General features: G+C 38.1%; 90 protein-coding genes and 2 pseudogenes. 27 read left to right on the top strand and 65 right to left on the bottom strand.

From position 1 onward, the window contains the following. Positions 1–256: 256 nt before the first annotated feature. The 6 genes from ACQKMR_RS18410 to ACQKMR_RS18435 all read right to left on the bottom strand — a co-directional run bounded on the left by ACQKMR_RS18410 (position 257) and on the right by ACQKMR_RS18435 (position 4,630). A complete protein-coding gene (locus tag ACQKMR_RS18410; RefSeq protein WP_427698601.1) occupies positions 257–997 on the bottom strand; it encodes an MBL fold metallo-hydrolase in 741 nt (246 codons plus the stop codon). 426 nt (positions 998–1,423) lie between these two features. Continuing rightward, complete coding sequence (locus ACQKMR_RS18415) at positions 1,424–1,771, bottom strand: hypothetical protein (RefSeq protein WP_427698602.1); 348 nt, start codon at positions 1,769–1,771, stop codon at positions 1,424–1,426. A gap of 250 nt (positions 1,772–2,021) precedes the next feature. Then, positions 2,022–2,480 (bottom strand): hypothetical protein, encoded by a 459-nt coding sequence (locus ACQKMR_RS18420; RefSeq protein WP_427698603.1) that lies wholly within the window; start codon positions 2,478–2,480, stop codon positions 2,022–2,024. A 260-nt stretch (positions 2,481–2,740) separates the two neighbouring features. Continuing rightward, entirely contained in the window at positions 2,741–3,046 is a 306-nt protein-coding gene (locus tag ACQKMR_RS18425) for a hypothetical protein (RefSeq protein ID WP_427698604.1), read from the bottom strand. Next, positions 3,047–4,018 (bottom strand): MFS transporter, encoded by a 972-nt coding sequence (locus tag ACQKMR_RS18430; RefSeq protein ID WP_427698605.1) that lies wholly within the window; start codon positions 4,016–4,018, stop codon positions 3,047–3,049. 3 nt (positions 4,019–4,021) lie between these two features. Further along, a complete protein-coding gene (locus ACQKMR_RS18435; RefSeq protein ID WP_427698606.1) occupies positions 4,022–4,630 on the bottom strand; it encodes a PadR family transcriptional regulator in 609 nt (202 codons plus the stop codon). A gap of 537 nt (positions 4,631–5,167) precedes the next feature. On the opposite strand from ACQKMR_RS18435, the gene ACQKMR_RS18440 reads away from it, so the two are divergent. The 3 genes from ACQKMR_RS18440 (at position 5,168) to ACQKMR_RS18450 (ending at position 9,110) form a co-directional block, all read left to right on the top strand. After that, a complete protein-coding gene (locus ACQKMR_RS18440) occupies positions 5,168–6,493 on the top strand; it encodes an APC family permease (protein WP_427698680.1) in 1,326 nt (441 codons plus the stop codon). A gap of 161 nt (positions 6,494–6,654) precedes the next feature. Next, entirely contained in the window at positions 6,655–8,268 is a 1,614-nt protein-coding gene (locus ACQKMR_RS18445) for an amidohydrolase (protein WP_427698607.1), read from the top strand. After that, positions 8,265–9,110 (top strand): carbon-nitrogen hydrolase, encoded by an 846-nt coding sequence (locus ACQKMR_RS18450; RefSeq protein WP_427698608.1) that lies wholly within the window; start codon positions 8,265–8,267, stop codon positions 9,108–9,110. Before ACQKMR_RS18445 ends, ACQKMR_RS18450 begins: the two co-directional genes overlap by 4 nt. Positions 9,111–9,373: 263 nt before the next feature. Here ACQKMR_RS18450 and ACQKMR_RS18455 read toward each other — a convergent pair whose 3' ends face one another. The 9 genes from ACQKMR_RS18455 to ACQKMR_RS18495 form a co-directional block, all read right to left on the bottom strand. After that, a complete protein-coding gene (locus ACQKMR_RS18455; protein ID WP_427698609.1) occupies positions 9,374–9,991 on the bottom strand; it encodes a hypothetical protein in 618 nt (205 codons plus the stop codon). 650 nt (positions 9,992–10,641) lie between these two features. Further along, positions 10,642–11,502: a transporter substrate-binding domain-containing protein gene (locus tag ACQKMR_RS18460; RefSeq protein ID WP_427698610.1), complete on the bottom strand. Its 861-nt coding sequence runs from the start codon at positions 11,500–11,502 to the stop codon at positions 10,642–10,644. 546 nt (positions 11,503–12,048) lie between these two features. After that, on the bottom strand, positions 12,049–12,489 hold the full coding sequence (locus ACQKMR_RS18465) for a cell wall hydrolase (protein WP_427698611.1): 441 nt from the start codon (positions 12,487–12,489) through the stop codon (positions 12,049–12,051). Between the two features lie 378 nt (positions 12,490–12,867). Further along, complete coding sequence (locus ACQKMR_RS18470; RefSeq protein ID WP_098372726.1) at positions 12,868–13,359, bottom strand: DinB family protein; 492 nt, start codon at positions 13,357–13,359, stop codon at positions 12,868–12,870. Between the two features lie 392 nt (positions 13,360–13,751). After that, positions 13,752–14,270, bottom strand: coding sequence for a general stress protein (locus ACQKMR_RS18475; protein WP_427698612.1), 519 nt, complete (start codon positions 14,268–14,270; stop codon positions 13,752–13,754). A 164-nt stretch (positions 14,271–14,434) separates the two neighbouring features. Next, positions 14,435–14,833 carry a hypothetical protein gene (locus ACQKMR_RS18480; RefSeq protein WP_427698613.1) on the bottom strand — a complete coding sequence of 133 codons (399 nt, stop codon included), beginning with the start codon at positions 14,831–14,833 and terminating at the stop codon, positions 14,435–14,437. A 153-nt stretch (positions 14,834–14,986) separates the two neighbouring features. Continuing rightward, complete coding sequence (locus tag ACQKMR_RS18485; RefSeq protein WP_427698614.1) at positions 14,987–15,397, bottom strand: hypothetical protein; 411 nt, start codon at positions 15,395–15,397, stop codon at positions 14,987–14,989. 144 nt (positions 15,398–15,541) lie between these two features. Next, the gene (locus ACQKMR_RS18490; RefSeq protein ID WP_427698615.1) at positions 15,542–16,045 is read right to left on the bottom strand and encodes a DUF2716 domain-containing protein; all 504 of its coding nucleotides are present in this window, start codon (positions 16,043–16,045) and stop codon (positions 15,542–15,544) included. A 156-nt stretch (positions 16,046–16,201) separates the two neighbouring features. After that, complete coding sequence (locus tag ACQKMR_RS18495) at positions 16,202–16,957, bottom strand: AAA family ATPase (protein ID WP_427698616.1); 756 nt, start codon at positions 16,955–16,957, stop codon at positions 16,202–16,204. 595 nt (positions 16,958–17,552) lie between these two features. On the opposite strand from ACQKMR_RS18495, the gene blaOXA reads away from it, so the two are divergent. Then, positions 17,553–18,347 (top strand): class D beta-lactamase, encoded by a 795-nt coding sequence (blaOXA, locus tag ACQKMR_RS18500; protein WP_427698617.1) that lies wholly within the window; start codon positions 17,553–17,555, stop codon positions 18,345–18,347. A gap of 323 nt (positions 18,348–18,670) precedes the next feature. Here the strand turns inward: blaOXA and ACQKMR_RS18505 are convergent, their stop codons facing one another. The 4 genes from ACQKMR_RS18505 to ACQKMR_RS18520 form a co-directional block, all read right to left on the bottom strand. Further along, positions 18,671–19,216, bottom strand: coding sequence for a response regulator (locus tag ACQKMR_RS18505; RefSeq protein WP_427698618.1), 546 nt, complete (start codon positions 19,214–19,216; stop codon positions 18,671–18,673). A gap of 83 nt (positions 19,217–19,299) precedes the next feature. Continuing rightward, complete coding sequence (locus tag ACQKMR_RS18510) at positions 19,300–20,331, bottom strand: fatty acid desaturase (RefSeq protein WP_427698619.1); 1,032 nt, start codon at positions 20,329–20,331, stop codon at positions 19,300–19,302. Between the two features lie 590 nt (positions 20,332–20,921). Further along, positions 20,922–22,352 (bottom strand): aspartate ammonia-lyase, encoded by a 1,431-nt coding sequence (aspA, locus tag ACQKMR_RS18515; RefSeq protein WP_427698620.1) that lies wholly within the window; start codon positions 22,350–22,352, stop codon positions 20,922–20,924. Positions 22,353–22,373: 21 nt separating this feature from the next. After that, positions 22,374–23,363: an asparaginase gene (locus ACQKMR_RS18520; protein WP_427698621.1), complete on the bottom strand. Its 990-nt coding sequence runs from the start codon at positions 23,361–23,363 to the stop codon at positions 22,374–22,376. Between the two features lie 223 nt (positions 23,364–23,586). On the opposite strand from ACQKMR_RS18520, the gene ACQKMR_RS18525 reads away from it, so the two are divergent. Beyond that, positions 23,587–23,985: a helix-turn-helix domain-containing protein gene (locus tag ACQKMR_RS18525; protein ID WP_427698622.1), complete on the top strand. Its 399-nt coding sequence runs from the start codon at positions 23,587–23,589 to the stop codon at positions 23,983–23,985. Between the two features lie 791 nt (positions 23,986–24,776). Here ACQKMR_RS18525 and ACQKMR_RS18530 read toward each other — a convergent pair. The 6 genes and pseudogenes from ACQKMR_RS18530 to ACQKMR_RS18555 all read right to left on the bottom strand — a co-directional run bounded on the left by ACQKMR_RS18530 (position 24,777) and on the right by ACQKMR_RS18555 (position 30,035). After that, entirely contained in the window at positions 24,777–24,935 is a 159-nt protein-coding gene (locus ACQKMR_RS18530) for a hypothetical protein (RefSeq protein ID WP_427698623.1), read from the bottom strand. Positions 24,936–25,170: 235 nt separating this feature from the next. Then, the gene (locus ACQKMR_RS18535) at positions 25,171–26,013 is read right to left on the bottom strand and encodes an HAD family hydrolase (RefSeq protein ID WP_427698624.1); all 843 of its coding nucleotides are present in this window, start codon (positions 26,011–26,013) and stop codon (positions 25,171–25,173) included. 109 nt (positions 26,014–26,122) lie between these two features. Further along, positions 26,123–27,391, bottom strand: a complete 1,269-nt coding sequence (locus ACQKMR_RS18540) for a PTS ascorbate transporter subunit IIC (RefSeq protein ID WP_053347685.1) — start codon at positions 27,389–27,391, stop codon at positions 26,123–26,125. A gap of 30 nt (positions 27,392–27,421) precedes the next feature. Beyond that, a complete protein-coding gene (locus tag ACQKMR_RS18545) occupies positions 27,422–27,688 on the bottom strand; it encodes a PTS sugar transporter subunit IIB (protein WP_053347686.1) in 267 nt (88 codons plus the stop codon). Positions 27,689–27,704: 16 nt separating this feature from the next. Further along, a pseudogene (locus ACQKMR_RS18550) lies at positions 27,705–27,972 on the bottom strand (PTS sugar transporter subunit IIB). Continuing rightward, on the bottom strand, positions 27,969–30,035 hold the full coding sequence (locus ACQKMR_RS18555) for a BglG family transcription antiterminator (protein ID WP_427698625.1): 2,067 nt from the start codon (positions 30,033–30,035) through the stop codon (positions 27,969–27,971). Before ACQKMR_RS18555 ends, ACQKMR_RS18550 begins: the two are co-directional and overlap by 4 nt. A gap of 491 nt (positions 30,036–30,526) precedes the next feature. Between ACQKMR_RS18555 and ACQKMR_RS18560 the strand changes: the two genes are divergently transcribed. Then, entirely contained in the window at positions 30,527–30,862 is a 336-nt protein-coding gene (locus ACQKMR_RS18560) for a hypothetical protein (protein WP_427698626.1), read from the top strand. Further along, a complete protein-coding gene (locus ACQKMR_RS18565; RefSeq protein ID WP_427698627.1) occupies positions 30,849–31,508 on the top strand; it encodes an O-methyltransferase in 660 nt (219 codons plus the stop codon). Before ACQKMR_RS18560 ends, ACQKMR_RS18565 begins: the two co-directional genes overlap by 14 nt. A 487-nt stretch (positions 31,509–31,995) precedes the next feature. Here the strand turns inward: ACQKMR_RS18565 and ACQKMR_RS18570 are convergent, their stop codons facing one another. From ACQKMR_RS18570 to ACQKMR_RS18580, 3 genes and pseudogenes are all read right to left on the bottom strand, one after another. After that, on the bottom strand, positions 31,996–32,151 hold the full coding sequence (locus ACQKMR_RS18570) for a DUF1540 domain-containing protein (protein ID WP_377375388.1): 156 nt from the start codon (positions 32,149–32,151) through the stop codon (positions 31,996–31,998). Between the two features lie 269 nt (positions 32,152–32,420). Beyond that, positions 32,421–32,722: pseudogene (locus ACQKMR_RS18575) on the bottom strand (carbon starvation CstA family protein); the annotation flags it as partial. A 276-nt stretch (positions 32,723–32,998) separates the two neighbouring features. Continuing rightward, positions 32,999–33,871 (bottom strand): LysR family transcriptional regulator, encoded by an 873-nt coding sequence (locus tag ACQKMR_RS18580; protein ID WP_427698628.1) that lies wholly within the window; start codon positions 33,869–33,871, stop codon positions 32,999–33,001. 137 nt (positions 33,872–34,008) lie between these two features. Between ACQKMR_RS18580 and ACQKMR_RS18585 the strand changes: the two genes are divergently transcribed. Further along, positions 34,009–34,974, top strand: a complete 966-nt coding sequence (locus ACQKMR_RS18585) for a DMT family transporter (RefSeq protein WP_427698629.1) — start codon at positions 34,009–34,011, stop codon at positions 34,972–34,974. A 36-nt stretch (positions 34,975–35,010) separates the two neighbouring features. Then, positions 35,011–35,154, top strand: a complete 144-nt coding sequence (locus ACQKMR_RS18590; RefSeq protein WP_427698630.1) for a hypothetical protein — start codon at positions 35,011–35,013, stop codon at positions 35,152–35,154. 488 nt (positions 35,155–35,642) lie between these two features. On the opposite strand, the gene ACQKMR_RS18595 is transcribed toward ACQKMR_RS18590, so the two are convergent. The 30 genes from ACQKMR_RS18595 to ACQKMR_RS18740 all read right to left on the bottom strand — a co-directional run bounded on the left by ACQKMR_RS18595 (position 35,643) and on the right by ACQKMR_RS18740 (position 72,058). Further along, the gene (locus ACQKMR_RS18595; protein ID WP_427698631.1) at positions 35,643–36,275 is read right to left on the bottom strand and encodes a class I SAM-dependent methyltransferase; all 633 of its coding nucleotides are present in this window, start codon (positions 36,273–36,275) and stop codon (positions 35,643–35,645) included. A 293-nt stretch (positions 36,276–36,568) separates the two neighbouring features. Continuing rightward, positions 36,569–37,474, bottom strand: a complete 906-nt coding sequence (locus ACQKMR_RS18600) for an NAD(P)/FAD-dependent oxidoreductase (RefSeq protein WP_427698632.1) — start codon at positions 37,472–37,474, stop codon at positions 36,569–36,571. 66 nt (positions 37,475–37,540) lie between these two features. Next, positions 37,541–37,969 (bottom strand): RrF2 family transcriptional regulator, encoded by a 429-nt coding sequence (locus tag ACQKMR_RS18605; RefSeq protein WP_427698633.1) that lies wholly within the window; start codon positions 37,967–37,969, stop codon positions 37,541–37,543. Positions 37,970–38,323: 354 nt separating this feature from the next. Continuing rightward, positions 38,324–40,228: an endonuclease MutS2 gene (locus tag ACQKMR_RS18610; protein WP_427698634.1), complete on the bottom strand. Its 1,905-nt coding sequence runs from the start codon at positions 40,226–40,228 to the stop codon at positions 38,324–38,326. Between the two features lie 946 nt (positions 40,229–41,174). Further along, on the bottom strand, positions 41,175–41,327 hold the full coding sequence (locus tag ACQKMR_RS18615) for a hypothetical protein (RefSeq protein ID WP_153246156.1): 153 nt from the start codon (positions 41,325–41,327) through the stop codon (positions 41,175–41,177). A gap of 603 nt (positions 41,328–41,930) precedes the next feature. Beyond that, a complete protein-coding gene (locus ACQKMR_RS18620; protein WP_427698635.1) occupies positions 41,931–43,649 on the bottom strand; it encodes an adenine deaminase in 1,719 nt (572 codons plus the stop codon). Positions 43,650–43,665: 16 nt separating this feature from the next. Next, a complete protein-coding gene (locus tag ACQKMR_RS18625; RefSeq protein ID WP_427698636.1) occupies positions 43,666–44,730 on the bottom strand; it encodes an ABC transporter ATP-binding protein in 1,065 nt (354 codons plus the stop codon). Between the two features lie 15 nt (positions 44,731–44,745). Beyond that, positions 44,746–45,534, bottom strand: coding sequence for an ABC transporter permease (locus tag ACQKMR_RS18630; RefSeq protein WP_427698637.1), 789 nt, complete (start codon positions 45,532–45,534; stop codon positions 44,746–44,748). Positions 45,535–45,540: 6 nt separating this feature from the next. Further along, entirely contained in the window at positions 45,541–46,365 is an 825-nt protein-coding gene (locus ACQKMR_RS18635) for an ABC transporter permease (RefSeq protein ID WP_427698638.1), read from the bottom strand. Between the two features lie 24 nt (positions 46,366–46,389). Then, the gene (locus tag ACQKMR_RS18640; protein WP_427698639.1) at positions 46,390–47,319 is read right to left on the bottom strand and encodes a nucleoside hydrolase; all 930 of its coding nucleotides are present in this window, start codon (positions 47,317–47,319) and stop codon (positions 46,390–46,392) included. A gap of 21 nt (positions 47,320–47,340) precedes the next feature. Beyond that, a complete protein-coding gene (locus ACQKMR_RS18645) occupies positions 47,341–48,378 on the bottom strand; it encodes an ABC transporter substrate-binding protein (protein WP_427698640.1) in 1,038 nt (345 codons plus the stop codon). 198 nt (positions 48,379–48,576) lie between these two features. After that, positions 48,577–48,876 carry a DUF2294 domain-containing protein gene (locus tag ACQKMR_RS18650; RefSeq protein ID WP_427698681.1) on the bottom strand — a complete coding sequence of 100 codons (300 nt, stop codon included), beginning with the start codon at positions 48,874–48,876 and terminating at the stop codon, positions 48,577–48,579. Between the two features lie 511 nt (positions 48,877–49,387). Further along, the gene (locus tag ACQKMR_RS18655; RefSeq protein ID WP_427698641.1) at positions 49,388–49,837 is read right to left on the bottom strand and encodes a YfmQ family protein; all 450 of its coding nucleotides are present in this window, start codon (positions 49,835–49,837) and stop codon (positions 49,388–49,390) included. Between the two features lie 405 nt (positions 49,838–50,242). Then, complete coding sequence (locus ACQKMR_RS18660; protein ID WP_427698642.1) at positions 50,243–50,437, bottom strand: hypothetical protein; 195 nt, start codon at positions 50,435–50,437, stop codon at positions 50,243–50,245. A 412-nt stretch (positions 50,438–50,849) separates the two neighbouring features. Then, positions 50,850–52,280, bottom strand: a complete 1,431-nt coding sequence (locus tag ACQKMR_RS18665; protein ID WP_427698643.1) for a PLP-dependent aminotransferase family protein — start codon at positions 52,278–52,280, stop codon at positions 50,850–50,852. A gap of 471 nt (positions 52,281–52,751) precedes the next feature. Next, positions 52,752–54,320, bottom strand: coding sequence for a SagB family peptide dehydrogenase (locus ACQKMR_RS18670; protein ID WP_427698644.1), 1,569 nt, complete (start codon positions 54,318–54,320; stop codon positions 52,752–52,754). 22 nt (positions 54,321–54,342) lie between these two features. Continuing rightward, positions 54,343–56,286, bottom strand: a complete 1,944-nt coding sequence (locus tag ACQKMR_RS18675) for a TOMM precursor leader peptide-binding protein (RefSeq protein WP_427698645.1) — start codon at positions 56,284–56,286, stop codon at positions 54,343–54,345. After that, positions 56,283–58,229 (bottom strand): putative thiazole-containing bacteriocin maturation protein, encoded by a 1,947-nt coding sequence (locus ACQKMR_RS18680; protein WP_427698682.1) that lies wholly within the window; start codon positions 58,227–58,229, stop codon positions 56,283–56,285. Before ACQKMR_RS18680 ends, ACQKMR_RS18675 begins: the two co-directional genes overlap by 4 nt. Before the next feature lie 163 nt (positions 58,230–58,392). After that, on the bottom strand, positions 58,393–58,674 hold the full coding sequence (locus ACQKMR_RS18685; RefSeq protein ID WP_427698646.1) for a heterocycloanthracin/sonorensin family bacteriocin: 282 nt from the start codon (positions 58,672–58,674) through the stop codon (positions 58,393–58,395). A gap of 460 nt (positions 58,675–59,134) precedes the next feature. Next, the gene (locus tag ACQKMR_RS18690) at positions 59,135–59,275 is read right to left on the bottom strand and encodes a hypothetical protein (RefSeq protein ID WP_427698647.1); all 141 of its coding nucleotides are present in this window, start codon (positions 59,273–59,275) and stop codon (positions 59,135–59,137) included. A 188-nt stretch (positions 59,276–59,463) separates the two neighbouring features. Beyond that, positions 59,464–60,759: a uracil/xanthine transporter gene (locus ACQKMR_RS18695; RefSeq protein ID WP_427698648.1), complete on the bottom strand. Its 1,296-nt coding sequence runs from the start codon at positions 60,757–60,759 to the stop codon at positions 59,464–59,466. A 37-nt stretch (positions 60,760–60,796) separates the two neighbouring features. Beyond that, positions 60,797–61,003 (bottom strand): EamA family transporter, encoded by a 207-nt coding sequence (locus tag ACQKMR_RS18700; RefSeq protein WP_427698683.1) that lies wholly within the window; start codon positions 61,001–61,003, stop codon positions 60,797–60,799. A gap of 150 nt (positions 61,004–61,153) precedes the next feature. Beyond that, on the bottom strand, positions 61,154–61,693 hold the full coding sequence (locus ACQKMR_RS18705; RefSeq protein WP_427698649.1) for a DMT family transporter: 540 nt from the start codon (positions 61,691–61,693) through the stop codon (positions 61,154–61,156). Between the two features lie 89 nt (positions 61,694–61,782). Beyond that, entirely contained in the window at positions 61,783–63,030 is a 1,248-nt protein-coding gene (locus tag ACQKMR_RS18710) for an amidohydrolase (protein ID WP_427698650.1), read from the bottom strand. Between the two features lie 28 nt (positions 63,031–63,058). Beyond that, the gene (locus ACQKMR_RS18715) at positions 63,059–64,306 is read right to left on the bottom strand and encodes an amidohydrolase family protein (protein WP_427698651.1); all 1,248 of its coding nucleotides are present in this window, start codon (positions 64,304–64,306) and stop codon (positions 63,059–63,061) included. Between the two features lie 24 nt (positions 64,307–64,330). Next, positions 64,331–65,578: an amidohydrolase family protein gene (locus ACQKMR_RS18720; protein WP_427698684.1), complete on the bottom strand. Its 1,248-nt coding sequence runs from the start codon at positions 65,576–65,578 to the stop codon at positions 64,331–64,333. A gap of 167 nt (positions 65,579–65,745) precedes the next feature. Continuing rightward, on the bottom strand, positions 65,746–67,311 hold the full coding sequence (locus ACQKMR_RS18725) for a glutathione ABC transporter substrate-binding protein (protein ID WP_427698652.1): 1,566 nt from the start codon (positions 67,309–67,311) through the stop codon (positions 65,746–65,748). A gap of 129 nt (positions 67,312–67,440) precedes the next feature. After that, positions 67,441–68,925, bottom strand: a complete 1,485-nt coding sequence (locus tag ACQKMR_RS18730; RefSeq protein ID WP_427698653.1) for an amidohydrolase family protein — start codon at positions 68,923–68,925, stop codon at positions 67,441–67,443. Between the two features lies 1 nt (position 68,926). After that, on the bottom strand, positions 68,927–70,435 hold the full coding sequence (locus ACQKMR_RS18735; RefSeq protein ID WP_427698654.1) for an amidohydrolase family protein: 1,509 nt from the start codon (positions 70,433–70,435) through the stop codon (positions 68,927–68,929). Positions 70,436–70,501: 66 nt separating this feature from the next. Next, complete coding sequence (locus tag ACQKMR_RS18740; RefSeq protein ID WP_427698655.1) at positions 70,502–72,058, bottom strand: glutathione ABC transporter substrate-binding protein; 1,557 nt, start codon at positions 72,056–72,058, stop codon at positions 70,502–70,504. Between the two features lie 207 nt (positions 72,059–72,265). Between ACQKMR_RS18740 and nikC the strand changes: the two genes are divergently transcribed. The 7 genes from nikC to ACQKMR_RS18775 all read left to right on the top strand — a co-directional run bounded on the left by nikC (position 72,266) and on the right by ACQKMR_RS18775 (position 79,011). Further along, the gene (nikC, locus tag ACQKMR_RS18745; protein ID WP_427698656.1) at positions 72,266–73,168 is read left to right on the top strand and encodes a nickel transporter permease; all 903 of its coding nucleotides are present in this window, start codon (positions 72,266–72,268) and stop codon (positions 73,166–73,168) included. 12 nt (positions 73,169–73,180) lie between these two features. Continuing rightward, a complete protein-coding gene (gene nikB, locus ACQKMR_RS18750; RefSeq protein ID WP_427698657.1) occupies positions 73,181–74,101 on the top strand; it encodes a nickel ABC transporter permease in 921 nt (306 codons plus the stop codon). Between the two features lie 12 nt (positions 74,102–74,113). After that, complete coding sequence (locus tag ACQKMR_RS18755; protein ID WP_427698658.1) at positions 74,114–75,136, top strand: ABC transporter ATP-binding protein; 1,023 nt, start codon at positions 74,114–74,116, stop codon at positions 75,134–75,136. A gap of 2 nt (positions 75,137–75,138) precedes the next feature. Continuing rightward, on the top strand, positions 75,139–76,125 hold the full coding sequence (locus ACQKMR_RS18760) for an ABC transporter ATP-binding protein (RefSeq protein WP_427698659.1): 987 nt from the start codon (positions 75,139–75,141) through the stop codon (positions 76,123–76,125). A gap of 124 nt (positions 76,126–76,249) precedes the next feature. Further along, positions 76,250–76,984, top strand: coding sequence for a sensor histidine kinase (locus tag ACQKMR_RS18765; protein WP_427698660.1), 735 nt, complete (start codon positions 76,250–76,252; stop codon positions 76,982–76,984). Next, on the top strand, positions 76,981–77,679 hold the full coding sequence (locus ACQKMR_RS18770) for a response regulator transcription factor (RefSeq protein WP_427698661.1): 699 nt from the start codon (positions 76,981–76,983) through the stop codon (positions 77,677–77,679). Before ACQKMR_RS18765 ends, ACQKMR_RS18770 begins: the two co-directional genes overlap by 4 nt. A 3-nt stretch (positions 77,680–77,682) precedes the next feature. Continuing rightward, positions 77,683–79,011 (top strand): sodium:solute symporter family transporter, encoded by a 1,329-nt coding sequence (locus ACQKMR_RS18775; RefSeq protein ID WP_427698662.1) that lies wholly within the window; start codon positions 77,683–77,685, stop codon positions 79,009–79,011. 138 nt (positions 79,012–79,149) lie between these two features. Here the strand turns inward: ACQKMR_RS18775 and ACQKMR_RS18780 are convergent, their stop codons facing one another. After that, positions 79,150–79,737, bottom strand: coding sequence for an NAD(P)H-dependent oxidoreductase (locus tag ACQKMR_RS18780; protein ID WP_427698663.1), 588 nt, complete (start codon positions 79,735–79,737; stop codon positions 79,150–79,152). Positions 79,738–79,860: 123 nt separating this feature from the next. Between ACQKMR_RS18780 and ACQKMR_RS18785 the strand changes: the two genes are divergently transcribed. Next, entirely contained in the window at positions 79,861–80,289 is a 429-nt protein-coding gene (locus ACQKMR_RS18785; protein WP_427698664.1) for a MarR family winged helix-turn-helix transcriptional regulator, read from the top strand. Between the two features lie 207 nt (positions 80,290–80,496). On the opposite strand, the gene ACQKMR_RS18790 is transcribed toward ACQKMR_RS18785, so the two are convergent. Both ACQKMR_RS18790 and ACQKMR_RS18795 read right to left on the bottom strand, forming a co-directional pair. Further along, positions 80,497–81,960, bottom strand: coding sequence for a protein adenylyltransferase SelO (locus ACQKMR_RS18790; protein WP_427698665.1), 1,464 nt, complete (start codon positions 81,958–81,960; stop codon positions 80,497–80,499). 422 nt (positions 81,961–82,382) lie between these two features. Continuing rightward, positions 82,383–83,918 (bottom strand): malate:quinone oxidoreductase, encoded by a 1,536-nt coding sequence (locus ACQKMR_RS18795; RefSeq protein ID WP_427698666.1) that lies wholly within the window; start codon positions 83,916–83,918, stop codon positions 82,383–82,385. 496 nt (positions 83,919–84,414) lie between these two features. On the opposite strand from ACQKMR_RS18795, the gene ACQKMR_RS18800 reads away from it, so the two are divergent. The 4 genes from ACQKMR_RS18800 to ACQKMR_RS18815 all read left to right on the top strand — a co-directional run bounded on the left by ACQKMR_RS18800 (position 84,415) and on the right by ACQKMR_RS18815 (position 88,409). Next, complete coding sequence (locus ACQKMR_RS18800) at positions 84,415–84,798, top strand: YkvA family protein (protein WP_427698667.1); 384 nt, start codon at positions 84,415–84,417, stop codon at positions 84,796–84,798. Between the two features lie 394 nt (positions 84,799–85,192). After that, positions 85,193–85,522 carry a hypothetical protein gene (locus tag ACQKMR_RS18805; protein ID WP_427698668.1) on the top strand — a complete coding sequence of 110 codons (330 nt, stop codon included), beginning with the start codon at positions 85,193–85,195 and terminating at the stop codon, positions 85,520–85,522. A gap of 616 nt (positions 85,523–86,138) precedes the next feature. Further along, the gene (locus ACQKMR_RS18810) at positions 86,139–86,444 is read left to right on the top strand and encodes a hypothetical protein (protein ID WP_427698669.1); all 306 of its coding nucleotides are present in this window, start codon (positions 86,139–86,141) and stop codon (positions 86,442–86,444) included. A 1,272-nt stretch (positions 86,445–87,716) separates the two neighbouring features. Beyond that, positions 87,717–88,409 carry an FHA domain-containing protein gene (locus ACQKMR_RS18815; protein WP_427698670.1) on the top strand — a complete coding sequence of 231 codons (693 nt, stop codon included), beginning with the start codon at positions 87,717–87,719 and terminating at the stop codon, positions 88,407–88,409. Positions 88,410–88,627: 218 nt separating this feature from the next. On the opposite strand, the gene ACQKMR_RS18820 is transcribed toward ACQKMR_RS18815, so the two are convergent. Next, complete coding sequence (locus tag ACQKMR_RS18820; protein ID WP_427698671.1) at positions 88,628–90,430, bottom strand: hypothetical protein; 1,803 nt, start codon at positions 90,428–90,430, stop codon at positions 88,628–88,630. A 265-nt stretch (positions 90,431–90,695) separates the two neighbouring features. Between ACQKMR_RS18820 and ACQKMR_RS18825 the strand changes: the two genes are divergently transcribed. After that, the gene (locus ACQKMR_RS18825) at positions 90,696–91,058 is read left to right on the top strand and encodes a hypothetical protein (RefSeq protein WP_427698672.1); all 363 of its coding nucleotides are present in this window, start codon (positions 90,696–90,698) and stop codon (positions 91,056–91,058) included. Between the two features lie 57 nt (positions 91,059–91,115). Continuing rightward, positions 91,116–92,516, top strand: a complete 1,401-nt coding sequence (locus ACQKMR_RS18830; RefSeq protein ID WP_427698673.1) for a hypothetical protein — start codon at positions 91,116–91,118, stop codon at positions 92,514–92,516. Positions 92,517–92,996: 480 nt separating this feature from the next. Here ACQKMR_RS18830 and ACQKMR_RS18835 read toward each other — a convergent pair whose 3' ends face one another. The 3 genes from ACQKMR_RS18835 to ACQKMR_RS18845 all read right to left on the bottom strand — a co-directional run bounded on the left by ACQKMR_RS18835 (position 92,997) and on the right by ACQKMR_RS18845 (position 94,809). After that, positions 92,997–93,962: a quinone oxidoreductase family protein gene (locus ACQKMR_RS18835; RefSeq protein WP_427698685.1), complete on the bottom strand. Its 966-nt coding sequence runs from the start codon at positions 93,960–93,962 to the stop codon at positions 92,997–92,999. A 219-nt stretch (positions 93,963–94,181) separates the two neighbouring features. Continuing rightward, positions 94,182–94,328 (bottom strand): hypothetical protein, encoded by a 147-nt coding sequence (locus ACQKMR_RS18840; protein ID WP_427698674.1) that lies wholly within the window; start codon positions 94,326–94,328, stop codon positions 94,182–94,184. Positions 94,329–94,509: 181 nt separating this feature from the next. Further along, complete coding sequence (locus tag ACQKMR_RS18845; RefSeq protein ID WP_427698675.1) at positions 94,510–94,809, bottom strand: hypothetical protein; 300 nt, start codon at positions 94,807–94,809, stop codon at positions 94,510–94,512. Between the two features lie 265 nt (positions 94,810–95,074). On the opposite strand from ACQKMR_RS18845, the gene ACQKMR_RS18850 reads away from it, so the two are divergent. The 4 genes from ACQKMR_RS18850 (at position 95,075) to ACQKMR_RS18865 (ending at position 97,626) form a co-directional block, all read left to right on the top strand. After that, positions 95,075–95,659 (top strand): CGNR zinc finger domain-containing protein, encoded by a 585-nt coding sequence (locus ACQKMR_RS18850; protein ID WP_427698676.1) that lies wholly within the window; start codon positions 95,075–95,077, stop codon positions 95,657–95,659. Positions 95,660–95,780: 121 nt separating this feature from the next. Continuing rightward, positions 95,781–96,335, top strand: coding sequence for an HPP family protein (locus ACQKMR_RS18855; protein ID WP_427698677.1), 555 nt, complete (start codon positions 95,781–95,783; stop codon positions 96,333–96,335). 113 nt (positions 96,336–96,448) lie between these two features. Next, positions 96,449–97,000 carry a DUF402 domain-containing protein gene (locus ACQKMR_RS18860; protein ID WP_427698678.1) on the top strand — a complete coding sequence of 184 codons (552 nt, stop codon included), beginning with the start codon at positions 96,449–96,451 and terminating at the stop codon, positions 96,998–97,000. A gap of 245 nt (positions 97,001–97,245) precedes the next feature. Beyond that, positions 97,246–97,626: a hypothetical protein gene (locus ACQKMR_RS18865; protein ID WP_427698679.1), complete on the top strand. Its 381-nt coding sequence runs from the start codon at positions 97,246–97,248 to the stop codon at positions 97,624–97,626. Positions 97,627–97,856: the final 230 nt, after the last annotated feature.

Consider the following 97,856-nt stretch of genomic DNA (forward strand, 5'->3'; position numbering starts at 1 on the left):
TTTTGGACTTTAACTTGTCTTGGAGTTTAATCCCTTTATAGAGCCTTAGTATCAGATTCCTGTTCGTCGAGCCAAGATTTTATTCCACGCTTCCTCCAGCCCTTACCTCACGATAAGTACCTTGCGCTTCCTTAGTGGTTGGTCGATGTGTACCCCCACAGTGGACTTTCACCACCTAGATAGTTGCCATGCCTGGCACACAAGAAAAAGCTGCCTTAAAGACAGCTCTGATCTTCAGCTAACGCACCTGATAGTTCTATAAGTTTCTAATGATATTTTCAAGTTGGATACGAACCTTATTATCACATACTCCCCCGTGGTAGCAAATTACAGATTCAATATCGTATATTAAAAATTTATCTAAAGAAGAAATCGCAGTATCCATATCGAGTGTTGTTTGCTCAACTGGTCCTCTTAGATTTCCATCTATACAAATCATTGCATCAGCAGCAACAAGAACTCTACTTTTTTTCAAATAAAGGCTAATATGTCCAGGGGTATGGCCAGGAGTAAATAGAACTTTTATCCCTCCGAAATAGGGTAGTTCTTGACCGTCCGATAAAGTAGTATCAATCTTAGCTTTTGGAGGATTTTCACAAATCTCACGCATTATTCTTGATTGGTCTTCTGGAAGAGAGTCTAAAATCTTAGCCATACTTTTAGGGTTCGTCTTAATAAGAGAAATTTCCCCTTCTATGTATGGTTTATCAAGTTCGTGAGCGAATATCTCAATACTTCCTTTAGTTGCCTTTATGATTTCTGGCACATTTCCAATATGGTCAATATCTTGATGTGTTAATATAACTGCTTTTAATTTATCTAATGATAAACCTATTCTGTCCATTGCTGAGATTATTTGCTCATATTGTCCTGGCATTCCTGTATCTATCAAAATAGCTTCTTTATCATCCCAGAGAAGCGTCGGGTGTATGACTGCTTTCCCTCCAAACGCTTCAGCTTCTAACTCAAGCATTTCAACTCCATTAGCTATTCTCATTAAATTTTCCCCTCCAAATTATTAATTAATTGCATATCTAATTAACTGTTTAGTTTAATTTATCAATTAATCAGGAAGGTTTCAATAACAAATATTTAATCATAACACATAAAATATTTTTTGTCAATTATTTTTATTTGTTGCACTATAGAGCTAAACTGCCTCAATAGTTGCATAAAGAAAAAACTGCCTTAAAGACAGCTCCGATTTTCAGCTAAAGCACCTGTTAGCTCTATAAGAAAGCCCTCCTTAAAAAAAAGCAAGCTCTATAACTTAGAGCCACGTTCTTCTGTCCCCTCCTAGTCCCTCGAGATTTAGTTGAAATCGGAAAGTCAATATTCCCTTTTAATCGCTCCATAAAAAATTCATTGAACAACGCTGTTAACTTGTCTAAGGTCTTTTATTGAACCACTAGAAGCAATAAAACTAATTGTATATTTTATAACGAATATAATTATAGTTTGAAGTAGGAATGACTTTTGTCACCTTTCCACTTTGGTCTTTGTAGATTTCATATTCACGATAAGTTTCTACAAGATAACCATCTATGACTTCTTTATTAATTAGTCTTTCATCTAATTCAAATTCTTCTGATGAATTCGTTTGTTCTTTAGTTTCAGCCATAGTTTGTTCAGCATCATTTACACTTTCTTGTCCAATTAAAAAGGGTTCTGTATTGTGCAAAGACTCCAAAGAAGATGATTCTAGATACAAAGCAAGTAATATGATCATAAAAAGAAAAAATAAAGGAATGATATTCATCTTATTTTCCACTGAAATTCTTCCTTTCTTGTTCAAAATTAATTTCTTATCATTTTATGAGCACTTATTCTATTACATGTCTAACCCATTTTTTCCTGTCTGCATTTTTCGGAAATGGAATTAATGATAATCAAAGCGCTTTTTAAAGCACCTTAGGAATTTAATTATATAAGGGACCATTATAGGAAATGAAAAAAGAATCTTCGATTGGAAGACCCTCTTATACTGCTTATTAAACAACTAAAGCACCCGTTAGTGAAAATTAATCCCAATAATTAAATACAACATCCCCCACTGTTTCAGGTTTCCAATGGACAAGTTCTTCCAATTCATCTTGGTGTAAATTGTTTTCGTTTTTAACTATAATCTTTTCACCTGTTTGAGTATATCTTAAAGGTTCATTCAACAGGTTAGGATGTAGTATTTTATAATACTGTTTGAATCGTTTAGCTATTTCAGGTTCATCGATGAATGGAAAATATTTCACATATAATTCACGAGTTGATGTAAAAGCCATAAAAGGATACTGACTATTAAGCAAAATATGAATTCTTTTATCTTTAACTTTAATTATACACTCGTAAAAACTCTTTCCTGCTTCTGCTCCAATAAAGTCCAATACTTTTGAACCGAACAGAGAGTAACATATTTGTTTGAATTTATTCTCTTTAACTGACGGTGCTGGTTGAAAACCTGTAATTCCTGAACGCAGAATTAGCATACACAAACCTCCTAATGATAAAACCCTTAAAACCTGCCCCGATAGTTGCATAAAGAAAAAACTGCCTTAAAGACAGCTCCGATTTTCAGCTAAAGCACCTGTTAGTTTTATAAGAAAAGCGATTCTTATTATTTAAGAATCGCGCCCGATTGTGGAATAAAAGCTGTTAGAGTTCAAGAATCATACATATTTCAACATGCTTTATTTTTTATGACCAATAAATTACGGTTGCTAAAAACTTGTATCATCATGTAAAATTTTTAAGCTTGGAATTGTTTTTCCTCAGTATCTTTTTGAACGTTAATTCTTCTCACGATAAAGATGAGGACAAGTGCACCTAATAAGCAGGTTGCCCCTCCTGCTCCCATCAAGACGATTGAAACTCCAAGCCATTTGGCAAGAAGAGATCCCACAGTTGGTGCAATAAGCATAGAAAATGTTTGTAAAGATGTGGCCACAGCAGATACTCTCCCCATAATTTGCTTAGGCGTCTCGGACTGTAAAATAAAACCATAAGGGACAGACTCACCAGAGCTAATAAAGCCAAGGAAAAAAGCGCCAATCATCTAACCCCAATAAGGAAGATTTACAATCCCCATAATACCAAACCCCATTACAATTATTAAAGAACCACTAATAATAGATGAACATGACATTAGATGTAACGGTTTGTTTTTCCAATTTATCCAATTCCCTAATAGAAGTGAACCTACTACGCTTCCAAGACCTATCGCACTTATCAGTAATCCAAAATTCCCTTCATTAAAGCCTAGATTTTGAGCGATAAATACCAATAGTCCATCGTACAGGAAAATGATAAAAAACGCTACAGAGGAAAAAATTACTGAAATTTTTAATAAAGGGGTAAATAAAATGTGCTTGATACCATCTGAAAGTTCTCCCCAATAATAACCACTATCACTATTTTTAGTTTTTGATTTATTCTCAGCATTCATTTCTTTTTCATCTATGTTGGGAAGAGTTAATAAAAATACCATTGCAATGAAAAAAAAGACAGCTTCAAATAAAAAAGGGCTTTTTGCACCAAAAAAAGCTATGATGCCCCCACCAAGTGCAGGGCCAATAATTTTCATTGTATTTGTAGAAAGCTGGCTAAGTGTTACTGCCTGAGGAAGGTGGTTATCAGGTATCGTAAACCTGAGTATACTTTGTCTTGCTGAATCATAAATTGCTGCGACTGTTCCCTTCAAAAACACAAATATTAAAAGGATATAAAGATTTGGAGCAAAGAATAGTCCTACTACAATCAAGATTCTTAAAAATAAACAAATAACCATTATTTGCTTTTTGGGAAGTCGATCCACAAAGACACTTGCAAAAGGACCTATAATAACCCAAGGTAGTCCTAATACAATGATTACTGCAGCAATGGCTGTTTCATCTAGCCCCCAATTGTAAGCAACAATAACCTGCAAAGCAATAAAATCAAGCCAATTACCAAGGTCTGAAAATAGCTGTGCACCAAATAGTGAACGAAATGCACGGAATCTAACAGGCTTAAATATGCCAGCTTTCATCTGTTATTTCTCCTTTTCTTCTTGGATTGCTTTTCTTCGCCTTTCTAGAAGTTTTTCTGTATTCCCATTTGGATCCTGTCCTTTTGGGAGTTGATTTTTTTCCAAGGCATTTATCGATTCTTCAATCCACATCAACTCAGCTTCTAATTGTATTTCGGCATGGCGAATTGCTAGCATACCAAAATTACTGATGTAAGAAACACCGTTTTGGGGCCAAGCTTTAACAAATTCAAGTAAATCCTCAGTTGTCTCTTTTCTTTTTAGAAGATGACTGATTAATATTGAGCTTTCTATATCTTCATGCCATGTGGACATCTTTATTAATAATTCATCTCTAATATTTGGATAGGCCGGGGGAAGCCGAAGCCAATCTTCAAATTCTTCCCACCCCTTTGGAGTAAGTTCATAAAGTTTCTTTTTACGTCCCTCTTCATCTTGTTCGATAGGATAAATAAAACCCTCTTCTTCAAACTTTTTTAGTTTAGGATAAATACTTCCATAACTCATCCCCCAATATAAGCCGGCTGCTTTATGCTCAAACTCAGATTTAATATCGTATCCGGTACTTGGATAAAAACTTAAAATAGCAAGAATAGAATGTTCAATAGACAACGTTTACTAACCCCTTTCACATATCAAAGTGATATATCATCATGATATGTCTATTTGCAGGTTAAATCAACCAAATAATAAAAAAATTTCCATATTTTCAAGAAAGTTATCTTATTTCATAATGATCCAATTTTAAAGAACTAACGCACCAGTTAGTTTAACAAGAAAAAGTTAGGCACTTCTATTTCACATAATGTTTATTGAAATCTAGTTTATGTATAAACCCTCACAATCTAATAGAGTAATGTAGGACCCCTAATGTACGAATAACAATGACATCCTATTAAAGTAGATTACTTTAAATAGGATGTTTTTTTATGCAAATGTGAATAAGGTATGCAATTTTAAATGTTTTTGGAACTTAATTGTGGTCTCAAGTACAGAATTCTTCTCATTTTACTCTTGAGAAAGAGTATTTCATAAGGGTTGTGTAGGTCGTTTACTAATTATGTAAACTTGGCATATTTTTTGCTTTAATTTATGTATAGAAACTAAAACAGAAATAAAGGGGGTTGTTATGTGTCAGATTCAAAAGGGATGAAGAGGTCGTTAACTCTTATTCCTGTCGTTCTATTTGGTTTTTCATTTATGGCGTTAGCCACTGTGTTTAGTACATATGGAATCGCGGCTCAATTATCTCATGGTATGGTTCCAGGATCCTACTTACTCGCTTTAGGTGTGATGTTCTTTACGGCATACAGTTATGGACAGATGGCAAAGGTTATACCTTCAGCCGGTTCTGCTTATGCGTACACACAAAAATCAATCAATTCTTATGCTGGTTTTCTCGTAGGTTGGTCGATTTTAATGGATTATTTATTCATTCCAATGGTCAATTACTTATTATTTAGCATTTTCTTCTCGGCAGCTTTTCCATCTATACCGTCATATGTTTGGGTATTAGGTTTACTGTTGATAGTGACAGTGATTAATGTGATAGGCGTAAAAATAGCGACAAAAGCAAATGCTCTCCTCACAATTTTAGCCATTCTTTTCATCGCTATATTTATCGGATTATCAATTCGTGAAATTACCGGTGGCACAGGAACGGGTACACTTTGGAGTTTTGAATCTTTTTATAATACGAATGAGCACTTTTCTTTCATCGTCGCAGGAGCAGCACTTCTTTGTTTCTCATTTCTTGGGTTTGATTCTGCTACAGCATTTGCCGAAGAGACAATTCAACCTGAAAAAACCATTCCCCGTGCAATCTATATCATCATGTTTACAGGAGGAATTCTATTTATAGCCGTTTCATATTTTGCACATAACGTATGGCCTTTATATGATACGTTCAGTAATGCGGATGCAGCAGCCAACGAAATTATTACATTAGTTGGCGGAAAAACATTTGCTACTTTCTTCTTAGCTGTTTATGGGTTCACCGCCTTTGGATCTGCAATGTCTTCTCAAGCAAGTGCATCACGTGTCCTTTATGCAATGGGGCGTGATGGACAATTACCGAAGCAATTCTTCGGAACTCTTCATAAAAAATATAAAACTCCTGTTAATAACATTCTTTTAATTAGTGGGTTTTCACTACTTGCATTAGTTTTAAGTTTGACATTAGTTGCTTCATTTATAAATTTCGGAGCCTTCCTTGCCTTCACCTGTGTTAATCTCTCTGTTATTTTTTATTACTTTATCAAGAACAAACAGCGATCTTTCAAAGGAACCATTCTATATTTAATCATCCCACTTATTGGAGCCGTTCTTGATTTATGGTTACTTGTGAATTTAGATATTCACTCGAAAGTACTTGGAGGAATTTGGTTCGTGCTTGGATTTGTATACATGCTGGTATTAACAAAAGGATTTAAACAGTCACCTCCAGAAATAAATTTATCAGGTGAACATACTTAAAAATAATTGGGGAATTATCATGATAAAAGAAATCAAAAGTAATAGAATTTTTACAGGATTAAGTGAAATGCCTGAATTGTAATTTGTCATAGGAATTACATTTTTTAAATAAAACAAGTGGAATACGAAAATAAGATTTTACTATATAAGGAGAGGTAACAATGCCAATCATAGCTGATATTGTAATTAGTGGGAATTGTGTTTTAACCGGGTCAACAGACTCTCCCGTTCCAGCGTCTATATTAATCAAGGAAAATAAAATTATAGGAGTTTTAGAATTAGGTAGCTTTGCTGAATATGTAGATAGTCGGACGAAGATTTACCATTTTGGTGATCAGCTGATTATGCCGGGTTTCCATGACTTTCATATCCATTTGTTGTTAGGTGGTTTATTGAATGATAGCGTTCGGCTCAATTCAGCGAGATCGGCAAAAGAAGCCGCTGAGATGGTTAAAGAATACGCAGACACAAAAATAGATGACCCCTTTGTCATAGGGTGTAGCTGGGAACAAAACCTTTGGGAGGAAGGGCAGCCGCACCGATCCTTCTTGGACGAGGTAATTTCGGACAGACCTGTGCTGCTATATCAGGCTGAATTTCATAGTGCATGGGTGAATTCCAAAGCGTTGGAATTGGCAGGGATTGATAAAAATACGGAAAATCCCCCATACGGCGAGATTGTTAGGGATGAAAATGGGGAGCCGACAGGATTATTACTTGAGCACGCTGTAGGTTTTGTCACAAAAGCATTACCTATTAATCTTGAAACACAAGAGAAGTTACTCAATAACTTTTTACGTGAAGCAGCTAAATATGGGGTTACTTCTGTTCATGATTTATTAAGAATCCCAGAAATGGGTGTGGAAGAAGCAGAATTGTATGCTGAATATGAAAAACAAGGTAAGTTAACTGCAAGAATTCATTTTGTTGCTCCATTAAACGGAGATTTGGGACTGGCAAAAAGTTTACGTGAGAAATATACATCCAATATGGTTCAATTCTGTGGCTTCAAGCAGTTTGTCGATGGAGTCACCACCAGTCATACTGCTTATTTGCTAGATGAATATACAAATAATCCATCAACAAAGGGGAATACAGTTTTTCCAGCGGAGACGATTAAAAATTGGACAGTAGAAGCTGATGAAGAAGGATTTCGGGTTCGCTTCCATTGTATTGGGGATGGAGCGGTTAAATTAGCCTTGGATTCTTTTGAAACAGCCCAGCGGAAAAACGGGGTGAGAGATTCCCGTCATGTAATAGAGCATGTAGAAATGATCCATCCTGATGACATTGAAAGGTTTAACAAGTTAGGAGTACTTGCCTCTGTTCAGCCAGAACATATCAACGTTACACAAAGGGAGGTGTATGAGGACTTAATCGGGCAAGATCGAATGAAACATACCTATTTACTAAAAACGATGATAGATAATGGTGCGAATGTTGTATTTGGCACAGACTATCCAGTTGTCAAGTTGGAACCATTGCCAGGGATTTATCGTGCTGTTACAAGGCTAGATGATGAAGGTGTAACATGGGATGAAAAGGAACGAATTTCATTAAAGGATGCGCTACTTGCTTATACTTCGGCTCCGGCATATGGGGCTTTCCGTGAAAAAGAACTAGGAACAATTGAGGCTGGAAAACTTGCAGATATTATTGTCCTTGACCGTAACTTATTTGATGTTCCGTATGAGGAAATCAAAAAAGCAAATGTTGTTTTTACCATGGTAGACGGAAGGGTTGTCCATGAAATTGTTGGGGAGGTATCCATATGAGCAAAGTGAATATAGGATTAATTCAATTGACTTGTGATGAACGAATTGAAGTGAATGTAGAAAAAACAAAAGTGAAGGTAAGAGAAGCTGCAGCTCAAGGTGCGAAGATTGTTTGTTTACAGGAACTCTATCATTCTGAATACTTTGCTCAAACAGTTTCTGTAGAGAATTATAAATTAGCAATCTCTTTAGACCATGTAGCTATAAAGGAGATGCAGGAACTTTCTAAAGAGCTAGGAATCGTGTTAATCGTCCCTTTCTATGAATGGGTAGCAAAAGGGATCTATTTTAATAGTGCGGCAGTTTTTGATGAAAATGGAAAACATTTAGGCACAACCCGGAAAAATCATATCCCAGACGGGCCTCAATACCATGAAAAATATTACTTTACGCAAGGAAATACAGGGTATCCAGTGTATGATACGAAATTTGGGAAAATTGGAATCGGCATCTGCTGGGACGAGTGGTTTCCAGAGGTAGCCCGTATTCTGACATTGAATGGAGCAGATATACTATTCTATCCCTCCGCAATTGGTTCGGAGCCGGATCATCCAGAGCTATCGACTAGAAGAACCTGGACCAAAGCCATTTCTTCACACGGCATTCATAATGGCGTATTTGTAGCTGCGGTTAATCGAGTCGGCCAAGAAAAAGATATGAGATTCTATGGTGGAAGTTTCATAAGCAATCCGATGGGAGATATTCTCCAATCATTAGATGAAGAGGAAGGAATCCTGGTCCAGGAAATCGATATAAAAGAAATCGAGTTTGCAAGAAATCTCCTACAATTTTTAAGGGATCGACGAACGGATACATATGGGCCAATTTTGGAACAATGTTAGGGTTACCCATCCTATGTATTAGTACGTACCACATATTGGGGTCCTACCACATTTTTGAATAAAAAAAATAACATAATAAACTGAAGGGACTGCCTTATTTTAAATAGGGCAGTCCCTCTTCCTTTAATTCATTCGTTCGTCATCCTTACTGGTGATAATGACTTCATATGGATCGTCCTTCCCATTGGCTGTATAAGAAAGTTACTCTGCCTTTCACTTTTTTGTACAATAGATACACTTTTTCAAAGTAAGCTCCTGTGTTATTATTGACGGGCGATACACAGCAATTTTTTAGCCTTTAGCCATATCGTCAATCCAGTTGCCCAAAGGATTAGTGCGGAGCCGAAGCCGATTATCGCCAACGGTGCAATGATTTGATGCTTCCACAGCGTGACAATTTCAGGCATAACGAGCAATGTAATAATCGCGAGTAAACAGAGGAGTGATCCCGTAACAAAGTAGATTCTTAATTGATAAAGATGCGCCAAAGGTAAAAAATGAATACCCACAATTAAGGCAATAATTGCCGGTATAAGATCAGTCATATTAGTAATGTTACAGATGGCAATTGTAATCCCGACTGCCAAAACTTCTGCAATGAAGATTATGTTAAACCAAAACCTTATACGCTTCCAGCGCCTGGCATCTTCTTCTGAAACCTGATTAGGTAATTGTCGTGATGCCCGTATTAATGAAATGCCACCAATAACCAGCATAATACCCACGAAAACAGCAGCGAACTCCACGTAAGGAGATCCCCAACCTTGCAATCCCATTACACCAGTACCTGCCCAAAGCGTACCGAAAAACGCCATGAATAGCAAACCAATTGCAGATCCGCGAACAGCAGCTCTAGAAATGATTCTTGAAGTTTGCACCATAAATAAAATTCCTTTCATCTTAAGTATTTGGTCACTACAACCGCATGTTTATCAGTTATTTGAATATTAGGCACTTCATTCGAGAAAGAAAACTATATCCTTTTTCATTATATTCAGGCGTACAAATTACTGAACTATTCTGCCCCATTTGCTCTTCAAGAAAAAAGCGACACTTCGTTATTGAAGTATCGCAACAGTTCGTTCAAGAAGTATTAGTTTAGGATAAATTCTGTTATTTTTTTCTATCAAGTACCTTTATTATAAGTCCAAATAAAGCTATACCAGTTAAAGAACCCACAGCGAATGACCAAGAGAAGTAATCAAGGATAAAATAAACTATCAACATACACGCAATATATCCTGCTGAAAAACCTATTATATATCTTATCAATTTCCCTTCCCTCATCTCTCAATATATTTCATATATCCCATCATAAAACATGTGTTTCTTGTTCAACAACCCTGCCCCTTTAGTTGCATAACAAAAAGGTTGCTTCAGCAACCTCCCTTATTGAAGTAAAGCACCCGTTAGTGAAACAAGAAAAAGGCGAAGTAATTTACTCTTCTGTTTTTATTTTTACAAAAAAAAGCTTCCCTAGAAACTGACACGGCAGTATTAAGGGTAGCTTTTTAAGGAGCATATCTATTTTCTATTCCATCCACTTTTTGTAGAGGGCGTCAAATTTCCCCTGGAGCTTCATTTCATCCAGCCACATTTCCAAGTAGCTTGCATAAATGAAATCACCTCGCGGGATCATATAACCTTTTTCACTGTTTGTGAAAGGCTTGTCAGTTAGAGCCGCATACAGTCTGGGATCAGCTTTAGCATACAGCATTGCTTCTACTGTGTCTGTGATCATAACATCATACGTACCTTCTGCAACAAGATGAGGGATATCAAGATTGTTTTCTACAACAGTTACGTTAGCATTGCTTAGATACTGACGAACAAATGCTTCGTTTGTTCCGCCTGGATTTACGCCAATGCGTACAGAAGGCTTGTTGATATCTTTAATGGTAAGATAATTGTCTTTATCTTTCTTGCGAATCAAAGGCACCTTACCGAATGAAAGGTAACCTTGGGATACATAAGCGCTTTTTTGTCTGGCTGTGTTGCGAGTCACACCGCCCACAGCGATATCAAATTTGTCCGCTTGTAGGTCTTTCATCATCGTTGGCCATGTGGTAGCGACAAATTCTACCTCCACACCGAGGTCTTTGCCAAGCTCTTTAGCAGCGTCCACGTCAAAGCCTTCATACTCATTTGTTTCTGGGTTCAAATAGGTAAAAGGTTTGTAGTCCCCGGTCATTCCTACCCGAATGTATCCTCGTTCGATTATTTCATCAAGCTGGGAAGTCTCAACATTTTTCAAATGCCCTGGTGCATTTTCTGATGCGGGTTCAGCCGATACGTTTTGCGAGGAGATCAGGTCGTGACCGACGTACCCTGTACCTAGCAAGGATAAGCTGATCACTCCAGCCATTAGTGTTTTTTTCCAATTTTTAAACATGTGATTCCCCCTCCATTTTTTGATATATTTTCAGAAATAATCTACCAATTATTAAAATACGACAACATCAATGAATCACCTTCAAAACAAATAAAAATGCCACTTTTTTATATTTAGGTTAGATTAGCGTAACAGTTGATATTAAAAGGACTACACATATTAGATATATCTAATATATGTAGTCCTAATTTAATTTCTTGTTGAACTAACGCACCTTTTAGTTTAAATACAACATTTCACAATCTTGCTTCTTGGATAAATTACTATTCCTAAATGTTTGATATATAAAAAAAGGAACTCCTGCTAACCAGGAAGTTCCCTTTTTATTTCGTGAGATAAAAATACACCAAAACAACGATTGAAAAAATAGGCTGCGGTTAGGGTTTCAAGTTTTTTTTCAACCGACAACTGTTACATTACCTACAGGAGTTGCATTGAATGTATAGGGTTGGCTACCAGCACCTACGACTTAAAATTTTGTATTCGTAGCACCAAAAAGGCAAAATTACAATAAAACTCCAGAATCAATAATAGCTCCTAGACAATCTAACCGGTATAAACACTTTCACATGTTCCAGGTTTAGGTTCATAATAACAATGATTTTTATATTGTCCAGCAAAAGGTTGATCGTACCATGTTGGTGGGCATGGAGCATATGGATTAAAATACCAAAGGGCATATTTCCCTGGGTGTTGTCTCCAGTATTCCAAATTCTGTTTTGCTAATCGTTTTTCAGCAGTTCTAGCTCTTTGATAAAATACATTACCTTTTTGAACAGCTTCAAAAGAATAATTTCCTCCTTGTACGTGATAAATGACTTGTGGAATTGTTCTTAAATCTTTAAAGTCTAAACAATCAGCTTTAAGACGATTAACAATTACATTTCCAACATATAACATTCCTTGTAATCCTTCACCTTCGGCTTCTGCTCTCATCATCCTTGCCATTAAGTCAACGTCTGAACTTCGGTAATTTACTCTTGGCATTTTTTCACCCCAAATATATCGTATGAAAAAAAGCCTGCATTAATGTCACTGTCTATAAAATAAGAATGCTTAGTTTTTAAAGCTTTCAGTTTTTAAGTAAGATGAAAGCTATGGCATTCTTTTTGATACCTTTATTCAAATAAACTGACCCGATAGTTGCATAAAGAAAAAACTGCCTTAAAGACAGCTCTGATCTTCAGCTAAAGCACCCGTTAGTTTAAGTGAAAATCTTCACAAACTTTTTTTATCTTAGGCTTTGTTAAATAGTATTGTTGTTTTTCAGGTATAAAATATGGGAACGTCCGATTTGGACGTTCCCGTTCTTATTCCATTAAAGCCCCCCTATAATGGAATAACTGTAAAGCTAATGAAGCTTTTTTAAAAGCTGCGTTTCGCTGCCCAAGCACCTTGCATTTTACTAAGGAATACAATTTGCCCAATATGATATGCGTCGTGCATTGCTAAACTCTTCAGTTCAAGCACTAATGAATTATCTCCTGGAATCTGTCTATACAAATCTTCATGTTCTGATTTTGCTAGTATTTTTCCAAGTTCACGATGAACATAAAAGTATTCTTGTTTTGTTTCCTTCCAATTTTCTAACGTCTCAGTTGGTAATCGAAATGTAGAGTCATTATTTTCTGCCTGTGGTTCATTCGCTGTTTCACCAAGAAATCGCATCAGATATCTCTTTTCAAAGAAAAGTAAATGACAAACTAATTCCCAAATGGAATTCATTGCCCCATCAGCTGGTTTCCAAATTGCCTGTTCAAAAGTGATGTCCTCTAGCACTTTTTCAAGTGGTGGAAACCAGTCTTCTTCATCTAAGCAGCTTGCCCATTGTTGTAACAAAAGTGTCTTTACATCCATTTTCTATTCCCTCCAATTTAATCCTAGATTGAATTTATTATTGCTTACCTTACAATAGATTCGCATCAGTTAAAGAGTATTCCTCTAGACAGAATTTCTTTTATTACTTGTTCCATTATTTCACCTTCTAAAAGATTAGGTTATCATATTAATTATTTTTCAACTATTCTGCCCCGTTAGTTTAAGTACATTTCTTCATAATATAGTGATATTGGCATAAATATCCAATAAAAAAATCATCTACCTCTAAGAAACCTATAGAGGAGAGATGATTTTAATCAATCTTTATTACAAATTATCAATCTTTATTATAAATAATCAAACTTTTTTACAAAGCTACAGTTGTTTAATTTTTCTTATTCTTAAAGCTTCATAAGTTCAACATAATATTTTTATAAAATACGTTTAAAATCTTTGTTTATACTTGCTTGTTTTAGTCTTTTTGATTTCACCAGGTATTTAATATCAGAGATATTATCGTATGAGAGTTGAACATAATAATAGTTAATATACTCAAGCAATGCAAAAACATAAATAAATCCCGCAATTGATAATCCTCCTAAAGGTAATAAAGGATACCAATAAAAAAAATCGATAACAAACATAATAAGTCCGGCGATAATCATTCCAACATTCACTTTCTGTAAATTTTTTAATCGTTGAACAATCCAAACGGGAGTAATAGATGTCTTTTCCTTTTTTAGTCTTTTCCATTTTACGTACCAGTAAACAGTCCCTTGTAGTAAGAGAAACTCCAAAAGAAGAAATGAAATCCAAAAAGAATATAGCGAGTATAAATGTAATTTAGGATAAACATAATTAATTAAATAACTTAGAAAAACAAAACTAATTATTGAAAATAACTCACCTGTATATAAATAGAATAGCCTCTTTTCTATATTTCTTCTCATAGTTCTCACCTTTTATCATTATTATTAGGTTTTAAACATCTTTATTATTTTTTCAACAACTTTATTGTTCGCGAACAAAAATCTTGCTTCTTTTTCTTTTTAATAAATAGTTATTGTAGCTTTACAATAAAGTTTGAACACTTATAACAAAGTATGTTTAATAATTAACCTTTATTAACAAACTCATAAACTTCTTTAACCGAACTACTTGATAGTGTATAAATAGTGTGCGTGTCTTTTGTATTCATTATCGTTCCAGATTCTTCTGTGATCCAAAGAAAGTAAGTTTCTTCGCCAATACTAAATTTATACTGTGGTTCTTCTACCATATTGACAATACCTGGCTCTTTTTTCGAATTGCTTACTGCTCTTTTAAAAATGTCTATTTCTTCCGCATCTTTTAATTCTAAATCATTCATTTTAGTTTTAGAGTTTGTTTCTATTTCTGTTTGTGCTTCTGAACCATTTTCAGCGACTGTTTCACTTATTTCATTCTTTGGTTCTTGAGAACATCCGACTAATGCAAAACCAATTACGATAAATAAAATAAATATTTTTTTCACGATACATACATCCCCATAATTTAGACGTTTAACCTTTTTAAAAGGTTCTATATTTTCCTACACTATCCTGCCCCGTTAGCTCCATAAGAAAAAGAGCTGCCAAAGCAACTCCCTTAATAAAGTAAAGCACCTGTTAGTTGATTAAGAGTTTTGTTACCTCCACCATTCTTTAACAGTTATTTTATGTGATTTCTGATTTTTATCTATAATTTCAACCAAACAATTATATTTTTCTAATTCAGCACCTGAAGCACCTATATGTGGATCAAATACAATAATTGCTTTCACAGAATATACATTATCTAAAGGAATATTTGCACCAGTTAACAGGCGTTCAAAATCCTTCCGTAAATCATCTAATGATTGTTTGATAACAGGGATTTCGAAGGTTTTTGGTTGGATACTTCCTTTTAAAATATCTACTATAATACTATCTATACTCTTATCTTTTGCAATATTAAATAAATGTTCAACTACATACCCATTATCCCGATAATTCATTAAACTTAAATAACTGTGAACAGTGTTATGCCCTATACTCTTTAATAATTTTAACTTAGCCATTTTAGCACCTTCTGTCCGTTTTCATTAAATATATTTTATCACGCTCTTCAACTAAACTGCCCCTTTAGTTGCATAAAGAAAGAGCAGCCTTAAAGACAGCCCCGATCTTCAGCTAAAGCACCTGTTAGTTCAACAAGGTTTACCTTATCCCTGACGTAATATTTTTTGAAACATTTTTGGTTGATGTTTTTCAAAAACCTTTATCAATTCTTTTCCAAAAATAGTTATGGTTCTTTCCCAAGGGTGTCCTAATAATCCCCATTCAAAATTCTTATGAATAAAAAAGTAATAATCACCGTTTGGAAAAATAGGTACTGTCCATTCATCAAATTCACTTTTCGGAAACTCCAAACGGGGGTTTATCCAGTAACAAGAATGTTCCCAATCTAATGCGTACATATATTCATTTTTCTGTGTAAGTTCTTGAAAGACAAGTAATGATTTTTCCTCTAGGTCATTATAAATCTCATCAAAGGTATCTAAATCCACGGACCCATTTAAATACTTGAATACATCATAAGTGATAAATGGATTTGGCACTTCAAAAGATGGGAAGTTTGATATGCTTGGTTCAAAAGTAAATTCATCATATATCCTATCCCATACCTCTTTATATTCTAATGTAGATAATTCAATCCAATTTTCCATTTGAATAGCCGCCTTTACGATGCTTTTAATAAGAGGGTTATTATATCATTTCTTGTTCAACTATCCTGCCCCTTTAGTTGCATAAGAAAGAGGTCGCCTCAGCAACCTCCCTTATTGAAGTATTGCACCCTTTAGTAGAAGAACATTGAAGCTACCTTATTGGAATAGATGATGAAGCAGCCGATCTTTATCTTCAAAAAACTGTTTCATTAACAAATAGTGATTTGACTCCTCTAACGTTACTTCACTCAATCCACCTTCTTTAATTTCAATAATTTTAGCATCTGGATAGGCCATAATTATTGGAGAATGTGTGGAAATGATAAACTGGGAGCCTTGATTAACAAGTTCATTTATTCTGGCTAACATCGATATTTGTCTCAATGGTGACAAAGCTGCTTCAGGCTCATCGAGGATGTACAGACCCTGGCCTTGAAATCGCTCTATAAAAGCTGAAAAAAAAGATTCACCATGAGATTGTTGGTGAAGTGATTTTCCTCCAAAGGAATCTATAATTTTTGGACCACTCAATGGCTCCTTGTCTAATTCCTCTATATTTGTAGCTAAATTATAAAAGGTTTCCGCTCTAAAGAAAAAACTATCCTTCGGCTTATAAACCCCCTTTTTTAAACGGAGATATTGTTCTAAATTTGAGTGTGAATCATAACTGGAAAAGTTAAAATTTAAAGTTCCACCTTCTGGGTTAAATCCAAATGCAATAGCAATCCCTTCAAGCAAGGTTGACTTCCCCATTCCATTTTCACCTATAACATAAGTAACACTGGGATGAAAAGTTAATTCTTGAAAGTGCTTAATTACAGGTAGATTAAGTGGGAAATTTTCATACGAGGAAATTTGATCACTTTTAAGGTAAATACCCCTGATATACTGTGTATCATGATATAGCTTCATTAATAATCACCTCGTGTCGAATACAATTATTTAACTATAAACAAATAAACTCTTAGGAACCTTTACACAAATTATCTGAGCTTCATATGTATCATTATAATAAAGTATAGCAGATCTATTTACACTATCCTCCCTCAATATAAAGTGTAGTCTCTCCGATTTCTCGTGTTTTCTCAGAATTTTATAGAGTTTTTTAGCTGGTTATCTTCTAAATGTTTTAAAATATTTAAAAGAGGGAATTTATGGACTTTAAATAAATTATACAGTACTTATAGGCCTGCCCGGTGTTAACTGCTGATATGAGGCAGTAGAAAGAACAAGAAATCCTTATAGTCAAAGTGCACTGCCCTTTGACGAACAAAAAGCTTGAATCCCATTAGAAATCAGGATTCTTTGCTTTTTATCAGGGTCCTCTGTGCTATCTTACTTCACTATCCCTAAAAAATAAGCACAACATAAGAAAACCATCGTTTAGTTTCTCAACGGAAATAAGCATACTTTAGCTATCAAATTTTGTTAACTATTTTTGATAGCAGTAATGAAGGCCTGCATTATTGCTGATCTATCAATCCATGATCTTTAAGGAGAGTGTGTAATGAAAATCCTAAAGGTATTTCTAATGCTTATTGTACTACTATTTAGTGGTTCAATGAGCAACATTCAAGTAAGTGCAAACAACCCGAAGGTGAAAGAACTGCAAGTTGGGGAATCGTTCGATGGGGTACAAGGGACAACGGTAATACAAAACATTAAAACTGATAAGGTATATATCTATAACAAAAACAGAAGCACAGTGCGCTTTTCTCCAGAATCGACTTTTAAAGTGCCAAATGCTTTAATCGGCTTACAGACAAAAGCAGTACATGATGAATTTGAAGTGAAGCGTTGGGATGGTGTACTGAGGGAATTTGAGGATTGGAACAGGGATCATACGCTGGCTTCAGGCATGAGACATTCAGTAATCTGGTATTATCAAGAAATGGCCCGAGATATTGGTGCAGAGGATATGCAGAAATATGTGAACCGAATCAATTATGGTAATCGGGATATATCCGGAGGGATTGATCATTTCTGGCTTGACATCAGCCTAAAAATATCTGCCCAAGAACAAGCTCATTTTATGGAGAACCTCGTAGAAGAAAAACTGCCCTTTGATAAACAGCATATGAGAACAGTAAAGAGAATCATGATTAATGAAGAAGCAGACTCATATATTCTCCACGGAAAAACAGGTACACGCCTTTCCGATCTGGGGTTAGGCTGGTATGTGGGTTACATCGAAACAGAGAAAGGGAAATGGGCCTTTGCAACGAACATTAACGGAAGCGGAAGCAAAGCAAAGACGATCACAGTAGATGTTCTGAAAGAAATGAAAATTATTAAAGAATAAACCTTCGCGCATGCTGAATTTTACAATATGAGGAAAAATCAAAAGGAACCTATTGATTCAGGTTCCTTTTAATTTCTTTATGCTCTGCCTTCTCTTAGCCTGATACATAGGTGTATTTATGGTAATGAGTGACACATTAAGCAAAGTTGTTGGTCGGCACACTTGCGGTTTTTTGAAGGATTTTGACCCGTGAGTTTATAAAAAACAAAAACTCCTTCCCATAATAGAAAAAGAGTTCAAAAAGGATTTTTAATCTATTACAACATAAATCTCACAAGTAGATTCCTGAGATGTTATTTATTTTTGGATGAAGTTATAAATTTCTAACCTGTTGGTAACTTCATTATATCTTTGATTGTTGAAAAATATTTTCTTACAGTCCCCATTTTGTTACTTTGCTGATTAGAAGGTTCATTTGTGGTTTGAGCATCGGCCAACAGTCCTAACACTCCCATTTCCTGTTCGCTATTGTTGGAAGCATGATCTATGAGTTCGGGGGAGTAGATTCGCTTTCCATCCATTATACTGCGAATCGAACAGGCTAACTCGTCGCTCGGGCTGTCCTTCAATAAATACCCTCTTACATTAGCTTTTAACGCACGTTGATAATAACCAGTTTTTCTGAAAGTTGTTAAAATAATTACTTTGTATTCAAATGGCTTTAAAGCTTCTGCTGCCTCAAGTCCACTCTTTTCAGGCATCTCTATATCCATGATACAAACATCCGGCTGTAATTGGTGCACAAGTGTAAGTGCATCTACTCCATTACTCGCTTGCCCGACAACTTCAATATCTTCTTCAAAATTAAGTAGGGAACTCATTGCCTCTAACAGCATTTCCTGATCCTCTGCAATTACAATTCGAATCATTTAAGTTCTCTCCTTATCGGGCAGTTTATATTAATCAAAGACTCCCCCTATAATCAAGGGGAGCCTGTCCATAAATGGTGCAGTTATAGTTCAGATTTCACATTAACAGAAACACTTTTTTCCGCTGCATATTTTAAATCTTTGAACCCAATAAAATTCTTACTTTCCTCATCCCACAGGCGGAAACGGATTGACCGCAAGCTTGTAGCAAGAGTAATCGTTGGTACGTTCTTTAAAGGAAGGGTATTATTATGTGCCTCTTCTAGTTTATAGTTAGGTACCCTTGGACTTAAATGGTGCACATGATGGTAACCGATATTACCAGTAAGGAACTGCATCAGTTTTGGAAGCTTATAAAAAGAACTTCCTTCCACTGCTGCTAATACATATTCCCACTCCTCATTTTCTTCAAAATAAGAGTCCTCAAATGTATGCTGGACGTAAAACAGCCAAATGCCCACTGAACCTGATATTAAGAAAATGGAACCTTGTACTAAAAGAAACGACTGCCAACCAATTGCCAAGCAAAGTAAACCTACTAAAACAACGATTAGTACATTCGTCAAATAGGTATTCATTTTTTCCTTCTTTCTAGCACCTTTTCGGTTAAATCTATTTTTAAGAAGGAAAACATAAATTGGACCTAATCCGAACATAACCAATGGATTACGATAAAAACGATAGGCTAAACGAAGTCTAAGTGGTGCTGCCAAATATTCATCCACCGTAAGTGTCCAAATATCTCCTGTACCTCGCTTATCTAAATTACCACTTGTAGCGTGATGAACAGAATGCTCATGCCCCCATTGATCAAACGGGAATAAAGTTAAAACACCCATAAATGTCCCAACTATTCTATTGATACGGCGGCTTTTAAAAAATGAATGATGCGTACAATCATGAAAAATAATGAAAATTCTTGTCAAGAAGCCAGCAGCCAATACAGCTGGAATTAAAGTTAACCAATAAGAAACGGAAAGACTTATATATGCTAGGTACCATAAAATAATGAACGGCCCTAATGTATTGATGATCTGCCATATACTTTCCTTTGTCGTTGATTGTTCAAAAGGAGCAATTTGTTTTCTCAAGTTTTTAGTATTTTGTATGGTCATTAATCAATTGCACTTCCCTTTATGTGTCGTTATTTTATATTATAAAGAAATCAACCTGATATTATTAGTACCAGGTGTCATGACTAGAAGATGACAAATGTCATGTACGAGTTACACTTACCCAAGTTTTTTTCCTGTAAACTCCAAAAAAAAGGACATAATATCAGAAACACGCTAATTTCCTTAGCCTTATTCAAAGAGTAGTCAATGCGTTTCTAAGGAGTTTTGGGAATGCTGCCACCCAAAATAGTTTCTAAATCTTTGTTTATAATCATTCAAATTGTTATTCCAAAAAAAAAGTTAGCCTTAACTAAAGGCTAACTCAGTTTGTAGGCAAAAGAGGTTCTATCTAAATGTTAAAACAAAGTTGATTGGAACGGGTGTGCGAGACTCCTGCGGGAAAAGCGCGTCTAGGGGAGCCCCCGCTGGCGCAAGCCGAGGAGGCTCCCGGACCGCCCGCGGAAAGCAAGTGCCTTACGTTCCAATTAAGAATAAAAAAATAAAGAACTATGCCTTTAACCCTTAGGGCCTTGGCATAGTTCTTCCGATAAAAATTACATATATATTAAAGTTATCTACACATTTATTGGTTATTCTCGATCGAAAAGAGAAGCACCCGCTATTCCAGGCTTTGTCATCTCATAAGGGTTTAGAATTAAATCTAACTCTTCTTCTGTTAACACATCATACTGTAAGCAAAGTTCGCGAACTGATTTGCCTTTTAAAATTGCTTCACGCGCAATACGTGAAACCACTTCGTAACCAAGGTGCGGGTTGACTGCTGTAATCACTCCAACACTTTGTTCGACATAATCTTTTAAATGTTGCTCATTCGCTTCAATACCTTCTAAACAATAGTCTGTAAAGACATTGAATGCATTATTCATAATGCTAATTGATTGCAATAAATTGAATACAAGTACTGGCTCCATCACGTTTAATTCTAATTGTCCTGCTTCTGAAGCTAAGCAAATCGTATTATCATTCCCAATTACTTGGAAAGCAACTTGGTTAATTAATTCTGGCATAACTGGATTTACTTTTCCAGGCATTATCGATGAACCTGGTTGACGTGCCGGAAGTGTGATTTCTGCTAACCCAGCTCTTGGTCCTGATGCCATCAAACGTAAATCATTAGCAATTTTAGACATATTCATCATACATACTTTCAATGCAGCTGACACTTCAGTATAGGCATCCGTATTTTGTGTTCCATCTACTAAATGTTCTGCACCTACAAGTGGCAATTCACTAATTTCAGCTAGATACGTCACAACATTTTTGATATAACGTGGATCTGCATTTAATCCCGTTCCAACAGCTGTTGCTCCCATATTCACTTCATATAAATGTTGACGTGATTGACTAATTCTTTTTATATCTCTCTCTAGCACGCGACTATATGCCTCAAATTCTTGACCAAGACGAATTGGCACTGCATCTTGAAGATGTGTACGGCCCATTTTGATAACATGATCAAATTGTTTTGCTTTTGCCTTAAAAACCGAGCCCATCTTTGTCATTGTTTCTATTAACTGCTCTAATAGTCGTAGTGTTGATAAATGAATAGCAGTTGGGAATACATCATTGGTTGATTGTGACATGTTAACGTGGCTGTTTGGACTAAGGTTTGCGTAATTACCTTTTTCGTGTCCCATTAATTCTAACGCTCGGTTGGCAACGATCTCATTAATGTTCATATTCATCGATGTACCCGCGCCACCTTGAATTGGATCAACGATGAAATATTCATGCCATTTTCCATCGATCACTTCATCTGAAGCTTTAACGATAGCGCTTCCAATTCCTTCATACAAACGTTTTGTGTCCATGTTTGCTAAAGCGGCCGCTTTTTTTATCATGGCTAGTGCACGAATCATTTCTTCATTGACTTTGTAACCGGTAATCGGAAAATTTTCTACAGCGCGTAGAGTTTGTATTCCATAATAAACATCTGCTGGTATTTCCTTTTCACCTAGAAAGTCTTTCTCAATTCGGCATGTTCTCTCGTCTATCATCATTTCCCCTGTTCCCCCATGTTTTTAAAATGTAATATCTTCTGCAATTGGTGTTTCCATCATTTCCTTCACCTTTTGTGGATCCTGTGTCTTGCCTAATACCCACATCAATTTAGGAACGATGGCTTCTGTATTCATATTTCTGGAACGAATGATGACATTCTGATTTACTTTTCGCCCCACTTCATATATATCCATATCCTCCCCTTCCTCTAAACATTGAGTAGTAATGACAACAGATATTCCACACTCGGCCAACTCATTCAATTTCTCCAAAATGTTTCTTCCGTGAAATGGAATACCACCGCTCCCATAACTTTCAATTACAATCCCCTGATATATATTTTTCAGAAAATCAAAGAATTCTGGCTTAATTCCGGGATGTAACTTTACCAAAGCAACATCAGTACAAAGGGAGGTATCTAACTTAACTTCCTTATTCTTTGGTAAATGTACAGACTTATTATACTCGATTTTATCTTTAAAGATAGAGGCAACATAAGGATAATTAATACTTTCAAACGAATCATAGCTTTTCGTTCTCAATTTAATGGCCCTTGTTCCCTGAATGACTCTACCATCAAAAACTACATATACTCCTCCGATCCCTTCACAAGCAAACCGAATCGCGTCAGAGATATTTCTTTTCGCATCTGTTTTTTTAAAGGCAATTGGGATTTGAGAACCTGTAACCACAATTGGTTTCTCTACATCTTGTAACATATATGAGAGCGCTGCTGAAGTGTAGGCCATTGTATCTGTCCCATGGGTGATAACAAAGCCATCGTAATCATGGTAGTGCTCATGGATGGATTTTGCCATTTCAGACCAATATTCCGGTTGCATATTTGTACTATCAATATTCATCAAAGGCTTACTATCAATCTGACAGAGTAAATTTAACCCCGGTAGATGACCTAAAATTTCGTCAGCTTTCATTTCTGGAACCAGTCCATTTTCCCCTTCTAACGAAGCAATTGTCCCACCGGTAGTGAGCAGCATCAACTTCTTCAAAATTATACCTCCTTTATAATTTTTTTACCTATATCGGGTATTTACAATTACTATAAGTATAATGACAGAAATAAATGCATTTTTTATTAAAATTCGCGTACCGCGAACGCTATTTGTATTATAATTTTATAAAAGAGGGAAATCAAGCAAAACATTATTCGCTTCGCGTACACTTTATATTAGTATGATTGAATAAGAATTAGAAATAGAAGGAGTACGAGAAATGATTTTAAATAGAATAATCTCATTAAGAAAGGAAAAAAGATGGTCATTGCAATACACCGCTGATCGACTCGGGATTGCCAAGAGTACATATGCAGGGTACGAGTCTGGATATCGTCGTCCATCATTAGAATCTATTAAGTCAATGGCTGATTTATTTGAGACTTCGATTGACTACATTCTAGGTAGAGCTGATCATCCAGCTTTTCTGCCTAAAGAAGCTTCCACAGAGTCAGTTCAATTCATGGAATTAACGGATCTCCCAAATTTGGAGCTAGCTGTCGATGGAACAACTCTTTCAGAAGAAGAAACGATACAATTTATTGCTTTTATTAGAGCTAAGCGAGAATTAGAAGGAAATTTCTATAAACAATATGAAACAAGAGATTCATTGGGCTAAAGCCAGGTAATTGGATTCTGGACCAACCTCAAATTTTATCAATAAAATAAAAACATAACCAAAGTACAGAATATTCTAGTTTTTCACCAAGGAAATTCATCTTTAAGTATGATTATAAATAAATCATATTAACTGAAATTCATTTTGGTTTTTCAATCTGTTTCTTTTCGCTCCAGAACCCAAAATAATTATTTCCCTAAAAATATATTCATCAAAAACAGAAGGTGGTTTATTTGAATATTTCAAGCTGAGCCCCCGTGCTCAGCTTGAAGAAATCCCTTTTAGTGTTAAAACCTTCAAGTTTTTTTTGTAAAATAAAGATAACGTTACTTTTTTGTAAGGGATTGATTATTCTAGAAGATTAGAAAATCATTGGAATCAAATAGAAATGGTTGCACTTGATGAGCTTGTTCCTTAGGATCAATTGTTTAGATGCTGCCTTTTTAAAAGGCTTCTTTTTGACGAGTTTCTTCTATTATTTAATGATCTTTCTAAAGTCCTTTTCACTCACCAACTTCTTTAAAATCTTCCGTTACTTGCTAAGCCATATCATTTTCTTCACGCTTCCGTTATTGAATGCGATCCCGTTCTTCTTACTTAAGAGGATAAACCAAAATTAACGATCAATGATTATGGAACACCAGGCTCCATGAAATGAAGGCTCATGTTCAATTACCAAGCAAAAAAAAAGAGACCATATGGATTCTTTATTTAGATAGGTCTGACATTTTCATTAAAAGCCTGATCATTTAATAAATTAAATCGGGTTATCCACTCTCTATAACCAAACCTTACATATTTTGAACTTCGATTTTCTCCATTTCTTTCTTCCTCTTCTTTGAAACATGTTCACGGCCTGATATCCAATTCCCCAGTAAGATTACTGTCCCAAATGCACCTAGAAAAATTAACCCCTTATCATCTTTGTAAATAAAAATCATTATGAGCATTAAAGACAACCTATATGCATTTTATCGATTACAGCAACCACTAATTCGTGAAGTAACCGGGTAGATTGGGCAAGGCTTGAAGTAGACTTGGAAATTTCGTAAAAAACCCTAACTAAAAGAGATAGTTAGGGTTTTTAAAGATTACATTTGTCAGATTGATAGACACATATTATATGATAGATAAGAGAATCGCTGAACGGTAATTCCTCTACAGCAAGGGGGTTCTTTCTTAAGGTTATTGAAACATTTTCTTCAAAAAGCGATACAAGCCATCTTCTCTATAAGAATACTCTGTCACTTCATCGGCCTGTTCTTTGACAAGGTCAGTGGCATTTTTCATGGCCGTACAATGCCCAGCGAATTTAAATAGCGGGAGGTCATTTTCGCCATCGCCTACTGCCAGGATATTTTCCGGTGCTAACTGGAAATGCTTCATTAATATTTGAACGCCAGTTGCTTTTGAGACACCTTCCACTGTAACTTCCAAGTTGTGATGCGTGGAAGAAGCAGTCGTAAAAGCATTATACTGCTTGATCTTTTCCAAATCTGCTTTCCATTTCCGAATGACATTGATTTCATTGCTGAAAAAGTAGATTTTGGCGACGCTTTTTATATCCAATTGTTCTGACCAGTGTATTTTTCCATCCATTGCATCCTGTCTTGATAGCCATTCATTTTCTTCGACTGTTGCAGGCTTGGGCCCCATACCCTGTTTAACCATAAAGTCTTTATCTTTAAGTAATGCCATCCGTGATCCCTCGTTCGGATGAACTTCGTAATAAATCTCTCCCTCTCCTGCTTTGGTGACCAATTCTTCCACAAGTTCAGGCGACAGAGTGTGTTCGACAATCTGCTTATTTCCAATAAATGCAAACATTCCATTCGCAGTTACCATTCCATCCACTTTCAAATCAGCTGGCAAAACGTCTCTTACTTCTTTTAACGTTCTTCCCGTTGCAATAAAAATCAACTTTCCACTTTCTCTAAGTTCGATTAAATAATTTTTCAGTGTCTCATTCACCGTATTTATTTCATTCAGTGTCGTGCCATCCAAATCTAGCACAATTACTTTAAACATACTATCACCTCATAAATTTCTATTATGTAATAAAAATGCCAACAGCCTACTATCTATAAGATCTTAGGCTGTTGGCAGATATATGATTTTTTCCTTATTCAATATCAGATTAAGATAATCCTAATAGTTTCATAATACTTAGAATTAAGAGACCAACCACGCCAAAGTCTGAATCACCAAATGTGGTACCTTCAAACCCTACATCTCCTAAGAAGACCAAGAGAACCGCCGGCAGAAAACTAATAATGATTCCGTTGGCAAATGATCCTAGCATCGCTCCACGTCGGCCACCCGTAGCATTTCCAAATACACCGGCAGCTGCCCCGGTAAAGAAATGTGGTACTAGCCCTGGAACGATAACTTTTAATCCTATTGCCGGAAGAAGGAACATGGATAATAGTCCAGCTAAAAAACTGAATAAGAACCCGATGATCACTGCGTTTGGAGCGAATGGAAAGATGGTTGGACAATCCAAAGCAGGCTTTGTATCAGGCGCAACTTTATCCGCAATCCCTTTGAAGGCAGGAACGATTTCAGCAATTAACATCCGTACTCCCGCAAGAATGATGTACACACCTGCCGCAAATGTTATCGCCTGGATGAATGAAAATACGATAAAGTTAGAACCACCGGATAGTTTCGTTTCAATATAGTCCTGACCTGCAAACAACGCAACAATCACAAAGAACAATGTCATCGTTAGTGATACAGCGACTGAAGTGTCCCTTAAAAATCCTAATGATTTAGGAACTTTAATCTGCTCCGTTGTCTTTTCCTTATTTCCAAACCATTTTCCAACAGTTGCGGAAACAAAATACCCAATCGTCCCAAAGTGGCCGATGGCAAAATCATCGCTTCCGGTAATCTTCCGTACGTATGGTTGAAGGATAGCAGGGAACAACACCATGCATACCCCTAATATAATAGAACCGACCAGGATAAGCGGAACACCGTTAAGCCCTCCGACCGACAGGGTGACCGCAATTAAACAAGCCATAAATAAAGTATGATGGCCAGTTAAAAATATATATTTAAATGGCGTGAAACGAGCTAGTAAAACATTGACAACCATACCAAATACCATAATAAGTGCAGTCGAAGTACCAAAATCACTTTGTGCTGCTGCGACAATGGCCTCGTTATTTGGTATGACGCCTTGAACATTGAACGCATGATCGAACATTTGACTGAATATATCAAGGGCGCCAACAAGTACTGTCGCTCCCGCTCCAATAATAATGAAGCCCATGACGGTTTTTAGCGTTCCAGATACAACATCTGCACTGGACTTTCGCTGTAACAGCAAGCCAATGAGAGCAAACAGCCCCACAAGTATGGAAGGTGTACCCAAGATGTCATTCATGATAAGTTCCAGCATTGCCTCTCCCCCTCTTCATTCTGTTTTTTATTATAGATGTGACGCTAATTTCGATGTAATTTCAGGAATGCTCATCATGTTTTCCAGGGTAACAATCGTACGGGTCCCATCGTCAAGCTGACCTACAATATCCGCTGCTCCAAGGAAAATATCCGCCTGTACCGTTTTTGCGGATGTTAGATCTGTATGATCTACCTCCGCCGTTTTTCCCATTTCCGTTAAAGCCTTTTTCACATTCATCTCCATAATGAAACTGCTGCCTAATCCGTTCCCGCACACTACCATGATTTTCTTCATATCAATCTCTCCTTTTTTATCCTAAATGCGACTCTAATTTAGATTTGATTTCAGGAATGCTCATCATATTTTCAAGCGTAACGATTGTTCGGGTTCCATCATCTAGCTGGCCAACAATATCTGCTGCTCCAAGGAAAATATCCGCTTGCACTGTTTTTGCAGATGTAAGATCTGTATGATCTACCTCAGCTGTTTTTCCCATTTCCGTTAATGCTTTTTTTTACATTCATTTCCATTATGAAACTGCTGCCTAATCCGTTTCCGCACACTACCATGATTTTCATTCCGCTTCCTCCTTTGAATATTTATGAACATACTCCATAAGCACAGATTTATCTGAAGTCTGTAAAATCTCCTCAATATTAGCTGGTTCATTCAATAATTGAGTGAGCTGAATTAATGCCCGCAAATGCGAATCGTTATCTACAGCCGCCAAAACAATAATCAGCCGGACCGGTTTATCTGGCGCAAAGTCCACAGGTTCGTCCAATTTCAACAGACTCATAGATAAAGAGCGAACTCCCTGCTCCGGACGCGCATGAGGAATGGCCACTCCAGGCGTGATGACCACATATGGGCCATTCGTTTCTATAGCCTCAATCATGGCTTCCACATATCTCTCTTCGACAGTTCCTAAATCCACGAGAGGCTTGGCCGCGATTTGAATGGCTTCTTTCCAATCTGAAACATGCGACTGTAATTGAATCGTTTGTATGTTGAGTAATTCTTCTAACACAGGCTTCTCTGCCTCCTTTAAAGAAAATTGGGTTACTTTTGGTTTATGATTATACACATTTGATTGAAGTGCCTTTTCAAGCTGATCCAGTTCATGTATGGTTGCATACTTGGAAATGACTTTTAATAATGCTGCAACATCTACATTATCCGTCGTATAACCATACAATTCCTGCATGACCTGCTGACGCAGGTAATGTTTGTCCTGCATTTCTAAAATAGGCGGTACAACAAATAAAGTTGCTTTTGTTCTCATATGCACCGTTGAAAAAACAAGATCGTACGACAGTCGATACTCAGCGGCATTTCGAACAGACAGAACATCCAGAAACAAAATATCCGGAAACAATTCTCTCAATGTATAAATGAGAATATTGCTGATTCCTATTCCATTCGGGCATACAACAATCGCTCTTTTTCGATCATCCAATGTTGTCCCTTGCTTGCGCAGCCATCCGCCAAAATAGATAGTAAAGTATGCTACTTCTTCTTCAGATACTGAACGGCCAATCTCTTTTTCTAATAGCCATAGAGATTTTTTGGTCAGATGATGCAGTTCAGGATAGACCTTCTGCACCCGTTCTGTCATCAGATTCATTTGCGGGAGCCCATATTTCAGGCGATGATAAGCCGGTTTAAAATGAACGTACAATTGTTGGCATAGCTGTTCTTTATCATGTAAATGAACAAAAGCCAATCTCTCAAACTCTTCCACAATCTTATGCAAAAGATGTTGAATGAATTCATCATCCTTAAGAGGGGATATATCCTTCGTTCGATTCATACTTAGTAAATGTAAGGTTGCGTATAAATTTTCCGTTTCGCTCCATACTGATTGAAAAGCATCCGTTTTGGTCATTTCCTCAACCATTTTAAATTCTTCAGTTGTAACAAACTGCGCCCAGCTCTGATCAGATTGTAATTCTTCTCCTTTTCCAATGAGCTGATCTGTACATAAAAACAAATATGTCAGTTCATGAAGCCGTTCATCCGTAAAGGTAATGCCCAATTTACGCTCGATTCTTTCAAGCTGAAACCGGATTGAGCTTATTTGTTTTTCTTGATTTCTCCAAATACACTCAATGATCAGATTGCTATTTGAACTGTTTAGTACATCATGCACGAGATGTTCGATAATGTATCTCTTTACTCGACTTTCACCTTTTATCACGTAACCATCTTGTTTGGAGTATTGAATCTTAAGCGCTAATTTCTGCGTCTTCTCCTTGAGTCGTTTCAAATCTTTCAACACAGTATTTCGAGAAAGCCCTGTGATCGATTGGAAATGATAGACGGATAATTCTTCTGGGCTTAACAGGATCATGAGGTAAAAAACTTTTTCTCTATCTGTCTCTGAAAATATATAATTGCGTTTTGTCAGTTTTACGTTCAATTCTTCATCTCTGATGTTTCCAGAAAAGGAATAGCCTGTTTCACGATTATATTGAATGGGCTGATATCCTTGAAATTGGAGCCAGTCATTCGCTTTATTCAGGCCATATTGTATTTGCCTTCTCGTCAAACCTGTTTGGGCTTCAAGTTCTTTCATTTTTGAAATGGGCGAATGCTCCAATAGTTTTAGTAACTTAGCGCTTCTTTCATCTAAAAACATTCTCTTCTCCCTCTCCCTGCTTCTACGATATCTTACTTCTTATTAGAAATGTAGCGTTTCTAAGTCCGAATGTTGTCGTAGGTACTGCACAATAATATACTCTTTAAACATTTGTGCACAATACGGCATCCTTGCTTAAGATTTTTTCGTTCATGTACGTATGTAGGTTTAATAAGTAAGACGTTTATTTTTTTCTTTCCCTTCACTAGACTACTATAGGATTATTCTATGGAATTCATTTAGCCTGTTACCATTTCTTTTTATAATGATGTTTTTCCAGAAGGTACAAAAGGATTCTTTGTTTACCTGGACCTTATAAATAAAAGAATTAAATGTAAGCTTAAAGTCATATATTTTTTAATATTAAATTTACCAAGCATACCACGATATGCATAAATATTTGAATCCAAATTGACAATATGTATACGATTGTATACAATTATTAACATGACAATATGTATACAATCGTATACATAGGAAGGGGTTCTATAATGAAAAATGAAAAATTCAAGAACGAGGGACATCACCGTGGTGAGCATAACAGTGGAAAGGGCCATGGTCCAAAAACCTTTCGCCGAGGGCGGGCAATTGCTTTTTTAGAAATGATGAATCTTAAACGTTCAACCATTAAGGAACAGTTAGATAAACCAGAATTTCAATCCATTAATCAGATCTTAGTCGGTGAATTAAAAGCCATTGATATGTTAATCAACGAATTCATTCATTTATTTGAAATACAAGAAGGTGAAGCACCCGATAAGAAAAGTGAAGAAAAGGAAACTTCCAATAATGGTGGGAAAGGAATTGAAATGAATGAAACAAATTAACAATTATATCGATTCAGTGTTTTATACCCAAGATGCTCTTTTGGAAGAAGTCATTACGTCCATACAAGAAAACGGAATGCCGTCCATATCGGTATCTCCCTCATCTGGAAAACTCCTTACCTTGCTTATATCCATTTCAGGGGCTAAAAATGTTTTGGAAATAGGCGCTCTTGGGGGCTATAGCGGGATTTGCCTTGCCAGGGGATTCGGCAGCAAAGGAAAATTGACCTCCCTTGAATTAAAGGAGACATACGCAAAGTTAGCAAATAGCAATCTTTCTAAAGCTGGCTTTGGCGATCAAGTATCATATATGACCGGAGCAGCCCTGCAAAGCCTTGAAAAACTTGTTGGTGATAACAAGAGATTTGACTTTTTCTTTATAGATGCTGACAAGGAAAATTATGAAAATTACCTGCAATATTGCATTAAACTGGCGGAACCGGGTGCTTTAATAGTTATGGATAACGTACTTGCGGGAGGCAGTGTGGCAGACGAAGATGCTAAACCTAAACATTATACTGCATTTATGAAGACATTCAATGAAACTGTGGCTAATCATCCTCAATTAGAATCCCTGCTTATACCAATCGGTGATGGGCTGACCATTTCAAAAGTAATTACTCAAACTCACGAGTATAACAGCTAATTTCTCGAATAAATTGCTCAAACTCACGTGTTAAGCGCAAACTCACGAGTATAACAGCTAATTTCACGAGTAAATTGCTCAAACTCACGAGTAAAGCAGTAAAACTCACGAGTAAAACAGCTAAATTCTCGAATATATTGCCCAAACTCTCGTGTAAAGCGCAAACTCACGAGTATAACAGCTAGATTCACGCATATATCGCTCAATCTCACGAATATATTGCCCAAACTCTCGTGTAAGCACAAACTCACGAGTATAACAGCTAAATTCTCGAATATATCGCCCAAACTTTCATGTAAAGCGCAAACTCATGAGAATAACAGCTAAATTCACGCATATATCGCTCAATCTCTCGTGTATATCACCTAAACTCACGAAGTCATGAAGAAAAATAAACTGAATTTCTATAATCTTGAATGAAAATGATTTTTATTATCAATAATAAAATGGAAGAAGGGTAACCAGTATGATGGTTACCCTCGGTGATTTAAATCTCTGGATCAAATGTTTTGCAATCAGTTTCTTCGCTATTGGATGCTTGATTCCCTTTATTACTAACTACATAAATAGCATCAGCACTACATTTGTTTCCAGAATCCCAAAATTTACAATTATTCACTTCACATAGAACATCTTTTGCCATAGTATCACACCTCCTCATTTGCTATCATTAACAAAGTTGGGATTATTGATACTTTCCTTTTTCAGGTTCAATTTCCTTCACTTTAAAGTAAACGTCATGAACAGGGAATATAAGCTTTTTAACCGATTAACTTTAAGAACTTTATTCCCGTTAAACTGTTTAGATTATGACATTAGTCGTTTCTTTTTCTGTTCACAATATCCTTTGACGTTGATTAGGTATGAATGAACATAAAAAAACCGGGCAACTTTCGCCCGGAATCTTTAACATTATGCTGACTTTTCCAGTAGTTCGGCTTGTGGGATTTTCCAAAGCTCCCGCCATTTTTTCAAGGCTGATACAAGAATGACTAAGCCTAGGCATAAATATAAAATACTCCATTTATGTATACGTTTCTTACCATCCAGTTACCCCGCTACATTAACCTGAAATAAGTAGGCAAGAGGTACGAGCCATGTCCATATGTCTGCAATTTTAAGACGACAGTCACACCGATGATGAGTCCAATCGAGGCCATAAGCTGATTTGATACACCAAATAGTGCCCAAATAAAGCAGGCTGACGCACTGGCTAAGAAATCCTTGTCGAGTCTTGTTTTTAACGATTAACACTGACTAATTAGGGGCGCCAATCCATGAACCTGAGATTGGTTATTCCTCGGGCACTATGTGCACAGATTAAACTCCTGCTAGTATTTTTAGAATGGAAAAGACAATCTTACCTAATCCAAGGGGAAAATCGTCTGTTTGATATTATTCATTGCATGTTCGGGATAGGCCCAAGTTTCAGTGTTCTTCTATGTAAAGATATACTATTCATATTGGCTCAGAAATGGTTTCAAGCTTGCTTAAGTCAGATTAACCGTACATTCATGATGGGCTTCGATTGTTTGTAAGAAGCTTTGCATGGAGTTTGTCATATAAGCATCTTTACGGTGAATGAAGACAGTCGAAATATTGCCGTAATCTTCTGGAATTGCATGAACATGCACATTTTCATTGGCTGCAAGGTGATTTACCGCTGATTGTGGTACGAGGGTAATGCCAAGGCCGAGTGTTACGCTGGTTAAGATGGTTTCCAATACATTGAACTCCATAATCCTTTTAGGCATCACTTCTTCCTCTTTCAACCATTGTTCTAGTTTAGATCGATATCCACAACCCTGACTGAATACTAAAATTGGTTCTGTTAAAAATTCTTCAAGGTTTAATGTTTCATTTCTTGTAACTAAAACAAGTTTTTCTGTACACACATCGTATTGCTGAATGAGTGGATGTTTAATCGGTCCTGTAACAAAAGCGCCGTCTAGACTATGATCAATAACAGCTTTAATTAAATCCTCTGTTAACCCAGCCTTTATGGATAAATCGACATTTGGATACTGTTTATGATAAGAGGCTAGAATCTTAGGAAGACCGCTGACCGTTTCAACTGTACCGATGTTCAATATCCCTGTAGGTGTTTCACTATCCAGGAATACTTGCTTGAGTTCTTCCATATCAAGCAAAATTTTGTTTACATACTCCAGCATTTTTCGTGCCTCTGCGGTTAAAGACATACCACGTTTATGTCTATTAAATAAAGGCGTCCGTAACTCATGCTCTAAATGCTTAATCCTCGCCGTTACATTGGATTGGACGTAATTCAACTCAACAGCAGCCTTACTTATGCTTCCATATTTAGCGACGCACTGGAATATTTGCAAATCCCGCATTTCCATAAAAGTGACCCCCTTTCTCAAATATCATTAATAATGATGGTTATATTCATTTTAAGTCATTTTACATGATAATGACTTTATCATAAGGTGTGTATAGGAATTTAATCAATCATTATTTTTTTGAGGGGAAGCTTTAAATGAAAAAAAATCAAGTTTTAATAGGTGCACTTTTATGTTTGACAGCCAGCATTTCTTGGGGAGCCATGTTTCCAGTTGCAGAAAGGGCACTCATGTATATAGATCCTTTTTATTTCTCTTTTCTGCGATATTTAGCTGTAAGCATAATTTTAGGGATATTGCTTTTAATTAAAGAGGGAAAGAAATCTTTTCACTTGGAAGGGAAAGGAAAGAATTTATTATTTTTTGGGACAATGGCGTTTACAGTATACAACTTTCTCATTTTCTCAGGTCAAGACTTACTGGGCCATAACGGGGTAATTGTTGCTTCGATTATGGAATCATTAATGCCTATGATTTCAATTTTAATAATGTGGGTTTTGAAAAATGCCAGACCTATGAAATATACTCTCGCAAGTATGTTCCTTGCCTTAATAGGGGCCATTCTTGTAATTACCAATGGCAACTTATCATTTCTATTTTTATTGAAAGATAGCATCATTCCTATACTTTTCATTCTTATTGGTGTTATAGGATGGGTTATATATACGATGGGCGGCAACCAGTTTAAAGAATGGTCAACACTCCGCTATTCGACTTTAACGTGTATTTTAGGAACATCAGTATCAGCAATCATAACATTCTTTGGAACTGTACTGGGCCTGTCTGTTCCCACAGCAGAGGTTATTGAATCCATTTATGGCGAGATGATTTTTATGATTATTTTCCCCGGTGCCATAGCACTTTTAAGCTGGAATTTAGGTATTAAACTTTTAACGCCCATTAATGGCATTCTATTTATCAATTTAGTTCCAATAACCACGTTAGCTATTGTTTTTATCCAAGGGGGATCACTTACATCATTCGAATTACTGGGAACTTTTTTAGTGATATATGCATTGATTCAAAACAATTATTATCAAAGAAAAAACTTGCCTTCCCAAGTTGAAGAATTGCATCCAAGGAAAGAAAAAAGAATCAGTTAATTATTAAGGTACAAAACATCAATGGGGAGGACAATAATGGATTACTTAACACTTATAATAATCTTTGGATTGGCTGTACTGTGGGAATTGGCCACGATTAATAAGAATGTGAAAAAGATGAATGAGCAAAATGCAGAATTAATTAATCTATATCATGATAGAAGTAAAAGAATTAAGTAAAATAGACTTTTGGCGATACAACGCAAAAAAGCCTGTCATTTAGATAGGCTTCAGACTGTAGACAATTTGAACGCTAATTGGAACGTAGGGCACTCGCTTTCCGCGGGCGGTCCGCCCTCGGCACTCTTTGCGCCTGTGGGGTCTCCCTTGGACGCGCCTTTCCCGCAGGAGTCTCGAACACCCGCTCCAATCTACTTTTTTAAATTTAGATCTAATAACTGAAGCCTTTTAGAGGGGCTTTTTTGTATTTTTGATGATCGTACTATTCACCAAGCTAAATCGACGGCCCTATATTCAAGCTCAGCCTATTGGCATGAACCTCCTTGATTGCATGTCCACAGTTCGCTTACCTTCACTTTGTCGGCGGCCGCGAGCAAATAGAAAAGAGCATGTGTTGAAAAATGATTGATCAAAACCTGCCTTTTTTATGGATAATGCGTAAGCACTTCATAAGCCTTATCAATTAACAATTCACTATTTTTGTTTTTTTATGATTGTTCTTTTTGACATTTTACCATTATAAATTTAAATGGAGGTTTATTTTCCATATTCTTATGCGGCTCGACAATTTCCGAAAATTCCGCCAATCCATATTTTCCAAATTCTTGTTTTATCGAATCGGAATCATAAAAAAACATTTTTACACCTTCCATTATCTCGAAATAGTCTTTATCCAGTTGTTTGCCCTTTCCAAACATTGGGGCTTCTTTTGAAATAGTAGTAAAAATCATATAACCGTTTGGCTTTAACTGATTATAGCAATCTTTAATAAACTTTTCTCTCTCACGATTATTCAATAAGTGAATAAGTGCATAACAAAATATACCATCATAAAGTTTGTTATCATAAGGCATATCGGTTACTGAACCATGAAAAATACTAATATTAAGACCATTTTGCCTTGCCAAATCAATCGCTGTTTTTGAAATCTCAATACCTGTTATATTTATTCCATTATCAATAAAAACCTTTGCGTTTCTGCCATATCCAATACCAGGAATCAAAATATCCTTAACTTTATTCTCAAGGAAAAAGTCCTTTGTCAAGATTGCGGAGTCTGAAGGTTCAAATCCCCACATCATTTGATTTTCTATAAAACTTGATTCCCAGAATTCTGTCATACCTCAATCTCCTTTACAAATATTAGCTCTTTTACTTTGGCTGTTTTCGCATACTTTGTTGCTATTCACCAAGTAATGCGGTGTGGTTGATTTCCCCTCCATTGCTCGCTTTCCGCGGGGCGGGCGGTGAGCCTCCTCGGCGTGAACGCCTGTGGGGTCTCACCTGTCCCGCTGCTCCCGCAGGAGTCTCGCACTTCCGCTCCAATCAACCTTAAATAGTTTCGTTTTAAAAACAACAATCTTTACGAAAAGAGCTTTTTCTTTTTAAAAATGCTCTTATGCAGTCAAGGATTTTATGCCTCCAAAAGAAATGCAGCTTCAACTAAATCCATGATGACTCCAGCCGCCGCTTTATTGCCCTCCGCCGCCGCAATCACCAGCTGAGAAGGCGTGCTGAGTGATGTATCTCCACATGCATATACTCCTTCAACCGTTGTTCGTCCAAATGAATCCACTTTAATCCCGCCGTTTGGAGTGATCTCGCAGCCGAGCTGTTCCGCAAAAGGAGCAGACTGCACCAAGTCTGTCACCACAATCCCTGCCTCCCTTTTGATTTCCTGTCCGTTTTGCATCCGGATCGATGTCAGCTGCCCTCCTTTCGATTTAAGACTTTCAATCTTTTCTTCCACGACTGTTACGTGCTGCCTAGCAAAGATATCCTTCTCTTCATCAAGAACCTGATAGCCATTTGTAAACACAATTACATCACCGCTCCAGTTTGACAGCAGTTTTCCCATATGAAAAGCCCGTTCATTTTCTGCAATCACCGCCAATGCTTGGCTCCGCATTTCCCAGCCGTCACAAAACGGACAGCTGAAAACACTCGTTCCGTATACATTCTGTATGCCTGGAATCTCCGGCAAAACATCCCGAAGACCTGTTGCGAGAAGCACTTTTTTCGCCATGTAACCCGTTCCGCCTTTCGTTTGAATTCGGAACACACCACTGGCTTTTTCAATAATCTCCACCCGTTCCTCCTTAATGGAGACGGACGGATATTTCTGGACATCCGTTCTTGCCCGCTTCTTGAACTCTGCCGGCTTTACCCCATCCTGTGTGATAAATCCGTGCGACTCCTGCGTCACCCGATTACGGGGTTTATCCTCATCAAACAAAATTGTTTTCCGTCCAGCACGCCCCATGACCAATGCGGCATTCAGTCCTGCAGGTCCTCCACCAATAATTACACAATCCAACACATGAAACACTCCTTCTTTATAAAGCCTATTAAAGACCCTTAATATCCTTAATTTGTGCAAAAAAATTTATTTTTCTTTTTTTGTCTCATGACAATGTCTTTTTTCTATTTGCTCCGCAATGCTTTGAATCGTTCGTCCAGCCAGTTCTTTCTTCATGTTGCCTTCCGCCTCGATCATCACGCGCTCAATTAAACACTCGCTTTCTTCATGGTCCAACGCACAGTTGAAAAGCACCGACTGACCCTCCACCGCTTCAATAACATCCAGAAACGAAATGTCCTGCGCGCGGCGTGAAATACTGTAGCCGCCTTTTGCCCCTGGCACTGATTCAATTAATCCAGCCTTCACAAGCTTCGTCAAAATCTTCGACAAGTACGTCGGGGACAAATCCTGCATGTACGCCAGCTGATCCACGCTTACCGTCTGACCTTTTGGTTCCATCGTTAAATGCACCATTGTATGTAGTGCATAATTGGTTGCCTTTGAATACTTCATTGATGCACCTCATAATTAAAACTATTACAGACTTTTAATATCCTTAATTGATTGTAACTCAAGCTGCAAAAAACCGCAAACTTTTTTCACCTCTCCTAACGATTGATCATCCTGCTAAAATCTTCTCTTGTAATAATCTAAACTTACATTTTTTAAACAACAGTACGTTCCCATTAGGTATTCCTTTTTAATACTGGTTACAATCCACACGAGAAAGTAAGGCAAAAAAAGTATGAGCTCTGTAAATACAGAACTCATACCCTGCCTGTGTCAACTTTTTGGGTTGAACACGTTTTTTTTAATTTCATTAATCAAGCATTCGGCTCTCCCTTACAAAATCCATTCTTATCCAGTTTATTCACCAAGTTTCTTCCGTATATCCGCCGCTACATTCTTTAATGCCTTTTTGGATCCCCTTCCAAGGTCCCGGTCCAATTTCCTTTCTTTATAACTGACAAATAAGGTATTCAGATCATAGCCTTCGGGATATAAATCGACGGCTTTTATTTCAAGCTCCAGCCTATTGGCATGAACCTCCATGAATGTATCCTCGAAAAGCACAACTAAATTATTGTAAGAATCCATCTTTTTATATACAATGCCGTAACCATTCAGTTCAGTTAACTTTACCTTGTCTCCAACTTCAAATTCATACAATGCTTCCTTTGGAGCTGCCGTTACTTTCGGTTTTTTGATTTTACCTTCTCGAATACAGTCCAAGTCATAGTCTTTATTGTCAATATAACTCTTTGCCTTTTGCAAAACCTTTTCTCGCACATTCATTTTTTTTGCGATCCAAAGTGCGTTACTTTCCCCTGATTTACCAATCACTAGCTTATACATGGGCTCTAATGTTTCACTATTAAATTGCATGGCCGCATTCATAAAATCACTGTGTATTTCCGAATAGCGTTTGATTTCACCATAATGGGTGGTTGCAACTGTTATGCAGCCCATATGATAAAATTCCTCGAGTATTGCAATAGCTAGAGCTGCGCCTTCATTCGGTTCTGTCCCGCTCCCTATTTCATCGAATAAAAGCAATGAATTATTGGTTGATGCACTCATAATATCTGAGATGTTTTTCATATGTGATGAAAAAGTACTGAGCGCATTTTCAATACTTTGATTATCGCCGATATCAACAAACACTTGATCAAAGACTGCCAGTTCCGTCCCCTCGTTTCCTGCAACATGAAACCCTGACATAACAGCCAATGTAAGGATACCGATCGTTTTCAGGACCACTGTTTTACCGCCTGCATTAGGACCTGTAATAATTAAGCTGCGATAGTCCTTACCAATTTCAAAATCCAAAGGTACGCTATTTTGGGGCAAAAGAGGATGTTTACAACCTATTAACTGAATATAACCATGATTATTGATTTTCGGTTCAATGGCATCCATGCTTTTACTGAACTTTGCTTTTGCGAAAATCATGTCGTATTGACTGATTAGTTCTATATTTATTTTGATAGGTTTCAGTTCCTCGTAAATCGTGCCGGATAGAGTGGCTAAAAGTTGATACACTTCCATCGATTCTTCAGCTTTTAAACTCGCTAATTCTACATTTAATTTGGTCACAGATGTTGGTTCAATGAACACAGTTGCCCCTTTAGATGATACTTCAACGATTGTTCCAGCCACCTGATTTTTATAAGAAGCTTTAATGGGGATCGTAAAGCGATCATCTTTTTTACTGATAAAAAACTCCTGAATGAACTCTTTGTTGGCTGCACTCTTTAAAAATTTATTTAAGCGTTCCTCTATTTTACTTTCTGTCTTAATAATTTGATTCCGGATGCGCTTCAAATCCTTACTTGCTTCGGAAACCACCATATTTCCTTTTATAACGAATTGAATCTCTTCTTCAATGCTCCTGAATTCAGTCATGGAGTAAGCATATGAATGCAGTGTGGGTGCGAAGAATTCTTTATCGGCCATGAATTTCTTGATATTCCTGCAACCTCTTAAGAAATCTGCTATAGCAACTAATTCACCCGGTTCCAAAATCATTCCCTTTCCCAGTTTTTCAATATGGTATCCAACATTAGATATGCCCTTTAAGGGAATATGGTTTTCAGCATTCAGTAAATTCCTTGCCTCAGTCGTCTCGTTTAAACGAATTTTAACCACATTCAACTGGGTACTTGGCTGAAGCTGATCCAACAACGCTTTTCCTAAACCACTTACGCAATGGTCTTTCACCATTTCTTTCAGTTCTATATATTGTAATTTTTCGTATGTCATCTTATTCATTATGATTGCCTCCTTGAATGAGTGAGTGATAAAATTCCCGAATCCAAAAAATGCCCGCAATGGTCCCCCTACCTTTACAAATGAACAAGCCATTTGAGTAGAAAGCTCCTGCGGGCATCGGCCTTATCTATAGATAAGTACCTAAAATCGATAACAAATTGGGCAGCTCGAATAGACCTGCGTACACAAAAAAGCATGATAGGACAAATCCCACCATGCTTTTCGTCGTAACACCTACATGTTACACGATTTATGGAAAAGGAAGCAGTCTTAAGGTAGGTATTCACAATGCAAAGTTGCACTGTAAAAAAAGGCATACTTAATCCACTGACATATCAGTGATTAAATACCTTATTCAACTAAATTAGTTGATACCTACTCCCGACATAAAACACCACACCTTTTCTTAGATTGGAATTAACATACCATATCAGTAAGAAAGAGTCAATATGCAATGGATCATTCTAATCAAGAAAACAAAAATGCAGCCAAGCCCATGATTTTAACGATTGCTTTAGTTCTTGCCGCGATATTGCTTTTTACAATAAGAGGGTTTTGGATTTATACACAATGAGTTATCAAAGCTATAAAATGATGAATTGTTTTGGTTGAAATCCTACATTATACTGTAACAACATACAAAAAGGTTTTGAAAGACCGCCTGGATGAACTTCTCTTACTGAAACTTCATTATAACGAAACAATTTTATGGGATAAGAGAGTTTACTCCATTCCTAAATGCCAAAGTTTTAACCTCCGCCACGGAGCATTTCCAGGGCTAACTAAACGTTTTAGCAATGATGCTTCAGTAACTCCCTTTTCAATGTCTGAATATTTACTTTAAAATCGGGGTATGTTATCCTTATATTAACATAAACTAAAAACAGCCCCATGCGCTAACATGAGGCTGACAACTAGCAAGAGTGGTTGGTCACAACTAACTTAATTAATCGTCAGAAGAAGAACCATTGCCATCTTGGGAGGATGAGTGGTTCTTTTTCCTTTTCTTGGCGAACATAGACAGGATAAGACTGGTTGCTACAGCAACAAATATCTCTTTACCCATATCTGTAATTAAGTTCAATAAGAAATGAATCATGCGGTCACCTCCTTCCCCATCTATAATTAGATGGAAAAAGCCAAAACCGTGACCTACCACTCTATCCTCAGTTGTCCCTCTATTTTATCATATTTTTTCCATTATGTTAAATATATGTAAATTGATAAGAGGAGTATTCCTCCCCCTTCTACTCTGGAGTAGATTAATTCCCTTTGTTTACAAGTGCAGCTAACATTTGGCGAAAAGGCTTCCTGCAAATTAATGAGACCGTTTTAATTAGCTCAAATTTCTATTGATCCTGTTAAGTCATAAGGAACATCTTGTGGTTCTCAACTGTTATGTATTTCGGAAATTTTGACAAGTCCAATCTACAGGCGTTTTAAAAGAACCTGAATCTCTCTCTACTTTTCCCGGAAACTTATTCCAAAACTTAGATTTATCGATTCCGATCATCCTATTCCTGCTGATAGACATTGGCTTCATAGTTGCGATGATTATGGGGATCAGGACGATAAGAGGCAGTATAATCTTATTCAGCGTTATATCAAACGGCATATTTTTCACTTTTTTATTAGCATTGGCAAATGGACTTTCAGAACCGTAAGAATAGGGGATTATCCATTGGATAATCCCCTTTGCGGTTTAAGCTTCATCACTCATTATGAGAGGGACTGTTTTCCCTTCATTCACGTTAATCAATCCATGGTCGGTTATTTTCAGAGCCGGACTGACAGGAAGCGATAAGGTGCTTAATGACATGATGACATTATAATGTTCGTAGCCTAATGATTTAAGTGCATCTGTCAGGTGCTGAACCTGCCTTGATACGATGTCCATTGGCTCTTCGGAAAGAATGCCTCCTACCGGAAGAGGAATCATGGATAGGACCTTGCCATCTTCAACGCAGCAGACTCCGCCTTGTTTCCTTATTACTTCGTTAGCGGCAATCATCATATCCTGCTTATTATGGCCAATCACCAAAAGATTATGGTTATCATGCGAATAGGTGGTGGCAACAGCTCCACGCTTCAAAACATCGCCGGTGATCAACCCGTGTGCCCGGTTACCGTTTTTCCCGTATCGTTCGAATGTGGCGATTAAACCATAAGGGCTTTCTTCCCAGCATAATTCACCATTCTTCCCTTCTAAACTATCATGGGTTTCAGATGTGAAAGTAGATCCATTCTGCACGTTTATGATCCGGCACTTGCTGCGTTCAAGCGTATCTGGGATTGTGATGTTAAAATCGTTTTCCGTAAGTTCCGCAAGCTTCACACTTTGATAGAAATGCTCAGGAAATTGTCTTTCCTTCACTTCTTGCACATATAGCCGTGAAGATTCATAAACTAGCTCACCTTTTTTGTATACTTGTTCAATATCGAATGTTTCCAAGTTGGATAGCAGCAGAAAATCTGCCGTTTTTCCAGGTGCAATGGCGCCACGGTCATACATTCTCATCCGCTGAGCAGGTGTATAGGTGCATGCATAAATGGCTTTTTCCGGAGTCATGCCCATTTGAATGGCTTTCTTTAAAAGGACATTCAAATGTCCTCTGTTTTGGAAAGAGTCGGTCATGACATCATCGGTGACAAAGCAGAAATGCTCATCCACCTGCTTTTCCTTCAAGTAATTTATCACTTCTTCAGTCATTGATTTTTCTTGAATCTCAATGAACATTCCGGCAGCGATCCTCGCGTCCATCCCTTCCACGGTCTGGTGTGTATGATCTGAATTCACTCCGGCATAAACAATCTTCTGCAAGTCCAAGTCGAGCAGTTTTGGAACGTGCCCCTCTATGATTAGATCTGGATAACGGGAACGGATATGGGACAAGATCCGATTCGTTTTGCAATCGGGGTCGGATATGACCTCATAGTAATTCATGATCTCGCCGAGACATTTAATGTCCTCCGTTTGCATCAATTCATCTATATCATCTATTTCTATAGAACCGCCTGTTGTTTCCATCGATGTCGCAGGAACGGAACTCGGGATGGCATAAAACATATCCGCTACGCAATCTTTACTTGCTTTGATCATTTCCTTCACACCGGAAATTCCGAAAACATTGGCCATTTCATGCGGTTCCGGCACGATCGTCGTCACGCCATTCTTGATTAACCCGTAGGAAAAAGTCGCAGGCGTCACCATCGTACTTTCAATGTGGAGATGGATATCGATCAGGCCTGGAACCATATACTTCCCCTGCCCATCGACGATTCGTTCCGGCTCGAAGGCATCCAATTCCCTGTCTCCGATATAATAGAACTTTCCATCTTTGATGGCAGCATTCCCTTTAATGAATCTTTTAAAATAGCTGTTAAACACGTTGATATCTCTTACAAGCATATCCATTCGCATAACTTACCCTCCTAAGCTAGTCAACAAGCACCATCTGGTTTCTTGGAATTTCAAGGATGATTTCCTGACCCGTCCGATAGGATTCCGACATTTCCTTGTTAACAGTGAAATCCCCTATTGGAGTTTCAACGACATATTGATAGCTTCTTCCCAGATAGGTACTTACCTTAACTCGGCCAGATAAACTATTTTCCTGAACAGCTCCAGTGTTATCTTTTTCCCTGATCAACAGATCGTCCGGCCTGATGGCGCCCACTTTTCCCGTTGCATTGGTCATCTGGGCATCCTTGTTCAGCACAAATGAGTATCCGGATTTGTTCAGTTCAATTTTACCGTCATGATCTGTCCGCTTATCGAAGTCAATGAAGTTCTTGAAGCCGATGAAGTCTGCGACAAACTTGGTTTCAGGATATTTGTAAATGGTCGCAGGATCACTAAGTTGCTCGATGATCCCTTTATTCATAATCGCCACCTGGTCGGATATCGAAAAGCATTCTTCCTGGTCATGGGAGACATATACCGTTGTAATCCCCAGCTCTTGTTGGATACGGCGAATCTCGACTCTCATATTCACCCTTAAGTTGGCATCAAGATTACTCAATGGCTCGTCAAATAATAGGATGTCCGGTTCAATCACCAGCGCCCTGGCAATCGCAACCCGCTGCTTTTGCCCTCCGGAAAGTTCTTGGGGATATCTCTTTTCAAATCCTTTTAAATTAACGATTTCGAGCACATTCATTACTTTTTTTTCGATTTCACTTTTAGAGTTCTTTCTCAGACGGAGACCGAATGCAATATTATCGAATATCGACAAATGCGGAAATAATGCATAGTTTTGAAACACAAAGCCAAAATTCCGCTTGTTAACGGGCACTTTCGTATAGTCCTTTTCCTTGAATAAAAACTTCCCTTCGTTCGCCTGTAAAAAACCGGCAATTAAACGCAGGGTCGTCGTTTTCCCACAGCCGCTCGGGCCAAGAAGAGATACCAGTTTCCCTTTTTCAATCTCAAGATTGAAATCTTTTAATATATTCTGTTTGTTATATGCTACAGATATATCTTGTAAAGTGAATAAAGCCATCCATCATTACCTCCTTTATCGTTTTGTGAAATAAGACAATCCCATGAGCCGTTCTACTATAAACATGAAGAAAGCCGTTATGAACATGAGTAATACGGAAATGGCCGAAATGGTAGGATCGAAGTAGTTCTCCACATACGTCAGCATCTGAATCGGAAACGTACTTACCCCAGGGCCTGTCATATAAACTGAAATGTCTACATTATTGAAGGATTCCAAGAAGGCGATCATGACTGCCGCCAGAATTCCTGATTTTATATTCGGGAGGACGACTGTAAAGAATGTGCCCAATTTACTGGCTCCAAGACTCTCCGCCGCTTCTTCAATGGAAAAGTCAAAGTTTGATAAGCTTGAAGAAATCACACGGATGATGAACGGCAGCATGATAACTGTATGTCCCACAAACAGAGCCGCATAAATCGGAAGCTGATAAGCCCCCACAATATAACGTAAAAACGCAAAGCCCAGCACAATTCCCGGTATTAATATTGGAGAAACGAAAAATGCATTAATCACGCTTTTCCCTTTGAAATCAAATCGGCTTAATGCATAGGCAGCCGGCACTCCCAGTATCAGTGCCAAAAGGTTGCCTGCCAGTGAAACAAGGATGGACGTTTTAAAAGCGACCAAAAACATTTCCACATTAAAAATATTTTCGTACCATCTTAAAGAGAACTCTTCTGGCGGGAACTTCAAAATATTTCCGCCTTCAAATGACGTAACGGATATGATAAGCAAAGGCCCTAGTAAAAAAAGGAACACCAGGAGAGTAAACAGGGCCAATCCTCGATTTTTTTCCTGCATACACCTCTACCCCTTTGGATTTAATTTTTTTGCCAAACCATTCATGATCGATATGATAAGAACTGTCACTGCAATCATGATGGTAGCGACAATCGATGCCACTTGCCATTCGTTCAATGTAATCGCGTTTTGATAAAGAAATGTCGAAATGACCCGCTGTTTCCCACCTAATAAAGCAGGCGTTGTATAGGCCGTGAAGCTCCCTACAAAAACAAGGATGCTGCCAATGACCAAACCAGGAACCGAAAGCGGAATGATCACTTTTGAGAATACTGCTAATCTTGATGCTCCAAGGCTCTCGGCCGCTTTTAATAAGTCAGTCTCGATGTTCTCCATCACACCCACCAGCGTCACGATGATCAATGGCAGGAATAAATGGACCAATCCGATGATGATGGCAGTAGGCGTGTACAATATATCAAGCGGCTTTTCAATCAAGCCCATGCCCATAAGCAATTTATTCACCACACCGTTTTTACCTATAATCACCATCCAGCTGAATGAGCGGACCACTGGGCTTGTTAATAGCGGGAAGATCGTCAGCAAAAGCATGATGGCTTTTTTTCGTTGTTTCAATTTTGAAATGTAATAAGCTGCTGGAAATCCTAATAGAATGCAAATGATTGTCGTGAAAAGACTCACCCTAAGTGTCGTCAGGAGAATTTCAATAAAGTATCGATCTTGGAAAAAATCGAGATATCCTTGTATGGAAAAACCGCCGCTTTCATTAAAAAATGTCGTGCCAATCGTCATTAGGATCGGAATGATCATGAAAATCGTTAAAAATAGAATGCCTGGAAACAGCAGCATGTATAGATAGCGTTTTTTCACCTCGGAACCCCCTGTTCGTATTATTTATGAATTGATTATGCGAATGAACAGGTCGAAAAACGCTTCCGCATCGACGTCCAGACAAACATGCGCATTTGGCGGCTTCATCAGCCTATTTTGAAAGTCGCAAACCATCTGTCCGTCACAAAGCTCACTCTTTGTTTCAACATCCACATAGTATTCTTTACTTGTGACAAGATCTTTTTGCAAAGCGATAGCTACAGCTAATGGATCATGCATCGCACATGCCCATATACCGTTACGTTCAAAATACCTTTTCCGATATTCAGACGTACTGTCTCTTATATAGTCAGCAAGTGTACTGTTTTGAATCAATTGTATATGCTCTTCTGTGAGAAGAACATTTCTCGTGACATCAAGACCAACTTGTGTAATCGATTCGAACCCCGCTTGTAATACAATTTTGGCAGCTTCAGGGTCGACAAACGTGTTATACTCAGAGGTTGGTGTGACATTGCCAACCCCTGTAACAACTCCGCCCATGAAAATGACTTCTTTAACAAGCTTGGTAATTTGCGGACATTTTTTCACCGCTAATGCCAAATTCGTAAGAGGTCCCGTCATGACAAGCGTCACTTCACCAGGAAAATTCAAAATGGAATTGATAATGAAATCAGAAGCAAATCCATCATCAGGCTGCTTTTTGACTGGCACATCCTTCAAAGCTCCGCCAATCCCGTCTTCGCCATGGATCCGGTGTTCAAAAAAGGGGCTCCTGATAATTGGGCTATCTGCCCCCTTTATGACTGAAATGTCCTGTTCACTCAATAAATCCAATATTTTGCATGTATTCAGTGTGGCCGTATCAAGTGATACATTCCCGTTCACTGTTGTTACCGCCAATATGTCGAATTGACGGCTTTTAACAGCAAGAATGATTCCAATCGCATCATCTATTCCAGTATCCACATCAAGAATCATTTTTTTCTTCATCAAGCACACCTCTTTTCTTTCTTAGTGTGTAAGTTCACGATTCCAACGATCGATCCATTGTTTAGAGGCTTCATTTACAAACTTCATGTCTAATACACGCAGGCTGTTAATAACGTCATCTCCATAGGTTAAGCCTTTCGCTTCCTTTTTAGAGAGCTTGACTTCCATATTGACAGGAGAATCCACTTTCGCTTTCGCTGATTTTTCCTGAACTTCCTTGCTTAAGATGTAATTCATGAATTCACCGGCCAATTCTTTTTGATTGCTGGCTTTAACAATATTCACCGTATTCATCACTGCGTAGCCGCCTTCTTCAGGGGAAATGAACTTAGCATTAGGAACGGCTTCCTGTAAATCGCCAAAATACATTTCCATGATCGGGCCTGCAGCGATTTCTCCTTGCGAGAACATGTTGACGAACTCTGACGTTTGCCCATATTCCTTAACCGCATTCGGCATGATCTTCTTCATTTGATCGAAAGCTTTATCTTCATTGAACTCTTTACTTCCGCTAACTTTTGAAGCGGCATCCAAAAACATTGGTCCAGTTGTTGAAGTGATTGATGGGATCGTGATCTTTCCTGCCAAATCCTTGCTCCAAAGATCTTTCCAAGAGGTAATCGGTTTACTCACTTCATCGGGATTATAGGCAATGCCAAATTGTGCAATGGTATAGGCTGGTCCAAAGTCATCGCCATTCGGTGCTTTTGCTTTGTCGTATATATTATCAATATTCGGAATTTCACTATGGTCAACTTTCTCAAATAACCCTTCATCGATGCCCTGCTGTGCATAGTAGTCGGATAAATAGATAACATCCACATCGCTATTCGCTTGGCGTACCTTGTTCAATCGATCTGCATTATTTCCTGAATCAACGACAATCTCGACATTATGCTCCTTTTCAAATGGCTCATAGACTTCCGGACGGAAGAAATCATCTGCGAATCCCCAAGTGGAAACGACTAATTTGGCTGGTTTTTCCTTTCCATCCTCCTTTGAAGAGCATGCAGCTAAAACTAATGTGAAAAGCGATAACATCATCAATATTTTTTTCATCATCCAAACCTCCAAGATCATATTGTTTAAAATTTCCTTTTTAATAATATACAAGTAAAAAAAGACAATCTTAAATAGAATAAAAATTCTACCCAAGATTGTCTTTTCTTTGTAAACAAAGATAAAACCTATCATTTGGTTCTTTTGTGGCGTTTCCTCCAGATAAATCCGAAGTGAAAATCCATTTATATTATTATATTATTTTTCTTTCAATACTATATTGGTAAATGCACGTTGCGTCGCTGAGTCATAATCTCTTAGGACGGCTTCAATATCCCAATCCGTTTGCGTTTCTAACTTTTGTCTTAATTTCTTTTTATAAAGAAGTGACATATGAAAATCAACCTCCTGCTTTAGGCTAGGAACTTCTCCCTCTAAAGCTTCAGAGCGCGGGGCACGTCGATGTTTGGCCTGAAATGTAATCACATTCTGCTCAACAGTAACCTTCAGCAGCGTCGTACCAAAGCCGAACAATTCCTTCGATACCTCATTATACATATGAGAAAGCAATTTCTTCGTTTCGTTAGAGTTTATCGGTAAGATGACTATCACCTGCCAAACTATCATTTTAGGTAATTATATATACTTTTTCTTAATTACACAAGATAATATTCGGATTTCGCACAAAAAAAATGTTTTTTTTTATTAAATAGTACATTTATACACCAATACACGAATTATACTAAAACCCATTTGGGTATTTTTGTGATTTGATTTACAACTATATATCAGTATAATCACTCAAAATGTGGATTTCAACCTAATATATTCTTAATTATTGCGAATCCCCCACAGCGCCCGTACAACTATTTGCAGAAAACAGGGTAAGTGTAGTTGTGCAGATATGGATGGTAGAGCTGAAGGTTTCAGCGTGTTTGTTTAGCTGAACCTGACGGGAGTAGCTTTTAAAATGAATACTTTGTCATAAAAAAACTACACCTCCAATTGTTAGACGGTGTCTAACAATTGGGGTGCAGTTCATTTTAGAAACAGTTTTTTTATGTTCCTTTTAAACTAAATCCCTTATTACTGGCATATGGCGTTCTTGGAGGCTATCGGAAAGCAGACTATACGAAACTATTTTCTTCTTGTACTGTTTGACTACATCTACGTGGTCGTTGTAAATGTACACAAATAACCTAACATCCTTTTTGCCTCTTTTAGTATCAATGACTAATGGAGTCCCACTGTTCTCTGGATTCAAAAACAATTGCTCGTTCCCTGGGAATATATGATTTTTTTTCAAAAATATAGCTTTGTTAAAATAATTAATAACTTGAATTTTGTCTTCACCTTCCAAGCGTTTCCCGTCAATGGTTACGATTGCATTCGCGTCACTAAGTTCTGAATGAAGTTTAAATTTGCTGAGAATCCAATTCACTGTATCGGTTGGAAGACAGGTAACTAATAGTTTTACCAAGCCTAAGAGAATTGTCAAAATCAAAACAGGCAATGTCATATTTCATCATCTCCGCTACGTTATAATTTAATTATTAAATGAAAGAGGCGGTCAGTTTTTCTTTGAAGTGACCGTTCTATTAACGTTTCATTTTTGGTGAAAAGTTGTACTTGAAGGAGGGCACAAAACATAACCAAACTCTATCAATATATTTTTTTGTTTTAATTTATCCATAAATGTCAAACTCTTCATTTGATTGTTCACTCAGCTTACAAAGGCGATTTTTTCAGGTATCTATCAGATTCTTTTCGTTCACATTTTTGCCACATGTGTGAACAAATTCACAAATTTTCACAAATAGAGTATGTCTTGTAAATCACTCGTACAAAACATGACCTTTATACAATTAAGCCTATATTTCAATACATTTTGATATACCATTATAATAATCATTCACGTGGTATCTTAGGCTAATTTTATTACGAAGTAGATGATGCCCACAGTTAATACTAGGGCAAGACCCATATAAATATAACTAAGGTTCAACAAATTTCCTCTCGTAGCTGCAGAATAATCACTATCACTCTTCCCCGTTAATGAAAGGGTACCAACCAGAGCAACTAAACTAATGGCTACTACTAATATTACACTTATCGTCATGATTCAACGCCTCCCAATATTATTATCTATTTCCTTGAACCATTTCAAATTATTCCGATTCTCATCGTATATCGTAGTGTAACTACATAAAAAATCGTTCCTAATTTGCATGTCAAAATTAAATTGTCCAGGTAGATCGCTCTTTGGGTTTACTGAGTAAATATATTAGAAAAAGCCTACTTCTCTATAATAAAAGAACAACCAATTTTAGGACCATCCAATTAAGTGAAATTTCCACCATCCACTTGTTGAATTCTTTTGTTAATATACATAGAAAAGTGCAAAGCGCCTCTGAAAAAATGGCTTAGATACCACGTCTTGTAGCACTCAGACCTAACTTACTTCCTCGAAAAAGACAAAAAAAGAATCATGACTGGTCATGATTCTCTCTCGTGAATATCAAAGCAGATGATTATAAACTTTTTACAGCATCTGCAAATCTTTTGATCCCTTCGTGGATAGATTCCTCGTTTTCTTTCGCAAAGGTAAAGCGAATATATTCCTTGTTTGTTCCCAATGTTGACCCGGGAACGTAAATGACTCCTCTTTTGATAGACTCCTCTAGTAATTGTATTTCGTTTAATTGTACATTCAACTTACACCACAAATGAATACCACCATTTGGCGAATAATAATCAACTTTGTTTTTTAGAAATTGTTGGAGGCTCGACACCATTGCATCCCTTCTTTTTTCTAGCTGCTCTCTTAAGTAGGTAATATGAGTAGGGAAATGCTCTGATTCAAGAAAATCGTTTGCTATCCATTGAGTGAATGAGCCATGACCGAAGTCAACCTGTTGCTTAGCATCAGACAGTCTCTCTATAACTGATTTCGGTCCTATTATCCAGCCAATTCTTAAACCAGAAGCAACAATTTTTGACAAAGAGCTTATATATAAAACATTTCCGTTGTTGTCCATCGATTTAAGAGTGGAGATTTCTTCCCCAGAAAAAGAAGTTAAACTATAAGGATCGTCTTCTACAACCGGTATTCCATATTCGGATGAAAGCTCTAGAATCCTTTTACGACGGTTGATATGAAGTACAGTTCCTGTTGGGTTTTGAAAAACAGGGTTCAAAAATATCATCCTGATTCGATGTTTTTTATGGAGTGCTAGTAAATCCTCTGGGTTTATGCCATCCTTATCAACTGGTAAAAGAAAAGTTCTTAGTCCTGCGGATTGAAAAATGGGAAGGTTGTAACTGTATGATGGATCTTCCAATGCAACGGCATCGCCTGGCTTTAGCAAGCATTGGACAACGAGATGTATGGCTTGTTGTGCACCAGAAGTAATTAGTATGGAAGATGGATGAGTATTAATTCTTCTATACTGTTTAACATGATTAGTAATTGTGTCCCTTAAAACCGCATTGCCCTGGGGGTGATCATAACCTAAACTACCAATAAAGGACCTATTCGAAATGATTTCCCGTAAGGATTGGACCGGAAATAAGTCTTCTGATAACTCCCCACTAGCTAAGTTTATAAGATTATTCCCTTCCGTTTCTTTACGTATTCTTTGGGTTACCGGCAAATTGGGTAAAAATGAACCAGCTTCGATATATCTATTCCAACTAGGTATACGTTTTTTGTTGATTCCCCATATGTCCTTGCTGATCATCGTTCCGCTTCCTTTTTTCCGTTCAACTAACCCATTTGCTTCCAATTCATCATAAGCTGCTACAACTGTACTTCTGTTAACCCCCAGTTCATTTGCCAAGAAGCGCTCAGAAGGTAACGGCTTATCTAGTAAAAATGTCCCATCAGCAATACCACTCTCAATAAAACCAGCTATTTGTTTATATAAAGGCTCCTTGGATTTTCTATCCGTTCTCCATTCCATAAGCTACATCCTTTAACGTTGTTTGTTAAAAACTCTACAAATTATTTAAAATTATTAACTTTATATCCTGATTTATTCCCTTAAGTGGAAAGACCTTTTACGTCAGTATAATCCTCAATCAAGATTATTGCACTATTGGGGGAGATATAGCTTTCAAATAAAACTGAACTGTTTGTCTTTTTTGATAAATAAAAAGAATCCATTAAAGATAGTGCAGAATGGATTCTTTCCTTATGATTTCTTATAAACTTGCTCGATATTTTTGACCAAAATAAAGCTACAATACATACGGGAATTCCCATCTATTTTTTCAAATTCATTGGATTCCTATCCTTATTATCCCTAATAATGAAAAACTGCCTCTACTCCTCAAAAGGAATAGAGGCTTTACCTTAATAAGAATGTACATTCTCAATTCAGAATATATGCTGCAGGATTTTTCACTATAGGTTTTAATAATCGATAATTTACTTAACTTTGCATACCTCCCTTCAACCAAGGGCGATGTCGAAAGGGACCGATTGGGATTTGGATTAGACTTGTTTTTCCTTGGTGATCCATCTTGTAAATTTCATCACACACGTTCACATCAAACCCAAGCAGTGGATGCCCTCCCATCCCAATTGCTGACGCCGCTAACAGTAATCGTTGCACGAGCATTCCCGCTTCCATTTGTTGAATACGATATCCTCTGTATCCTAGTGCCTTTTTGAAGTGATCCTTATCTCCCGTCACATGCAGGCAGAGCGGTACTTGGTGCAAATTCACATTATCTAGCGACATTCCGTATTGAAGCTCAAGTCGATGATCGCCGAGTTGCACCTGTCGCAGTACATGAGCTGTGCTGTCATAAAGATAAGCACCATCCGGAATGCCTTCAACATTATACAAACAGCCATACAGTGAGACGCGGGGCTCGTGCTTATTATGTGCTCCATCCAAATCATTTATATATGAGAAGGAAGCCGTCGCCTCATGCATTAGTGTGGCCAGTTGCGATTGGCTAACCTTTCCCATAGTGAAATCCATTTCCGGTGAAAATCGCTTTCGGCAAACTGATGCCAGGTCATACGACAACCGCTTCACGGGAGGCAGACCTACCTCAGGCCCTTCATAATTCGTACTCTCCTTCACATTAATCTGCCGAAACGATTGGGTTGATTTCATCATTGACACTTCATTCATTTTGATTAACATCGGATACTCTTTGACCTTAAGTGACCGGACGTAGTGATTACACTGAATTGGGGTCAATTCACTGCATAATTCGGCTTCAGAGATAGGCCCATCTATGTCACTTACATTAGTAAACCAGCTTGTAGGTTCCACCGTTAGTGGGATAACCGCATACGTGCTCTCTTCCTTTTCGGATAGACCAATCAGATGATTGATGGCCTGATCAAGAAATTGGAAGTACACCCCTGATGCAAAGCCAAACCGTTTCGCCACCTCCAGTAACTGTCCAATCAGTACACCAGCATCCAACCCTTGCAGACGATAGGAAAAGTTATTGTATTTATAGAAATTTTTCCAAAACATAGTCGATACAAAAACAGTACCAAAACAAGTAGACATGTCACAGCGACTTCCAAGAGCCTGTGCTAAATAGGAATCGAAATTACCTTCTCGTAATAACACCAAACGGTGGTGTGCCACATCATAATGGTACACACCAACAGGCAAATCCTCCATCTTTAGATAAACGTACAATTCGTTTGGATACAACCCTCCACCGGAAGGAGGAAAACGCCGAAACGACTGCATCAGGTCCGCCTTTTGTTCTAAGGAATTCAATGACTGACTAACTTGTGTAAGACCGAATACATACCAAAGAAAATGGCCTATTCTGCTAAAATCAGGCTTGGAAGGTGGTTTGCATTCTTCAAGCGTCAGTGGTACTTCCAGTGAAAACGGAAACACGGGCAAGTCGCGGTAAAGCTTATACGTAAGCGGTGCATCAGCCCAATCTACTTCCCAATCCGGTGGACTTGCCTTTTCAACGTCAAAATGTATATTGTGAAGAAATGCCTCTAGACTCATCCTCCTACCTCCTAGTCACCGCTTATGGAAACGGATGCGGATGTGGATTGAGCTGTTCAAGTTTCAGCGGTTGTTTCGCATACCCGAGTTCCACTGGTACCTTTAACACTCTCTCCAGGCCAGTTACGCGGGTAAGGTGGTGGCCGAATGTCATAGGCAGCATCCCCGGAATCAGCACTTTCACGCAATGTAATCCGTTTCTTTTGATTTCCGGTGTCGTCTGGTCTACCACAATCACATCGAGGTTTAGTCGACGAAACTCCTGAAGAATGTCCTGCAGATCATCCGTCAGATCTGAATGCTTGGCCTTACCCTTGAATTCCTCGTCAAACGTTCGCAACGGACGAGTATCATCTAGTAAAAACTGCAGGCGCTCTTCGGTTTGAGGTAAACCAAACAGCATTCCATGATCATCCATCTGCTGAACCAGTGAAGAATCTTGAAACATTCTCTCACACTCTTCCTGGCTCGCCTCGAATTTCTCGTCAAGCGTAAGCATCATGCCTGCCAACTCGTGAACTGCACTTTTCACCGCCCGTATCGGATCCAGATGAGCTCCGGCCGCACAAATGATATTCAATCCCTTCTGCTTCCTGTTTTTCGCCAGCGCCCATACGCTTGGAATGCCGTGCTCCATTGTCGAGTTATACAAATATATGTCATATCCCGCTACCGCCCGTGCTCGATCAATCATCAACTGCAATTCTTCGTCATTTGCAGAATTTGGGTCAAGACGCGAGAGGGGCAGCTGCGCGTACCAAGTCATCAGAAACGAATCACGTTCCACCACTTCAAAAATACCGTATAAAATGGCCTCCTCTAAACTTCCGCCTAAAGCGCAACCGTTGGAAGTTTCATAGACAAATCCTTCTCCGCAGCCCACGCTGTAATAAGCAAGCAACTCTGGAACCAAAATCGAACGCTCTTGCAAAAACGAATAGCCCCATACCCAATTGATTGAGCGATCAGGATGAAAAGGTTTGAATGGAAAATCAGGTTGTTTGTAATGTTCCTTTGAGTGCACGCCAACCTTTCTAGGATCTAGTGCTTGATCTTTCAGATTGCGGTAGCTGTCATGGATTACTGTCCGTTTGCCACGAGGCTCTATACCGCAATAACGCTCCAAGCCCTCCAAAATAGCAGTCATCTCGCTAATCGCATATGAATTAGTCCGACCTGCTACGCCTTCGTCCCCTATGAACAAAGGCAGATTAACACTTACATCGGCAAAAGGCGGTACAAGGTCTATCATTTTATTATTTAAAAAGCCCATCCGGTTATCCAAATAGTCTTTGACTAGAATTCTACCCAGATCATCCATCGAACGGCTACGGTAACTGTTAGGATTGACCTTCGGACTTGGTTGTAACAAAATTCGGGCCGCAGTTGGTGAATCGTCGGGTAACTCGCTGCAAACCATACACAACGGATCGGGAAGAAAAGAATGCCATGTAGTATTCATTGTTTTCAGGTTTATTAATGCCACACGTCCTTCCGAGTGGGCGTGATCACCTTTCATTATCCTCTGTACCTCTGCTCCTATCAGGTGAGCCATTTGCAAAAGTCCCGTGCGTGATGCCGCCACATCACGTTGTATTCCTCCGTTCTCCTGCAATTGCAGTCGAATTTCCCACATCTCTTTACGGTCGCGTCCTGCCATGAGACGTCTCAAATCTGCACACTGGGAGCACCCCGTTGTCCCCGGGCGAACCAGTGGACCGATCATTCCCTCGCCAAATGCAACAAAGCCCCTTAGCCAAGGAATACCTTTTGGACGCAGTATCTCTTCTGCCTTTTGATGAACAGAGGGGTTCCAGGCATCTTGCAACACCAGTGCCATATCAACCGTTTCTGGTATGCCTGCCTCGAAATCAACCTGGCGAATGACTTGGTATTGGCCTGACAGTTCTCCATATACGCAGTCTGTCAATACTCCTTCTCCAACAACCAACACAACAGCTTTCACCTTGATTCCTCCTCTCGCAACAACACACCAAACACCCCTGCCAGTTCCTTATTCAAAAACGGCTCCAGTTTTAGCTCGAAGACCAAGAGCCGCTTACGGTTCCTGTCTAAGACCTTCATAGCGGACTGTAAAAGCTCAGATTGTGCTGTCACTTCACACGCAGGAATCACAAGGTTTAGCGGCTCATTTTCTTCCATAATCACAGTTGGAACCTCCACCCCTTGATCTGTAAGGCAAATTGTTTGGTTTTGGGATTTCATAACTGCCTGTTGTAGCGCATTCCGCAACGCCATGGTTTTATTCAACCCAACACAGCCATACCATCTGTCATCCGTACCGACCCATACCAAAGGGAAACCGGACATTTCCCCTCCTAACCCAATCGTCGGTTCACCGGCAATCGTGGTCAGTGCCTGTAAATAATACAAGCAGCGCTCATCTTCTACCGCTTCCAACTGTACACGAGCAACAAGGTCCTTCTGATTAATCTGTTGCTTGCCGAACTCATCGACCAGACACTTTTGCAACCCGCGGCAAACGCATTCCGCAAAGGTTTCCCCCGCTCCGATGCCGACAAATTCCTTTAGCCCTACTTCCTGAACCGGAGATAGAGTCGGTACGAGATGTCTGACTGTTTCTGAAGCATATGCTTCAATCCCAGTCAGACCCGCTTCCCGCCGTGCTTCCTCATGCGTCAGATCTGTACAGATTATGTCTGGCAGCAGGTCGGCCGGTCCCTCTGACATCGGGTTAACCACTTGAACACGGCATTGAGCTAGCGGCAGCTGCTTTAAATCTCCCTCCTCCCAACTATGGAAGATCCCTGAATGTGCCGATGTCAAGCGGCTGAAGTGTATAAACCACTTGCCCTCCTCACTTCTGCTTGTTCTCTGATTGAGCCGCAACTCAAAATCTTGAACCCATTCGGCTGCCGTATTTCCTGTGACCAGCGGGTGAGGTATGAACGAATGCCAGTTTCCTTCCAATGTTTCCATATCAAGCAGGTAGAATTGATTATTCTGTTCCGATTCGGTAACACCTGTAGTCTTTTTAAACAATTCAAATACCATTACATTGGCTAACATCGCTCCTGCTGTGGAAGAAAAGGCAGGAAGCTGCTGGTCTTTGCTAAGCACCGATTCGTGGATACGACGCCATGCAGACTCCCAACATCCCATAGAGTCAGGATGCACCAGCGGACCTGCCAAACCTACCTGGTTTAGGCTTATAGCGGGGAGTAGCACCTTCTTCTCTTGCCTGCAGACCGCATGAAGTTCTCTTAATTCCTCTACATCACCCTCCTGTGACACAAACAATATCGAATTAAATGGTCGTACAATCTCCTGCCAAGAACTTTCCTCCTTCTCCAGAGTGATCTCCTCTACCGCTACCTCGAGGTCTGTTTTACGTGCATGTGCCACAAGTTCCTTCAATCGTATTCTATTGGTCGGTACCGAATCGGTAATTAGAATATGGAATTTAGGTAATCCGGATTCAATCAATGCAGAAACCAACGAAATAAAGAAAGAACCAGAGCCAACCGCTAACACTTTTTCCTGGCGATAAGCTTGAAAACGGTACGCTCCCGAATCGCCAAAACTGTCCAAAAACTCAATTTGAGAAGCATGGTTTATAAGAACTTTATTTGACAATTGATGTGGACGATCTTGACTTACATCTCGAACAAATCCGTTTCGGTACAGAACTTCAGCAATCTCCCACACCCGATCCCTGTATGGGCCTGGCAATCCATCTGTCAATTCCCTCAAACTGTGGTCCCCGTTGAACATCGGTAATAGCTTTTCAATCCACTGAGCAATCGTACTGCCTTCCATATGGAACGAACTTAAGTTGTTCCGAAAATACACACCCCTGTTTGGATCAGGGAGAAAAAACGTGTCCCTTTTCACTTTCAGACGCATAGAAGGGGTCAAATTTTCCATTCCGCTCCTCCTAACCCGCAAGCTTTACTAAGATCAGCATCTCATCATCACTTTCACTTTCATCCTATGTATGACAATTTGTCTCTTATGTCTAATCTTTCAAAGAAAAGTCCCTGCAACATCAATGCAGGGACATCTCCTTCTCTTTAGAAAACCTGAATTCTTAACGACCGCAACGACCGCAACCTCCGCAGCGACCAAAACCTCCGCAACGACCAAAACCTCCGCAACCACCGCAACGAAAACCGCCGCAACCACCGCAACCACCGCAACGGAAGCAACCAAAGCAACCAAAACCAAAACCAAAGCAACCAAAACCAAAACCCAAACCAAACTGACGAGAATCTTCCATATACGGTTGCTGATATTGATCCCAAAGAACTGGCTGACTTACCTGGAAATCGTCAACATTCAACATTTGAAGCTGATTTTGAAACTCATTCATTTATATACCCTCCATTTATTCATTAATAAGGTAGTGCTTAGTAACAGGAAAGAAAATCGGAACGAAATAGTCTGGGAACCCACACTCTGTCGTGTACTCCCTTCAACAAAATATGTAAGGAGAATGGGGATTGCTACTGATTCATAAGCCTATTTTTATTGAATCTTTATAAAACGGTTCAAGACGGAAACAGGATAATCACTTTATTAATAATGTGGCTTAGTACAAATGAAAACTTCGAGACAAATCTGAAAAAACTTGGGACTAAGCTGACAAGCCTAGAGTAGCAGCTTAGCTAATCAACTCGAAATGGGCTCTGGGGCAAGTTAGAAACATAGAACCTCAATATCCTTTTCAACTATGAATTATGATGCTACTCCAAATAATTTATGTATGAATTCAATCTTGCTTCGGACCAAAATAAAGCCCTTGCACTAACATATGCAAGGGCTTTATTTAATCATTTTGAATTTTCTTTTGGTAAATCTAAAGTCGGAGTACGATCAAAGAAATTCCACGGTTTTAACATGGCGTGTACCCATTCTGTTGGCATCATTGGCCATTCTTCAGCTCGTGCTATATGAGTTGCACCTGTTGTCATCCATACATTCATCTCCCCCTTACCGTTGGGCTCTCGCCCTTCACACGCTTGAAGAGGGAGTCTTCTGGCGGGAAATGATAAAATTGTTAAACCTTAAACACAATCAAAAAAACCAGAAGGTTCCCCAACACCCTTCTGGTTTTCATGCATATGTAATTCTTTAATTATTTGTCTTACAAGTATTCCAATTAGTCTTGTAGTTGTTCATAACGCTTCCAGTTTACCGATTTTTCTAACACTATTGATATTAATACTCCCATTATGAGCCCATTTGTTAAAAAGGGCTGTAAAAGCATGGGAACGTTGGCAAATGCATTGGGCAAGATGTTCATCAAACTCACTCCAATCAATACAGGTACTGCAAGCCTAAATATCGTGTCTGAAGTAAATTGCTGACCCTTGACGCTGTTGAAAGCCGTTCCAAACAGCTGAAGGTAAGCAACAAACAATACAGCGTTCCCGACGGTTATTGGCATGGTGGCCAGGAAAGAGATAAAAGGAGGAATGAGCCCAATTATGGTCAACAACATGCCTCCAATTAAAAAAGGCCTCCGCTCATAGATTTGAGTACTTTGCAAAAATCCGATAGATGAGGTAAAAGGCGTATACGGAACAAGGCCCAGTACCGGTGCGAAAATAGTAAAACCGCCAGTCATAAATAAAGAATTTCGATATTGCTTATGGCCAGCATCTCCTCCCATTAACTCGGATGCGGCTTGAATGGAAGCGAATGTGTTACACAAATTCAGTAATCCTGCAAAAAAGGAAATCGCTATTATACCGAATTCCAGGTTTGGAACACCTAAAGGGAAAAATGAAAAAGAGACACTTGTTGATCCCATTTCAACCCCAGTATTTGGAAATAGCAACGAATAAAAAATCCAACCCACGATAATTCCGATCAAAATAGAGAAATTGCTAATATTTCTGGATCCTTTTAACTTTAATATACTTACTAAAATGACAATTCCTAATGATAGGAAACTGACCGGGATGTTAATTTCCCCTTCCTCTGTAATTCCCAGCATCCCTTTAAAAAAGACGAAAATGAGCTGAAATGTCAGAAGGAATAAGTAAACGGTCATGACCATGGGGGTGAAAATCTTCTGGACATAAGAAATCAGGTTAAAGGCAGAAATAATTAGGGTCACGACACCAGCTGCAATTAGACCTGTAGCTATTCCTCCTCCTATTTCGGCATAACCGAGCCCTAGTGATGGCGCAGATAATCCCAAATTCAACATCACACCCCACAATAGACCAGAGTGCCCTTCCATAATTGGATACTTATGCCCCTTCCACCCCTGTATGACACAAGCGACCCCTGTGAAAATAAGCGAGCTTCTCATGGTCATTTCCGTAACATCGGAGGGAAGATGAAAGGCAGCTCCGATCGAAATAGGCACTACTACGGTATTTGCAAAAATAAAAAACAGCCATTGAAAAGAAGAAAATAGAGTCACAGTTGATTTCAAACTTTGCATTGTTTCCATCTCCTTTGAACTTTGAACACGATACTTTCTAAGCTTCTTGCGAATACATGGCTTCCTCCATAACTCTTTTCCCCTTAAAGGAAGTTGAAAGGACAACACCAATAATTATTAATAGCGCGCCGAATAGTTGTGACGGTGTGACACTATTTTTTAGCACAACCAATCCGACCAACATGGCAACAAAGGGTTCTAAGTTAAGAAACATAGATGCTTTTGATGCTCCAACAATCTGAATTTGATTATTCTAGATTAATGTGCAAATTCCATGCATGATGATAGCGGTTCCTATTAAAAGGACCCAAGGCCACGGCTCCCTGCTCATTTGTTGGGGCGACTCGGTTAATAGAGCAATGGGCAGCAGACCGCCAAATCCAATTAAGTTTGATTAAAGAGTTATAGTAATGGAATGGTTTCTCTCAGTAAGCTTCCTAATCATGATAATGGATATGGAAAAAGAAAGCATCGTAAGAAATATCCAAATTAGGCCAATTGAAAGATGGAGTGTTCCACCACTTGCAATAACTAAGAAAACACCTGCAAAAGCGACAATCGATCCTAATAAAAATCTCTTTGTTAGTCTTTCCCTCAGAAATACTGAAGCCAAAAGGGCTGTAGTAATAGGAGCGAGGGCCAGTATTAATGCCGAAGTTGTCGGATGAGCTGTTTCTAAAGCAGCATAAAAAGACCATTGATTGATAAACGTTCCAATGAATCCTAGTAGAATCATTGTTAACCAGTCCTTTTTTCGAATCGAATTCCATTTCTTCTTCTTTAAAGCGTATAAGGCAATCAAGATAATAATAAATAATAACCTTGTTGCTGAAAGCAGCATAGGAGGGAAGTCCTTGACTAGGATAGCCCCAAAAACAAAATTACTTCCCCAGCATATTACACAAATAAGCAATAGTAAATAAGACCGGATCATATTAAGCAGCCTGCTTTCTTTGTCTTTCATTAACCAAAAACGAAAAAGGAAATCTGGACGTGTCCAGAGATCCTTTTTTGGGGTTAGCATTATACGTTTATTGATTGATTTTGTTGATTTAGTGCACCGGAAACTATATTTCCCTTGTAAAATACTGCTTTACGTTCAGAGCGCCTTGCAACTGCTTCAGCAGAACAGCTGGCGTCAATTAACACCAAGCTTGCTGCATCCCCTACTTTTGGCCATACCTGGTTACCACCTTCATCTAACGGGGTTTTGCCGCCAGTTATATACCTGAGTGTTTGGGATAGTGAGACTTCATCAACCCACTTGAAACGTTCTGCTAGCCGACCCGCCCTTTCTAGAATATCACCGTTTCCTAGAGGTGACCATAAATCAAAGATATTATCGTTCCCCACCGATACCTCAACCCCTCTTTCATGTAACAAATCGACCGGGGGCATTTGTCTGTTAATTGGGACACTGGTAACAATGGAAATCCCTGCGTCCCTTAAAATATCAGCAAGCTCATAGGCTTCTTCTTTGGAAACGTCTCCTATACCAAATGCATGGCTTACAGCTACCCTGCCATCCCAGCCCGCTTCCTTAGTTAGAGCCGCTAACCGTTTCATAGTAAACGTTCCCAGATGACCAGCGTCATGTAAATGCAGATCAACATCAGCATTTGCTTCCACTGCTAAATCTATTAATTGTACTAATGAGGCTTCAATATTATTATCGACAGTGGCTGGGTCAACTGCCCCTACTATTCCTGCTCCATTTCGCAATGCCTCTCTGACAAGCTTTGTAGAACCTGATCGCAACAATCCGTGCTGCGCAAATGCGACTATTTCTGAACTGAGTCTGTTAGAATAGTTTTCTAATGCCTGTTGCACTTGCTCTAGGTTTTGCAATCTTACTTCTGGGTAAATATCAACATGAGTCCGTACATGAGTAGAGCCAGAAGCTAAAAGTATTTCCAGTAAAGATTCAGCACGTTTACATGTGCTGGTTGCAATAGTAGGAAGCACCTTTTTTTCATTTTCAAAGCGTTCAGTGACACTTGAAGAAGGGGTACATGCTCTCCATACATCCCCCATCAGGGTCTTATCAAGATGAACATGCTTTTCAATAAAGGTGGGGAGCACTAGCAATCCTTTTGCATCTTCCACAGGCACATCATTAGAAATGGGCTCCCCATCTTTGACAATCTTCTTGATTCTCCCATCCTCTATTAACAGATGAAATAGCCCAGTTATTGTACCTGTAACTCTTTCATGCTCTTTTTGGTAACCACATTCTAAACGTGCATTCTTTAACCAAAAGATTGTATTCACGCCATTCATCCCTTCTTGTAATTGACATTCAATTTGCCTTCAAAGCAGATTCACAGTTGAGTCCACCATAAACCAAATTTCCATTGACGATAACCGCAGCTCGCCTGGATCTTCTAGCAACTGCCTCGGCAGAGCATGATGCATCTACTAAAACCATACTTGCATCATCTCCAACATTCGGCCATAAACGATTTCCTTCATAGTCTAGTGTCTTAACCCCGCCCGTAATGAATTGGAGGGATTGAGTCAATGCATACTCATCCTTCCAGTTGTACCTCTCAGCTAATCTGCCTGCCTTTTCTAGCATATCTCCTGTACCGAATGGAGACCAGGAGTCATAAAAACCATCACATCCAAGACCTACGTGTACACCCTTTTCATGAAGTAAATCAATGGGGGGCATTACCCGGTTTATCGGAACAGTAGACATGATGGCTATTCCTAAGTTTGATAAAATACTAGCCAGATCATTTGATTCTTCAATAGGGACATCTCCAAGTGCAAAAGCATGACTAACAGCCACTCTATTTTTCCACCCTGCTTCTTCGATTAAAGAAGCCAGTTTCTTGATTGTATAAAATCCAAGATGACCTGGATCATGTATATGGATATCAATATCTGCATCAAACTCAACAGCTAAATCCACCATTTCATATAGTGAAGCCTCAATATTATTATCAACTCCACCAGGATCTAAGCCTCCCACTAAGGACGCTCCTTCTTTCATCGCCTGTCTCATTAATGCAGTTGAATTTGTTCTTAGCAGTCCATGTTGGGGAAAAGCCACTATCTCGTGTGTCATTTTCCCTTTAAAACTCTCTAGTGCTTTCTGAATTTCCTCTAAATTCTTCAAACCAATGTATGGGTCAATATTAACATGAGTTCTGACATGTGTGGCGCCACCTTTTAACAGAAGATGAAGCATCTGCTCAGCTCGGTGTTGTCCTGTTTCGGCGAGTTCAGCGAGCTCCACCGCTTCTAAGTTTAAGCGCTCCATTAAATTCGGAACCGGAGTGCATGATTTCCATGGCAGTCCTAAATAGGTCTTGTCAAGATGGTTATGCATTTCTTTAAAAGCAGGAAGTGCAAGTAAATTTCTTGCGTCTTGAACTGGTAAATGAGTTTGCAAAGGAACATTAGCCAATTGAATTCCTTTAATGACCCCATCATTTATATAGATATTGAATAGGGCAGTCTTGGTTCCATCAATTCTTTCATTCTCATATACATATCCACTATCAAGTGTAACGTTAGTAAGCCAGTACGCTTTATACATTAAATCACTCTCTTTAATAGAAGTTTAGACACCTGTCGTTTCAAAGGATGAAATAGATCCACTTACAACATTACCTCTGAAGATGACGGCGGCACGTTTTGACCTTCTAGCCACCGCCTCTGCTGAACAGTTGGCTTCAACCAGAACTATATTCGCTTCATCCCCTATATTAGGCCATGTCTTGACTCCTTCTTGGTTTAATGGAGTCTTTCCTCCTGTAATGAATTGTAGGCTTCTCGCTAAAGATTTTTCTTCAATCATGCGAAATCTCTCTGCAAGGCGACCGACCTTTTCAAGATTGTCCCCGATACCAAAGGGTGTCCAATGATCAGTAATGCTATCATTACCCAATTCAACTTTTACGCCTTTTTCATGTAACAGAGGGATAGGGATCGTTCTGAAAATAGGTACTGTGGATGTAATGGATATTCCTAATTCCGAAAACCTTTCGGCTATACTTGTTGCCTCTGAAACTGATAGATCGGCCAAACCGCTGGCGTGGCTCACCGTCACTCGTCCTTGCCATCCCGCGTCTTCCGTTATAGAAGCAAGGCGCTGCATAGTAAAGAGTCCAAGCTGATCTGGATCATGTAAATGTACATCAATATCGGAATTCGATTCAACGGCAATATCCATGATTGTTTCAAGAGACCGTTCAATATTTTCATCAATGGAGGCAGGGTCCACTCCACCTACAAGATTCGCCCCATTCTTCATGGCCTCCCTAATTAGTCCTACGGAGTTACTGCGTAATAGTCCATGCTGTGGAAATGCGACTATTTCATAAGTTAATTTATCTTTATATCCTTCTAGCGCTTGTAATGCTGCCTCTAAATTTTTCAAGCCTATAACGGGGTCTACATTACAATGGGTGCGTATATGAGTAGATCCGAAGTTCAATAATAAATCCAACATTTTTTCTGCTCTTTCTTTGGCAGTCGGCAATAATTTAGGTAGTAATACCTGTTCTTCTTCTATCCTGGTTTTCACACCATTAATTGCTGGCATACAAGCCTTCCAAGGACCACCATAGTACGTTTTATCAATATGAATATGCATTTCTTTAAACGAAGGGACCATCAGAAGGCCACGTACATCATATTGTGGGTTTTGATCTGTTATAGATTCATTTGCTAGTATAATAGAAGAAATTTTTCCTTTTTCAATCCTAATGTGGTAATTTCCGGTTGCGGTACCAGTAATCGTTTCATTTTCATTATAAGTAAATCCATTTTCTAAACGTACATTCGTTAGCCAATACGATTGTGACATTAAACTCACCCTTCCACTCCAGATTGAACATGCATCTATTTCATTATAAATTCTAAATGACATTATATAAATTCAGGATTTTTACTCATTTTTATGTTATTTTTACTTTTTGCGCCAATGAAAAAGTTCATCCTGAACTGGATGAACTTTTTCTTCCTATATAATAATCACTTTATTGTTATGTCATTAATCTCTAGATAGCCTGAAGGACTGATTGAAAACCCTTTTACTTCTTTCGAGACTGCAGCAACATTTTCAATGACCCTAACAGGAATATATGGAGTATCACTCAGCTCAAGCTCTTGTGCCTCTGCGTATAGATCTTTACGTTTTTCTTCCTCTTTTTCTTTACGAGCAGCATTTATTAAATGATCAACCTTCGGATTGCTGTAAAAGAAGGTATTTCCAGCCGCTCCCTGTGAATCCGTATGAAAAAGATTATATTGATTATAATCAGCATCTCCGGTTGCATTTCTCCAACTGATTATAAACATTTCCGATTGCCCTTTATTTACTTGTTCGACGAACGAACCGTACTCCATGACCTGAACCTTCAAATGAATCCCGATACCTTTTAACTGGGATTGAAGTACTTCTGCCAAATTAACTCTTTCTTTACTATCCATTGTTAGAATAGTTGCATCAAGACCTTTAGAATAACCAGCATCAGCCATCAATTTCTTGGCTTCTTTAAGATTGTAATCATAGGTTTTTAGATCAGCGTCGTACCCGAATACCTTAGATCCCATTAAGGAATTTGCCTTTACCCCCACATTATTAAAGACACCCTTAATAATGGAATCCATTTCAATTGCATGGGCTATAGCTTTACGGACACGGACATCATTAAACGGTTCTTTATTGACATTAAATCCTATATATTCGGTACCATACCCTTCATTGCGGTAAACATCCATAGCCGCTGAGGATTCTACCTGGTCCATGACAGCTACAGGAAGAGGTTCTGCAATATGCGCTTCTCCCGTTTCTATCATGGATATTCTTGTAGAGTCTTCTGGGACAACCTTGAAGATAACTTTGTCCACCTTTGGCTTGTCTCCCCAATAATTTTTGTTTTTCATCAATGTAATTTCTTGGCCTGGTGACCATGAATCAAAAACAAAAGGACCGGTTCCATTCGGTTCTTGGATAATTTTTTTTCCGTACTTTTCAATAGTTTTTGGACTAATAATCCCGCCTTCATGATTCGCTAAGATAGAGAGCAGTGGGGAAAAAGGTTCCTTTAGAATGAATTGCACAGTATATTCATCAACTGGTTTCACTTCTTTTACCATATCGAATACTACGGCTCTAGGAGAAGCGACATTCGGATCTAATAGTCTGTCAAACGTCTTTTTTACTGCATCCGCATTAAATGGTGTGCCATCATGAAACTTCACATCATGCCTAAGCTTAAATTCCCAGGTTGTATCATTTATCTGGTTCCATTTTTCTGCTAGCATAGGCTGTATCTCACTATTTTTATCTCGTTGCACAAGCCCCTCATAGATTTTATGATGAGTAACACTAGCAGCATTAATCGTGGACATAAATTGCTGGTCCAAATTCTCAGCATCTGATAAACGGGCAATAACTAAGTTACCCCCTTCCTTTGATGCTTTGCTCGGGTCACTTGCTTTTGTGCTTACGTCATTATTAGAAGAACAGCCAGTAATTACGATAGCCACAATTATGACTAGAAAAAAATTCCCTATCCCCCGTTTTAACCCCATGGGCTTCGACCTCCTGCTTTTATTTTGTTTCCCGATCTTTTATCTAATTATAGGAAATATTCTGAATATTAATTTTGAAAATCTTTACTATATTTTTCATTTTCTTTACTTGTTTTAGTTAAATGATGATCATGCTTCTGTATTATCTATCGATTCTACTACCTTAAACGACGGCTGAAACAATTCCTTCTCTGGAAGCTGCTGAAAATCTCTTTCCATATATCCTCTTCTCATCTTGTTAAAATATTTTTGTCCCTTGTATTTGATTTCTTCCAAATCAAGATTAGGTATATTTTGATTTTCCATGACTTTCCTGCCATTAATGATAGATAATTTAACGTCTCTTCCAGATCCGCTAACGAACATGGTTCGAATGGGATCATCTATTACGCCCATATGAAAACTGTCTAAGTCAATCGCAATAATATCTGCTTTTGCACCTACAGCAATACGGCCGAGGTCGTTCCTCCCTAGGAAAGTAGCTGCACCAAGAGTGACTGACCGAAAGAAGTCTGCAAATGTAGAGTCTTCAACCTCTTTTTCCACTAGCCGTGAGAGCATGCTCCCTGTCCTAACATTCTGAAACATATCTGGAGGGAAGGTATCTGTTCCAAGCGCTATATTTATTCCTGCCCTTTTATATTTAGCAAAGGATTCTAACGCTGAACCATGCCTCCCAATGATTAAAGGGCAATGAATCACGGTTGTATTTGTTTCTTTTAGAAGTGCTAAGTCATCACCCTTGCCGTATCTCGCTTCACTATATCCTGACACAAAATGGGCATGCGGTATCCCTGTTTTTGGACCTAGAAAACCAAGATCGTACAAATACCTAATAGGTGTTACACCATGTTCTTCCAATATGGTGTTGAATTCAAAACTTCCTTGTGCAGCATGAAGCTTTATGGGAACCCCTAATTTTTCACTGTAATATTTTGTCTGCAGCAAATTAACTGCAGTTTGAGACTCGATACGTTCTGGGGCAAGCATCCCTCTAACCAATCCTTCAAAGGCTCCATCGAATTTTTCAACAAACTCTACAGCTTTCTGTAATCCAGCTTCCCCCGCTTTTTCATCCCAGTGCAGTTTTATATTTCCAACAGGCTGGACGACTCTAATCCCGGATTGATAACTGGGTCCTAGATAAATTCTTAACCCTAAGCTAGCCGCATGTTTCGCTGCAGATGCTAATTCTTCATAGGTTTCAGCCCAGCCTTTATAAAACACAGAAGTAATAGGCATGGCTGTTGTTACCCCATGAAGAATGAGCTGTGAATAAGCATATAAAGATTTAAAGGATTCTTCTTCCTCGGTCATTAATTCATGATGTCCCCTTTCTATATATTGCTCTGACCAGAGAAGGTTTTTCTGTCTATTAGAACCAGCTTCTAAATGTAAAATATCATGGTCAATGTCCCCTAATGCATTTAAATCAATAAACCCAGGACTAATGATAGCGTTACCAGCGTCTATCACCTCAGCCACTTCTTCAGTATAATTTTCTCCAACATACACAATCGTGTCTTTTTCATAAACGATCTCTGCATTTTCCAAAATGACGTGGTCGCATCCATCATAACCAATTACGTATCTTCCTTTAAGTTTGGTTTTCATCCTATTCTCCTTTCCACATAGCAGCAGTGTTTTCTCGTTCGTCATATCTCTTTTCATCTACATATGCACGGGCATGTCCCCAGAAATATTTCGTCGGCTGCATATATTTTTCGAGTCCTGCACGCTTTATCGTTGAAAACGCCTCTTCATTTGCCTCATTTAGTACTGTACTTTCATGAACTGTTCGTACATTTCGCCCTTCCATAATTAATTTTCCATCGACGATGACATGCTCCACATCATTCGCCACTGCTTGAAATACAAGTCTATGAACATGCATGAATTCAGGAGCCAGATGCGGCTGATGCAGATTGACTGTGATAACATCCGCTTTTTTCCCAATCTCGAGGGAGCCTATTTCATCATCCCAGCCAATGCATTTCGCAGCATCTATCGTAATCATTTCTAATAGTTTGCCAGGGGGTAAATAATAATAGTCTCTAAGTGCTGCTTGGTGAACAAACTGTGTTTTCCTCATTGCCTGAAACATATCAAAACTTGTAGAAGGGGAAGTCCCATCTGTAGAGATGGCTACAGTTGCACCCATTTCTAGTAATTCAGTTATGGGGGTACGCGCAAGAACCTGCCCAAATCCAGGTGATGCACTAACATTAGTACCTGTTTCTGCTAGTATCCTTGCCTCATCAAAGGAAATACCGCGACAATGCTGTAAATGGACATCGGGACCCAACAGGGCATTTTCCTTATCCTGTATCGCTAAATGAATCATCCCACCAAACGCATCAGAGTGTATCCTTGTGTCATATTTCTTGGCAATTTCTCTAATTTTCTTCGCTTGATAAAGATCATGATTATTTAACCCATAAAGCCTGTCAGGAGATGTGGGATTGGATGGATCAACGGACGTAACAATGACAAATGGTGTAATAAAGGCTCTCGTGCGGTCTTCATTTGCATGATTCAGCGCTTCGATTACAGCTTCTGCCCCCTTTAATACCTCTTCATAAGAAACTTCCTTTACAATTCTTTTTCCGTCAATCCATCGGCTGAATGAATGAGGCCATGGAGGGTTGCAAGGACCCGTGCAGACAACCTCTCTAACACCTACTTCAGCGTACGCTTTCGCGTGATTTATTGCGAAAATCGGATCATCGGATCGTGGCATGGAACCTAAAACACTTACACCTGTTGTCACGCCAGCCTTTAATCTCTCTAGAGAGGAGAGCTTTCCTTCGTAGTACCAAAAGTCATCTGTTACAAAATGCTTATACGTATTTGTCATAATGGGCATCCAAAAATCAATATTCTCCATCGCAATTGTTTTAAACATAGAATGTCCCCCATGACCATGAACATCTATTAATCCTGGCAATATACACTGATGGCTACAATCAATAACTTTTATTGCCTCATACTTCGTTTTCAGTTTTTCTGTTAAATCAACGTCTAAAATTCTCCCTTGATTTATGGCGATGGCACCATCTTGAAGAATTCGTCTGTTTCGATCCATGGTTATCACGGTCCCATGAATTAGCAGCAAATCAATCATATTTTCCCTCCTAATTGAGAAGACAGCATAACGGCCGTATGCTGTCTGCCCTTTTTGATAAATTCTCTACTGCACAGTTATGTCATCAAGCATTAAATAATTTGCTGGATTCAGCCAAAGCCCTTTAACAGTTTCTCCATAAACGGCTAGATGTTCATAGTTACGGATTGGAACATATGGCACTTCTTCTCTTTCAATTTCTTGTGCTTTCGAATATAGTTCCTTACGTTTATCGCCATCTGATTCTTTACGAGCTGTTTCAATCAATTTATCCACTTCAGGATTACTGTAGAATGAACTATTTCCAGCAGCACCTTGGGATTTGCTATCAAAAAGATTGAATTGATTATAATCTCCATCTCCCGTAGCATTGCCCCAACCACCTATTGAAACCTGATGTTCACCCTTAGCAGTCGCGTCAATATAAGCCCCATATTCAAGAACTTGAATTTTGACCTTAATTCCAATTCCTTTTAACTGGGATTGAATTACCTCTGCCATGTTTATTCTTTCCTTACGATCACTCGTTGTTAATGTAATCTCCAAGCCATCCTTAATTCCGGCTTCCTTCAATAGCTTTTTCGATTCATTTATATCATAGTCGTATCCTTTTATATTTGGATCATATCCAAAAACCTTCGGGCTCATTGTGGAATTAGCCTTCGTACCAACATCGTTATAAACTCCTTTAATAATAGAGTCGACCTCAATCGCATGCGCGACCGCTTTACGAACACGTACATCATCGAATGGCTTATTCTTAACATTAAAGCTTAGGTATTCAACAGCAAGTCCATCTGTGCGATATAAATCCATTGTTTCTGATGCTTCAATTCTATCAATCTCAGTCACGGGTACTTGATCAGTCACATGTGCTTCACCTGTTTCAACCATCGCAATTCTCGTAGCATCTTCAGGGACAACCTTGAATACTACCCCATCAATCTTAGGTTTATCTCCCCAGTAGTTCTTATTTTTTGAGAGAGCAATCTCTTCCCCTGACTTCCAAGATTTAAAAACAAATGGTCCTGTGCCAACAGGATTTTGGCCAAGTTTATCACTATTTTCTGTAATGGCTTTTGGACTTAAAATGCTGCCTTCATTACTTACTAATATGGATAATAGTGGAGCATAAGGGTATTTCAGTTTAAATTGTACAGTCGTTTCATCAACTACTTTGATTTCTTTGATCATTTCCAATTTACCAGCCTGTGGAGAAGCTGTTTTGGGATCTAGTAATCTGTCAAAATTAGTTTTTACCGCTTCAGCGTTGAATGGTGCTCCATCATGGAATTTCACTCCCTCACGCAGTTTAAACTCCCACGTTACCTCATCGAGCTGTTTCCATTCTTTTGCGAGCAGAGGTTGTGGTTCCATGTTTTTGTCGGGAACAGCCAATGTTTCATAAACCTTTTCATATACAACATTTGCTGAAGGAATGTCTGTAATGAAATGGGGGTCAAGGGTAGTTGCATCAGACAGACGGGCGACGACTAATGTTCCCCCTTCTTTCGCTTCTCTTTCTGGTTCCTTGCTGCTGGTTTGATCTGATGTACATCCAGATAAAACCGATGAGATACCTAATAACGATGCAAATAGTAATCCAACCATACCTTTTCTCATTATTTTTCCTCCTTTTCATTATTCCCTTTGTTTTCCAAGTAACTTTTAACTATAGTACATTGGGCATAATCAAATTATAAAAAAAAACAAAATTTTATATTTTCAGAATCTTTACTCATTTTTTTATTATCTTTACTGCTTTTCCGCATCATATTTACTTCAATACCTATTTTGAATAAATTTAATGAAAGAAAAGGAGGAAGTGCCATGAAGCCAGAGGTCGTTATCAATAGTACCGAATTGAATGTAAACAAAAAAAAATCTTCAAAACTACAACACTGGAAAGTCTTTTATAAAAAGTTTAAGAGAAATAAATTGGCATTGGTAGGCGGATATATCGTAATTTTTTATATTTTATTAGCCATTTTTGCACCTTTAATTTCACCACAGGATCCCTATGAAATTGATTTAGTCAACAAACTCCAGCCTCCCACAGCAGATCATTGGATGGGAACAGATGATAAGGGAAGAGATATTTTAAGCAGATTATTATATGGAACCCGTCTTTCATTAACTGTTGGATTTGTCTCTGTATTCTTCGGGGCGCTTATTGGCATACTCTTAGGATTAACAGCAGGCTATTATGGAAAATGGATTGATACCGTCATTATGAGGATTGTTGATGTTCTACTTGCTTTCCCAGGAATATTGCTGGCCCTTGCTATTATAAGTGCTCTAGGGCCAAGTTTAATTAACGTAATGGTAGCAGTTGGTGTCTTTTCAATTCCTATGTTTGCACGAATTGTACGGGGTTCCACACTTTCAGTCAGGAAGCTTGAATATATTGATGCCATTCGTGCATTAGGAGCCACTGACTTCACGATTATTTTCAAACACATTTTCCCTAATATTCTTTCACCTGTCATTGTTCAAGCTACATTACGTCTAGCTACAGCCATTCTATCGGCAGCCGGCTTGTCATTCCTAGGGCTAGGAGCTCAGCCTCCTTCTCCAGAATGGGGAGCTATGTTAAGCAGCGGACGAGATTATTTGTTCAGTGCCCCTCACATCGCCTTGTTTCCAGGAATCGCTATATCAACACTTGTACTAGGATTCAACGTCTTCGGGGATGGACTAAGAGATGCCCTAGACCCAAGAATGAAAAAATAAGGAGGAGAGAAAATGTTTGTATTTATTGTCCGGCGAATTTTGCAAACCATACCGGTATTACTAGGAGTAAGTCTTGTAGTTTTTCTCATCATGCAGATGGTTCCCGGAGACCCGGCAACCCTGCTTGCAGGTGAAGGAGCAACTAAAGAAACGATAGAAATGATTCGACATCAGCTTGGCTTGGATCGTCCAATCCTCTATCAGTACTTTGACTATGTGATCCATGCTGTACAAGGTGATTTTGGAGAATCACTTCGTAGTAGCCGCCCTGTTTTGGACGAGATTTTGGTCCGCTTGCCAATCACCCTAGAACTTGCCCTTGCAAGTATTTTTATAACCGTTGTCCTTGGAATGGTGGCTGGAATTATCTCAGCGACTAAGCAATACTCAGCAGCAGACATTTCTATCATGATCGTTGCTTTATTAGGAATCTCCTTACCTAGTTTTTGGTTAGGTCTAATGCTTATCTACTTTTTTTCCGTTAACCTTCAGTGGTTTCCTGTATCAGGTTGGGGAACTATTAGACACATGATTCTCCCAGCCATCACCCTCGGGGCGGGAGGAGCTGCAATTGTAGCCAGAATGACCAGGTCAAGTATGCTCGAAGTTGTTCGCCAGGACTATATTCGTACAGCAAAAGCCAAGGGATTAAAAGAACATGTCATTATTTATAAGCACGGTCTAAAAAATGCGCTTATCCCTGTTATTACAGTCGTTGGTCTTCAGTTCGGTGCACTCCTCGGCGGAACCGTATTAACAGAATCCGTATTTGCTATCAATGGACTTGGAAGATTAATAGTTGATGCCATTAGAACGAGAGATTTACCACTGGTTCAAGGCGGGGTCCTTATTGCATCTGTAATCTTTGTATTTATGAATTTAGCTGTAGATGTCCTCTATCGATACTTTAACAAGCGAATAGACTTAAATTAGGGAGGTACTAAGATGAAACAGTTTGAAGAAAAAATACTGGAAGTTAAAAATCTGCAGACCTACTTTTTTACTGATGAAGGAACGAGTAAAGCAGTTAATGGTATCAGTTTCACCCTAAACAAAGGGGAAACTCTTGGAATTGTGGGGGAATCGGGGAGTGGTAAAAGTATTACCTCCTTATCACTATTAAGGTTAATTCAATCCCCTCCCGGAAAAATTACCGGGGGCAGCATCCTTTTTAAAGGCGAGGATCTACTTACAAAGACTGAAAAACAAATGCGATCCATACGTGGTAATGAAATTTCTATGATTTTTCAGGAGCCAATGACATCATTAAATCCCGTTTATTCAGCGGGTGAGCAAATTGCAGAAGCTATCCGACTTCATCAAAAGCTAGGAAAAAAAGAAGCTTGGAACAAAGCAGTTGACATGCTTCGTCTTGTCGGAATCCCCTCTCCTGAAAAAAGGGCTAAACAAGAACCGCATGAACTAAGCGGTGGAATGAGACAAAGGGTCATGATTGCAATGGCACTTGCATGCCACCCTGAGGTATTAATAGCGGATGAACCTACAACAGCCCTTGATGTGACGATTCAAGCTCAAATTTTAGAGCTAATTAAAACTCTGCAAAAGGATTTCGGTACGGCTGTCATTTTGATTACTCATGATTTAGGGGTCGTATATGAAACGTGTGACCGAGTAGCTGTCATGTACGCAGGAAAAATTGTTGAATATACACTAGCAAAAGAAATATTCACAAATCCTAAACATCCATACACGATTGGTTTATTAAACTCCCTTCCACGTCTCGACATGGATCAGGAAGAGTTAACTACCATACCTGGGACTGTTCCAAGTCCGTACAATATGCCCAAGGGCTGCAGCTTTGCACCCCGTTGTGCGCATGCTAAGAAAATTTGTGAACAGGCTATACCGGAACTCCAATCAACCGGCCCAAATACCCAGGTCAGCTGTTGGATGTTTACCCCCCAATGGGAGAAAGAATATGACGTTCAAGAGAAAGTAGGGGTTTAATAATGGTATTACCCGTTGCAGAGAAAAAGGTTCTGCTAAAAGTAAATCAATTAAAGCAATATTTCCCAATTAAGGGTGGGTTTTTCGGGAGAACTATTAATCATGTAAAAGCTGTTGATGACATTAGCTTTAATATCTATCAGGGAGAAACCTTGAGCATAGTTGGTGAATCTGGCTGCGGTAAATCAACAACTGGACGGGCCATTCTTCGATTAGATGAACCTACAAGTGGGAGTATACACTTTCAGGATAGGGATTTACTAAGTTTGGGAAAAAAAGAAATGAGGAGTACAAGGAAGGATTTGCAAGTTATTTTTCAGGATCCATTTGCCTCTCTTAATCCTAGACAGACTATAGGACAAATTCTCGGAGAAGCTTTAGCCATACAAAATGTAGTGCCTAAAGAAAACCGAAAGAGCAGAATTGAAGAATTATTAGGTCATGTCGGCTTGAGACCAGAATCCATGGAAAGATACCCACACGAATTTAGCGGCGGTCAGCGGCAGAGAATCGGTATTGCACGGGCACTTGCAGTAGATCCAAAATTGATCATTTGTGACGAAGCTGTATCTGCACTTGATGTCTCTATACAAGCGCAAGTACTAAATTTATTAAAATCATTACAACGACAATTCGATCTTACCTTTCTTTTTATTTCACATGATTTAGGTGTGGTTAGACATATCTCGGATCGTGTAATGGTCATGTACCTAGGAAAGATAGTCGAAATTGCTGACAAAAAGTCCATTTTTGAACAGCCGCAGCACCCATATACACGGGCATTACTATCTGCTATCCCAGTACCAAATCCAGTGCAAGAAAGAGAACGAATTCTATTAACGGGTGATGTCCCCTCACCTATTGATCCTCCAAGCGGCTGCCGCTTTCATACACGGTGTCCTTTTGCCATAGATATCTGCAAATCACAGTTACCTGAATTAAAGATTTCTGCCCAAAATCATCAAGTCGCTTGTCACATTGTGTCATAAATTGTAATAGATTTCCGAAGTAGTCTTTAGTAAGATACTAATAAGCAGAATTATTAAAGTTATATAAAAATATAATCATTAGAGGTTCTCAATGCTTAGTTACGAGGGATTTACATTATTAATCATGCTTTTTATTTTAGCTCCTATCATGGGAGCTATTGCTCTTTTATTTCTGTTTGTATTTGAGAAGAGAATTGATCTTCTTGAAAATAAAAACAAAGAGATACGCCTGGAACAAGCACTCCAAGAAGCCCAATATAATAAATTAAACCAGCAAATTCAGCCTCATTTTTTGTTTAATACACTAAATGTCATATTAAGCTTGGCACGTTTAAACAGAACGGCGGAATTAATATGTGCCTTAGAGGCATTTTCGCAATTCTTAAAATTCAAGTATAAAGCATCTGAACCATTAATTCCCCTAGCTCAAGAAATTCAGTATACTCAGCATTATCTAGATATTCAAAGTCTTCGCTTTGGTGATCGGCTTAAGATTGATATGGAGTGCCCCGACCAATTATTAATTGCACTAGTTCCACCCTTCATTCTGCAGACTTTAGTTGAGAATTCGTTTAAGCACGGTTTAGAAAAAAAAGTGGGAGAAGCCCTTCTTCATATCCGATTCTATCAGGATTCCCAGACGGTATATTTAGAGGTAAGAGATAATGGTTTAATGGTTAATACCACTTCTTTTACAGAGAAAGGCGGCCATGGCTTAGACAATATCCAAAAACGTTTAGATTTGTACTTTAGTAACCGTGCACAAATAAATATTTCTTCTAATGAGTCAGGAACTAAAGTAAAGGTAGTTTGGCCTCTGGTTTATGATAAGAGAGTTGAGGAGGGAGTCTCGGAATGAATGTTTTATTAGTTGATGACGAACCATTAGAACTTGAACAAATGGAATATATGATTCAGTCTATATACCCTTTTTGGAAGTTTTACAAAGCCGCTGATGCCTGCCAAGCACTTACCATCAACCAAAATTTCAAAATAAACATCGCATTTTTAGATATTAATCTTCCTGGGAGATCCGGTCTTGAATTTGGTGAAGACCTGAGAGCGGTAAACAAAGAAGTAGAAATAATAATGGTTACAGCACATCAAAGTTTCGATTATGCCCAACAATCCATAAGAATAGGCGTGGTTGATTATTTAACGAAACCTGTAATTGAAAGTGATTTGCATAAAGTTCTATCCAGGTATAATAAAAGTGACTCTTCTCATGATTATTCAAGCCTAATTCATCATTCGCTTTCATTTATTCATGACAATTTTGCTGAAAAAATCTCTCTTTCCGATATTGCTCGAGAAGTGCATACAAACCCGACCTATTTGAGTAGGAAATTTCACGAAGAAGTCGGCTCTTCTTTTACAGAATATTTAATACATTATAGAATACAAGCCGCTAAACGATTTTTAACCAATAACACGAGTTGGAACATATCAGACGTTGCTGAAAACTCAGGTTTTAATAGTCAACATTATTTCAGCACTTTATTCCGTAAGATAGAAGGAATAACGCCCAAAGAGTTCCGTGAGAAAGGAAAATAAACATTGCGCCCTCGTTCATTTCAAGAATACGTACAAGGCCCTATTCAAATTGGGATGGGCTTAGGAATTATCTCTCTTCTGGCACGTTGGGTGACAGGTACAACGATATTATCATCTCCTGAATCCATGGTAAAGTATGGAGTTTTCGGAGGAATTGGCTATGCTCTGATGGGAGCTATTGCTCTATTTATGTTCAGTTTTATCGGGAAGAGAGTTCGACAGGATTTCCCTGTTGGATTGACTATCGGTGACTATTTAAAAACTAGGCTTGATCCCCTTGGATATTGGATATTGATAGTGATTCTGGTATTAACTAGTTTACATACTTTATTCATTCAGGGAATGGCAGCGTCTACCCTATGTCAATTTCTTTTTGATACGCCACTATATGTAGGTTTGTTCTTCTTTTTCTGTTTTTGTGTTCTTTTTGCTGGCTTCGGCGGGTTAAAACTTATTCATGGAATCGCAGCTTTTCAAGTCATTTTTATGTTTGCCGCCGCTATCTTAATTCCATTATACTTTTTCGTCAAAGAGGGGATGCAACCTGTTTATGATGGGATCCGTCTATATCACCCATATATGCTAGTAATCAATAAGTATGATCTATGGAATTTTCTTTTTGCAGGGCTTCTAGTAGGGTTCGGTCAGTTTTTCTTTGACCTCACATCATGGCATCGTCTATTTATGATAGAAATAAAAAAGGTGCCCTTAACATTTTCCTTATCTGGTCTTATATGGATTATATTCCCATTATCCTTTTCATCTCTTTTTATTATGGTTATCTTTACAGGTGGTTTCACTGATATACATTCTATTTTAGTTGGATTAGCTAATAAGATTACGACACCTTTCATTTTTATTCTTTTCGTATTATGTGCGTTTAGTGCAATCACCTCAACAGTCGGTGCCTCTCTACATTCATTAGTAAGCTTAATTGTAGCCAATATTTTAGAACCTTTCCAAAATAAAAAAAGTGACCAGCAAAAAATAAGAATCGCCTATCTACTTTCAATCTTGATTGGAGGAATGGTTTTTGTTGCTACACTCTTCAATTCTCCAACCTTATTAGAGCTATTATTTTATTCTGGAAATATATACTCAGCATTGCTGGCACCAATTCTAACAATCGTATTTAGTAAAGGGAAAGTCGCAAATTTCATTCCAATAAGCGCGGTCTTAGTTATAGTTGTCTCATACATTATTCAACCAAACGTAAGTGATTTTCAAAGCATTTGGTTTAGTGGGCTAGCTTCATTTACCATTATAGTAATTTATACGATTCTTAAGTTCATTAATACTAAATGGAGATTTGTTAAAACTAAACTGCATTAATTACGAAGTAAGATCCCTCGAATCCGGTGCAATAATTTAACTTACATTAAATACTGTATAAATACTACGACCCCATTCATATATAGTACATGAATGGGGTTTCACTACTAACATTGCAAAAAGTAACGGACGTATATCTTAGCGTTCTACTCTTTTGAAATAACGATAAACTTTTTCTAATTTTTTTGTTTGTTTTCCCCTTGGACTTTCCATATTACCAAATTCAAAAAACTTCACTTTTTTGATTCCCACAAAATTAAATAAGGCTTTTTTCATCAATATTTTATGCGCATTATTTAACCAGAGAAGTGGATATTTTGTAGGACCCTTCATAGTGGAAACACATACAACTGACTTTCCTTTTAAAAGTCCTTCTGGTAGAAGTCCCTTCTTATCCCTGTAGGCAAAATTTGCAGCAAATAATTGATCAATATATCCCATAAGCATTGCTGGAGGTCTCCCCCACCAGATTGGATAGACAAAGACAATCTTGTCAGCCCAAGTAATTTGCTTTCTATATTTTTCAAGGTGAGGATCACGGTGCATATCACGCCTTCGTTTATGCTCATTGAACATCAGGAGTGGATTAAAGCCCTCTTCATATAAATCTAAGACCTGCACCCCCTTTATGTTTGGGTTCTCATTACTTCCTTTGATGACTTTTTGTAAAAAAGCATAACTTAAACTTTTGTGATTAGGATATGTGTAAATGACTAGCGTGTTCATGACGTATCCCCCTATTTACTTATCATTTGATAACAAAACTATAACACTTACTTAATTTTATTGTCAAATGATAATTGTATTATGATAATATTTTTGTTATCTTCTCAGTAAGAGGTGAAAGTTATGGACAAAAAAGCTCTTTTTGATAAATGGGTGTCATTTACAACTTCCGTTCATCAGGTGACACACGAATTAACACAAAATGCTAAATCTGATTCCATCACGCCAGTTCAATATAACATTCTTGAATATATAACAGTCAGTCAGCCTGTCACTCCAAGTGAAATTAGTGACTGTCAGCATATATCAATGCCAAACACGAGTCGTGAGCTGAAAAAGTTAAGCGAAAAGAATTTAATCGAAAAATTAAGTGATTCTGAAGATAGACGAAAACAATATATTCGTCTTTCTAAAGAGGGGGAAACCATGATGAACGAAGCCTTTGCTGTCGTAGAATCTCGTTTCCAAAGACGAATGCAAAATGCTTCGAAAGAAGATTTAGAGGATATTGAGCGTGCCATGGATATTCTTCAAACAAAACTATTTTACTAATGGACATGAATACAAAAAAAGCAGCTCCCTCGATTGAAATTGACAACTGATCAATCGAGGGAGCTCTTGTATGAAGTATTCAATTTACAAAAATCGTTTTTACCCGAAGTTTGCTTGAAAAATAGCAAATAAATGCACTAGGGCAGCATTTTTTCATTAATAGTAAACCATGCCAAAGCGTAAACAGATTTCTCTAATCCTTATATATCAAGTACCGCAAAAGGTTCGGTAAGGTGTTGTTGACTCAGGCAGTGTGGAGTATTCAGCCTGTTCCGCGGAGTGCGCGTAAGGGTTTGAAAGAACATCCAAAAGCCGTTCCATCACGCTGTAATCCCCTTGTTCCACTGCGGCTTCCAGTGCCTCTTCCACCCGGTGGTTTCGTGGGATAACCGCAGGATTGCTGTTCTGCATCAACTGATTCGAGGAAGCTTTCGATTCCTGCTGCCTGCCTAGTCTCGCCTGCCAGAGCTCATGCCACTGAGAGAATTCCGGCGTCCCAAACAGGACCGTATCCTTCACTGTATCAAAAGTTAATGTTCTGAAGGTATTGGTATAGTCGGCACCATGCTTCTTCATCATATTGAGGAGGTCATCAATAAGGGCTTCATCCTGTGACTCTTCGTTAAATATCCCCAGTTTTGCTCTCATTCCTGCGAGCCATTTAGAGTGATACAACTCATTAAAAACTGAAATCTTATCCTGGGCTAGTTTGACAGCCTGATCCTGATCGTCATCCAACAGTGGCAATAGGGCTTCAGCAAATCGTGCAAGATTCCACCCGCCAATATAGGGCTGATTGCCATAAGCATAGCGGCCTTGGGTGTCAATGGAACTGAATACTGTTGCCGGATCATAGGCATCCATGAAGGCGCAAGGACCATAATCGATGGTTTCTCCGCTAATCGTCATGTTGTCGGTATTCATCACCCCATGAATGAAGCCGACCAGCTGCCATTTGGCAATAAGCTCAGCCTGACGCTTGATCACTTCCTGAAATAGCGAAAGATAGCGTTTCTCATCTGCTTCAACGTCTGGATAATGACGCTTTATTGTATAGTCGGCAAGGATCCGCAGTTCTTCGATCGTGCCCCATTTTGCAGCGAATTGAAAAGTACCTACGCGAAGATGACTGGCAGCCACACGGGTCATGATTGCACCTGGCAGCCCGGTTTCGCGGATTACTGTTTCACCTGTTGTCACCACTGCCAGACTTCGGGTGGTAGGAATGCCAAGCCCATGCATCGCTTCGCTGATGATGTATTCGCGCAGCATCGGTCCAAGTGCCGCCCGGCCATCACCCCCGCGGGAGTATGGGGTCCTCCCTGGACCCTTAAGCTGAATATCAACCCTCTCACCTTGGGGCAAGATCTGCTCGCCCAGCAACACCGCCCGGCCGTCCCCCAACATGTTAAAATGACCAAATTGATGCCCCGCATAAGCTTGAGCAAGAGGAGAAGCACCTTCAGGAATACGGTTTCCGGCAAACACCGCGACACCATCTTCACTTTGCAGCGACTGAACGTCCAGATTAAGGGATGCTGCCAACCTATCATTGAGAATGATCAACTCCGGTGAGCTTACAGGAGTCGGGTTGGTACTGGTAAAAAATTTTTTCGGAAGACGGGCATAACTGTTGTCTAAATTCCATCCTGTTTCATTGCTCTTTGTCATAATTTCTCCTTTTTTTCTTTTGTCTTATTGTATAATGATTTTTCTCTCATAATTAAGTTATATACACGCCATTAAAATCAGTTGCGTCCATTTTAATGTCTACTTCTACCAATTTATTATACCGTTTCCACATAAAAATGGCTCTCTTAAAGTATGGTTGAATGAATGACGGGTTACAAAGGTATTGTCCATTTTCCCGTTTACCATCTGATATGATTCACCGTAGCCTCTCTAATTGAGAATGTAAAAAAAAGAACCTTCAATCCAAAAATGGATCAAAGGTTCAATGTTTTAATTTCAATGATATACTATTATTCACTCAATTTCCCAAGTGAATTTTTTAGTTTATCTCTGTTTTTTCATTCCATTGCCTTTTCAATCTGTCATCATGGAAACGATTGTCCATTGATGAAAAATGTTGCTTAAGCTTTTTCTAATACCCTTGTTTCTGCATTCAAAGAATTAACTTGGTTCTCCAAGTTTTCGCTTAGACCAAGCGCCTGCGCAGTTGAAGTATGAATTTCCTCGATAAGCTCCGGGTTTTCCACTAGTGACACGCCATAAGAAGGAATCATTTCTTTTAATTTCGGTTCCCACTCTTTTTTATATTGCGGGAAGCATTTTTCGATTACCTCAAGCATGACAGAAACAGCAGTAGAAGCACCAGGAGAAGCGCCGAGCAATGCAGCTACCGAGCCATCAGCGTCACTAACAACTTCCGTACCAAATTGAAGCGTTCCTTTGCCAGCAGCAGTATCTTTAATTACTTGTACACGTTGACCTGCTACTAATAATTCCCAATCTTCACTTTTAGCGTTCGGGATAAACGTTTGTAACTCTTCCATGCGCTTCTCTTTCGATAACATAACTTGCTCGATTAGGTATTTTGTTAATGAAAGGTTTTTTGCACCACATGCCAACATCGTTGTAACATTATTTGGTTTTACAGTATTTATTAAATCAAACATTGAACCAGTTTTTAAGAACTTTGGTGAGAAGCCGGCAAACGGTCCAAATAGCAATGATTTTTTATTATCGATAAATCTTGTGTCAAGATGCGGAACAGACATTGGAGGCGCACCAACCGCAGCTTTTCCGTATACTTTTGCATGATGCTGCTCTACAACTTCTGGATTATTACACACCATGAATAGTCCACTTATCGGGAATCCTCCAATATGTTTACTTTCAGGAATACCAGTTTTTTGCAATAAAGAGAGACTTCCTCCACCGCCACCGATAAATACGAATTTTGCAGTATGGCGTTCGACAGTACCGCTTTCGTTACGCACTTTCAATTCCCACGAGCCGTCGCTAGTACGTTTAATATCATTAACAGTATGTTTGTATTTAATATCGACGTTTTTAGTCTTTAAGTGATCAAACAACATGCGCGTTAATGCGCCAAAGTTGACATCAGTTCCAGAGTCGATTTTTGTTGCCGCAATAGGTTCATTCGATGTACGGCCATTCAAAATAAGCGGAATCCATTCCATCAGTTTACCTGGGTCATCGGAAAATTCCATCCCTTTGAACAGAGGATTTTTTGTCATTGCTTCAAAACGCTTTTTTAAATACGTTACATTTTTTTCACCTTGCACTAAACTCATATGAGGCAAAGGCATGATAAAGTCTTGCGGATTACGTATCAGATTGCTGTTTACAAGATAAGACCAAAACTGCAATGAAAGCTGAAACTGTTCATTAACTTTTATAGCTTTGCTAATATCCACAGATCCGTCCGGTTTTTCGCTCGTGTAGTTAAGCTCGCACAGTGCCGCATGCCCTGTTCCCGCATTATTCAATTCATGAGAGCTTTCCTCTCCTGCTTTTTCGAGTTTCTCAAACACAGTAATTTTCCAGTCCGGTGCTAATTCTTGCAGCATTGAGCCCAAAGTCGCACTCATGATTCCTGCACCAATTAAGATAACATCTGTTTTATTTTCTCTGCTACTCATTTTTAACATCCTTATATCTAAGATTTGCAGAAATGATGTAGGCGCTCCTGCTTAGGCATAACAGCAAGTTAAGAAGCGACATTGTAACACACCTTTTCTGTATCAATTTATCCTAATTATAGTGTATCAAACTTATTTAAAGATTAAAATATATATATTATGATAGTTTATGGCTACTAATTGGAAAAAGTGAGAATTTCGTCCACAAGGTCCTAAGAACTAGCAAAAACCAAGGTCTTCATACTTCATAGATTTTTATATCTACAATAATCTAGTATACTCCAAATCCATAGTTAAATAAATAATATATCCACAATAACAATATTAAATTCAAAAAGCAGAGGATAAATAATTCCTCGACGTTTTTTAAAATTGGCTCTGTTAAAGGATGTTGTTGATTTTCTTGATGAACTAACGGGGCAGGTTAATAACAATCCTTAGTAAATTTTATTTTGATATAATGGAAATAACATCTTAAATATTATTAGGAGTTAAAATGTTTAACAAAATTAAGAATTGGGCGAGAAAATTAAAACGACAAATCTTTATCCTTTACTTTGCTTGTAAAGATGAACGGGTACCTTGGTATTCAAAAGTATTTACGGCTTGTGTTGTAGCTTATGCATTCAGTCCGATTGACCTAATACCTGATTTTATACCCATTCTTGGCTACTTAGACGATGTAATTCTCGTTCCAATAGGGGTAGTGATTGCATTAAAGATGATACCAAAGAGTGTATTAACCAACTGTGAAGTTAAAGCTGAAGAAATGATGAAAAAGGGTAAGCCGAAGAATTGGATAGTCGGCTCAATAATAGTATTGATTTGGGGCTTAATTATAATATGGGCTATTATTAAAATTTATCGCTTAATCAACTAACGGGTGCTTTACTTCAATAACAAGGGTTGCTGAGGCAACCTTTGTTTTCTTGTGGACCTAAAGGGGCTAACGATTGGGTTCTAATGACATAGTTTATCGACCTTCCTCTCCCAGTCTTAGCATTAGTATTGACGGTTTTCATTCTCTGTGGTGAAGCGCTGATTTTTGCGCTTCATGGATGGCTAACGGGAAGGTTAGCTACATGGGAAGTACCAATAATTTGTAAAATAAAAAGACGGATTATTACAAAACCTCTAGTAAGGAGTTTTTTGGAAGGAGGAAAAAGATTAGACATATGTTTTCATTACGTGGAGATGCTCATAAAATTTATCTTCAATTAAAAAAAGTCTCATACAAAGACCGATCTTTCAAATGTATGAAGAAACTTAAAGAAGTGGAAGAAATTCAAAATTTTTATAGTTCGATTGATAGCGATACCTTAAAAAAAATTAATTATTGTATGATAAAAGAGAAAAACGGATCGGGAATCATTCCTATTATAATATCCTCTGGACCTTGGCTTTTTTTTCTGTTTTCAAAACAATTACAAGATTTCCTTTTCAAAGATGGGAGTTTGCTTTGGGTTGCCTTTGTTTTAACTTATATTTTCATTCTCGCCATAAGTGTGTTTCTACATTTTCATGAAAAATCATGGGCTTTTGTTCATATTGAAATCATTCAAGAAATTTTACATGAACGAAAAGAGATAAGGGAAAAGCCCTGAGGTGAGAACCTATAACGGATTACGTCAATGGGAAGTTTGGCGAGAAAAACATCAACTTTCGCACGGTTTTCATGTGTATTTTTCAGCGCGAAATATTACAGCAAAAAAGAGGCATTGAAACCGATGCTCCTATAAATACGAAATAGCGATTATTTCTACATATTCAACCTTAATCCCATTTACTCTTTCATCCATTTTTTTTATACGGACGCGATTCTTTAATAAGAATCGCTTTTCTTAATGAACTAACGGGTACGATAGTTGATTAAGGTTCACAAAATGATCAATCTGTTTACGAACAATAAAGTTGTTCGAAAATCAATATAATCGTTTAAAAAACAATAAAGTTCTTTAAAAATAAGACCCGATACTTACTATTGAGATTGTGACTCAAAAAAGAGGAATAAATTCTATTTTTCCATTTCTCTGTATTTTGATCAATCTTTAGGCAAAATGGAGTTTTTGTGTTGGCTACTAAATGAGCACTTGTAACTTTATAATTATCAAACTTTATTTCAAAGCTACAATTGTATTTCTAAGAATAGAATTGAACAACTTTATTATCAATACACAGTAGCAGGTATGATCTGATTAAAAAGTGAAAGGAGATTCTAACATGGGGTTAGTCATGTCAATTGCGCCTGTTGTAATAGTGGGAGGAATTGTAGTATATGTAATTGAAAGGCTTAAACATAAATATAACCAAGGCAACCTAGGTAAGAAAAAATCAAAAGGCGCTCAAAATTTATTAGATAGTTTAATACCAATTGGAATGCTTTTTGGTTGTGCTATCGGTGTAATTTTTGGCATGTTTTTCACGATCTCTCTAGTATTTACAGTTAGTTTAGGAGCTGGAATAGGCTATTTATTTGGATTTTTTGCTTATGAAATTTATAGCAAGAAAGGAAACAATTATTCATAAATGGCTATCTTCCAGAAACGGGTGCGTTAGTGAAAATAGAAAACAAATCGGACCACAGCATTTTAGACATATCTAAAATGTTGTGGTCCTTTTAATATCAAATGTTACACTTACCTAATCTAAAGATAAACATGACTAATATGTATCATCCTTTTTACTTTTTCTTTCACAATCGCGCCCGATTGCCGTGGTTTTTTATTTCATTAGGCAATAACATTCTTTAACAGAGCCATAAAATAAAAAAGCAACTGGTTTCCGCCAGCTGCTTCATCAAAAAACTATTTTACTTTTTTAGGGGTAATATCACTTTGATTTTTGAACAAATAAAAAATGACCACTTATTAATCTTTAACAAAGCCATTTTAAATGAAATATGTTGGAATTCAAAAAGGATATGTAATAGAATTAATGTTTAACAAACCTTTAAAATTAATAAAAAACCTTACTTACTTATGTTACGCTTCTCCCCAGTTCATTCTAAATAAAAAAATCCTACCGATGATCGATAGGCTCTGAACTGATTATTACATTCTCTATTTCCAACCAAGTAGTGAACAAAACTCGACTGGAATCTTTAAATTTTCAGCCATGCCGACTCCAACTTTTTTCAGCACTCTTCCTTTCCAACTTTTCCTCCCAAATCCTCTCTCCAATCCAGGCTATGCTCAATTCAGTATTGTTAGGCTGATAAAGGCAATGCCAAATATGCAGTACAGACTGAGGGTAAGGGGATGAGGAAAAATAATGTATACCATCATGCTTACAATCATCAACAGGATGCTAAAGGCATTTATCCTATCTCTCCACATACTCACCTTAGGTCAACTCCTTTTCTATTGCTTTTCAGTTGTAAGGGAATCCTTCTGAACAGGTTTTATTTTCCCTGTAACATAATAGCTGTCTCCACGGTTTTTCATATCTTCCTCAATCGCTGCAAGCAATGGAAGGGAATTCCCACAGCGGCAATGCCATTCTTTGATCCATCCTCTTTCTTTTTGCTTTTCAGCTTGGCTGTCTTGGTCTTTGCGCCAAGTACCGCTTTGGAGGTCTGAAGATATGGGCGGTACCGCTTGCCTGCTCCACCATCTGTATTAATGATTCTTTCTTATAAAGGTTGTGTGCCTAATTTGTATATTTTTCATTTTTCGTTAGTATGTCAGCGTCTGATAATTTATAATTATAAGATTGAACCCACTAAACAGCCATGTAACGAAAATGATAAAACTATGAAAATAGTCAAAATATTTAGACTTTTAAGGAGATAAGAAGTGAATGAGCATCAAAACTTTTAAGGTTGTATTGAGATCCATGCACAAAGGCCAAACTGAGGAATTCGCCTATGTCTTTGAAGGAAAAAACCTACTAATCGGCCGTGCCAGCCAACACTCCAAAGCTGATTTCAAGCTTTACAATGATTTCGTTTCCAGGGAACATTGCCAGATTTATATGAAGGAAGGGAAGCTCCTTATTGAGGATTTGTCGAGCAAACATGGTACCTCAGTGAACCAAGTGCCACTTGTGCCGGGTCAACCCTGCCCAATTGAACCGGGGGATACCATTACTTTGATTAATGGATTGATTGAATTCATGATTTCCATCGACAACGATTTAACACGGGATTTCACTCCGCTAAACCTCGGCATTCAGCAAAACGTGGTTATCAAAGAGCATCTTCAGACTGTGATCATCAATGAAGAAGCGCCCATTAAAATGCCTTCCAAGGAATTTACTTGCTTTAAGTTGCTTTATGAGAATTTGGAGAACCTTATTTCAAAAGAAGAAATTGTCCAACATGTATGGCCCGAGAGAATTGGGGACCCCCAGCAAATTGTGTCGGCAGAAGAAATCGCTTCACTTCTGTACCGGGTGAGGAAACGGGTAACTGGCCATTTCGCAATAAAAGCCGTTGTTCAAAAGGGCTATTATATGGAATCCACCCTTTCAATCAATCTCTCAGACCTCTAATGAGCATTCATCCGAACTCTAATTACAGGTATGAAAAAAAGCATTGCGAATAACAATGCTTTTTTTTCATGCTAATAGTCAGCCTCCCAAACGATCCGGCAGCTCAACAATAGTCTAATTCTGCGTTTGAAGTTGATTTATTAAAAGGGAGATGGCAAAAAAGCAGCGTATAGCTACTCTTCTACCACTCCTGATGTCCATTGCCCATTTTGATGCTTTTATTTCTTTGGTAAGTCTAAATTAGTGAATTGATCGACTGGAACAACCTCTTCTTCCATATCCATCACTTTCAGTACAACTCGGTCTCCTACATTCGTTAATACAATATCAGAGAGTGCACTGACTCCAGGGTCCACTGAGAATCTTTTGGCATTGCCTTCTACAATTAAATAGAACACATAGCCATTTGAGAGATTGGCATCGTTGATTCTTGTTACTTTCCCTTTGATTTCTTTCAGTTCAAATCCTTTTTGAGGCGTAACACCGCTGACTTTTCCTAAAGAAGCAATTAGTTTTTTATAGTTCCGGAATGCTTCATCTTTTGTTTTCCCAAAAACCACTTGGGGATTATCGCTATTTGCATATACAATAGCTACCCCTTGAAACTTTGAGCCCTTTGTAACCGGAATTACATAAGTAGGCGCACCGTATATCGTATAGAAAATTCCATTAGTGGCTTTCCAACCTGGATATTTAGACAAGAACTCACTCGCATTTGCGTTAGATTTTGCTTCCTTTCCCGTTAGAACGGAGGTGACGTCTTTGTAGTATGTCATTTCACCGGTTTTGGCATTGAAAACACCGTAACCTACCAGGGTTTTGGAGTTTCCTTTTGATTTAGCTCTTGTAAAATCAACTACATAAATCAATTCGCCTTTTTCGTTAAACGTAACTTGCATATTATCCTCATTAGGAATCAAAACATCTTTCTTCGCCCCAATTAAGGACTGGTTTTTCCACCCGTGAACATATTTCCCCCAGTAGGTCCAATATTCCAGAGCTGTTTCCAAGGTGAATGTTCTATCTACCCATTTAGGTTCTTTACCTAACGGATAGTATTCTGTGTCACCCGTTTCAGGATTCACTAATACCACCCCGTCCACAACGGACCCACTGCGGTATTTTAAATAATGTCCCACTGAAGCTACAAAGTAGGGCTTTCCATCTTCGTTTGGTTCAAGGTATGAATCATATATGATTTTATTCGGATATGCCTTGCGGATCGTTCTTTCTAAATCATAATCAAGATACTGTGATGGAGCATACAACATCTTTCCTTTTACAGTGCTTGCGCCTTTATCTGTCGAAACGGCGGAAATTAGATTATAACCTGGCGTGTATTCGGCTTTCCCAGCTTTAAAAAATCCGTCCATTTCAATGGGTGAAGTATACGTTAATTCACCATTTATATTAGTTAGACGGTACTCGCCTTCAGTGAAATACGATGCATTTGCTATTTTATTAATAGCTGCATCCCCTTTTGCGTCTGCCATTTTCACTGTTACAAGCGGCATGGTTTTTATGTCTTGAACTTCTTCTAGCTTATTTTTTATATCAACCTTGGCCAATCCATGAAGTTCCTCGGCAAATGTTAGGGGATAAAATAACATGATAATCCATCCTGCGATCAAAACGATTCCTATCATACTGTTGAAATGTACATTCCAAGGTGTTCTTTTTGAATGTTTCTCCCCCTCTTTTTTCCGATTGCGACGGGGTATTGAAGACTCTTTTACACTGTAAATGTACCTTCTTGAATCAAAAATAAGAATAAGTCCAAAAATAATGGCAAAATTCGAAAGGAATGCAGTGTAAGTATGATCTAGTAACATAATATCAATAACAAAAAATAATACGATAGCAGAAAGTAAAAGTCGCAGCACTTGCTCAATGAAAAAGAGTATATCCTTTTCCTTGATTGCGTTAGTCCATCTTTGTGGAATTAGAGAAAGTCCCAATACAGCAAATGGTATTTTCGTTAAAATACCTTTTAAGATAAAAGCTATTAGTGAAAGTATCATGATTCTAAAAATCTCCCCTTGTAGTATTTGTTTCTATTTATTTACTATTCTATCACTTTTTGTCCAACTAATTTACTATCTTCTTCCTCTCGTCTAAATATATCGATATAGCATTTTCTCCTGTATTATAAAATTCCTGAATTTTTTTCCTACGATGCTACTTTTTCATATCTAAAGTTTATATAGACAGTGAAGATTGATCTTTTCGATACCGCTATCTCAGACGCTCGGAAGGTTCAATCCAGAACTTTTAGGAGGAATAGAAATGGAATTGGAAACCTTATTGGATCAGGATTACAGCTTGGGGTTCAATCCTTATTTAGCAGAATCAATCGGCATACCAAAGGCACTGATGCTGGCATATCTTCACTCAACAATAGAAGCGTATGGAATGGAAAGAGACGGAAGGGACTGGATTTACTCTACATATGATCAATTGCACACGCAGCTGCCGTTTTGGTCAAAAGGGACTATCAAGCGGATAATCCTTAGTCTCGAAAAGGAAGGCTTCATGGTTTCCTCCAACTATAACAATTGGAAAATGGACAAAACGAAATGGTACAGCATCTGTTATGAAAAGTACATCGACATGCGTGAAGACCCTGACAAGTTTTTGCTGGATTACTAAGAATAAAATGCCCCCTGCCTCATAGAAAAAGACGGATAATAAAGGAGACGAAACCGTATGATTTATGAAGAAACCTACCACTATTTATTAAGAAATGTATCTTCTACTGAATTTGATACGTGTTTTTACTCCTTGCTTCATAGTGATTGGGATGGGGTGATTCAGAGCCCGCTTCATATGATGGCGCGCGCCGTGGGTACAACAGAAAAATACTTAAAGCAGATCATCAAGAAATTCACGTCACCTCAAGGATGTCTCCAAAAAGTTTTCGTACCTGTTCGTCAAGGCGAAGATATTTTATATAAGTTTAATCTTGGTCCCACTAGTAATCTTGGCTTTAATAGTAAGACCGACCGTTATTGCAAGAAATACCGTTTCTTTTACAGCGAGGCTTTCAAAAATTTAACAATACATGCAAAGCGTCTGTTGCTGATGGGTGCTTTTCGAATGTCGGTTTTGAAGTCCGAAGAAGTATTATTTGATTATAGTGAAATCGTTCCCGATTCCAGCTCACTTTTCACGAGGCAGCGCTTATTAGATGCAATCGGTACAGTCCATGAGACATTAGGTAATTTGGTGACGATTTCTTTCGTAAGCAAGGCTTTTTCAAAAAAAGAGGCTATTGTGTTTACCTTTAAAGAAGGAATGTTGGAGCAGTATATGGAAAATCGGGCCGAACGGGCATTTTTACGCAGAACGATTTTCAACACCGGCTTTCTTGGACATATCAGTGATTCCGTATGTATGGAATTGGAACGAGTCGGCAGATACATTTTCCGTTCGTTTCTTCAAGATGCGAAAAAATCAGGCATTTCTATGGATATACAACATGAACTGCTGAAGATAGCACGGTTCGTCTATACCTATTCTCTAAAAAAACTCGGCCTGGCTCTTCCTGCCAATAAGCACCTACTTGCGGCTCCTAAACAGGCATCTGCTTATTTAAGTACAATTATTTACCATGAAACGTTAGAACAGATGGCAAAGTATGCTCACCGAGCAGAATCTATCAAAAGCCTTCTTGACCGTGACCATTTTCATAAAAACATCTCCGAGAAGGCTCTAGGCCGGGAAGTGAATTATCTGGAAGTAGATCAACATATCGAACCAATTCGAGTCAAGTTCAAGCAAGCCGATTTCATCCACAATGTGCTGAACAACTGGTGCGAGGAGTGGCTTATTTCCCGCGTGAAGACTGCGACAGAAGAAGTCGAAGCAGAAGGAATAAGGAAAAAGACCAGAAATAATAAAGGTACCGCATCCGAATTTATTACGGACCTTAGAAACGATACATATGATGAGTTGGACAAGCTGATGACACTAATCCGCAAGTTCGGCAATCACGCGGTTCCTCCATCTAATCAAAATTCTTCCCTCACAAAGAAAAAGGCAACCATTCAATCCTACTTTGCTATACAAAAGGAGCGTCTTGACGTGCTCTCTGTATCTTCTTCCTAACATTCACACTGAATGTATTCGTTCAGTGTGTTTTCCCCTGCCCTTTTTTATGAATGGTTCTATCATGTTTATAAAATCACCTTGAGAGCTGACTAGTTCTCTTTTTTTTGCCCTTATCAGGTTCTGTGGATAATAAATAAGGTCTGTGAATTGCAGATTTTCATTTGTTGATTGTGGATAACTTACTGTGGATTTTCCCCTTCAGTATGTGGGTTACAAGTTCGCTTTGTTAATTCAGGCTATAGTCGGCAGGTTGTTTTCAAAGTAGGGTCCGATCCCTGTGATAGCAAGGGTTTCCATAAATAAGTTATCTAAGGGTCTAAAAAATTGGTCTGTAAAAAGGAACTGAAAAAGATTCTGAATATCATTATAAATAAGGAAATGAATTTGCCGAGCCCTTTACGAATAAAAAGAATGAATGGAAGCAGCCAAAAAAAAATATCCGAGGACTACCCATAAATAAGATAGCCCTTGAATAATTTATGGTATCAATAATATTTTCCCAGTACTTTTACGACCTTCTAGAAGTCTATGTGCGTCTGCCCCATCTTCTAAGGAAAAGAGAGTCGGTTCTTCGATTTGGATTTTCTCTGAAATGATCCATTCAAACAACTCTGCTGCCCTTTTTTTCCGTTCATCATGAGAAGTTAATACATTCCAGAGATCACCTCCTATTAATGCTTTTGAAGTATCCATTAACATTCTAGGATCAATTTTCTCCGGATCTCCACCTGCCATTCCAAAGAATACGACAGTCCCTCTAATCTTAGTTGCTTCGAAACTGTCTAGCAAAGTTTTCCCGACTGATTCAAAAACAAGATCCACACCTTGTCCATTCGTTATATCCTTAATGGATTTTACCCATTCTGACTCGTAAAGAAAAACATGATCCGCACCAGCTTGTTTTGCTACAGTTGCTTTGTCACTTGATGAGGTTAAGCCAATGACTTGACCGCCCTTCATCTTGATTATTTGTGTCAGTAATTGCCCGACTCCACCTGCAGCAGCATGAACAAGGACAGCCTCTCCTTCTTTAACCGAATAACTGTCTTGAGTTAAATATTGGGCAGTTAATCCTTGAAGTAAAACAGAAGCGGCAGTTTCAAAAGAAATGTCATCAGGAAGCGGTATAAGCTTATTAGCAGAAACAGAAACTAGTTCAGCGTTGGCATGAGGAACATCAGCAAACCCGACACGATCGCCAACTTTCACACAATGAACATCTTCTCCAACATATTCAATGACTCCTGTACCTTCATACCCAAGAATAAATGGCGGATTACCCACTAAGTGATAATTCCCTTTCCTTCTATATACATCAGCAAAATTCAAGCCGATTGCTTTCATTCGAACAATTACTTCTGACTTTGAATGTTCAGGTTCCTTAATTTCTCTTACAGACAGGACTTCTGGTCCACCAAAATTATCAAAGACAAGTGCCTTCATTTTCATTTCTCCCTTCAAACGTTGTTCCTTCTTTACGATATCGAATGAAGCCTCTGATAGCAAGAAAGTCACTACCTTGAAAGAGAACTTACAATTAGTTCTTTTACTAGACTAACCACATGAACCTTTACGAAAAATACCGCTATGCCCTAAAGGCATTAGCGGTTGTTGTAAAATGTAAAATGGAATTAAGAAAGAATAGAGAGATACTCTCCCCTATCATTCAGTATTGGAACCAGGACCATTTTTACGTTTTTTCGGAGAAAATTCTTCACCGTGTGCTTCTTGTTCGGCAATAACGGCTTCTTCAGGTACATGATTATTCTTTTTCGGTGCATTGACGCGGTTTCGGTTTTTTTTACCCATCATTAATCTCCCCTTTATTATTTGGGTTGAACTTCTGTGACTTATATATAACCTATTGTGGAAAGGCTAATGATAGCTTGTCCGAAAACCCGCAAAAATACCTGCAAAATGAACATTTCAAGAAAAAGGAAGCACTTTCGAATTGAACGATCGAGTAGAATATAAATATTTGTTATCTAATCTACTTCACATTTTTCTGATGTTCTTCCGTATTAAAAATTATGTCTTCATTATTAAATTGCTCGTATTCTTTTCTTGCTAATTTAATTATTTCTTCTTCATTATTTAAATCAATATCCTGTAAATTATCTTGCTTATTGTCCATTATAAATATCATTTCATCCTTAATTACATTCTCTGTTGGATACACTTTAATAAAATCTTCTATAGGCTTTGTTTTATTTTTATAGGGCTTTGTGAATAAAAGATAACCGACAAATACTATAATTATTGAAGATAAAATACCTAATTTTTTTTTCATTAATTCATCCCTTTCTGTTTTGTCAAAACTCTAATTATACTTATTTTATCATAAAAGGTTATTTTTACCTTACTGGACTTTCATTCCTAGTTAATGGAACAACAAAAAAAGGCTGGCTCAATAGCCCTCATTATTTAAGTAAATCACCCTTTAGTGTAAGATAAACCATACCTTTTATTGTGTTAAATTAGGTTATAATAATCATATAACCTATCAATGAGTTTTTTTATGGTTAGAATAATACATGAAATGAGCGATAAACTTAATGACCAATACAAATAAATTTCCACTTATATCAGGAAATCTTTCTCTTGATTTAGTGAACACGGAACTAGTAAAACGTGGACAGCGGCACGATTTATTGCTCTTGGAAAGAGATGTGCTGGAGTGGCTTCATGTAATAAAAGAGGAAAACTCATTTTGGGATGATCGGTTATTCTTAAAGATTGAAGAAAGAATCGGACAAGTATTTTTATGTATTCTAGAAATGCGTGCTGTTTTAAGAGACCGATTTGAATTAATAGCAGAAGGACAATCAATTCCAGATGAATTTATCTCTTTTTTAGAAAATAAAATTGAAAAAGCGCCATTTACCTATAAATTAATGAATCAAAAGCTGATCCCCTCACCTATTGGAGATATAGAGGATGTCCTTTTGTCTTTAATTGCTTTTGACGCTTTAACTTTAATTGAAACAAACAAACTTTCTTCCCTAAAGAGATGCTCTAATCCGGAATGCGTACTTTTATTTATTGATGAGAGTGGAAGACGTAAATGGTGTTCAATGAAAATATGTGGCAACAGAAAAAAGGTAGCCCGATTTCAACACCGGAATTCTGATGATGAATGAAGAGCCAACTTATTTCAGAGTTGGTTCTTTTTTTACATCTTTTTAACTAACCTCTTAAAAAGACTTTGACGGGTTAGTTAGTTTCATGTAAAGTAAAATATGAATAATAGGAGGGTGAATGATGGACAGTACAAAAATAGCAAGTCGAGAAGAAAAACATTTATTTTATGTACGATATTTATCTAAAATGAAAGGAAAAGGGAGAAGTCCATTACAGGTTAATGCAAAGGACTCAGTAACAGGTTTGATTGGTGGATTTTTAACCATTTTCGCTCTAGTTTATTTAACAAATATGACATCTTCCACGTGGTTAATGGCTCCATTTGGTGCAAGCTGTGTACTAGCATTTGGTGTTTGGAACGCGCCATTATCACAGCCACGAAATATTATTGGTGGACATTTTGTTTCAACATTTGTGGGTTTAGCTACCTATCATCTTTTTGGTGATGAACCTTGGGCGATTGGCTTAGCTGTTGGCTTAGCAATTGCAGTGATGATGCTAACAAAAACGACGCATCCACCAGCAGGAGCAGACCCTCTCGTTGTTATGCTGGGTGCATACAGTTGGAGTTATTTAATTACTCCTGTTTTAATTGGCTCTATCGTGATCGTTTTCTTTGCACTAATCATCAATAATTTACGCAACAACCGGGAATATCCAACGTTTTGGATTTGATATTGAATATAGGGGAGGAAAAGGCCAAACCCCTGATGCTTTTATAGGTGTTACAATTAATAAAAGACATTTGTTCTGGGGAAGAACATTAATAGAAAGGAGAAACTAAAGCTATGGTCAATTTAAGTAAACCAACTATTCAACGTGGCGATAAAATAATAGAGAGAAAAATACGGTACGACTCCGCAGTTGTAGAACATAGCTGTATGCTGTTAAAAGCACAAAATCAAAATGTCGTACTTTTTCATAAAATACTTGATTCTTTTACGATGATAGCAAACCAAACAAAATTAACCATTTCTAAAGGTAGTTATACAATCGCCTATTACTGGAAAGATCGTCCATATAATTTATACATCTGGAGAGATAATAAAGGGAATTATTTAGGTTCCTATTTTAATATCGTAAAAAATACATATATGAAAGATAATTTGGTATCCTTTGACGATTTGATTATTGATATTTTGGTTCTTCCTAATGGAGACTACTTTATTTTAGACGAGGATGAGTTACCTGATCCGTTAGATCAATTTGAAAATGGGTCTGTCCAACAAACTCTAAACTCATTAACGGATTCCATTGATATTCTTCTTTCTCAAACTATTTCAGAAACTGAGAATACCTATAAACATGAAGAACTCCTTCCTTGGTTGAACAACAGATAACATTTACAGACGTTTGTTTTTATACTTTAAACTTCCACAAACTGGCTCAATTCTTTAATAAGAATCGCTATTCTTATAGAACTAACAGGTGCTTTACTTCATTAATGAAGTTGCTTTGGCAGCTCTTTTTCTTATAGAGCTAAAGATGCAGGATAGTTCAACAAGGGATGAGTTACCAATACATAAGTTCTGATATTTTGAGAAAATCAAAAGATATCAAGACTTTGAAGGTAAAGGGGTAAAAGGTGAAGAAATATATTTCATTAAACTTAATTTTGTTTATTGTACTTTTGGCAGGAACCATACTTACGATATTTATAATATATAAGGATATTGATACTTCGCTTTCTCTTAAATTTATCATAGGATATGTAATTTATCTTCTTCTATATGGTTTGTTCTCCATCTTTCTAGTTATTGCGAATACAAGGAAGTTAAATTGGATTCAAATAAGAAAAAGGCTTTTTACGTTTATTACTTGGTTTATTTCTTTAAGTGCTGCACACTATCTTATTTATTATTTTTTTAAAAGTTCGAAAATGAATGTTTGGGATATAGGCATTCCTTTGGGTGTATCATTTGGATTGGCTTTTTCTGATTTAATGTCTTGGAAAAAGAAAGACTAAAGCATTGATGTTTTTGCTAAAGAATTATTTACTGAATAAGGGTTAATGCCTTTTTGTTCTTTTACTAACTGGTGCTTAAGCTGAAGATCAGAGCTGTCTTTAAGGCAGATTTTGTTTATGCAACTATCGGGGCAGGTTAGCATTCCTGTAGAGCATTAATTATCGGCTTTGAAAAAAACAGAGCCCCTCAGTATGATGAGAGTACACACAAACCAAAACTCATCTTAAGG

The sequence above is a fragment of the Peribacillus sp. NPDC096540 genome (genome assembly GCF_050278525.1).
GTDB lineage: Bacteria > Bacillota > Bacilli > Bacillales > DSM-1321 > Peribacillus.

Bases quoted from the DNA above. Each gene is read 5' to 3' on its own strand.
- blaOXA (WP_427698617.1), top strand. From the start codon at position 17,553: ATGAAAATCCTAAAGGTATTTCTAATGCTTATTGTACTACTATTTAGT.
- ACQKMR_RS18660 (WP_427698642.1), bottom strand. From the start codon at position 50,437: ATGACGATAAGTGTAATATTAGTAGTAGCCATTAGTTTAGTTGCTCTG.
- ACQKMR_RS18525 (WP_427698622.1), top strand. From the start codon at position 23,587: ATGATTTTAAATAGAATAATCTCATTAAGAAAGGAAAAAAGATGGTCA.
- ACQKMR_RS18640 (WP_427698639.1), bottom strand. From the start codon at position 47,319: ATGAAGAAAAAAATGATTCTTGATGTGGATACTGGAATAGATGATGCG.
- ACQKMR_RS18695 (WP_427698648.1), bottom strand. From the start codon at position 60,759: ATGCAAAGTTTGAAATCAACTGTGACTCTATTTTCTTCTTTTCAATGG.
- ACQKMR_RS18785 (WP_427698664.1), top strand. From the start codon at position 79,861: ATGGACAAAAAAGCTCTTTTTGATAAATGGGTGTCATTTACAACTTCC.
- nikB (WP_427698657.1), top strand. From the start codon at position 73,181: ATGTTTGTATTTATTGTCCGGCGAATTTTGCAAACCATACCGGTATTA.
- ACQKMR_RS18685 (WP_427698646.1), bottom strand. From the start codon at position 58,674: ATGAATGAGTTTCAAAATCAGCTTCAAATGTTGAATGTTGACGATTTC.
- ACQKMR_RS18420 (WP_427698603.1), bottom strand. From the start codon at position 2,480: ATGCTAATTCTGCGTTCAGGAATTACAGGTTTTCAACCAGCACCGTCA.
- ACQKMR_RS18540 (WP_053347685.1), bottom strand. From the start codon at position 27,391: ATGCTGGAACTTATCATGAATGACATCTTGGGTACACCTTCCATACTT.
- ACQKMR_RS18840 (WP_427698674.1), bottom strand. From the start codon at position 94,328: ATGGGTAAAAAAAACCGAAACCGCGTCAATGCACCGAAAAAGAATAAT.
- ACQKMR_RS18495 (WP_427698616.1), bottom strand. From the start codon at position 16,957: ATGAAGCTATATCATGATACACAGTATATCAGGGGTATTTACCTTAAA.
- ACQKMR_RS18490 (WP_427698615.1), bottom strand. From the start codon at position 16,045: ATGGAAAATTGGATTGAATTATCTACATTAGAATATAAAGAGGTATGG.
- ACQKMR_RS18620 (WP_427698635.1), bottom strand. From the start codon at position 43,649: ATGCGAATGGATATGCTTGTAAGAGATATCAACGTGTTTAACAGCTAT.
- ACQKMR_RS18705 (WP_427698649.1), bottom strand. From the start codon at position 61,693: ATGATCCGGTCTTATTTACTATTGCTTATTTGTGTAATATGCTGGGGA.
- ACQKMR_RS18790 (WP_427698665.1), bottom strand. From the start codon at position 81,960: ATGACAAAGAGCAATGAAACAGGATGGAATTTAGACAACAGTTATGCC.
- ACQKMR_RS18585 (WP_427698629.1), top strand. From the start codon at position 34,009: ATGAAAAAAAATCAAGTTTTAATAGGTGCACTTTTATGTTTGACAGCC.
- ACQKMR_RS18835 (WP_427698685.1), bottom strand. From the start codon at position 93,962: ATGAAGGCACTTGTCTTTGATAATTTTGGTGGACCAGAAGTCCTGTCT.
- ACQKMR_RS18475 (WP_427698612.1), bottom strand. From the start codon at position 14,270: ATGAGAAGAAATATAGAAAAGAGGCTATTCTATTTATATACAGGTGAG.
- ACQKMR_RS18820 (WP_427698671.1), bottom strand. From the start codon at position 90,430: ATGATACTTTCACTAATAGCTTTTATCTTAAAAGGTATTTTAACGAAA.
- ACQKMR_RS18845 (WP_427698675.1), bottom strand. From the start codon at position 94,809: ATGAAAAAAAAATTAGGTATTTTATCTTCAATAATTATAGTATTTGTC.
- ACQKMR_RS18570 (WP_377375388.1), bottom strand. From the start codon at position 32,151: ATGGCAAAAGATGTTCTATGTGAAGTGAATAATTGTAAATTTTGGGAT.
- ACQKMR_RS18730 (WP_427698653.1), bottom strand. From the start codon at position 68,925: ATGAAAACCAAACTTAAAGGAAGATACGTAATTGGTTATGATGGATGC.
- ACQKMR_RS18510 (WP_427698619.1), bottom strand. From the start codon at position 20,331: ATGACCATACAAAATACTAAAAACTTGAGAAAACAAATTGCTCCTTTT.
- ACQKMR_RS18725 (WP_427698652.1), bottom strand. From the start codon at position 67,311: ATGGGGTTAAAACGGGGGATAGGGAATTTTTTTCTAGTCATAATTGTG.
- ACQKMR_RS18665 (WP_427698643.1), bottom strand. From the start codon at position 52,280: ATGGAATGGAGAACGGATAGAAAATCCAAGGAGCCTTTATATAAACAA.
- aspA (WP_427698620.1), bottom strand. From the start codon at position 22,352: ATGATGATAGACGAGAGAACATGCCGAATTGAGAAAGACTTTCTAGGT.
- ACQKMR_RS18530 (WP_427698623.1), bottom strand. From the start codon at position 24,935: ATGCTCATAATGATTTTTATTTACAAAGATGATAAGGGGTTAATTTTT.
- ACQKMR_RS18690 (WP_427698647.1), bottom strand. From the start codon at position 59,275: ATGACAACAGGTGCAACTCATATAGCACGAGCTGAAGAATGGCCAATG.
- ACQKMR_RS18425 (WP_427698604.1), bottom strand. From the start codon at position 3,046: ATGATTGGCGCTTTTTTCCTTGGCTTTATTAGCTCTGGTGAGTCTGTC.
- ACQKMR_RS18615 (WP_153246156.1), bottom strand. From the start codon at position 41,327: ATGATTCATTTCTTATTGAACTTAATTACAGATATGGGTAAAGAGATA.
- ACQKMR_RS18645 (WP_427698640.1), bottom strand. From the start codon at position 48,378: ATGAAAAAAATATTGATGATGTTATCGCTTTTCACATTAGTTTTAGCT.
- ACQKMR_RS18850 (WP_427698676.1), top strand. From the start codon at position 95,075: ATGACCAATACAAATAAATTTCCACTTATATCAGGAAATCTTTCTCTT.
- ACQKMR_RS18555 (WP_427698625.1), bottom strand. From the start codon at position 30,035: ATGTTTTTAGATGAAAGAAGCGCTAAGTTACTAAAACTATTGGAGCAT.
- ACQKMR_RS18430 (WP_427698605.1), bottom strand. From the start codon at position 4,018: ATGAAAGCTGGCATATTTAAGCCTGTTAGATTCCGTGCATTTCGTTCA.
- ACQKMR_RS18460 (WP_427698610.1), bottom strand. From the start codon at position 11,502: ATGTTTAAAAATTGGAAAAAAACACTAATGGCTGGAGTGATCAGCTTA.
- ACQKMR_RS18445 (WP_427698607.1), top strand. From the start codon at position 6,655: ATGCCAATCATAGCTGATATTGTAATTAGTGGGAATTGTGTTTTAACC.
- ACQKMR_RS18765 (WP_427698660.1), top strand. From the start codon at position 76,250: ATGCTTTTTATTTTAGCTCCTATCATGGGAGCTATTGCTCTTTTATTT.
- ACQKMR_RS18590 (WP_427698630.1), top strand. From the start codon at position 35,011: ATGGATTACTTAACACTTATAATAATCTTTGGATTGGCTGTACTGTGG.
- ACQKMR_RS18795 (WP_427698666.1), bottom strand. From the start codon at position 83,918: ATGAGTAGCAGAGAAAATAAAACAGATGTTATCTTAATTGGTGCAGGA.
- ACQKMR_RS18605 (WP_427698633.1), bottom strand. From the start codon at position 37,969: ATGAAGTATTCAAAGGCAACCAATTATGCACTACATACAATGGTGCAT.
- ACQKMR_RS18740 (WP_427698655.1), bottom strand. From the start codon at position 72,058: ATGAGAAAAGGTATGGTTGGATTACTATTTGCATCGTTATTAGGTATC.
- ACQKMR_RS18800 (WP_427698667.1), top strand. From the start codon at position 84,415: ATGTTTAACAAAATTAAGAATTGGGCGAGAAAATTAAAACGACAAATC.
- ACQKMR_RS18670 (WP_427698644.1), bottom strand. From the start codon at position 54,320: ATGAGTCTAGAGGCATTTCTTCACAATATACATTTTGACGTTGAAAAG.
- ACQKMR_RS18560 (WP_427698626.1), top strand. From the start codon at position 30,527: ATGAAAAATGAAAAATTCAAGAACGAGGGACATCACCGTGGTGAGCAT.
- ACQKMR_RS18630 (WP_427698637.1), bottom strand. From the start codon at position 45,534: ATGCAGGAAAAAAATCGAGGATTGGCCCTGTTTACTCTCCTGGTGTTC.
- ACQKMR_RS18720 (WP_427698684.1), bottom strand. From the start codon at position 65,578: ATGTCACAATCGTATTGGCTAACGAATGTACGTTTAGAAAATGGATTT.
- ACQKMR_RS18760 (WP_427698659.1), top strand. From the start codon at position 75,139: ATGGTATTACCCGTTGCAGAGAAAAAGGTTCTGCTAAAAGTAAATCAA.
- ACQKMR_RS18595 (WP_427698631.1), bottom strand. From the start codon at position 36,275: ATGACAGAATTCTGGGAATCAAGTTTTATAGAAAATCAAATGATGTGG.
- ACQKMR_RS18610 (WP_427698634.1), bottom strand. From the start codon at position 40,228: ATGAATAAGATGACATACGAAAAATTACAATATATAGAACTGAAAGAA.
- ACQKMR_RS18780 (WP_427698663.1), bottom strand. From the start codon at position 79,737: ATGAACACGCTAGTCATTTACACATATCCTAATCACAAAAGTTTAAGT.
- ACQKMR_RS18650 (WP_427698681.1), bottom strand. From the start codon at position 48,876: ATGTATAATGAGGTATCGAAGGAATTGTTCGGCTTTGGTACGACGCTG.
- ACQKMR_RS18535 (WP_427698624.1), bottom strand. From the start codon at position 26,013: ATGTTTAAAGTAATTGTGCTAGATTTGGATGGCACGACACTGAATGAA.
- nikC (WP_427698656.1), top strand. From the start codon at position 72,266: ATGAAGCCAGAGGTCGTTATCAATAGTACCGAATTGAATGTAAACAAA.
- ACQKMR_RS18455 (WP_427698609.1), bottom strand. From the start codon at position 9,991: ATGGTGCAAACTTCAAGAATCATTTCTAGAGCTGCTGTTCGCGGATCT.
- ACQKMR_RS18825 (WP_427698672.1), top strand. From the start codon at position 90,696: ATGGAATTGGAAACCTTATTGGATCAGGATTACAGCTTGGGGTTCAAT.
- ACQKMR_RS18755 (WP_427698658.1), top strand. From the start codon at position 74,114: ATGAAACAGTTTGAAGAAAAAATACTGGAAGTTAAAAATCTGCAGACC.
- ACQKMR_RS18680 (WP_427698682.1), bottom strand. From the start codon at position 58,229: ATGGAAAATTTGACCCCTTCTATGCGTCTGAAAGTGAAAAGGGACACG.
- ACQKMR_RS18505 (WP_427698618.1), bottom strand. From the start codon at position 19,216: ATGATTCGAATTGTAATTGCAGAGGATCAGGAAATGCTGTTAGAGGCA.
- ACQKMR_RS18860 (WP_427698678.1), top strand. From the start codon at position 96,449: ATGGTCAATTTAAGTAAACCAACTATTCAACGTGGCGATAAAATAATA.
- ACQKMR_RS18485 (WP_427698614.1), bottom strand. From the start codon at position 15,397: ATGGCTAAGTTAAAATTATTAAAGAGTATAGGGCATAACACTGTTCAC.
- ACQKMR_RS18830 (WP_427698673.1), top strand. From the start codon at position 91,116: ATGATTTATGAAGAAACCTACCACTATTTATTAAGAAATGTATCTTCT.
- ACQKMR_RS18735 (WP_427698654.1), bottom strand. From the start codon at position 70,435: ATGATTGATTTGCTGCTAATTCATGGGACCGTGATAACCATGGATCGA.
- ACQKMR_RS18625 (WP_427698636.1), bottom strand. From the start codon at position 44,730: ATGGCTTTATTCACTTTACAAGATATATCTGTAGCATATAACAAACAG.
- ACQKMR_RS18440 (WP_427698680.1), top strand. From the start codon at position 5,168: ATGAAGAGGTCGTTAACTCTTATTCCTGTCGTTCTATTTGGTTTTTCA.
- ACQKMR_RS18655 (WP_427698641.1), bottom strand. From the start codon at position 49,837: ATGACATTGCCTGTTTTGATTTTGACAATTCTCTTAGGCTTGGTAAAA.
- ACQKMR_RS18410 (WP_427698601.1), bottom strand. From the start codon at position 997: ATGAGAATAGCTAATGGAGTTGAAATGCTTGAGTTAGAAGCTGAAGCG.
- ACQKMR_RS18450 (WP_427698608.1), top strand. From the start codon at position 8,265: ATGAGCAAAGTGAATATAGGATTAATTCAATTGACTTGTGATGAACGA.
- ACQKMR_RS18855 (WP_427698677.1), top strand. From the start codon at position 95,781: ATGGACAGTACAAAAATAGCAAGTCGAGAAGAAAAACATTTATTTTAT.
- ACQKMR_RS18545 (WP_053347686.1), bottom strand. From the start codon at position 27,688: ATGAAGAAAATCATGGTAGTGTGCGGGAACGGATTAGGCAGCAGTTTC.
- ACQKMR_RS18580 (WP_427698628.1), bottom strand. From the start codon at position 33,871: ATGGAAATGCGGGATTTGCAAATATTCCAGTGCGTCGCTAAATATGGA.
- ACQKMR_RS18565 (WP_427698627.1), top strand. From the start codon at position 30,849: ATGAAACAAATTAACAATTATATCGATTCAGTGTTTTATACCCAAGAT.
- ACQKMR_RS18470 (WP_098372726.1), bottom strand. From the start codon at position 13,359: ATGGATGTAAAGACACTTTTGTTACAACAATGGGCAAGCTGCTTAGAT.
- ACQKMR_RS18715 (WP_427698651.1), bottom strand. From the start codon at position 64,306: ATGTATAAAGCGTACTGGCTTACTAACGTTACACTTGATAGTGGATAT.
- ACQKMR_RS18810 (WP_427698669.1), top strand. From the start codon at position 86,139: ATGGGGTTAGTCATGTCAATTGCGCCTGTTGTAATAGTGGGAGGAATT.
- ACQKMR_RS18815 (WP_427698670.1), top strand. From the start codon at position 87,717: ATGAGCATCAAAACTTTTAAGGTTGTATTGAGATCCATGCACAAAGGC.
- ACQKMR_RS18465 (WP_427698611.1), bottom strand. From the start codon at position 12,489: ATGCCAAGAGTAAATTACCGAAGTTCAGACGTTGACTTAATGGCAAGG.
- ACQKMR_RS18770 (WP_427698661.1), top strand. From the start codon at position 76,981: ATGAATGTTTTATTAGTTGATGACGAACCATTAGAACTTGAACAAATG.